Below are 115,343 nucleotides of genomic sequence, written 5' to 3' on the forward strand. Positions count from 1 at the left end.
CCTTGCCGCCGGAGAACAGGATCACCGGCCGCTCGAACTCGCCCGCCACCTCGCGGAAGATGTGCACCGCCTCGGACTCGAGCGCGTCCAGGTGGGACAGCGTGAAGTCGCTCATACCAGCCCCCGCTCCGCCAGCAGCGCGTACACCGCGTCCGCCGACTCCTGCGGGCTCTGCTCCTGCGTGCGCAGCACGAGCGCCGGGTCGGACGGAGGTTCGTACGGGTCGTCGACGCCGGTCAGACCGGTCAGCTCGCCCGATGCCTGCTTGGCGTAGAGCCCCTTCACGTCCCGCTCGGTGCACACCTCGACCGGGGTGGCGACATGCACCTCGATGTACGGCGTCGCGCTCGTGTCGTGCCGCTTGCGGACCGCCTCGCGGCTGTCGGCGTAGGGCGCGATGACGGGGACGACGGACAGGACGCCGTTGCGCGCGAGCACCTCGGAGACGAGTCCGATGCGCTGCACGTTGGTGTTGCGGTCCTCGCGCGAGAAGCCGAGGCCGGCCGAGAGGAAACGGCGGATCTCGTCGCCGTCGAGGACCTCCACGCGGTGTCCCTCGGCCTTCAGCCGGTCGCCGAGCAGCCGGGCGATGGTCGTCTTACCCGCGCTCGGCAGCCCGGTCAGCCAGACTGTGGCCCCTTGAGCCTTTGGCGTGGTGGTCATGCGCAACCGTCCTCTTTCCTACCCGGCGTACAACCCGGGGAACAGTAGGTAAGAAGTCTGAGAGGAGCGGTTAAAGAACCTGAGGTTTACCTGAGTGACTCATGGTGTGCAAGGGAGCACAGGGGCTTGTCATGGGATGTTCACACCGGCGAAGACCGCTCCGGCGTCCCTGAGCCGCGCGTGCAGCCCCTGGAACACCGCCGCCGAGCGCTCTCCCGGCCAGTTCGCGGGGAGCAGCGCGATGGGCAGTCCGGGGTCGGTGTAGGGCAGGTGGCGCCAGGAGTCCAGGGCGAGGAGATAGTCGCGGTAGGCCTCCTCGGGCGGGGTGTCCGCCTGCCGCTCCCAGTCGTGCAGCACGCGCGCGTGCCGGTCGAGGTACTCCTCGTGCTCCTTGGCGATCGCTGCCAGGTCCCACCAGCGGGAGACCGTCTCGACGGTCGGCGCGAAGCCGAGGTGCTCGCCGCGGAAGAAGTCGACGTACGGCTCGAGGCGCAGCCGCTGAAGCGTGTGCCGGGCCTCCTCGTACAGGCGGGCCGGGGCGATCCACACGCCGGGTGCGGCGGTGCCGAAGCCGAGACCGGCCAGGCGGGAGCGCAGGACGTGCCGTTTCTGCCGCTCCGACTCCGGGACGGAGAACACCGCCAGCACCCAGCCCTCGTCCTCCGGCGGCGCCGTGGCATAGATCCGGCGGTCGCCGTCGTCCAGCAGCTGGCGCGCCTCCGGCGACAGCTCGTACCCGGCAGCGCCCTGCTCCGTGCGCGCCGGCAGCAGCAGACCGCGCCGTTTCAGCCGGGACACCGACGAGCGCACGGAGGGCGCGTCCACGCCGACCGCGGCCAGCAGTCTGATCAGCTCGGCGACGGGCACCGGGCCGGGCATGAAGCGGCCGTACGCGCCGTAGAGCGTGACGATGAGGGACCGGGGGGCGTGTTGCTCGGACACGTTGATCATCTTAGGTCGTCACTCTCGCTGAGGGTCACCACCGGTGGGTGCATCACCGCTGGTCACGCTCGGTGCGCAGCCTGAACCGCTGCAGTTTGCCGGTCGCCGTGCGCGGCAGCGCGTCCAGGAAGACGAACTCGCGCGGGCACTTGTACGGCGCCAGCTCCTCCTTGACGAAGGCGCGCAGCGCCTCCGCGTCCACTCGCGCGCCCTCCCGCAGGACGGCGTACGCCACCACGATCTGCCCCCGTGCCTCGTCGGGCCGCCCGACCACCGCCGCCTCGACGACGTCCGGGTGGCGCAGCAGCGCGTCCTCGACCTCCGGGCCCGCGATGTTGTACCCGGCCGAGATGATCATGTCGTCGGCGCGGGCGACGTAGCGGAAGTAGCCGTCGGGGTCGCGGACGTAGGTGTCGCCGGTGACGTTCCAGCCGTCCCGTACGTACTCCCGCTGCCGTGGATCGGCGAGGTACCGGCAGCCGACCGGACCACGCACCGCCAGCAGCCCGGGGTGCCCGTCCGGCACGGGCTCGCCGTTCTCGTCCTGCACACGCGCGTGCCATCCCGGCACGGGTACCCCGGTCGTACCGGGCCTGATGTGCTCGTCCGCCGCGGAGATGAAGATGTGCAGCAGTTCGGTCGCGCCGATGCCGTTGATGACCCGCAGCCCGGTCCGCTCGTGCCAGGCCCGCCAGGTGGCCGCGGGCAGGTTCTCGCCCGCGGAGACACAGCGGCGCAGGGACGACAGGTCGTGCCCGTCCAGCTCGGCGAGCATCGCGCGGTACGCGGTCGGCGCGGTGAACAGCACGGACACACGGTGCTCGGCGATCGCGGGCAGCAGCTGCCGGGGGGTGGCCTGTTCGAGCAGCAGGGCACTGGCGCCGGCCCGCATCGGGAAGACGACCAGCCCGCCGAGCCCGAAGGTGAAGCCGAGCGGGGGACTGCCGACGAAGACGTCGTCCGCGTGCGGCTTGAGGACCTGCTTCGAGAAGGTGTCCGCTATCGCCAGGACATCCCGGTGGAAGTGCATGCACCCCTTCGGGCGGCCGGTCGTCCCGGAGGTGAAGGCGATCAGCGCGACATCGTCGGCCGCGGTGTCCACGGCCGGGTACGGGGTGCCGGGCGCCGGACGGTTCAGGAGGTCGTCGGGGGCGTCACCGCCGTACGTCGTGATCCGCAGGCCGGCCACCTCCGCCTTGGCCAGGTCGTCGACGGCCCGGACGTCGCACAGCGCGTGCCGGACCCGCGCGATCTCACACATCGTGCGCAGCTCGTGCGGGCGCTGCTGGGCCAGCACGGTGACGGCGACCGCACCCGCCTTCAGCACCGCCAGCCAGCAGGCGGCCAGCCACGGAGTGGTGGGGCCGCGCAGCAGGACGCGGTTGCCCGGGACGACCCCGAGGTCCCCGGTCAGGAGGTGGGCGAGGCGGTCCACGCGGGCGCGCAGATCGCCGTAGGTCCAGGTCCGCGCGGCGGGGGTGTGGAACACCGGACGGCCGGGGACGGCGTGGTCCAGAAGCTCGGCGGCGCAGTTCAGTCGTTCGGGGTAGCGCAGCTCCGGCAGGTCGAAGCGGAGCTCGGGCCACTGGTCGGGCGGCGGGAGGTGGTCACGCGCGAAGGTGTCGACGTGGGCGGAGCGGATCGGGCCGTCCATTGGCGGTTCGCCCCCTTGCCGTCGTGGCTGTCCTACGTGGCCGTCGTACGTGGCTGTCGTACGTGGCCGTCGTGGTGGGCTCGCACCACGAGCGTATCGTGTTGATGACGGCAGTCAATGGTGCGCGATACCGTCGGGGTGGGGTCGTGGCGGACGACTCCGCAGGGAGGTCGCCAATGCCCGCATTCTCGCTCGAAACGGAACAAACCGCCTGGTGTGCCGAGCTGCGCACCCTGGCCGCCGAACGGCTGCGCCCGATCGCCGACAAGGGTGAGCCGGGCCGCGTCAACCGGCCCCTGGTCGCGGAGCTGGGCCGGCTGGGCCTGCTGTCCTGCCTCTTCACCTCCGGCGCGCTCGACCTGTGTCTGCTGCGGGAGTCCCTGGCGTACGCCTGCACCGAGGCCGAGACGGCCCTTGCCCTCCAGGGCCTGGGCGCCCATCCGGTCCACGCCCACGGCACCCCGGCCCAGCGGGAACGCTGGCTGCCCCGGGTGGCCGACGGCAGCGCGGTCGCCGCGTTCGCGCTGAGCGAGCCGGGGGCCGGGTCGGACGCGGCGGCGCTGGCGCTGCGGGCGGAACCGGACGGGTCGCGCACGGGCGAGGCGTCCTCCGACCCGGCGCGGCAGGTTTCCCTCGCCGCTGAGGCGCCTTCCGGCCCCGCGCGGGACGCATCCCTCGCTGCCGAGGCGCCTTCCGGGCCCGCGCGGCACGCTTCCCTCGCCGCCGAGGCCGACGGCGCGTCCGGTGCGCGCTGGCGCCTCACCGGCGAGAAGTGCTGGATCTCCAACGCCCCCGAGGCCGACTTCTACACCGTCTTCGCGCGCACCACCCCCGGCGCGGGCGCCCGGGGAGTGACCGCGTTCCTCGTCCCCGCCGACCGCCCCGGGCTCACCGGCAGGGGCCTCGACATGCTCTCCCCGCACCCCATCGGCGCCCTCGACTTCGACGCCGTACCCGTCACCGCCGACGACGTGCTCGGCGGCACCGACCAGGGCTTCCGGGTCGCCATGGGCACCCTCAACCTCTTCCGGCCCAGCGTCGGCGCCTTCGCGGTCGGCATGGCCCGGGCGGCCCTGGACGCGACCCTGGCGCACACGGCCCGACGCGACGCGTTCGGCGGCAAGTTGAAGGACCTTCAGGCCGTCGCCCACCAGGTCGCCGAGATGGCCCTGCGCACGGAGGCGGCCCGCCTGATGGTGTACGCGGCGGCGACGGCGTACGACGAAGGCGCCCCGGACATCCCCCAGCGCGCCGCCATGGCGAAGCTGCTCGCCACCGAGACCGCGCAGTACGTCGTCGACACGGCCGTCCAATTGCACGGCGCGCGGGCGCTGGAGCGTGGCCACCTGCTGGAGCACCTCTACCGTGAGGTGCGCGCACCGCGTGTCTACGAGGGTGCGAGCGAGGTCCAACGGGGCATCATCGCCAGGGAGTTGTACGCCACCCTGGAGGTGTCGTGACCGCCGAGCGCGTCAACCCGCCCGAGCTGTCCCCGCCGACCGGCTTCTCCCACGCGGTCGTCGCCACCGGGTCGCGCCTCGTGTTCCTGGCCGGCCAGACCGCGCTGGACTCCGACGGCAAGGTCGTCGGCGCGACGCTGCCGGAGCAGTTCGAGCGGGCGCTCACGAACCTGCTGACCGCGCTGACCGCGGCCGGTGGCACGACCGCCGACCTGGCCCGGGTCACCGTGTACGCCACGGACGTCGCCGACTACCGCGCCCGTGCTCCCGAACTCGGCCGTATCTGGCGGCGGTTGGCGGGACGCGACTACCCGGCGATGGCGGTGGTCGGCATCGTGCGCCTGTGGGACGAGCAGGCGCTGGTCGAACTCGACGGGTTCGCGGTCCTGGGCCCGTGACCGACGGGTTCGTGGATCCTCGATGGGAGGACCGTACTTCGCGGGGAGCGTACTCAGGCGGCGATCGTCAGCCGTTCGGCGGGCGCCCGGTGCGGTGCGACGACGCGGCCGTCGGGCAGCAACTCACCGGTGTCGTCGAAGGCGATCGTGCCGTCGCACATCAGGCTCCAGCCCTGCTCGGGGTGGGCGGCGACGACGTGCGCGGCGACGACGTGCGCGGCGGGGGCGTCGGCCGAAGGGCACGAAGACCGGTGGACACACATGGCGCACCTCCACGTCGGGGGGACCACCCGTACGGCCGGTCCCGTGTGACCCGTATGAAGAGACCATGCTCCCGTCGGGAGGTCACCGGAACGGCCTACCGCGAAGCGTGACAACACCCGGACAACCCGGCGACCGTTCCCCGACGGTCGATGCGGACTCGCCACCGAAGGAGTGACGATCACGGCCGCGGGGACGGTTGCCGGGTACCAGTGGAGATCCCCCACACAACAGGAGGTCTTCCCATGTCGTTCCGCCCAGCCCTCGCCGGCGCCGCCACCGCCGCGGCCGCGCTGTTCCTGCTGGCCGCCCCCGCCGCGCCCGCCACCGCCGACCCCTCCGAGTCCGTGACGGTCGACCCGACGGGCCGTGTCGATGCCGACGGCACCGTCACCCTCTCCGGCACCTACCGCTGTTCCGGCAACACGGGCCCCGTCTTCGTCAGCTCCTCCGTGGGCCAGGACTCCTCGGACATCCGCCACGGCATCGGCGGCACCCGCGCGGTGTGCGACGGCGTCAAGCACCGCTGGGAGAACACCGGCCGCACCTCCCCGGACACCCTGACGCCCGGCGCGGCCCGGGTCGAGGCCGTGGTGATGGAACTCCGCCCCGACGGCATCCTGATCCTGCCCGTCGTCCACGCGGACAAGGAGCGGGACATCACGCTGAAGAAGGGCTGATGTTCCCTCCGGCACTCGCCGGGACGACTCCGTCGCCGTGGGCCGCGCCGTACGGGAGGCGGGTCGGCCCGGCGACGGCCTGCCGCGCCTCCCGGCCTGGCGCCGCGCTCGGACACCGACGTGGACCTGGTTCAGTGGACCTGGCTCAACGGACAGCGGTGCGTCGCGGTGGGGCATGCGGCTCACTTGGCCAGACAGCGGTCGCGGGCTTCACGCGTGATCTCGGCCACGACCGGCTACTGTTCCTCGGTCACTGGGGCATCCCTCGAGCCGCTCGGATCTCGGCGACGGCCGCAGTGACAGCGGTGTCGAATTCGGGATCCTGGCGGGCGACGATCCGGCCGCGGAACTCTTCTACGAGGCGGACCACATCGGAGAGGTCGGCGGGGTCGGCGTGGTTGATCTCGCGAGCGAGCTCGGCCTCGAAGTCGTCGGCGTCGCCGGGGAAGCCGTAGCCCATGATGAGGGCCGCGCGGAGTTCGCCGACATGGCCAGAGCCTGCCGGACAAGCGTTAATAACGAGTCACATGGTCCACAACTCTTGACAATTACTCGGGTCGCCTTGAACCCGTGCCGGTGGCCTGGGTGTGCCGTCGGCGAGCGTGACACATTCCCGCAAAGTGTCACAGTGCGAGGGGGGGACAGCATCCCCGTACGCCCACCGCTCCGGAGGGCCCTTGCTTCTTCGGTGTCTACGCTAAGGGGCTGACCCGCGACTGAGGTTGGGCCGTGTTGGCCTGGCGGCTCGGCTGGTGGGTGATTCAGCAGGCCATGGTGCGGACGAGGACGAGTTCGGTGCTCGGCTTGTGCAGGGTGGCCCGCTTTGCCGCGCGGTCGCCCCGACGACGTGCCACCGGCCGACCCCGAAACCACGAGCGTCGGCCCCGGCCGCGTCGCGTCCCGGCCGGCGAACCGCCCGTAACGGGCCTCCTGCGTCCCTTGTTACCCCGACATGACCTTCCAGCTGCCAGGGTCGGGGCATGCGAGTACTGATCGTGGAGGATCACAGGGATCTCGCGGAGAGCGTCGCGAGGGGGCTGCGTCGGCACGCCATGGAGGTCGAGCTCGCGTACGACGGCGCGCAGGGGCTCACCAGGGCCTTGAGTGGCGTGTACGACGTCATCGTCTTGGACCGTGACCTGCCGCTCGTGCACGGCGACGAGATCTGCCGTGCCCTCGTCCAGCAGGGCTGCCCGGCCCGCGTCCTGATGCTCACCGCCTCCAGCACCCTCGCCGACCGTGTCGACGGCCTCGGCCTCGGCGCCGACGACTACCTCGCCAAGCCTTTCTCCTTCGCCGAGCTCATCGCCCGCGTCCAGGCCCTGGGCAGACGCGGCCAGCCCGCCGTGCCCCCCGTTCTCACCCGCGGCGACATCGCACTCGACCCCGCCCGTCGTACCGCGCTCCGCGGCGGACGCAAACTGGACCTGTCGCCGAAGGAGATGGCCGTCCTCGAGGTGTTGCTCGCCGCCGGTGGCGCCGTCGTCTCCGCCGAGGAGCTGCTGGAACGCGCCTGGGACCGGGACGCCGACCGGGTTCGTGCGGGACGACACCGGCGGCGCCCCTGTATGGGAACCGTCCCGGGAACACGGCTTCCACGCCCTGCGCCACTTCTACGCCTGCGAGCAACTGGAGGCCGGCGATTCGGTCGTCTCCCTGGCCCGTTGGCCGGGGCATTCCGACCCGGGTTCACGCTGCGGAAGTACTCCCGCTTCCTGCCTCGGGCGGGCGCACGAGGCAGCGCCGCAATCGGCGCGATCTTCGTGTAGCCCCGCGGCGGACGCCGTCCGGTCCGGGCAGAGGCCGGTGGGAGCCCCGGATCGGGCGCAAAGTCCCAGAGAAGTCCCACGGATGCCGCCGCATCCCTTCCTGACCCGCTTCAGGTCAGGCGGGGTACGGCGGCATCCGCCGTTCAGATGTCCCGGAAGATCTCGATCTGCGCCCCGATCGAGTTCAGCCGCTCCGCCAGGTCCTCGTACCCGCGGTTGATGACGTACACGTTCCGCAGGACGGACGTGCCCTCGGCGGCCATCATCGCCAGGAGTACGACCACGGCGGGGCGCAGGGCCGGGGGGCACATCATCTCGGCGGCGCGCCAGCGGGTCGGGCCCTCGACCAGGACGCGGTGGGGGTCCAGCAGTTGGAGGCGGCCGCCGAGGCGGTTGAGGTCCGTCAGGTAGATCGCGCGGTTGTCGTAGACCCAGTCGTGGATGAGGGTCTTGCCCTGCGCGGAGGCCGCGATGGCCGCGAAGAACGGGACGTTGTCGATGTTCAGGCCCGGGAACGGCATCGGGTGGATCTTGTCGATCGGCGCCTCCAGCTTGGAGGGCCGGACGGTGAGGTCCACCAGCCGCGTACGGCCGTTGTCGGCGAAGTACTCGGGCGTGCGGTCGTGGTCGAGGCCCATCTCCTCCAGGACCGCCAGCTCGATCTCCAGGAACTCGATCGGCACCCGGCGCACCGTCAGCTCCGACTCGGTGACGACGGCGGCGGCCACCAGGCTCATCGCCTCGACCGGGTCCTCGGAGGGGGAGTAGTCGACGTCGACATCGATGTCCGGCACGCCGTGCACGGTGAGCGTGGTGGTGCCGATGCCCTCGACCTTGACGCCCAGCGCTTCCAGGAAGAAGCACAGGTCCTGGACCATGTAGTTGGAGGAGGCGTTGCGGATGACCGTGACGCCGTCGTGCCTGGCGGCCGCGAGCAGCGCGTTCTCGGTCACCGTGTCGCCGCGCTCGGTCAGGACGATGGGCCTGGCCGGGCGGACCGAGCGGTCCACCGTGGCGTGGTACTGCCCCTCGGTCGCGGCGATGTCCAGGCCGAACCGGCGCAGCGCGATCATGTGCGGCTCGATGGTCCGCGTGCCGAGGTCGCAGCCGCCGGCGTACGGCAGCTTGAAGCCGTCCATGCGGTGCAGCAGCGGACCGAAGAACATGATGATCGAGCGCGTGCGGACGGCCGCCTCGGCGTCGATCGACGCCATCTCCAGCTCGGCCGGGGGCACGATCTCCAGGTCGACGCCGTCGTTGATCCACCGGGTGCGTACGCCGATCGAGCCGAGCACCTCGAGCAGGCGGTAGACCTCCTCGATGCGGGCGACCCGGCGCAGCACCGTGCGTCCCTTGTTGAGCAGCGTCGCGCACAGCAGCGCCACGCACGCGTTCTTGCTCGTCTTGACGTCGATGGCACCGGAAAGCCGACGGCCGCCGACCACCCGCAGATGCATCGGGCCCGCGTAGCCCAGAGAGACGATTTCGCTGTCCAGCGCTTCACCGATTCGGGCGATCATCTCAAGGCTGATGTTCTGGTTGCCGCGCTCGATGCGATTGACGGCGCTCTGGCTGGTACCGAGCGCCTCGGCGAGCTGTGCCTGTGTCCAGCCCCGGTGTTGCCGGGCGTCACGGATGAGCTTGCCGATACGTACGAGGTAGTCGTCTGCCATGAGGTTGAGGCTATCTCAGATATGAGATGGCGCCTTCTGGGGGGTCCATTCGGGTGAAAGGCCGTCAATGCCGCCTGGTGGTACGGGTACGACGCCACCCGAAAGGTCCGGGCAAATCCACTGATGTCGTACGACGTCCGGTACTGCTGTGGGTGTGGCGCGGGCCGTTCTTCCCGCCGGTCGTGATCGACCACGAGTGCCGGTTGATGTTCAGGCGCACTCCGGGCAGGATCCGGAAACTCTTGCGGAAGGTGAGGGGCATCGGGGCCTCCGTTCGGGGGCGCGGAAAACGTCCGTCTGCTTGCGCCTACCCCGACTTGGCGTACTTGTGCCTATCTCGACTTGGCGTACTGGTGGGCGGGCTGTCCCGGAGTCAGCCGAGGCGCCGCAGCAGCCGGTTCGCCGTCTCGGCCGGGGTCTCGTCCCTGGTGTGCACCGTCCGGGTCGCCATGAGCCGCACCGCCGGGTCGTCGAGCCACTGCGCGAGGAAGTCGTGCCCGTCGACGATCCAGTCCCGCCCCTTGTCCCGCACGCACCGCTGTCTCAGGATCCTGAGTGACGCCTCCCGGTAGGGGGAGGGCAGGACGTGGACCACCTCACGGCAGTCGTGCAGGGCGGTGCGGACCACGGCGAGGTGCTCGGTGCCGGTGTAACTCGTGTGGCCCGCGCCCAGTGCGACGACGGCGTCCGGATGGTCGGCGACGACCCGCGCCACCGCATGCGCCCGGGCCGGCTCCCACGCGGCCTCGGCCGTGAGCCGGCCCACCACGCCCATGTGTTCCCGCAGTCGGGCGAGGCTCCAGCCCACTTCCGCGTAGTACGCGTCGGCGACGGCGTCCAGGTCGACGAACGGCATGCCCGCCGCGGCCGCGACCTCCCGGCCGAGGGCGGTCTTCCCCGACCCGGCCGGTCCGATCAGTACCAGGGGTCCGCCGGCTCCGGTCATGGCTTCGCGTAGACGGACACGTGCGCGCGGCTGTCCGCCGTGAACGGGCTCCGCTGCCGGTCCGCGTACCGCTACACCCGGCCGGCGCCGACCGCGAGCTCCAGGGCGCGCGTGCGGGCCGGGGTGAGGTCGGCCAGGAAATCGACCGTCGTGGCGGGGTCGTAGAAGTCGTTGTCGTCGTATTCGTGGGCGTAACGGTCGAAGAACGCGGGATCGTTCAGTCCGGTCACGGCGGGGTAGTCAACCACCGCCGTGTGGGCCATGCCACTGAATATCGGCACGGCGCAGCCGGGCCGGGCATGACCATCCAGCCCCCATGTACTAGAGTTATCTCGACATCGAGATATCTGCCGAGGCGCACCGCAGCCGCCACCTTGGTAAGGGTTACCTAACTTAGCCACACCTTAGCGGATCGGCCAAGACGTCGTGGCGGCAGGATGCGGTGGGAACGCGCACATCAATGAAGGAGACTGTCGTGTCGGCGAACAGCTTCGACGCCCGCAGCACGCTGCAGGTGGGCGACGAGTCGTACGAGATCTTCCGGCTGGACAAGGTGGAAGGCTCGGCTCGCCTTCCGTACAGCCTGAAGGTGCTGCTGGAGAACCTGCTCCGCACCGAGGACGGCGCGAACATCACCGCCGACCACATCCGCGCGCTCGGCACCTGGGACTCCCAGGCCCAGCCGTCGCAGGAGATCCAGTTCACGCCGGCCCGCGTGATCATGCAGGACTTCACGGGCGTGCCCTGTGTGGTCGACCTCGCCACCATGCGTGAGGCCGTCAAGGAGCTCGGCGGCGACCCGGCGAAGATCAACCCGCTGGCCCCGGCCGAGCTGGTCATCGACCACTCCGTCATCGCCGACAAGTTCGGCACCAACGACGCCTTCGCGCAGAACGTCGAGCTGGAGTACGGCCGCAACAAGGAGCGCTACCAGTTCCTGCGCTGGGGCCAGACCGCGTTCGACGAGTTCAAGGTCGTCCCGCCGGGCACCGGCATCGTGCACCAGGTGAACATCGAGCACCTCGCGCGGACCGTCATGGTGCGAGGCGGGCAGGCCTACCCCGACACCCTCGTCGGCACCGACTCGCACACCACCATGGTCAACGGCCTCGGCGTGCTGGGCTGGGGCGTCGGCGGCATCGAGGCCGAGGCCGCGATGCTCGGCCAGCCGGTCTCCATGCTCATCCCACGCGTCGTCGGCTTCAAGCTCACCGGTGAGCTGACCCCGGGCACGACCGCCACCGACCTCGTGCTGACCATCACCGAGATGCTCCGCAAGCACGGTGTCGTCGGCAAGTTCGTCGAGTTCTACGGCGAGGGTGTCGCGGCCACGAGCCTCGCCAACCGCGCCACCATCGGCAACATGTCGCCGGAGTTCGGCTCCACCGCCGCGATCTTCCCGATCGACGACGAGACCCTGAACTACCTCAAGCTCACCGGCCGCTCCGAGCAGCAGGTCGCGCTCGTCGAGGCGTACGCCAAGGAGCAGGGCCTCTGGCTCGACCCGGCCGCCGAGCCGGACTTCTCCGAGAAGCTGGAGCTCGACCTCTCCACGGTCGTTCCCTCCATCGCAGGCCCGAAGCGCCCGCAGGACCGCATCATCCTGGCCAACGCCAAGGAGCAGTTCGCGCAGGACGTCCGCAACTACGTCTCCGAGGACGAGGAGGCCGGCAAGGAGTCCTTCCCGGCCTCCGACGCTCCGGCCGAGCACAACGGTGTCCCGACCCGCCCGACGCTGGTCACCGCCGCCGACGGCTCGACGTACGAGATCGACCACGGCGCCGTCACCGTCGCCGCGATCACCTCCTGCACCAACACCTCGAACCCGTACGTCATGGTCGCCGCGGCGCTCGTGGCCAAGAAGGCGGTCGAGAAGGGCCTGACCCGCAAGCCGTGGGTCAAGACCACGCTCGCCCCGGGCTCCAAGGTCGTCACCGACTACTTCGACAAGGCGGGCCTGACCCCGTACCTCGACAAGGTCGGCTTCAACCTCGTCGGCTACGGCTGCACCACCTGCATCGGCAACTCCGGCCCGCTGCCGGAAGAGGTCTCCAAGGCGGTCAACGAGCACGACCTGGCCGTGACCTCGGTACTCTCCGGCAACCGTAACTTCGAGGGCCGGATCAACCCCGACGTCAAGATGAACTACCTCGCGTCGCCGCCGCTGGTCGTCGCGTACGCCATCGCCGGTTCGATGAAGGTCGACATCACCAAGGACGCCCTGGGCATCGACCAGGACGGCAAGCCGGTCTACCTCGCGGACATCTGGCCCTCCGAGGCCGAGGTCAACGACGTCGTCGCCAACTCCATCGGCGAGGACATGTTCAACAAGTCCTACAAGGACGTCTTCGCGGGCGACGCCCAGTGGCAGGCGCTGCCGATCCCGACCGGCAACACCTTCGAGTGGGACCCGCAGTCCACCTACGTCCGCAAGCCCCCGTACTTCGAGGGCATGACGATGGAGACCACCCCGGTCTCGGACATCACGGGCGCCCGTGTGCTCGCCAAGCTGGGCGACTCGGTCACCACCGACCACATCTCCCCGGCCGGCGCCATCAAGGCCGACACCCCGGCCGGCAAGTACCTCACCGAGCACGGTGTCGAGCGTCGTGACTTCAACTCCTACGGCTCGCGCCGTGGTAACCACGAGGTCATGATCCGCGGTACGTTCGCCAACATCCGCCTGCGCAACCAGATCGCGCCGGGCACCGAGGGCGGCTACACCCGCGACTTCACGAAGGAAGGCGCCCCCGTCTCCTTCATCTACGACGCCTCGCGCAACTACATCGAGCAGGGCACCCCGCTGGTCATCCTGGCCGGCAAGGAGTACGGCTCCGGCTCGTCCCGTGACTGGGCCGCCAAGGGCACCGCGCTGCTCGGCGTCAAGGCCGTCATCGCCGAGTCGTACGAGCGCATCCACCGCTCGAACCTCATCGGCATGGGCGTGCTCCCGCTGCAGTTCCCGGAGGGCGCCTCCGCCGAGGCCCTCGGCCTCACCGGCGAGGAGACCTTCTCCTTCACCGGCGTCGAGGAGCTGAACAACGGCACCACGCCGCGCACGGTGAAGGTCACCACCGACACCGGTGTCGAGTTCGACGCGGTCGTCCGCATCGACACCCCCGGTGAGGCGGACTACTACCGCAACGGCGGCATCATGCAGTACGTGCTGCGTAACCTGATCCGCAAGTAGGGATCCGGTACGGCGGCCGGGCCGCGCTCCTCTTCGGAGGGGCGCGGCCCTTCGCATGCGACGGCACGTCCGCGCGCCTACACCCAGCCGCGCTGCGCCGTCCGCACCCCCAGCTGGAAACGGCTCGCGGCGCCCAGCCGCTCCTGCAGGTCGCTCACCCGACGCCGCAGCGTCCGCAGGCTCACCCCCAGGTGGCGGGCGATCGCCTCGTCCTTCATCCCGGCGGCCAGCAGCCGGGTCAACGTCCGCTCGTCCTCGGTGAGTTCACCGTCGGAGACCGGCTGGCCGAGCGGGGTCGCGTGCTGCCAGGCCAGCTCGAAGAGCTTCTGCAAGGCCTCGGTGACCGCCGAGTGCCACACGACGACGGCACAGTAGCCGCCGGCCGCGGAGGCGGTCAGCGGCAGCAGCGCCCGGCATCCGTCGACCACCAGCAGCTTGAGTGGCACGGTCGGCAACACCCGGGCCTGCTCGCCGAGTTCGACCATACTCAGGGCGCGGGACAGGACCTTCGGATCCTCCAGGCCGGTCGCCGCGTAGATCCCCCGAGAGACGATTCCGCGGCTGAGCAGATCGGCCTGGAGATCCACCTGCGGAGCGGGCGGGGCGAGATACGGCGGTGTGTCGAAAAGGCACACCTCGCGCTCCGCGCGCGCGTACATCTCCTCCAGTCGTGCCGCGATGGCGCCCTCGCCGGAGGCCACCTCGACCAGCCGGGACGGCTCCTCGCGCAGCAGCCCCGCCTCGTACGCGGTCGCCATCTCCTCGGCGGTGGCGGCCAACAGTTCGGACTCCGTCTCGCGCCGCCGGATCAGCCCGCGGATCGCCACCCGGGGGTCGACCGCCCGTAGCCCGCCCATGGAGTCCGGTGGTTGCAGCAGCCCGAGCGTGAGCAGCCGGTTGCAGGCCGCGCGGACCCGGGCCGGGGAGGCACCGGTCAGCAGCGCCCAGCCGGCCGCGCCGGCGTCGGGCTGGTTGAGGATGGCCTGGTACAACAGCTCGTCGAACGCGGAGACCCCCACCGCGGCCCAGGGGCTCGCGGCGGGGGGCCGCTCGAGTGCCGGTTCGTACGCCATGTTCTTCATGGCTCGGCACGCTAGACGATCTTTGTTAATCCTGGTGTTCCGTTGTGGGTGGCGCCACTACCTCAGGCCGTACGCCCGCAGCACCGTCTGGTCGACCTGGTTTCCGGCGGCATCGGTGGCCAGTATCCGCAGCGACACGAAGTCCGCGCCCTTCACGTTCTTGATCTTCGTGAGGTAGCCGTCCGCGCCCCGCTGGACCTTTGCCTCCTTCCAGGAGGTGCCGTCGTCGTAGGAGACCCAGGCCTTCAGACCGAGGGGCTCGACGCCGCCCTCCTGGTTCCTGACGGAGAGACCGAGCTCTGAATCCGGGCCTTCAGCGCGGTTGAGGAGGTCGAGACCCTGCACGGCGTAGTCCACGGAGAGCAGCGGCAGCGCCGTCTTCGTGTCGGTGTGGGCCGAGGCGAAGGACCACTCGGTGTGGGTGCTCGTGGAGTACGGTGCCCAGTCGGCCGTGCGCTGGGTGTCGAGCACGAAGCGGTACGAGGCCTCGGCCGCCGTGACGTTGAAGGTGCCCCGGCCGCCGTACGGCGACACCGGGTTACCGACAGGCGTGCCGTCCGCGTACAGCGTGCCCTTCGATGTGGCCTGGATGCCGTCGACGGATCCGTAGTGGCCGGGCGTGGAGTCGCTCAGCTCCGGGACGAGGAAGGTGAGCTTGTCGCCAGTACGCTGTGAGAGACCGTACGCGGCGTTCGTCGCCGGGCGGACCACCTGCCGGAACCAGTCCTCCGTGGGCTCGGTGCCCGCCTTGTCGTAGGTGCGCAGGGTGGACCACTGCGACTGCAGGGAGTCGTAGGCCGCGGCCACGTTGTGCCAGACCCGGGTGTCGGGGTCCGTGTTGTAGTACTCGGTGCGCTCCGTGCCCAGGTACAGATCGTGGCCGGCGTCGATGTCGTAGCGCTGCCAGGGGCGGTAGGTGTACAGGCGCTCCTGGGTGATCTGGCCGGCCTGGCCCGCGTGGTAGCGGACCTTCTGCTTGGTGAGGTTGGTGCTGTCGAGCATGTACGTCTGGTCGGCCGAGATCGCCCCGGACTGGGGGAAGACCAGGTTGTAGACGTACGGGCTGATCTCCGTGCCGCCCAGCTTCAGCGTGACCTTCCCCGAACTCTTCAGGAGCGAGGTCAGCTTCTCACCCTCCTCGCCGGGGACGGTGATCACGGGGATCGTCGCGCTGTCCACGGCGGCGGCCCAGCGGCCGGGCGTCTTGCGGTACGCGATGAGATAGCCGGCGCCGGCTGCGGTCGCGTTGGCGAGCGCCTCGTCCGCCCCTTCCGTCGCGCCGAGGCCGACCACCACCGCCTTGCCCTTGACGTCCAGGCCCGCGAAGTCGGCTGCGGTGCCGCTGCCCGCGTCCACGGCCCGGACCGTGCGGTCACCGGTGATTTTCACCGGGTAGCCGCTGTAGGTGCTGGTATACAGGGGTTTGAGCGAGTAGCTTTCCGGGCTGGTGACGCTCGCCGTCAGTTCCTTCGCATACAGGCGGAACTTGGCGTAGAAGTCGAAGGTTCCCTGGGTGACCTGCTCGGTCGGAGCGACGTAGACGTGGTCCCTCAGCACGGTCTCGCTGTACGTCACGCCGAAGTTGCTGCCCGGGCCCTCCCGGTGCCACGAGGTGACGTAGCCCTGGTAGCTCGCGTCGCGTTCCTTGGTCACCGGCTTGATCTCGACCGCCTTGCGGGCGTCGAGCGTCAGCTCCGTGTCGCCGGTCACCTCGATCTGCGGATCGCCGACGACCGAGGTACCGGTCGAACTCCCGCCGGCGTCCATCTCGGGGATCCAGGTGGCGAAGGAGTACGTCCCGGCCGGGACCTTCCACGTCCACGTACCGGGCATGTAGCCGCTCGCGTTGGCGTCGGTGGAGTTCAGGTCCTGCATGGCGAAGAGAGCGTACGGCGGCGCGGCGCCGTCGCGGTCCAAGACGTTCACCTTCAGGTTGTACATCTTCGGCTGCTTCTCGTAGCCGACACCCGTGGTGACGGTGACGCCCTCGGCGGTTGCGGTGATGTAGCCCGAGTACCGGGCTTCCTCGGCCTTGAGAGGGTCGACCGTGACCGGCACGGTGGCGGTGCCCTCGGCCGGGACCGTCACCTCGGTGGCGCCCAGGCTCAGCGAGTCGTCGGTCAGGGAGCTGGTCAGCTTCAACGTGACCGGCACGTCCGTGGCGTTGGTGTACGTGATGTCCTTGCTGTCGGCCTCCGTGTCCTCGCCGGACACGTACAGTCCGAAGTTCAGCGTGGGCGTCGCGAAGACGTCCTGCGTGGCGGCGCGCACGACGTCGACGCGGCCGTCGCCCTGCTGGAAGACGGAGTTGGTGGTGTTTGTCTTCGCGGTGCTGGCGAGGGCGGCCTTGAGCTGCTCGTTCGTCCAGTCCGGGTGGGCCTGCGCGACCAGCGCCGCCGCACCGGCGACATGCGGGGTCGCCATCGACGTACCACTTGCCGATGTGTAGTTGTCGTCGACGGGCGTGCCCAGGGCGGTGCCGGCGGCGCGGGCCGCCACGATGTCGACACCCGGCGCGGTGATCTCCGGCTTGACGCCGTAGTCGCCGGTACGTGGACCGCGGCTGGAGAAGGAGGCGAGCTGGTCGGTCTTGCTGACCGCGCCCACGGTGAGGGCGGAGTCCGCGATGCCGGGGGTTCCGATGCTCTGCTCGTACGGGCCCGAGTTGCCCGCCGCGATCACGAAGAGGGCGCCGGTGGACGCGGAGAGCGCGTCGACGGTCTCACTCACGGGGTCCGAGGCCGCGTACGCGGTGCCGCCGAGCGACATGGAAATGACGTCCGCGCCGGAGTTCGCGGCCCATTCCATGCCCGCGATGATCCAGGAGTCCTGCCCGGAGCCGGAGTTGTCCAGCACCTTGCCGACCATCAGATCGGCACCCGGCGCCACGCCCTTGTATTTTCCGCCCGATGCGGCGCCCGATCCCACGATCGTGGAGGCGACGTGTGTGCCGTGGCCGTGCCCGTCCTGCACCTCCTGGTCGGGTACGAAGCTCTTCGACTCCGTGATCTTGCCCGCGAGGTCGGGATGACCGGTGTCCGCGCCGGTGTCCAGGACGGCGATCTTGACGCCCTTGCCGTCGTAGCCGGCCTTCCACAGTTCGGGGGCGCCGATCTGGGGGACGCTGACGTCGAGGGCGACCTCGGCCTTGGCGTCCAGCCAGAGCTTGTCGATGCCTTCGTCGAACCTGGAGTTCATCACGCTCTTGGCGTCCTTAGCGGAGGCCGGTGCGATGTCCGTCCAGAAGTCCTCCGCGTCCGCCTTCTTCGCCGAGAGCGCGGCCCCGTGGATCCCCGGCAGTGCCAGCGTCTTGCGCGCACCCTCGGGAACCGCGGTCGCCTTGCCCTTCTGATAGGTGGCGATCAACGGGATCGACGTGGTCTTGTCGGCACCCTTGTCTCCGTATCCCTGCTTCACCAGCTGGGTGATGTTGAAGAGGGTCGGGTCGAGGCGGCCTGCCTGGACGAGCGGCATCGCGTCGTCGGGGACGACACTGACCTCGCCCTTCTGTTCGGTGGTCACGAAGCCGACGCCTTCGCGTCCCTGTCCGCGCTGCACGTCGACGGCGCTCTTCCCGTCGGCCCCCTCGGTGAGGGACACGGTGTCCCCGGTGATGAGGGTGACGATCTGCGTACTGCGAGCTGTTGCGGCTGCCCCTGTGCTTGGCTTCGTGGCCGAGGACAGGGGCCTGGCCGCCGCTGCCGGCGCGATGGCACCGGCGAGCAGGCCGGCGGTGCCTGCCACGGCCCAGAGGGCGTGGAGTCTTCGCATGTGTGGGACTTCCTCCCCTGAACGCACCCGGCCTGGTCTGCCGGATTTCCGGTTCAGCGTGCGTGGCGGGCACTAAGGGGAACAAGGGATTCTTGTGGCCGAGTTGTGCCAATGCCCGCTTTGGTCACCTGAGTTGACCGCTTCGAGTGCGCGCCGGCCAGTCAACAGGCGGATGTGTCGATCGGGCTGCGGCGAGGTTTCGAACCTCATCGGCACGGGCGTGCTGCCGCTGTGGTTCCCGGAGGGCGCGAACGCCGAGTCCCTCGGTCTGACCGGCGAGGAGACCTTCTCCTTCACCGGCGTCGAGGAGCTGAACAACGGCACCACGCCGCGCACGGTCAAGGTCGCCACCGACACCGGCGTCGAGTTCGACGCGGTCGTCCGCATCGACACCCCCGGTGAGGCGGACTACTACCGCAACGGCGGCATCATGCAGTACGTGCTGCGCAACCTGATCCGCAAGCAGGCACCACGGCAAGCGGCAAGGGCCGCGTCCCCGGCACCGGGGACGCGGCCCTTCGCCGTGTCCGTCCTGCCAGGTCATCGCCGACCCTCAGGGTGAACACAGGATTCCCCCAGCGGACCGCGACAGGATCGGTACATGACTGGCACCTCTGGGTCCCGCAGCGGCCGCGTCCGTGTGCTGATCGTCGACGACGAGCCCGATCTCACCGCGCTGCTGTCCGTCGCCGTCACCGAGGCGGGCTGGCGGCCCTATCCGGCGCCGGACGGACGAAGCGCGCTCAAGGTGGCCCGTGGCTGCGCCCCGCACGCCGTCGTCCTCGACGGGATGCTGCCCGACCTGGACGGCATCCAGGTGCTGCGCCGGCTGCGGTACGAGAACCCACAGCTCCCCGTGCTCATGCTCACCGCCCGGGACGCCCTGGAACACCGGCTCGACGGGCTCGGGGCCGGCGCCGACGACTACGTGACCAAGCCCTTCTCCCTGGAGGAGGTCGTGCTGCGGCTGCGCGGACTGCTGCGCCGGGCCGGCGCCGAGGAGACCCGCGTCGAGGACTCCGTCCGCGTCCTCGGTGACCTCGTCCTGACCGGCGAGACCCGCGAGGTGCACCGCGCCGGTGACCGGATCCGGCTCACCGCCAAGGAGTTCGACCTGCTCAACCTGCTGATGGACCATCCACGCCAGGTGCTGAGCAAGGCACAGATCCTCGACCACGTCTGGCACAGCACCTTCGACACCGGCGGGAACCTCGTCGAGGTCTACATCTCCAGCCTGCGCCGCAAGATCGACCGGGGCCGGGCGCCGATGATCCGCACCGTGCGCGGCATGGGCTACGTCATCAGGCCGGTGGAGGACGGAAGATGAACCGTACGACTCTCCAGGGTGTCCGGCGCGGTGGAACGCCCGCCGGGCCGCCGCGCGGGCGCTCGCTCCGTACCCGCCTGCTCGTCTTCATCAGCGCCACCCTCGTCGCCGTGTGCGCCGCGATGGCGCTCACCACCGTCTTCGCCCAACGCTCCTATCTGCTGGGCAACCTGGACGACCGCGTCGCAGGCGCCGCCGCACGCGGCCTGGGCGGGGCCTCGCTCCACCCGGACCTCGACCGGGACCTGACGTTCCTCAACGAGAGCGGGCACCCCGCCGGGATGCTCGCCGCCCGCCTCGACGAGGACGGCACGATCCTCGCCGCCGCGTTCGTCGGCGAGGACGCCCCGCCGCAGAACCTCAGCCACGCCCAGACCGCCGCGCTGACGGGCATCGCGACCGACGGCTCGCCGCACACCCGCAGCATCCCCGGCCTCGGCACCTACCGGGTCACCGCACTGGAGGCGGGCGGGGTACGCGTCCTCGCCGGGCTGCCGATGGACGACGTCCAGGACATGATCAGCCGCCTGGTGATGGTGGAGGGGGTCGTCGCCGCGGCCGGCCTCACCGTCGCGGGCTGCGTCTGCGCCGTGGTCATACGACGGCAGCTGCGCCCCCTCGGCCGGGTCGCCGCCACCGCCGTCGAGGTCTCCCGCGCCCCGCTGTGCCGGGGCGAGGTCACCGCCCTCACCCGGGTGCCGGAGCGGGACACCGACCCCGGTAGCGAGGCCGGCCAGGTCGGAGCCGCTCTCAACCGCATGATCGACCACGTGGAGTCCTCGCTCGCCGAACGCCAGCGCAGCGAGGAGCGGGTACGCCGCAGTGAGGAACGCATGCGCCGCTTCCTCGCCGACGCCAGCCACGAACTGCGCACCCCGCTCGCCTCCATCGCCGGATACGCGGAACTCATGAACCGCGGCACCGACCGGATCGAGCCGCTGCTGGCCTGGCGCCGGGTCTCCGCGGAGTCGGCCCGGATGACGGGCCTGGTCGAGGACCTGCTGCTGCTCGCCCGGCTCGACGAGGGCCGGCCGCTGCAGTCCGCCGAGGTGGACGTCGCGTCGCTCGTCGCCGAGGCGGTGTGGGACGCGCGAGCCGCGGGCGACGGCCACGACTGGCAGTTGGAACTGTCTCTCGACACGCCGCCCCTGGTCGTCGGCGACGAGGCCCGCCTCCACCAGGTCGTGGCCAACCTCCTGGCCAACGCGCGGATGCACACACCCGAGGGTACGAGGGTCGTCGCCACCGTGGAGGCCCACGGAGCCACCTGCTCGATCCGCGTCCGTGACGACGGCCCCGGCATCCCGCCCGACCTGCTCCCGTCGGTCTTCGAACGCTTCACCCGGGGCGACGTCTCCCGCGCCCGGGCCGCCGGCATGGCGGGCGGCTCAGGCCTCGGCCTGGCCATCGCCGCGGCGATCACGTCCGCGCACGGGGGCCGCGTCGATGTGAGCAGCGAGCCGGGGTGTACGGAGTTCACGATCGAGTTGCCGACAGTGGAGGAGGTCGCGGTGCCGGGCGGCTCCCGCCAGGTTCTCCACCATTGATCCACCTCTTCCTTCATATCTTGGAAAAGCCGTGAGATCCGGAGGGAAGCAGTTTGTGGCCGCGTGCCCCACGGCATGGTGAGCGAAGGGTGTAATGCGCGTAAACGGGGACGCCCGAAGAGGGGGAGAGATGACGGCGCTTTTCCATTCCCATACTTCCCCTTGATCTTGGCCTGAACATGCCTAACGTGCGCCCGGCCGCGCTATGGCCTCCCTGTGAAGATCGCTTCGTTTCTTTTGGCTTCGTATCACGGAGTGTCAGGGAGGGAGCTGATCGTGCGTCACAGACCCGTGACTCATGGCAGATCGAGAAGAAGACTGTTCCGGACGCGCAGGCTGCGACAGATCGCCATCGGTGTGACGATGCTGTTCGCGGCAGAGGCGGTCCTGGTGTCCCAGGACACCGGCATGGTGTTCGCCGCGGAGACGGCGACCGCGGCCTCCGGGGCCACGCAGTCCGGTTCCGCCCGTTCGGCGGGGCCGGCGCAGGCGCAGGACGAGGCGTCGGCGGTGCTGATGGCCCGGTTGCAGCACCGGAAGATCGAGGTGCTGTCCGCGCGGACAGCGGATTCGACGACGTACGCGCTGCCCAGCGGGGAGCTTCGGACAGAGGCGTATGCCGGGCCGGTGCGGGTGAAGCAGGACGGGGTGTGGAAGGACATCGACACGTCGCTGTCCGACACCGGTTCCGACCTCACGCCCGCGGCGGCGGTCGCGGACATCGCGGTCTCCGACGGCGGGGACACGAAGCTCGCCTCGGTGGCGAAGGGCAAGGAGTCCTTCGGGCTGGGCTGGGACGGCAAGCTGCCCGCGCCGAAGGTGAAGGACAGCACCGCTTCCTACGACCTGGGCAGCGGGCAGACCCTGTCCGTCACCGCGCTGGCGCAGGGCTTCTCCGAGAACATCAAGCTCGCGCAGAAGCCGGACGACGGCTCGGCGACGTACCGCATCCCGCTGAACCTGGACGGCCTGAAGCTGTCCCGGGCCGACTCCGGCCACCTCCTGCTGAAGGACGGCAGCGGCAAGCTCGTCGCCGAGGCTCCCGCCCCGATGATGTGGGACGCCTCCAAGAACCCCGCCTCCGGTGAGTCCGCCCACCAGGCGCAGGTCGCCACGAAGGTCGAGACCGCCTCCGACGGCTCGCAGACCCTGGTCCTCACCCCCGACAAGCACTTCCTCGCCACCGCGTCCTACCCGGTGACCGTGGACCCGACCACCACGCTCGCGGTGACCACCGACACCTGGGTGCAGAACCCCGACTACCCCGACTCGCAGATCTCCTCGGAGGAACTGAAGTCGGGTACGTACGACGGGGGCACGGACACCGCCCGCTCGTACCTGAAGTTCGACGTGTCGAAGTTCGCCGGCAAGCACATCACCGCGGCCACGATGTCGCTGTACAACTACTACTCGGCGACCTGCTCGACCTCCGGCGCGGCCACCCAGGCCCGTCGCATCACCTCGACGTGGTCGTCCTCATCGATCACGTGGGGCGCGCAGCCGTCGACCACGACGACCGGCCTGGCGAACAACACCGGGCACTGGGGCTACGACTCCTCCTGCGGCGCCAACTGGTCGAACTGGAACCTCCAGACCATCGTCCAGGCGTGGGCCGACGGCTCCACCAACTACGGCCTCCAGATCCGCAGCGCCGACGAGACCGACTCCACGACCTGGCGCCGCTTCCGCTCGGCGAACTACACGACCTCCGGCTACGCGCCGAAGCTGGTCGTGACCTACAACTCGTACGCCACCACGGCCTCGGCCACCGTCTCGCCGAAGTTCGCGAACGCCTACAACGGCAAGACCTACGTGACCTCGCTGACCCCGACGCTGTCGGCGAAGGTCACCGACGCCGACGGCTCCACGGTGACGGCACAGTTCGAGGTCACCGCCGATCCGGCCTACGCCGACACCACCTACACCTACACCGGCACCTCCGCGTCGGTGGCGTCCGGCGGCACCGCGAAGCTGACGATCCCGTCCGCCTCCGCGTTCCCGGCCGGAACCCACCTGCGCTTCCGCGTCCGGGGCTATGACGGCACGGACTACGGGGCCTGGTCGTCGTACACGACGTTCGTGCTGAACACCGCCCTGCCGGCCGCACCGACCGTCTCCTGCGACCCGTACACGGCTGACACCTGGACGACGAAGTCCGACAGCGGCGCCACCTGCACCCTGGACACGTCCTCGACCGACGGCATGGGCTTCTACTGGGGCCTGGACGACACCTCGATCCCGAACCGTGTCTACGACACCGACAACGGCAGCGGCGGCGACGCCCTCACGGTGACGGTCAACCCGGGCGAGGACTGGCACAAGCTGTACGCCAAGACCGTCGACTCCGGCGGCAACCTGTCCACCGCGACCACCGCGTACGCCTTCGGCGTCGGTGACGGCGCCGGACTGCTCACCCCGGGCGACGGCGACAGCGCGGCGCGCCGGGTCAGCCTGACGGCCACCGGCAAGACCACCTACACCGGTGTGACGTACCAGTACCGGCGTGGTGAGACCGACTCCTGGCACAGCGTGCCGGTCGCGGACGTCACCAAGTCCTCGGACGGTTCGGCGGTGTCCGCCTGGCCGGTGGCCGTCACGGGCGGCAGCCCCGCCGCGCTCACCTGGAACGTGACTACCTCGCTCACGGAGGACGGTCCGGTCGACATCCGGGCCGCCTTCACCGACGGCACCACCACGGCGTACTCCCAGCCGCACACCGTCACTGTGGACCGCAACGCGGGCACCGCGCCGAGCGAGGACGTCGGCCCGGGCTCGGTGAACGCGCTCACCGGTGACTACACCCTGTCGGCCACCGACGCCTCCGGCTTCGACCTGTCGGTGTCGCGCACCGCGTCCTCGCGGCGCCCGACGGCCGGTTCGGACGCCGAGGGCCAGGTGGCGATCTTCGGTCCGCAGTGGACCTCGGGCACCACCGCGGAGATCACCGACTCGGACTGGTCGTACGTCCGCAAGACGTCGTCCACCTCGGTCGCGCTGGTCGACGTGGACGGCGACGAGACCGGGTTCACGGCCACCTCCTCGGGCGGCTGGAAGCCGGAGCCGGGCGCGGAGGACCTGACCCTGACCGGTTCGCTGACCGGTTCCTTCTCGCTGAAGGACGACGAGGGCACGACCACGACGTTCGCGAAGGTGGACTCGGCGGCCACGACCTGGCAGGTGGCCAGCACCTATCTGCCGACCGACAACTCCACCACCAAGGTGGTCTCGGAGAAGGTCACCTCGGGCACCAGCACGCTGGCCCGCCCGAAGTACGTCATCGCCCCCACCTCGGCGGTCGGCGCCTCGACATGCGAGACGACACCGTCGACCAAGGGCTGCCGTCTGCTGCAGTTCGTCTACGCGACCTCCACCACCGCCACGTCGAGCGCCCTCGGCGACTACAGCGGGCAGGTCTCGCAGATCAAGCTGTGGGCGACCGACCCGGGCGCCTCGGCGGCCACCGCGACGGTGGTGGCGCAGTACTCCTACGACACCTCCGGCCGTCTGCGTGAGGAGTGGGACCCGCGGATCAGCCCCGCGCTGAAGACGGCGTACGCCTACGACAGCACCGGCCGGATCACCACGCTCACCCCGCCAGGGGAGCTGGCGTGGACCTTCACCTACGGCAAGGCGGGCAATGCCGCCACCGCCGGCACGGGCATGCTGCTCTCGGCGTCCCGGCCGAACCTGACCGCGGGCACCAAGAGCACCACCGACGGCACGACCGCGACCACCAGCGTGGTCTACGACGTTCCGCTCACCGGCAGCAAGGCACCCAACAGCCTGTCCGCCGCGGACGTCGCGGCCTGGGGCCAGAGCGACGTGCCGACCGACGCCACCGCGGTGTTCCCGGCCGACGCGGTCCCGCTGTCCAACACGGGCAGCGACCTGGCCGCGTCCGACTACAAGCGGGCGACGGTCACCTACACCGACGCTTCCGGCCGCGAGGTCGACACGGCCACGCCCGGCGGCCACATCAGCACCACCGAGTACGACGGCTTCGGCAACACGGTCCGCGAACTGGGCGCCTCCAACCGTGAGATCGCACTCGCGACCAGTGGTGACGGTCTGGCCGAGCAGGTCGCGCTGAGCATCGACCAGCTGTCGTCGGCGGACCGCGCCGAACTGCTGTCGACGCGTTCGGTGTACTCCTCGGACGGTCTGCGTGAGACCGAGGAGTACGGGCCGCTGCACGCGGTGACGCTCACCTCGGCGCTGAAGGCCGGCACGGGCGGCACCGACCTGCCGGCGGGCACCTCCGTCGCCGCCCGCGAGCACACGGTGAACACCTACGACGAGGGCCGGCCGACCGACGGCACGGCCACGGTCGCCAACCAGACCACCACCGTCAAGGTCGGCGCGTACGTGGACGGCTACCCGTCGGACGCGGACACCCGCACGACCGCCACACAGTACGACTGGGTCAAGGGCGTGCCCACCGCCACCACCACCGATCCCGGCGGGCTGGCGCTGAAGTCCACCACGTCGTACGACTCCCAGGGCCGGGTCATCAAGACCACCCTGCCGAAGTCGTCCGGCTCGGACGCGGGCGCCACCGTGACGGCGTACTACTCCGCGACCGGCACCGGCGCCTGCAACGGCCGTCCCGAGTGGGCGGACCTCGTCTGCTCCACCGGTCCGGCGGGCAGCATCACCGACGCCGGCTCCAACCCCACCCAACTGCCCACGAGAACGGTCGAGTACGACCGCTGGGGCAGCGTCGCGAAGACGACGGAGACCGCGAACTCGATCACCCGTACCACCAGCAGCACCTTCGACGCGGCCGGCCGGATCAGGACGACCGCCGTCAGCGGCGGGGTGGGCACCGCGGTGCCGGACACCTCGACCACGTACGACGCCGACAGCGGTGACGTGGCCACGGTGACCGCGAACGGGCAGACCATCACCCACACCTACGACCAACTGGGACGGGAGATCTCCTACAACGACGGCGCGGGCAACACGGCGACCACGGCGTACGACGCGCTGGGCCGCATGGTGAAGACCACCGACTCCGCCCCGTCCACGACCACCTACACCTACGACACCTCCAAGGACCCGCGCGGTCTGGAGACCTCCCGCACCGACTCGGTCGCCGGCACCTTCGCGGCCGTCTACGACGCGGACGGCGACCTCGCCACAGAGTCCCTGCCCGGCGGCTACACCCTGACCGTCGCCCAGGACGAGACCGGCGCCACGACCTCCCGCGTCTACACCAAGGACAGCGACGGCACGGTGCTCGCCTCCGACAACACGGACGAGAGCATCCAGGGGCAGGTCGTCGGCGACAACGACACCGCGGGCCAGTCCCGCAGCCGCGCCTACGCCTACGACGCGGCCGGCCGCCTCACCCGGGCGGACGAGACCGCGCCGGACGGCACCTGCACCCGCCGTGACTACACGTTCGACACGAACACCAACCGCACCGCCCTGGCCGCCATGACCAGCGACGCGGGCACGGCCTGCACGTCGACGGGCGCGACGACGACGTCGTACGCCTACGACAGCGCGGACCGGCTGGAGTCGACGGGCACGGTCTACGACGCCTTCGGCCGCACCACCACCCAGGCATCCGGCGCGACCATCGGCTACTACGCCAACGACCTCGTCCGGCAGCAGACCTCCGGCACCAGCCGGCAGACCTGGAACCTGGACGCGGCGGGCCGCCTGGCCGCCTGGACCACCGAGTCCCAGGGCACCGACGGCACCTGGACCCAGACCGGCTCCAGGACCAGCCACTACGGTTCCGACACCGACAGCCCCGACTGGACCCAGGAGACCAGCAGCACCATCACCCGCAACGTCCAGGGCATCGGCGGTGACCTCGGTGCCGTCACCAGCGCGACCGGTGACACCGTCCTGCAACTCACCGACATCCACGGCGACGTGACGGTCCAGCTCCCGCTGGACACCACCAAGGCGGCCGTCGCGCTCGCCTACGACGAGTACGGCACCCCGGAGGGCGACACCACGGCCACCCGCTACGGCTGGCTCGGCGGCAAGCAGCGCTCCAGCGAGACCGTCACCGGCGCCACCCTCATGGGCGTCCGCCTCTACGACCCGACCACCGGCCGCTTCCTCTCCGCCGACCCGGTCCCCGGCGGCAACGCCAACGCCTACGAGTACTGCAACGGCGACCCGCTCAACCGCTACGATCTCGACGGCAGATGGGGCTGGTGGAAGCGCGCCAAGCGCCGCTTCAACCGCTGGTCCGCCAACGCCGTCGGGTGGGGCCTGTCCCGGATCGGCAGCCACTACATGGGCTACCGGTGCTCGTACCGCTACGGCCTGCGCGTCTGCCGCGGCGGCTGGGGCCTGCATGCCCGGGGCGGAACCACGCTCGGCAACACGTACTTCACCTCGAACAACCGGAAGTACATCTCGTACAACCGGATCCGGCACGAGAAGGTGCACGTACGGCAGTGGCGGCGCTACGGTCTCGGATTCATCTTCCGGTACGCACGGGCCGGATCCAATGCCTGCCACAACCGCTATGAGCGGCAGGCCAACCTGAGATGGGGTGGATACCATTGCTGACGGTGCCGCGCGTCCTTCCTCCCGTGCTCCTGGCGGCGATCGCGCTGCTCGGGGCCGGGTGCGGCCTGGTGCCGTCGGACCCGGCGGATCCGCCTGTCTTCGGTGCGCGGATGGACGGGGAGACGATCGTCGTCAAGATCCCTCTGTGTGCCACGGACGACATCCGGCGCGTGGAGGTCACCGACTTCGACGACGACGCGGACGACACTCCGCGCATCGTCTGGTGGGCCTCCGAGCCGACATCGGCGCCGGCCAAGGGCGGTGTGATCAGGCTCTGGTCGGGAGAGGGGTTCGCGAGCCACGCACCGGAGCCGGCCGCGTCCGCCGTCCCGCGCACCCTGGACGTGGGGTACTCGGATCCGACCGGTGACGGGCGCGACGACGTCCTCACCGTGCGCACGATCACGGCAGCGAAGCTGAAGTCAGGCAGGTACTGGACCAGGGACGGTCCCAGGACCGCCGCCCAGATCGACGCACAACTCCACTGCGAGGACAGCGAGTGAGACGGAGGGTGCCGCACTTCGGTGCGGCACCCTCCCTCGCTCTCCAGGCGTTTACAACGGCGCCGTCCGGCGCTACCTTCCGCATCAGTGGGGTGGGAGCGCTCCCATACCGGTGGACCGGAACCCGCCCGGAAGTGCCCCCACCCCCGTCATCCACGTGCGCACGTTCCTCACGACCGCCGAGCGAAGGGACGTAAATCTGTCATGTATATGACAAGATCGATCGCGACTCCCCAGCGGGTACGGCGATTACCGCACCTCACCTCCCGCCGCGCCCTGTTCCTCGTCCTCCTGGCCCTGCTCACGACGGTCCCGGCCCTCGGTCTGATCGTCACGGCCGGCGGCCGGGCGGAGGCCCACGGCACCCCGATGAAACCCGGCAGCCGCACCTTCCTGTGCTGGCAGGACGGGCTCACCGACACCGGAGAGATCAAGCCGGTCAACCCGGCCTGCAAGGCCGCCCAGCAGGTCAGCGGCACCACGCCGTTCTACAACTGGTTCTCGGTGCTGCGCTCCGACGGCGCGGGCCGCACCCGCGGCTTCGTGCCCGACGGCGAGCTGTGCAGCGGCGGCAACACCAACTTCACCGGCTTCAACCAACCGCGCGACGACTGGCCGCTCACCCACCTCACCTCGGGTGCGACCGTCGACTTCTCGTACAACGCCTGGGCCGCGCACCCGGGTTGGTTCTACGTCTACATCACCAAGGACGGCTTCGACCCGACCAAGACGCTCACCTGGGACGACATGGAGGACCAGCCCTTCCTCACCGTCGACCACCCGCCGCTCAACGGCACCCCGGGCACGGTCGAGGCCAACTACTCCTGGACGGGACAACTGCCCGCCGACAAGTCGGGGCGCCACATCGTCTACATGGTCTGGCAGCGCTCGGACAGTGCGGAGACCTTCTACTCCTGCTCCGACGTCGTCTTCGACGGCGGCAACGGCGAGGTGACGGGCATCCACGACCCGGGCAACCCGACCGACCCCGTGCCGGGCGCCTGCACCGCCACCCGCACGACCACCAACAGCTGGAACGGCGGCTACCAGTCCGAGGTGACCGTCACCAACTCCGGCGACGTCCCGATGCTCGGCTGGATGGTCGACTGGACGCTGCCGAGCGGCCAGTCGGTGGCCAGTCTGTGGAGCGGCAACGCCACATACAGCGGACAGGACGTGATGGTCCACAACGCCGACTGGAACGGCTCGCTGAGTCCAGGTCAGAGTACGACCTTCGGTTACGTCGTCTCCGGCTCCGGCGGTGACAGCGCGACGGAGCTTCCCTGCCAGGTCGGCTGAACCGCCGCTCTGGGCGGACCCGGTGGGCGGTGAGCCGATGCCCACCGGGTCCGCGAGCCGGTCGGTCCCATGGGGGGGAGTTGGGTGTGACCGGATGGAGCGTGGCTTGGGTGACCCTGCGATGCGACAACGTTGTCGAGTTGTCTGTACATGACTCTACCGCCTCGCCGTCGCGGACCCGCACGTTTTCACGCCGACAGTGGAGTGACCTCCAACACCTCACGCAGCCAGAGTAGTTGGCGACGCACATGCACGGCGTCGCCGCCTTCGTGACCGTTGAACGGATAGGCGTGGATCTCCTTGCGGGGATCCGTGCCGGTCAGGTCCGCGTAGCGGTTGAAGGCGGCGTACGCGCCGCTCGGCGGGCACACCGTGTCGCGTAGGCCGACGCCGAAGTGGGCCGGGGCGTGGGCGCGGCGGGCGAAGGAGATGCCTTCCAGATAGGAGAGGGTGCGGTAGGCGGCCTGCTCGCTGCCGCGGTGGACGGAGAGGTAGGCGGTGATCTCGCCGTAGGGGCCCGCGTCGGTGAGGTCCAGGGCGCGGCGGATGCCGCACAGCAGCGGAGCCGTGACCAGGGCGGCCGCGAGGTCGGGGACGAGTCCCGCGACGGCCAGGGCGAGCCCGCCGCCCTGACTGTTGCCGACGGCCGCGGTCCGCGTGGCGTCCACGCCGGGCAGCGCGCGCACCGCGGCCACCGCGCGTACCGCGTCCGTGATCAGCCGACGGTAGTGGTGGTCCCGGGGGTCGAGCAGGCCGCGTACCGCCGGGCCCGGGCCGCCCGGCGCGGTGCCGTGCGGATCCGGGGTGGCGCCGCCGTTGCCGTACTGGTCGCCCTGGCCGCGGTTGTCCATCAGCAGATGCGCGTACCCGGCGTTCACCCAGGTCAGCCGCTCGTGCGGCAGGCCGCGGCCGCGCCCGTAGCCGGCGTACTCGACGACGGCCGGGAGCGGCTCGCGCACACCGGTGGGCCGGGTGAACCAGGCGCGCACCGGGTCCCCGGCGAAGCCCCGGAACGTCACGTCCCAGCTCTCCGTCAGCCGCAGCCCGGTCTCCACCGGCCGCACCGACACCAACGGGTCCGTCTGCGCCGCCTCCTTGAGGGTGTCGCGCCAGAACGCGTCGAAGCCGGGCGGCTCTTCGGGCAGCGGCCGGTGGGCTTCCAGTTCCCCCGGCGGCAGGTCGAACGCGGGCACGGCGGCACCTCACAGGAGTCGGTCGTTGCGGTCATGTTCCAGAAATTTCCGGAAGACCGTAGCAGCCAACTCCTGTGTTTCTACCCTGCTCGTGAGCGATTGCAACACCACACGAATGTCTCGGCTTCCGCCGTGCACCACCCATTGACAGCGCTTTCCACGTGCCCTTACGTTGCCGCAGAGTTACCGGTAAGAGCCTGAAACTTTCGGTCCGGTGTCCCGGTGTGGGCCCGACCTCGTGTACGTGCACCGCCTCAGCCCCGCCCACGCCACGGGAGGCCCGAGCTTTGAGCACCTCCATCACGCCGGCTCCACCACCCGGCACCCAGGACCCGCCGCCGACGAAGACGGCCTCCCGTCCCGCGCGCCCCTCCGCGCGGCGCGGCTGGCGGCGGGCGCTGCGCCGCGACTGGCAGCTGTACTCGCTGACCGTCCTGCCGCTGCTGTTCTTTCTGGTCTTCCGCTACCTGCCGATGATCGGCAATGTGATCGCCTTCCGCCGGTTCCAGCCGGGCGGCTCGATCTTCGGCGAGCAGTGGGTGGGCCTGCGCTATGTGCGCATGTTCCTCACCGACCCCACCTTCTGGCAGGTGTTCCGCAACACCCTGTGGCTCGGCGGACTGACCCTCGTCTTCTGCTTCCCGATCCCGATCGTGCTCGCACTGCTGCTCAACGAGGTACGCAGACGCTCGCTGAAACGGTTCGTCCAGTCGGTGTCGTACCTCCCGCACTTCCTGTCGATCGTGATCGTCGCCGGCATCACCATGCAGATGCTCGCCACGGACGGCCCGCTCAACCACGCACTCGGCTGGTTCGGCCACGATCCGATCCGCTTCATCCAGGAACCCGGGTGGTTCCGCACCATCTACGTCGGCTCGGAGATCTGGCAGACCGCCGGCTGGGGCACGATCCTCTACCTCGCCGCGCTCACCACGATCGACGAGGACCTCTACGAGGCCGCGCGCATCGACGGCGCCAACCGCTGGCAGCAGATCTGGCACGTCACACTGCCCGGCATCCGCCCCACCATGGTCACGCTGCTTGTCCTCAACATCGGCACGTTCATGGCGGTCGGCTTCGAGAAGGTCCTGCTGCTGTACAACGCGTTGACGTATCCGACCTCCGACGTGATCTCAACGTACGTGTACCGCATGGGTGTCGAGTCCAACAGCTTCAGCTACGCCGCGGCCATCGGGCTGTTCGAGGCAGTCATCGGGCTGGTGCTGATCGTCTCCGCCAACCAGCTCTCGCGTCGCACGGTGGGGACGAGCCTGTGGTGAGCGTGCACCGGCCCACCCGGGGCTACCGCGTCTTCCAGGGCGTCAACGGGGTGATCCTGACCCTTGTCGTGGTCGTGACCCTGTACCCCTTCCTCAACATCATCGCCCGCTCGTTCAGCGGGGGCCGGCAGATCCGGGCCGGTGAAGTGACCCTGTGGCCCAAGGGGTTCAACCTCACCACGTACCGGATCGTCCTCCACGACTCGGCGTTCTGGCGCAGCTACGGCAACACCGTCTTCTACACGGTGGTCTCGACCGCCGTGGCCATGGTCCTGACGACCTGTTACGCGTACGTCCTGTCGAAGAAGAACCTCAGGGGGCGCGGCTTCCTCGTCGGGGTCGCCGTGTTCACCATGTTCTTCACCGGCGGGCTGATCCCCAACTACGTGCTGGTCACCAGCCTCGGCCTGAAGAACACGGTGTGGGCGCTGGCCATCCCGAACGCGATCAGCGTCTTCAACCTGCTGGTGATGAAGGCCTTCTTCGAGAGTCTGCCGACCGAGCTGGAGGAGGCCGCGCAGATCGACGGCCTGAGCACCTACGGCATCCTGCTGCGGATCGTGCTGCCGCTGTCGAAGGCGATCGTCGCGACCATGGTGCTGTTCTACTCGGTGTCCTTCTGGAACTCCTGGTTCGGGGCCTTCCTGTACATGGACAGGACCGATCTGATGCCGGTCACCGTGTATCTCCGCAACCTCATCGCGGGCGCGACCGGCGGCAGCAACGCGGGCGCGGAAACCGCGCAGCTCAGCCAGGTCGCGGCGAACGTCCAGGCGGTCACGATCGTGCTGACCTCGCTGCCCATCCTCTGCGTGTACCCGTTCGTCCAGCGCTACTTCGTCTCGGGCATGACGCTCGGCGCGGTCAAGGGCTGACGACTTCGGGTCTGACGCACCCTCACATGGCTTACGGAACAAAGGAGTATCCGTGAAGAACGAAGGACAGCTGTCGCGGCGTCAGATCCTGGCCGCCGCCGGATTCATCGGCCTTGCCACCCTCACCGGCTGCGGCAGCGGCGACGACGGCGGGGACGGCAAGGACCTGTCGAAGAAGCAGAACGGCGCGATGAAGGAGTACCGCGTCGGCCAGCAGTTCAAGGCGACCAAGCCGCTGTCCTTCTCGACGCTGCACAACGACAACCCGGGCTATCCGATGAAGACGAGCTGGCTGTTCTGGAAGGAGGTCACCAAGCGCACCGGGATCACCCTGAAGCCCGTGGACGTCCCCCTCGTCGACTACGAGAAGAAGCGCAGCGTTCTCATCGGCTCGGGTGACGCTCCGTTGCTGATCCCGAAGACGTACCACCCCTCGGAGGTGGCCTTCGTGTCCTCGGGCGCCATCCTCGCGGTCAGCGACTACGTGCACCTGATGCCCAACTTCCAGGCAAAGGTGAAGAAGTGGAAGCTCGAGCCCGAGCTCGACTCCATCCGCCAGTCCGACGGCAAGTACTACCTCCTGCCCGGCCTGCACGAGAGGCCCAAGTCCGGCTACTCGCTCTCCCTGCGCACGGACGTCCTGGACAAGCTGGGCCTGAGCCTGCCGACCACCTGGGACGAGGTGTACGACGTCTTCAAGGCGATCAAGGAGGAGTACCCCGACCGCTACCCCTTCTCCGACCGCTGGAGCACCAACACAACGTTCGCGGTAGGGGCGTTGCAGAGCTATCTGGGCCAGGCGTACGGGGTCAAGGCCGGCTGGACCTACGACAACATCAGCTTCGACTCGACGGCGAAGAAGTTCGTCTTCACCGGCGCGAGGGACGAGTACCGGGGGATGATCGAGTACCTGAGAAAACTGGTCGCCGAGAAGCTGATGGACCCGGAGAGCTTCACCCAGACCGACGACCAGGCGATACAGAAGCTGCTGGGCGAGAAGTCCTTCGCGATCAGCGCCAACCCGCAGGAACTGGTGCAGAGTTACCGCTATGACCTCACCAAGCAGGTCAAGGGCGCGAAGATCGAGATGATCCCGGTGCCGCTCGGCCCGGCGGGCCCGGTCGTGCTGGACGGCATCCGGCTGGAGAACGGCCTCATGGTCTCCAGCAAGGCCCTCAAGAGCGAGAACTTCGTCGCGATGATGCAGTTCGTGGACTGGCTCTGGTACTCGGACGAGGGGCAGCAGTTCTGCAAGTGGGGCGTCGAGGGCGTCACATACACCTACTCCGGCGGCCAGTACAAGCTCAAGGACGGCATCACCCTCATGGGCTCCGACCCGGACGCCCCGAAGGACCTCCAGAAGGACTACGGCTTCTTCAACGGCGTCTTCACCTACGGCGGCAGCTGGGCCCTGGTCTCCTCCAACTTCAGCCCGGACGAGAAGAAGTTCCAGGACGCGATGGCCCAGCGCGAGCAGCTGCCCGTCGCCCCGGCCCACCCGCTCCAGTCCGTCGAGCAGGAGCAGGCCTCGCTCTGGGACACCCCGCTCAAGGACCACGTCGCCCAGAACACCCTTCAGTTCATCCTCGGCAAGCGCCCGATGTCCGAATGGGACGCCTACATCACCGAGTTGAAGGCGAAGAACATGCAGCAGTACGTCGACCTGCACAACAAGGCGTACGAACGCTTCAAGAAGGAGCACGGGTGATCCGCGTCCCCGCGCGGGCGAGCGGCCGGTTCCCCGACGCGTGGCGCTTCTGCGTCGGCACCGGCCGCGTCGAACTCGCCCTGCGCCGCGACTACCAGGACTCCCTCGCCCTCCTCCAGCGCGAGATCGGCTTCCGGCACATCCGCGGCCACGGGCTGCTCAGCGACGGCATGGGCGTCCACCGGCCCTACACCCAGGACGGGGCCCGGCACGTCCACCACTCGTTCACGTACGTCGACCAGGTCATCGACAGCTATCTCGAGCTCGGCATCCGCCCCTTCCTCGAACTCGGCTTCATGCCGACCGAGTTGGCCTCCGGCGACCAGACCGTCTTTTGGTGGCGCGGCAACATCACCCCGCCCCGCTCCCACCAGGAGTGGGCGGACCTGGTCCGAGCCACCCTCGCCCACCTCGTCGACCGCTACGGCCTCGACGAGGTGCGCACCTGGCCGATCGAGGTGTGGAACGAGCCCAACCTGCCCGACTTCTGGCAGGACGCGGACGAGAAGGCGTACCACCGGCTGTACGAGGTGACCGCGCACACCGTGAAGGAGGTGGACGCTTCCCTGCAGGTCGGAGGCCCGGCGATCTCACCCGGCGCCGACGCGTGGATGATCCGCTTCGCCGAGTTCGCCGAACTCCACGACGTCCCGGTCGACTTCGTCTCCCGCCACGCCTACACCTCGGGTCCGGCCCGGCACGTCCCCTTCGGCGTCCACCAGACCCTCGCGCCGGCCGACCGCCTCCTCGACCAGTTCGCCACCCCACGGCGACAGCTGAAGGGCACGCGGTACGCGGAACTTCCGGTTCACATCACCGAGTTCAACTCCTCCTACCGCCCCGACAACCACATCCACGACACCGCCTTCCACGCCGCCTATCTGGCCCCCGTGCTCGCCGCGGGCGGAGACGCGGCCGACTCCTTCTCGTACTGGACGTTCAGCGACATGTTCGAGGAGGTCGGCGTGCCCACCGCCCTCTTCCACGGCGGCTTCGGCCTGCTCACCCACCGGCAGGTGCGCAAGCCGACCTACCACCTGTACGCGTTCCTGGCGCGGATGGGGGAGGAGCTGCTGGCCCGCGGCGACGACCACCTGGTGACCCGCCACCCCGACGGCCGGGTCACGGTCCTCGCCTGGGCGCCCGTCGATCCCACCGGCGCCACCCCCGGACCGGACCGGCACGAGATCCACCTCTCCGTCCCGGTCGGCACCCGCCCGCGCGGCGAGACCTTCGTGCGCCGCTCCACGGTGGACGAGGAGCACGGCAACGCGTACACCGCCTGGCGGCACATGGGCAGCCCGCGCTCGCCGAAACCGGGGCAGCTCGACGTCCTGCACGAGGCCGCCGAGCCCGCCCGTTCCCATCACCGGCTCCAGCTGGACGACGGCCGCGCGGACCTCCTCCTGACCCTGAGCCGCCACGAGGTCACTCTCGTCGAGCTGACCCCGCTCGACGACGAGACTCCGCCCTGGTGGGACGAACGCCGGCTGCTCGGCGGGGAGGCGGCGCCGTGAGCACCGTACGGACGACCGACTTCGGCACCGGTGTCCTCTCCCGGGCGGCCGCCCTGGTGCACACCCTGGTCGTGGTGGAGGCGATGCTCCTCGCCGCCGCCTCACCCGGGCTGGCCGGCCTGCTGCTCCTGGGCCCGGACCCCACCAACCTGCTGCTCGCCGCCGTCTGCCTGCTCCCGCTCGGCCCGGCCCTCTCCGCCGCCCTCTACGCCCTCCACCACCGAAGCCACGACCTCACCGACCTCCACCCGGCCCGCGCCTACTGGCGGGGCTGGCGCCTCAACGCCCGCCCGGTGCTGAAGCTCTGGACGCCGCTGCTGGCCTGGCTGACCGTGATCGCCTTCTCGCTCACCCACTTCGCGGCGACCGGCCTGCCCGGCTGGTGGGCGGGGCTCCTCGCGCTCATCGGCGTCGCCTGCCTCCTCTGGGCCGCCCACGCGCTGGTCCTCACCTCCCTCTTCGCCTTCCGGGCCCGCGACACCGCCCGCCTGGCCGCGTACTTCCTGCTCCGGCGCGGGCGCGCCACCCTCGCGGCGGCCTCCCTGCTCGTCCTCACCGCGGCCATGACCGCCCTGCTGACCGAGGCCCTGCCGGCACTCCTCGCCGCCCCGCTGCTGCTCTCCCTGCTGCACACCAGCCGCCCGGTGATCGCCGAGACCCAGGAGGACTTCACCGCATGACCCACAAGATCCGGTACGGCGGCGACTACAACCCGGAACAGTGGCCGGAAGAGGTCTGGGACGAGGACCACCGCCTGTTCACGCAGGCCGGCATCGACACGCTCACCGTCGGCGTCTTCTCCTGGTCCCTCACCCAAACCGCCGAGGACACCTATGACTTCACGGTCCTCGACCGCATCCTCGACCGTGCCGCAGCCGAGGGCCGCCAGGTCTGCCTCGCCACCGGCACCGCCGCCCTCCCGCCCTGGCTGGCCCGCACCTACCCCGAGGTCAACCGCACCGACTTCGAGGGCCGCCGCCACCGCTACGGCCAGCGGCACAACTTCTGCCCCAGCTCACCGGCTTACCGCCGCCTCGCGACGGAGATGGCCACCCGCCTGGCCGAACGGTACGCGCACCATCCGGCGCTGATCGCCTGGCACATCAACAACGAGTACGGTGGCGCCTGCTACTGCGACCTGTGCGCGGAGGCCTTCCGGGACTGGCTGCGCGACCGACACGGCACCCTCGACGCCCTCAACGACGCCTGGTGGACCACCTTCTGGTCGCACCGCTACACCGACTGGGCCGAGATCGAGCCGCCGAGCGCCCTCACCGAGCACTGGCGCGGCCCCGATCACACCGCGTTCCAGGGCATCACCCTCGACTACCAGCGCTTCACCACCGACGCCCTGCTCGGCTGCTTCACCGCCGAGAAGGACGCCATCCGCGCCCACGACCCGGACACCCCCGTCACCACCAACTTCATGGGCCTGTACCGCCCGCTCGACTACCACCGCTGGGCGCCCCACCTGGACTTCGCCTCCTGGGACAGCTACCCGCCCCTCGACGCCCCGCCCACCCAGCCGGCCCTCGCACACGACCTGATGCGCGGCCTGAAGGACGGCGCCCCGTTCTGGCTCATGGAGCAGACCCCGTCCACCACCGCCTGCCGCGACGTCAACCCGCTCCGGCGCCCCGGCGAACTCCGTCTCGCCACCTGGCAGGCCATCGCCCACGGCGCGGACGCCGCCCTCTACTTCCAGATGCGCGCCTCGCGCGGCGCCTGCGAGAAGTACCACGGGGCGGTGATCGGCCACGCGGGCCGCGACGACACCCGGGTGTTCCGCGAAGTGGCCGACGTGGGACGTGAGTTGGCCGACCTCGGCGACGCGTCCCTCGGCGCCCGCACCCCGTCCCGGACGGCCCTCCTCTTCGACTGGGACAGCTGGTGGGCGCTGGAGATCTCCGACGGCCCCTCCCGGCTGGTGCGCTACGTCGACGTGGTGCACGCCTACTACCGGGCCGCCCGCGAGGCCGGCGCCGACGTCGACGTGGTCCCGGTGACCGCCGACCTCACGCCGTACGACGTGGTCCTGGCCCCCGCGCTCCACCTGGTCAAGGGCGACCTCGCCGAACGCCTGGAGGCGGTGGCCCGGCGCGGCGGCAGCGTCCTCGCGACCTTCCTCACCGCCCGCTCCGACGAGCACGACCGCGCCTTCCTCACCGACCTACCCGGCCCCCTCGCCCCCCTCATGGGCATCCGCATCGACGAGTGGGACTCCCGCCCGGCGGACGTCGTACAGACGGTGCTGCTGGAGGACACACAGGTCGAGGCACGCCTGGTCTTCGAGATCGTGCAGCTGCGCGGCGCCCAACCGGTCGGCGCGTACGGCCTGGACTTCTACGCGGGCACCCCGGCGGTCACCCGGAACGCCTTCGGCGCGGGGGAGGGCTGGTACGTGGCGACCGCCCTCGACCAGCCCGGCGTCGACCGGATCGTCCGCCGCGTCCTCAGCCGCCACGACCTGATCGGCCCGTACGCGGACCAGCCGGCCCTGGAGACCGCGACCCGCGTCACCCCGGACGGCACCCTCCTGCTGTTCCTCCTCAACCACGCCCCGGTCCCGGCCCACCTCACCGCCCACACCACCGCCACCGACCTGCTCACCGGCAAACGGATCGAGCGGGGCGAGCCCCTCACCCTGGACCCGCTGGGTGTGGCGGTGCTGCGCCTTCAGTAGACCCGGCGGCCCTGCCGGTCCGGGATCCCCGACTTGCGCAGGAAGTAGCTGTTGATCTGGTCGCGCCACTCGCGGGCCCCGCGGAGCTGCTCCTCATAGCGCTCCGCCACCCGCGCGTGGCGCGCCGGGTCCACCAGATCCGCGAGCCCCGCCCACACGCGCCGCGCCTCCTCCACCTCCGCCACGCCCTCGAAGTGTGTGTCGTAGATGTGCTGGATCACGGTCTTCCCGCTGTGCAGGACATGCTCGTACGGCACGTGGTGGAAGAACAGCAGCAGCTCGTCGGGGCAGGTGTCCGGCGACTCGTAGACCTCCGCCCACGGCTTGCCGTACTGCGCCGCGTAGCCGGTGCCGGTGGCGGCGCTGCGGTCGACGCCGATGCCGTCCCGGTCGGCGAAGTGGTAGGTGCCCCAGGGGCTGTACTCGTAGCCGTCGACGCTGGGCCCGTAGTGGTGGCCCGGCTGCACCATGAAGCCCACGCCAAGCGGGGCGGTGTACTTCTCGTACGTCCGCCAGGAGCCGGACAGGGCCGCGCGCAGGCCGGCGGCCAGGTGTTCCGGGGTGGGGCCGAAAGTCAGCCCGATCCACTCGTCCAGCAGCCGGTGGGGATCCGCGTCCGGCTGCCAGGCGAGCCGCCCGAAGGTGTACAGGTTCGCCTGGGCCAGCGGATGCCCGGTCCAGAACGGGTCGTCACCGACGTTGGACACCGCGACCAGACCGTCCGCCAGCTCCCCGACCTGCGGGTCCCTCTCGCCCTCCGGCCGGAACCGCAGCGCCTCGCTCCACATCGGCCCCAGCCAGCACACGTGCCGCTGCTGCCCGGTGTACTCCTGCGTGGCCTGCACCTCCACGGCCAGCCGCGTGTGCGGCATGGCCCCGAGTACGGGTGAGACGGGCTCGCGCACCTGGAAGTCCATGGGGCCGTGCTTGACCTGGAGCACGGCGTTGGCGGCGAACTCCCCGTCCAGCGGGGCGAAATGCTCGTACGCGGCCCGCGCCCGGTCCGTCGAGCGGTCCCGCCAGTCCTGCGTGTGGTTGTAGACGAAGGCCCGCCAGTGCACCGTGCCGCCGTGCGGGGCGAGCGCGGCGGCCAGCATGTTCGCACCGTCCGCGTGCGAGCGGCCGTAGCTGAACGGGCCCGGCTGGCCCTCCGAGTCCGCCTTCACCACGAACCCGCCGAAGTCCCCGATCGCCCCGTACACATCTCGCACGGCCCCCGCCCACCACTCCCGCACCGCCTCGTCCAGCGGGTCGGCCGTGGGCAGCCCGCCCAGTACGACCGGCGCGGCGAAGGTGACCGACAGATGCGTGCGGATCCCGTACGGCCGCAACGCGTCTGCGATCGCGGCGACTTCGCCGATCCGGTCGGTGAGCAGGTGCGCCTCGGTCTCGTGCACGTTGACGTTGTTGACGGCCACGGCGTTGATCCCGCAGGCCGCCAGCAGCCTGCCGTACGCCCGCACCCGCTCCAGGTCGCCCCGCGCCCGCCCGTCCTCCCAGAACAGCGATCCGCCCGCGTACCCGCGCTCCACCTGGCCCATGACCGGGTGCACGGCCACGTTGTCCCAGTGGTCCACCATCCGCAGCGCCACCGCCGGACGGTGCACCTCGCGCCGCCGGTCGCCCCGGAACGCGTCATCGCCGAGCCGTACGACGTGGAACAGGCCGTACAGCAGGCCGCGTCGGCCGGACGCCAGGACGGTCGTACGGCCGTCCTCGTGCCCGAACACGAACTCCTCGTCCCCGTCGTCCCCGAGAGGGTCCCCGGTCAGCTCCAGCATCAGGTCGTGCGGCTCGGTGTCCCGCACGATCCGGCCCCCGAACCGCCCGCAGGCGTCGGCCACTTCGCTGCGGACCGTCTCCACCAGCGGACCCGACCCGCGGATCAGGGTCCGCCGGCTGCCGAGCGCCCGGAAGGCGGCGAGCGGCAGCCAGGCAGGGTCGACGCCCTCCGACAGGACGGGCACGGGCAGCGGCATGAATCCCTCCGGGGTGTGTGGATCCAGGACAGGTCCTGGCCTTCTAGGCGATGGCCGCGCCGGTGCCGCGCGCGGCACCGATGAGGTCGGAACGGTCCGCTTCGTCGTAGACGCTGATGTCCACGTACGCGCCGTCCGGGATGTCGAAGTTCAGGACCGTGAGGTCCACGGTCTCCGACGTGCCCGGCGCGTTGAAGGTGCCCAGGTCGTGGTAGGTGCCGCCGGATGTGTAGCCGACGGCGACGTAGAAGGTGTCACCGTCGTTCTTCGTGTCGTAGACCCAGAGCTTCTCGTCGTAGGGGTGGAACTCCACCTTGCCGACGAACCAGCCGTCGTCGACGAGTTCCATCTTGACGGCCAGCCCGCCGGCGTCGTTCGCGAAGTAGGTGTTGTCGAACGGGTCGGTGAGGTTCCCGCCGCTGCACGGGCAGTTGTCGGTGTCGTAGTAGTACGCGTGGAACGTGGGGTTCGGGCTGTAGGCCTGGGCGGGCGCGGCCGTGCCGAACAAGGCCGCCGCCACCGTCAGGACCGCTCCCGCGAGCAGCCCCGTGAGCCGTCTGCTGATACTCATCCGTGCTTCGCCCCCCTGCCATTGACGTGCCGCCGGGTGTGCACCGGGCGGCACGTCAATTGTGGGACACGAGACACGCGTGGGGTACCCGGCGACTCCCGCGAGTTACCGGATCAGGCCAGCAACTCGACCTCCGTCAGCGTCGATTCGCCGTCCAGGACCAGCCGGTAGCGCCGGTACGGGCCCGGTTCCGCGACCGAGAAGGCCCGGGTCTGCCGGTCCCACCGGAAGGACTCGCCGGAGCGCCGGTCCAGGTCGTGCCACTTCGCGTCGTCGGGCGAGCCCTGGAGGACCCAGCCGGTGGGCGCCGCGGCCCGGTCCGCGGACGTCAGCGTGTACTGCACGGCCCGCGTGTCCCCGGTGACCGGCAGGTCCACGGTGGACACCGTGGCGCCGGTCGCCGACGTGTTGTCGAACAGTGTCCCGGCGCCCTTCAGGACGTCCGCGCGGGGCGTGGGCACCTTGTCGTCCTCGGTGATCGACACGGGGGCCGCGTGGTTGCCCGTGCCCCAAGCCGAGGGCCGTGGGCCCATGTCGAACTCCAGGACCCCGCCCCTGGCGAGCAGCGCGTGGGGGAGTGAAGTCGACGGCCAGGGACGGCCGTCGACCTTCAGGGCCCGCACGTACACGTTTCGCGCGCTGTTCTTCGGCGCCTTGACGACCAGGTCCCGCCCGTTCTCCAGATGGACCGTCGCCTCGGTGAACAGCGGTGAGCCGACGGCGTACTCGCCGCTGCCCATCACCAGCGGATAGAAGCCGAGCGCGGAGAACAGGTATCAGGCCGACTGCTCGCGTTCGTCACCGGCGTCCAGAAGTTGAAGCCGTGCGGCACGGCGGTCGCGGGGAAGTCGTTGCCGCGCGAGAAGCGGCCACTGGAGTTGGTGCCGCGGGTGGTGAGCGCGTAGTCCGACAGGTGGACCTTCGGCGTCTCCGGGGCCACGGACCTGATCGCCAGGTCGTCCAGCCAGCCGCGGAACTTCGCCGGGCCGGCGGGGGAGTCGTACGCCACCAGGATCAGGTCGACGGTCTTGCCGGCCGCTACCGACCCGATCCGTGCGACGACGTCGTCGTTTCCTCGCAGGGTGCCCCGGCCTTCAGGCTGGGGGTGAATGCGAGCCCCTGCGGAGCAGGGCAGGAATAGGCGAATCGCTGTCAGGGCGATTGGTTGTCGCTCTCTGCGGCGTTGAGGGCGACCTCGAGCAGGTGCAGGATCTCGGCGTTGAGGGACCGCCGGTCGGCGGCTGCCTGAGTGGTAAGTCGGGCGTGGAGTTCTTCGGGGATGCGAAGTGTGAATTTGAACATGCCGCCATTATGCCGCTACCGTGACGGCATGGCAAAGTTCCGCATGTACCCAACGAGCGCGCAGGAACAGCAGATGCTGCTGCACTGCGCGCACGCCCGGTACGTGTGGAACCTGGCGGTCGAGCAGCATGCGCACTGGCGCAGGTGGCGCAAGTCCGCGCCCGGTTTCGCCGAGCAGTGCCGACAGCTCACCGAGGCCCGGCGCGAGAACGAGTGGCTCGGTGCCGGAAACGCGGACGTGCAGCAACAGGCCCTGAAGGACTTCGCCAAGGCCAAGAACGCCCGCTTCACGTCCGGGTTCGGTGAGCCGAGCTGGCGCAAGAAGTTCGTGCACGAGGGCTTCCGCGTCATCGGCACCGACCGCGTCCCGGAGTTCAACGAGGACGGCTCGCCGAAGCTGAACGCGAAGACCGGCAAGCAGGTCATGGGCCGCCTTGTCACGGTGCAGAAGCTCAACCGCAGGTGGGCGCAGGTGAAGGTACCCGGCTGCGGCTGGGTCCGCTTCCGCCTCACCCGGACCGCCCTGCCCGCCGCGAAGACGTTCCGCGTCACCTACCGCAACGGCCAGTGGCACATCGCCTTCGCGATCGTCCCCGAACCCCTCGCCGCACCCGGCACCGGAGAGGTCATCGGCATCGACCGCGGCGTGACCGTCACCGCCGCCCTCTCCGACGGCCGCACACTGAACTGCCCCCAGCTCACCACCCGCGAGCGGGCACAGATCCGCAAGCACCAGCGCCGCGCCGCCCGCGCACCCAAGGACAGCGACGCCAAGACCGCCGCCTACGCCAAGGCCGCCCGCCTGAAGGCCCGCGAAGCCGACCGGCGCAAGGACTGGTGCGAGAAGACCTCGACGATGCTCGCCCGCACCTACGACCTCGTGCGGTTCGAGAAACTCGACATCAAGAACATGACCCGCTCCGCCAAAGGCACCGTCGAGGAGCCCGGTAAGCGGGTCAGGCAGAAAGCCGGACTGAACCGGGCCATCCTGGCCCAGGGCTGGGGCCTGCTCCGGCAGCGCACCGAACACAAGGCGCCGGGCCGGGTCGAAGACGTGCCGGCCCCCTACACCAGTCTGCGATGCAGCGCCTGCGGTTGGATCGACAAGAACTCGCGCAAGAGCCAAGCCGAGTTCGTCTGCTCCTCCTGTGGCTTCACCTGCAACGCGGACACCAACGCAGCAACCAACGTCGCGGCAGGACAGGGCGGGTTCCCCCGCCCCCGGCGCTCAGCCGGTGCCGGAGGGACGACACCGCCCACACAGCGGTCGAGCGTCCGTGAACCTCAACCCAGGCGGGTTGGAATCCCCCTCTTTTAAGAGTGGGGAGGATGTCAATGGTTGACGTAGAGCACCTTGGCGGCGCTCTGCCCCTGCGGCGGCAGCGTGAAGCCGTGCTGGTCGGTCGCGCCTAGACCGCTCAGGTACGTACCGTCGGTGAAGGCCAGGTCCACGGAGACGTTCGTGGCGTCGTAGTCGCGGTCGCCGTCCGCCATGGACGGGAAGATCCGGTACGAGAGCTGGGTGTCTCGGCCGACGGCCACGTTCACGTCGAAGATCTTGTTGTACGACGCCCGCCCGTCGGGATGCCGCGCTGTAGCCGCCGTCGACGCCCGAGGCCCGACCGGTGCCGTCCGGTGCCGTGTCGGCGGTGTTGAGCCAGTCCGGCGCCCGGTCGCCCGCCTCGAACGAGGAAGTGAACTCCTGGTCTGCCCGCGCGACCGCGGGCAGCGCGACCGCCGCCCCACGCGAACCCGCCGCCATGACGAAGGCGGCCGCGAAGGCGACCGCCGTACCCCATCCGTGCCGGGTTCTGTGCCGAGTTCGGTGCCGCATCCGAGGGAGCCCTTCATGTACTGGACAACGTTGTCAATGCCGGGCGCAGGGACCAGTAGGGGGTCAAGTGGCTTGTGGTGTCAAGGGCGTTGCCTGTGGCATTCGGGGCCTATGTCGCGGATTTTTCCAGCAAGGCGGCCACAGGCAGCTCATATTTCCGCGAGGTCTCAACTCGGATAAGACCATTGGCCAACCCTGCATTCGATCTTGCTCCGTCGGCGGGAAGTGGACTATACCTGTCGGCGATTCACCCGATCCGTTCTTCACGATCCGCACTTCCTGCACGACCCTGCTTGACCTGACCGCGGTGCCGGGGAGGATCCGGTTCACCGCCTGAGTCCTGGAGAAGGCGAGGACTTGAGCATGGGATCCACTTCCGCCGAGAACAACGGCACCGCGGGTGTCGGCCGCCGCGATCTGATCAAGCGGTCCGCCGCGCTCGGCTTGATCTCCGTACCGACGATGAGCTTCCTGTCCGCCTGCGCCAGCAGCGGCGGCGACGACGGGGGCAAGGCCAAGGCGGGCAAGAAGACCGCCAAGAACCCCCTGGCCGTGAACGACACCGCGGGGATGGAGTTCGTCCTCTTCGACGGCGGCTTCGGCAAGGAGTACGCCCAGGACGCCGTCAAGATCTACGAGAAGAACTTCCCGAAGGTGAAGGTGAAGTTCTCCGCCACCCAGAAGATCCAGTCCACGCTCCAGCCCCGCTTCAACCAGGGCACCCCGCCGGACCTCATCGACAACTCCGGTGCCGAGCAGATGGACATGGGCGTCCTGGTCGGCAAGAAGCAGCTCGCCGACCTCACCCCGCTCCTTGACGCCGCGTCCTACGACGACCCGAACAAGAAGGTCCGCGACACGCTGCGCCCCGGCATCGTGGAGATGGGCCAGTTCGACGGCGACCCGGTCTGGATCTTCTACTACGCCTACACGGTGTACGGCGTCTGGTACTCGCAGAAGGCCCTGGACTCGCTCGACGCGGAGTACCCGCAGACCTGGGACCAGATGCTCGCGGTGTGCGAGAAGGCCAAGAAGAAGGGCATGGCGGGCTGGACGTACGCGGGCAAGTACCCGTACTACCTCCCCTTCTCGCTGTACCCGATGATCGGCAAGGTGGGCGGCCGCGGGGTCCTGGACGCCATCGACAACCTCGAGCCGAACGCCTGGAAGCACCCGGCCGTCAAGGCGTGCTTCGACGCCTACTACGAGCTCTACAAGAAGGGCTACATCCTCAAGGGCACCCCCGGTATCGACCACATCCAGTCGCAGACCGCGTGGGCCAAGGGCAAGGCGCTGTTCATCCCGAACGGCTCCTGGGTGGAGAACGAGTCGGCGAACGTCATCCCGAAGGACTTCAACCTCGCCGTCTCCGCGCCCACCGGCCTCGACAGCTCCGACAAGATGCCCTTCGGCACCATCTGGGCGTCCGGCGGCGAGCCCTTCATCGTGCCGGCCAAGGCGAAGAACCCCGAGGGCGGCATGGAGCAGCTGCGCATCATGCTCAGCGAGGCGTCCTCGAAGAACTTCACCAGCAAGGTGAAGTCGCTGACCGCGTTCAACGGCGGCACCACCGGGATCACCCTGACCCCGGGCCTCACCTCAGGTGTCGCGGCACTGAAGCTGGCCGGGGACAACGTCCTGAACCCGCGTCTTCAGGACTGGTACGTGCAGCTGCAGAAGGAGCAGATCGGTGTGGCGGGCCTCGGCGAGATGATGGCCGGCCGGCTCACCCCGGCGGAGGCCATCAAGAAGATCCAGGGCTTCGCCGACGCGGCCGCCAAGGACACGTCGATCAAGCACTACAAGCACCAGTGAGCGTCTGTCACCAGCGGCAGCACCCGCCCATAGATCGGGGTAGGTAGTAATGCAGCACGGCAAGTACCGGTTCATCGTGGGGTTTCTGGCACTACCCCTGGGGCTGTACGCGCTTTTCGTCGTCTGGCCGTTCATCCAGTCCATCTACTACTCGTTCACGGACTGGACCGGCCTGAGCCCCGAATTCAAGATGGTCGGCTTCGACAACTACAAAAGGCTGTTCCACGACGACATCTTCTGGAAGTCGTTGAAGCACAGCCTGCTGTTCGCGTTGGTGCTGCCGCTGGTGACGATCAGTCTGGCGCTGTTCTTCTCCTTCATGATCAATGTGGGCGGACGGAGAAGGCGAGGCGGCCCGGTGATTTCCGGCGTCCGCGGCTCCTCCTTCTACAAGATCGTCTACTTCTTCCCGCAGGTGCTCTCGATCGCGATCGTCGCCCTGTTGTTCGCCTTCGCGTACAACCCGGACAGCGGCGCGATCAACTCCCTGCTGCGCGGCATCGGGCTCGACAGCGTCCAGCCGCTGTGGCTGGGCGACCCGAGCCTCGCCCTGTGGTGCGTGATGGCGGTGCTCGTCTGGTCCTCGGTCGGCTTCTTCGTGGTGCTCTTCTCCGCCGGAATGGCCTCCATCCCGGCGGACCTGTACGAGGCCGCGCTGCTCGACGGGGCGAGCCGCGCCACCACATTCTTCCGGATCACCTTGCCGTTGCTGTGGGACACGGTGCAGTCCGGCTGGGTCTACATGGGCATCCTCGCGCTGGGCGCCGAGTCTTTCGCGGTCGTACAGATCATGACGACCGGGCCCGGCGGTCCCGACTACTCGACCACCGTCATGGTCCTGTACGTGTACCAGAAGGCGTTCCGTGACGGTCAGGCCGCCTACGCGACCACCATCGGCGTCGCCCTCCTCGTCGTCACGCTGGCCTTCGCGGCGATCGTGATGCGGCTGGGGCGGCGCGAGCGGCTGGAGTACTGATCAGATGAAGACGACCGATACCCCCGCCTCCGTACCGGCCGAGTCCGGGGCCCCCGTCACCAAGGTCGACGTCCCGGTCGGCCCGCCCGCGAAGGAGAAGAAGGAGGGCAAGGTCCTCAACGTCTTCTCCCACGGCATGCTCATCCTCTGGGCGTTCATGGTCGTGCTGCCGCTGCTGTGGGCGGTGATGACGTCCTTCAAGGACGACAGCTCCATCTTCAGCTCGCCCTGGGCGCTGCCGGACAAGCTGCACTTCGACAACTGGGCGCGGGCCTGGACCGACGCCAACATGAGCGATTACTTCCTCAACACCATTCTGGTGGTGGGCGGTTCGCTCATCGGCACCCTGGTGCTCGGCTCGATGGCCGCGTACGTGCTGGCCCGGTTCGACTTCCCGGGCAACCGCTTCATCTATTACCTGTTCATCGGCGGTATGAGCTTCCCGATCATGCTCGCGCTGGTCCCGCTTTTCTACGTCGTGAACAATATGGGCCTCCTGAACACCATCCATGGCCTGATCCTGGTCTACATCGCCTACTCGCTGCCGTTCACGGTCTTCTTCCTGACCGCGTTCTTCCGCACCCTGCCGGCATCGGTGGCGGAGGCGGCCTTCGTCGACGGGGCCTCGCACTCCCGGACGTTCTTCCAGATCATGCTGCCGATGGCCAAGCCCGGCCTGATCAGCGTGGGGATCTTCAACTTTCTCGGGCAGTGGAACCAGTACATGCTCCCGACGGTGCTCAACACCGACCCGGACAAGCGGGTGCTCACCCAGGGCCTGGTGCAGCTCGCGGCCAGCCAGGGCTACAAGGGCGACTGGTCCGGCCTCTTCGCCGGCCTGGTGATGGCGATGCTGCCCGTGCTTGCGGCGTACATCGTCTTCCAGCGGCAGGTGGTACAGGGGCTCACCGCGGGGGCGCTCAAGTAGGCGGGCGGCTCGTACATGTGTGTGTAGGACCCCGGATACTGTTCAACCTCTTGACGGGAGGCGACCCGAACGGCTCAGCTTAGAGTTCACTAGTTGGACATAGACGGGGCCTCATCGATGCGGTCCCCCGCGCAGGAGGTCGTCGTGGAGACTCCGGGGTCGCAGTCGTCGCTGCACCGAGCCAACCTGGAACGGGTCGTCCGTGCCGTACGGCTGGCGGGATCGCTCACCCAGGCGGAGATCGCGAGGACCACGGGCCTGTCCGCGGCGACGGTGTCCAATATCGTCCGCGAGCTCAAGGACGGCGGAACGGTCGAGGTCACGCCCACCTCCGCGGGCGGCCGCCGGGCCCGCAGCGTCTCTCTGAGCGGCGACGCCGGCATCGTCATCGGCGTCGACTTCGGGCACACCCATCTGCGGGTGGCGGTGGGCAACCTCGCCCACCAGGTGCTGGCCGAGGAGTCCGAACCGCTGGATGTGGACGCCTCCTCGACACAGGGCTTCGACCGGGCGGAGGAGCTGGTCAACCGCCTGATCTCGGCCACCGGCGTGGACCGCACCAAGGTCGCGGGGGTGGGCCTCGGCGTGCCCGGCCCGATCGACGTGGAGTCCGGCACGCTCGGCTCGTCCGCCATCCTGCCGGGCTGGAGCGGCACCAGACCCGCGCAGGAGATGCGAGGGCGGCTCGGCGTGCCCGTGCACGTGGACAACGACGCCAACCTCGGCGCCCTCGGTGAGCTGGTCTGGGGCAGCGGCCGCGGAGTGCGTGACCTTGCTTACATCAAGGTGTCCAGCGGTGTCGGCGCGGGCCTGGTGATCGACGGGAAGATCTATCGCGGTCCCGGCGGAACAGCGGGCGAAATCGGGCACATCACACTCGATGAAGCCGGCCCGGTCTGCCGCTGCGGAAACCGGGGCTGCCTGGAGACCTTCGCGGCCGCGCGCTATGTGCTCCCGCTCCTGCAGCCCAGCCACGGCACGGATCTGACCATGGAGGGCGTCGTCCGGCTGGCCAGGGACGGAGACCCGGGCTGCCGGCGGGTGATCGCCGACGTCGGCCGTCACATCGGTAGTGGGGTGGCCAATCTCTGCAATCTGCTGAACCCGAGCCGGGTGGTGCTGGGCGGTGATCTCGCCGAGGCCGGTGAGCTCGTTCTCGGCCCGATCAGGGAGTCCGTGGGCCGCTACGCCATCCCCAGTGCGGCGCGTCAACTGTCCGTGCTCCCGGGGGCACTTGGGGGCCGTGCGGAGGTGCTCGGGGCGCTCGCGCTCGCACTCAGCGAGATGGGCGATTCAACCCTTTTGGACAGCACGCTGCGCGCGGCTGCACCTGCCTTCACTTAGAGAACGAAACACGCCGTTGCCAACCCGTTAAGTATTTACTTCTTGACGTCGTACGTGCGGCCGAGTTGACTTCCAGCCACCTCGGCCGCAGCGTTGCGGCCCTGTCAGGGAGGCACCCCCAATGAACGCAACGATGCGTAGAGTCGTGATCGGTACCGCTGCGGTTTCGATGGCCCTTTCGATGGCCGCCTGTGGCAAGGCCGGTGACAAGGACTCCGACAACAGCAGCAGCTCCTCGGGCGACAAGACCATCGGTCTTCTGCTCCCCGACAGCGTCACCGCGCGTTACGAGAAGTTCGACAAGCCGCTCTTCGAGGCCAAGGTCCAGGAGCTGTGCTCGGACTGCAAGGTCGAGTACGCGAACGCCGCGGGTGACGCTGCCAAGCAGGCCCAGCAGGTCAGCACCATGATCACCAAGGGCGTCAAGGTCCTCGTGATCAGCGCCCAGGACTCTGCCGCCATCAAGTCCTCGATCCAGACCGCGGTGGACAAGGGCATCAAGGTCGTCGCGTACGACCGCCTCGCCCAGGGCCCGGTCTCGGCCTACGTCTCCTTCGACAACGTCAAGGTCGGCGAGCTCCAGGGCCAGGCGCTGCTCGACGCGCTCGGCTCCAAGGCGACCACCAAGTCGAAGGTCGTCATGATCAACGGTGACGACGCCGACCCGAACGCCGGTCAGTTCAAGGAAGGTGCCCACAAGGCCCTCGACGGCAAGGTCGACATCGCCTACGAGCAGTCGGGCCTCTGGAAGGACACCACCGCCGCCCAGAAGATGTCCGCGGCCATCACGCAGATCGGCGCCAAGAACATCGCGGGCGTCTACTCCGCCAACGACGGCATGGCCGGTGGCATCGCGAACACCCTCAAGGGCGCGAAGATCAGCGGCATCCCGCTGACCGGTCAGGACGCGGAGCTCGCGGGTATCCAGCGCATCGTCGCCGGCACCCAGTCCTCCACCGTCTACAAGGCCTTCAAGCCGGAGGCGGACGCCGCCGCCCAGCTCGCGGTCAACCTGCTGCAGGGCAAGAGCATCTCGTCGCTCGCCACCACCACGCAGACCAGCGGCTCCGGCGACAAGGTGCCCTCGCAGCTGCTGACCCCGGTCTCGGTCACCAAGGCCAACATCAAGGACACGGTGATCAAGGACGGTCTCTACACCGTCGCCGACATCTGCACCGCGGACTACGCCGCGGCCTGCAAGACCGCCGGCCTGCAGTAATCACGCGTTACTCGGGCGACTACTCGGACGACGAGTGGCCGCCCGAGCCATGACCGCCCCGCGGTCCCGCGAACCTGTCCGACGCCTGCCCCACCTTCACACCCCGCTGCGGGGCGGGCGTCGGACGGAACCGTTGCCAAGCGCAGCGGATTCGCGCATGTTCATCCTGTAAACCTTGTGCATTTCGCACATCCCTCCGCGCCTGTTCTCGAGCGCGGCATCCCCGCCGGTCAGGCGGCGAAGGAGATGGTTCACGTGTCCGCTACGCCCGTGCTGGCGTTGCGCGGAGTCTCCAAGCGATTCGGTGCAGTCCAGGCACTCACCGATGTCGAGCTGGAGGTCCACGCCGGAGAAGTGGTCGCCCTGGTGGGCGACAACGGCGCAGGAAAGTCGACCCTGGTCAAGACGATCGCCGGTGTCCACCCCATCGATGAGGGCGTCATCGAGTGGGACGGCAAGCCGGTCAGCATCAACAAGCCGAACGACGCCCAGGGACTCGGCGTCGCGACGGTCTACCAGGACCTCGCCCTGTGCGACAACCTCGACGTGGTCGGCAACCTCTACCTCGGTCGCGAGCTGCTGCACCGGGGCGTCATCGACGAGGTGACGATGGAGCAGAAGGCGCGTGAGCTGCTGAGCACGCTCTCCATCCGCATCCCGAGCGTGCGCATCCCGATCGCCAGCCTCTCCGGCGGTCAGCGTCAGGTCGTGGCCATCGCCCGTGCCCTGATCGGCGACCCGAAGGTCGTCATCCTCGACGAGCCGACCGCCGCCCTCGGCGTCGAGCAGACCGCGCAGGTCCTCGACCTGGTCGAGCGGCTGCGCGAACGCAACCTCGGCGTCATCCTCATCAGCCACAACATGGCCGACGTGAAGGCCGTCGCGGACACCGTCGCCGTGCTGCGCCTGGGCAAGAACAACGGTTCCTTCTCCGTGAAGGACACCAGCCACGAAGAGATCATCGCCGCGATCACCGGAGCCACGGAAAACGCCGTGACCCGTCGTGCGGGGCGTCGCAGCACGGAGGCCGCAAAGTGAGCGACACGTCCAAGGTTTCCAAGGCGGAGGCCGAGGTGGAGCACCAGAACACGGTGGCTCCCGCCGACGACCCCACGGCCGCTCCGGTGTCCGTCGTCGACCCGCGTCTGCTGGTCCGCGAAGAGGGCCTCAAGGGCTACGTCACCGAGTTCAAGCGCAAGGTGAAGGGCGGCGAGCTGGGCTCGCTGCCGGTCTTCGTCGGTCTGATCATCATCTGGACGATCTTCCAGGTGAAGAACGACCTGTTCCTGAGCGCGGACAACCTGTCGAGCATCAGCTACTTCCTCTCGGCCACCGGCATGCTCGCCATCGGCCTGGTGTTCGTCCTGCTGCTCGGTGAGATCGACCTCTCCGTCGGCTCGGTCAGCGGTCTGGCGTCCACGGTCTTCGCGGTGTTCGTGGTCGACCACGGCATGAACCCCTGGTTGTCCCTGATCCTGACGATCGTGACCGGTGCTCTCATCGGCGCGCTGCACGGCTGGTTCTTCGCCAAGATCGGTGTGCCCGCCTTCGTCGTGACCCTGGCCGGCTTCCTGGGCTGGAACGGCCTGATGCTGTGGCTGCTCGGTTCCAGCGGCACCATCAACATCCCGGCCGATGACGGCCCGGTGCACCTGCTCGGCCAGAGCTCGTTCTTCATGGACCAGGCCATCATCGGCGCCTACCTGCTGGCCGGCCTCGGTGTCCTGTCGATGCTCGCCGGTTCGTTCATGGACCAGCGCCGCCGCCGGGCCGCCGGGGTACCCTTCCGGCCCACCAGCGAGATCCTGCTGCGCGTCGCGGCGCTCGCCGTGGCGTCCTTCGCCGCCGCGGCCGTGCTGAACAACGCCTCCGGTGTCTCCAACGCCCTGGTGATCTTCCTCGCGTCCCTGGTGATCGTCGACTTCGTGCTGCGGCGCACCACGTACGGCCGCAAGATCTTCGCGGTCGGCGGTGGCATAGAGGCGGCCCGCCGGGCCGGTATCAGCGTGCCCATGGTCCGCATCAGCGTCTTCGCCATCTCCGGCGGTTTCGCGGCGGTCGGCGGTATGTTCTTCGCCGGCCAGACCGCGAGCGCGACGCTGAACGCCGGTGGCGGCAACACCCTGATGCTCGCCATCGCGGCGGCCGTCATCGGCGGTACGAGCCTCTTCGGCGGTCGCGGAAACGTCTGGTCGGCCCTCCTGGGCATGCTGGTCATCCAGTCGATCCAGACCGGTCTGGACCTGCTCAACATGAACACCTCCATCCAGTACATGATCACTGGTGCGGTGCTGCTGGGCGCGGTCGTCATCGACTCCGTCTCGCGCAAGAGCCAGAAGGCCGCCGGGCGCGCGTAACGCGTCAGCGTCCCAAGGGGTCTGTTCCAAGTTCCTGTGCCCGGCACCAATGGCGGTGCCGGGCACAGGTATGTCATAGGCAGGGCACTTCTTGGGTACGGCCGTTCGCGTGACGTACGACGCACAGCCCGGACGCCGACCGCAAAGTCGGAACATTAGACTCGTCAAGCCCGGCAACAGCTCGATCAGCTCTACTGCAAGGAGGCACGGGTGCCGCTGCTGACCCACATCAGGGGACCGCGCGATCTGGACCGGCTCAGCCTGGAGGAGCTGGACCAGCTGGCAGAGGAGATCCGGACCTTCCTCGTCGATGCCGTGTCCAAGACGGGCGGCCACCTCGGCCCCAACCTCGGTGTGGTCGAGCTCACCATCGCCCTGCACCGGGTCTTCGAGTCGCCGAAGGACAAGGTCCTGTGGGACACGGGCCACCAGTCCTACGTGCACAAGCTGCTCACCGGTCGCCAGGACTTCTCGAAGCTGAAGATGAAGGGCGGCCTGTCCGGCTACCCCTCGCAGGCCGAGTCCGAGCACGACGTCATCGAGAACAGCCACGCCTCCACGGTCCTCGGCTGGGCCGACGGCCTCGCGAAGGCCAACCAGCTGCGCAAACGCGACAGCCACGTCGCCGCCGTGATCGGTGACGGCGCGCTGACCGGCGGCATGGCCTGGGAGGCGCTCAACAACATCGCCGACGCCAAGGACCGCCCGCTGGTCATCGTCGTCAACGACAACGAGCGCTCGTACGCCCCCACGATCGGCGGCCTCGCCAACCACCTCGCCACCCTGCGCACCACCGACGGCTACGAGCGCTTCCTCGCCCGTACCAGGGAGGTGCTGGAGCGCACTCCCGTCCTCGGCAGGCCGCTGTACGAGACCCTGCACGGCGCCAAGAAGGGCCTGAAGGACTTCATCACCCCGCAGGGCATGTTCGAGGACCTGGGCCTGAAGTACGTCGGCCCCATCGACGGCCATGACATCGAGGCCCTGGAGTCCGCGCTGGCCCGCGCCAAGCGTTTCGGCGGCCCCGTGATCGTCCACTGCCTCACCGAGAAGGGCCGCGGCTACCAGCCCGCTCTCCAGGACGAGGCCGACCGTTTCCACGCCGTCCCCAAGATCCATCCCGACACGGGCCTGCCGATCGCCTCCTCCGGCGCCGACTGGACCTCCGTCTTCGGCGACGAGATGGTCGAGCTCGGCAAGGAGCGCGAGGACATCGTCGCCATCACGGCCGCCATGCTCCAGCCGGTCGGCCTGGACAAGTTCGCCAAGGCATTCCCCGAGCGGGTCTACGACGTCGGCATCGCCGAGCAGCACGCCGCCGTCTCGGCCGCCGGGCTCGCCGCCGGGGGCGTCCACCCGGTCTTCGCCGTGTACGCCACCTTCCTCAACCGCGCCTTCGACCAGGTGCTGATGGATGTGGCCCTGCACAAGTGCGGCGTCACCTTCGTCCTGGACCGGGCCGGCGTCACGGGCACCGACGGCGCCTCCCACAACGGCATGTGGGACATGTCGATCCTCCAGGTCGTCCCCGGTCTCAGGCTGGCCGCGCCGCGCGACGCCGACCAGGTCCGCGCCCAGCTGCGCGAGGCCGTCGCCGTCGAGGACGCGCCGACCGTGGTCCGCTTCTCGAAGGGCGCCGTCGGCCCCGCGGTACCCGCCGTGGGCCGGGTCGGTGGCATGGACGTGCTGCGCGAGCCGGGCACCGGCACTCCCGACGTGCTCCTCGTCTCCGTCGGCGCGCTGGCCCCCATGTGCCTGGAGATCGCCGGTCTGCTCGACAAGCAGGGCATCACCACCACCGTCGTCGACCCGCGCTGGGTCAAGCCCGTGGACGAGGCCATGGCCCCGCTCGCCGAGCGGCACCGCGTGGTCGTCACCGTCGAGGACAACTCCCGTGTGGGCGGCGTCGGCTCGGCCGTCGCGCAGGCCCTGCGCGACGCGGGCGTCGACGTCCCGCTGCGCGACTTCGGCATCCCGCCGCGCTTCCTCGACCACGCCTCCCGCGCCGAGGTCATGGCCGAGATCGGTCTCACCGCCCCCGACATCGCCCGCCAGGTCACCGGCCTGGTCGCGAAGCTGGACGGCCGCTTCGACCGGCCGGCCGCCGAGGTCGACTCGGTGGAGCCCGCGCGTGACTGACGGCTGACGCCGAGACGCCCGGATGGGCCGGTTTCTCCACTGTGAAGGTGGTGAAACCGGCCCATTTGCGTGAATAGACCCGCGTCGGGGCATACGCACTACGCCCCCTCTCGATCATGTCGAGGACGACAAGCGTGGGAGGTATACCCCGTGACCAGCACCCTCTTCCGGACGAAGAACGTCGAGCAGTCCATCCTCGATACCGAGGAGCCAGAACACGCGCTCAAGAAATCCCTGTCCGCGCTGGATCTGACCGTCTTCGGTGTCGGCGTCATCATCGGCACCGGCATCTTCGTCCTGACCGGCAAGGTCGCCAGGGAGAACGCGGGCCCCGCGGTCGCCCTGGCCTTCGTCGTGGCCGGCGTCGTCTGTGCCCTGGCCGCGCTGTGCTACGCGGAGTTCGCCTCCACCCTTCCGGTGGCGGGCTCCGCGTACACCTTCTCGTACGCCTCCCTCGGCGAGCTGCCCGCCTGGACCATCGGCTGGGACCTGGTGCTGGAGTTCGCGCTGGGCACCGCGGTGGTCGCCGTCGGCTGGTCCGGGTACATCCGCTCGCTGATGGACAACGCCGGCTGGCACCTGCCGGCCGCGCTCGGCAGCCGGGAAGGCGCCCACGGCTTCGGTTTCGACATCCTCGCCGCCGTGCTCGTCCTGGTGCTGACCGCGATCCTCGTGCTCGGCATGAAGCTCTCCGCGCGCGTCACCCAGGTCGTCGTCGCCATCAAGGTGACCGTCGTCCTGATCGTGATCATCGCCGGCGCCTTCTTCATCACGGGCTCCAACTACAAGCCGTTCATCCCGAAGGCGCAGGCCGTGGAGGCGGGCGCCGGCCTGCGGTCCCCGCTGATCCAGCTGATGGTCGGCTGGGCCCCCGCCAACTTCGGCGTGATGGGCATCTTCACCGCCGCCTCCGTCGTCTTCTTCGCCTTCATCGGCTTCGACGTGGTGGCCACCGCCGCAGAGGAGACCAAGAACCCGCAGCGAGACATGCCGCGCGGCATCCTCGGCTCCCTGCTGATCTGCACCACCCTCTACGTCGCCGTCTCGGTCGTCGTGACCGGCATGCAGCACTACAGCAAGCTGTCCATCGACGCCCCGCTCGCCGACGCGTTCAAGGCCACCGGGCATCCCTGGTTCGCGGGCGTGATCAGCTTCGGCGCCGCCGTCGGCCTGACCACGGTCTGCATGATCCTGCTCCTGGGTCAGACCCGGGTGTTCTTCGCGATGAGCCGCGACGGCCTGCTGCCCCGCTTCTTCTCCCGGGTCCACCCCCGCTTCAAGACCCCGCACCGGCCGACCATCCTGCTCGGTGTGATCATCGCGATCCTCGCGGGCTTCACGAGTCTGAGCGAACTCGCCGAGCTGGTGAACATCGGCACGCTGTTCGCCTTCGTGGTCGTCGCGCTCGGTGTGATCATCCTCCGCCGTACCCGCCCCGACCTGCACCGCGCCTTCCGCACCCCCTGGGTGCCCGTCCTCCCGATCGTCTCGGTCCTCGCCACGCTCTGGCTGATGCTGAACCTCCCCGCCGAGACCTGGCTTCGCTTCGCCGTCTGGATGGTGATCGGTTTCGTCGTCTACTTCCTGTACGGCCGCTCGCACAGCCGCCTCGGCCGGCACGAGGAGACCACGGTCGAGGAAGTCAGAAATTACGAAGGGTGATCGTCCTGTCCGGCCTGCCGGCCCCGTATGTCCCGCTCTGTTGGGGCAGCGGAGCCGGATAGCGTGCTCCCCATGCTCGCCGCGCCGCTCGCACCGCCACGTTCCGTAGCCGTAGCCGTAGCGAAGGGGGCGTACTGGAGGCGGCTGCTGCCCCTGCTGGCGTTACTGGCCTGCGCCACCCGCGTGCCGTCCTTCGCCCGGCCCTTGTGGAGCCCGGACGAGGGCTACCTCGCCGTCCAGGCACGGATATTGGCGCACGGCGGGCGGCTGTACGAGACGGTCGTGGACCGCAAGCCGCCGCTGGTGCCGTGGCTCTACGAGGGGGCGTTCGCCCTGTTCGGGTCGGACTCCCTCACCCCCGTACGGGTGCTCGCGGTGCTGGCTCAGCTGCTCACCGCCGTGCTGCTCGCCGCGCTCGCCCGGCGTCGCTGGGGCGACGGTGCGGGACGCACCGCCGGGGTGCTGTATCTGCTGGTCTCGGTCGGGCTCAACCCCGAGGACGCGCAGGCCGCCGGTTTCGAGGTGTTCATGCTGCCCTGCACGGCCGCCGCGATGTGGTGCGCGGACCGGCACCGCTGGGCCGCGGCGGGCGCGGCCGTCGCATGCGCCTTCCTCGCCAAACAGACCGGCGGGGCGGTGTTGCTGCCGGTGCTGTGGCTCTGCGGCAGCTCACGGCCGGGCCTGCTGCGGCTGGCGACCGGAGCGGCGGTGCCGGTGTTCTGCGCGGCCCTGGCCACCGACCCGGCGGGTTTCCTCTTCTGGACCGTCACCGGTTCCGCGGCGTACGCCTCCTTCGCCGGCTCCGAACTGCACGTCCTGGTCCGGGGACTGACCAACACGGCGATCCTCGCGGTGGCCTGCGCGGGCCTGCTCCCGCCCGTCGTACGGGTCCTGCGCATCGCCCGGACCGGCGCGGCGGACCTGTGGCTGTGGCTGGCCGCGTCGGCCGGAGCGGTGCTGCTGGGCTTCCACTTCTTCGGCCACTACTACCTGCAACTCATCCCGCCGGTCGCCCTGCTGGCCACGGCCGCGCTTCAGATCCTCCCCCGGGACCGGGTCACGACCGCGCTGCTCACCTCGTCCTGCTGCTGCGCCCTGTTCCTGTCCTGGGGCCTCCTCGCCCCCCGCCCCGAACTCGCCCACGCCCAGCGCCTCGCCGCCGCTGTCGCCCACCGCACCGATCCCAGCGATCGCGTCCTGTTCTGGGGCATGCACCCGGAAACGTACTGGCTGGCCGATCGCACCCCCGCCAGCCGCTACCTCACCGCCGGCCTCCTCACCAACTACAGCGGTGGCCGCGACGGCCCCCAGGTCGGCGAGAAGTACGCCGTCGCCGGCACCTGGCCGGCCTTCCGCGCGGAGCTGGCCGACCGCCCCCCGTCCCTGATCATCGACGACTCCCGCGGCAGGCCCTACGCCCCGTCCCGTCTCCCGACCCTGCGGCGGCTGCTGGCGGCGCGGTACGAGGAGGTGGGGACGGTGGACGGGGCGGTGTTGTACGGGCGGGTGGCGGGGCGGTGAGGTGCGTGCCCGCCGGGTGGCAGTGGCCGGTAGCGGTCGGCCGACCCGCTGTCAGCCCCGTACCGCTCGTGGTCCCGTGACCTCCGCGCCCAGCTCCGTCACCCGGCGGCGGAGCTCGCGGTCGGCCGTGACGACCAGGCGGGGGTGGTCGGTGGTGCGGGCGACGAGGTCGACGATGTGGTCGTCGCCGCTGCCGGGCGCGGACTCCACCCGTACGCCGGGTACGGACTGCACACCGCGGGCCGCGCCCTCGACCACGAGGACGATCTCCACGGCGCCGTCGTGACCCGGCACGCCGTCCGCCGCCAGCCGGTCGCGCAGGCGTTCCGCGGCGCCGCGCCGGTCGCGCCACCATCCGTCGGGCACCGACCCGACGACGTTCGCGGCGTCGACGATCACGAGGGGAGTCCGGGCGTCGTCCATGGGGCCAGGGTCGCACGGCGACCGCCCCCGCATGGGGTGCGGCCTCCGGCGGCGACATACAGTGATCCGGTGAACGGTGACTGGTTCATACGCGGCCGCGACGGCCGGCTCAGTGTCTATCTGTCCTCGGGCGAAGCCGCCCTGTGCCGCGCCGAGCGCGGACCCGGCGGCCCCTGGGCCGCCCCCCGCAAGGTGGGCGGCGACCAGAAACTGCACCCCGTCCTCGCGATCGGTCAGGGCGCCGACGGCTACGCCCACCTGGTCTCCTGGCGCCCCACCGCGCCCGGCGAGTCGGGCCTGGTGCACTCCACCCACTTCCGGCCCCGGCTCGCGGCCCTGGACTGGAACCCGGTCGGACACCCCAACAAGAAGGGCGACCGCACCGGCACCCCCGCGGTCGCCGTCGACGCGCAGGGGCGCGCGCACATCTTCGTCCGCAACCTGGGCACCGGGGTCAGCATGCTCGCCCAGAAGGAGAAGGGCGGCTGGGAGCCGTGGCGCGACCTCAAGGGACGTGACGTCCAGGGCGACCTCGAGGCGGTGACGGGGGACTCCGGCCGCGTCGAGCTGTACGCGGCCGTCCCGGGCGCCCTGCTGCACTGGCGGCAGGAGAAGCCGGGATCCCAGCCCGTGCTGGAGGAGGCGATGGAGGCCACGCCCCGCCCGGGCACGCTGCGCGCCCTGGCCACCTCGTCGGAGAGCACCACCCTCTTCTTCACCGACGACTCCGGCGACCTGTGCGCCTGGCGCCCCGGCGGCAAGCCCGTCCCCCTGCTGGCCGCCGCCGGCCCGGGCCCCGTCGCCGCCGTCCGTTGCGAACTCGACGGCATCGATTGCACGTTGCTCGCCCAGCGCTCGGCCTCGGGCCGGGTCGCCTTCGCCGCCTACCCCACCGAGGAGGAGTCGGCCGGCGCCTGGTGGACCGAGTCGGGCCTCCAACTCCCCGCGGACGCCGAGGTGTCCCTCGCGGTGGACGAGGAGGGGCGGGTGGTGGCCGCGGCCCTCTCCCCGTCGACCGGCCGACTGCTGCTCACCCGGCAGAAGGACGAGCCGGGGCTGGCGCTGGAGGCGTGGCGGGAGCTCTGACGCTCCGGCGCCGGCCCGATGGCGGGCCCGTGGGACTCAGGCCATCCGCAGCATCCACTGCCATCCGCCGACCCCCACCGTGACCGGATCCCCGAGACCCGTGTCCGTCCCGGCGTGGAAGAGCAGCGCGCTCGACGTATCGGCGTTCGTGGTCGTCCACAGGTCCGGGCGGCCGTCGGCGTCGAGGTCGCCCGCGGTCACCAGCGGCCGGTCCGCGGCGGTCCAGGTGCCGCCCGTGGCCGCCTGGCGCGTGCCCAGCGTCCCGGTGCCGGTGTTCGGGTAGAGCCACAGCGTGCCGGTGGCCCGGTCGCGGGCCCAGAGGTCCGCCGAGCCGTCGCCGTTCGCGTCTCCGGGCGCGAGTACGTCGAGTCCGCTCCAGTCGGCGCCGCTCAACTGCACGGGAGCGCCGGTCGACAGGGCGGGCGCGGTGGCGGCCGGGTCGCCGGGGTACAGCCACAGCCCGGAGCCGTCGCGCACGACGAGGTCCGGGGTCCCGTCGCCGTTCAGGTCGCCCGCGCTGACCACGGCGGTGGCCGAGGTCCAGCCCGTGGGCCGGCCGCCCATGGCGAGGCGGCTGCCGAGCGCGCCGCTGCCGGTGTTCGGGTAGACCCACAGCTGGTCGCCGATGCGTACGACGAGGTCCTCGCGCCCGTCACCGCTCCAGTCGCCCCGGTGCGTGACCAGCGCGTTCGTCCAGCCGCCGGTGCCGATCTGCCGGTAGCCGGGGGCCAGCAGACCGTCTCCCAGGCCGGAGTACAGCCGCAGGTTGCCCTCGTTCTGTACGGCCACCAGGTCGGGCCGGCCGTCGTTCGTGAGGTCGCCCGGCACGCCGGAACCCGGCCGGGGCTCGGGGTATGCGGCGCCCCGCAGCAGTTTGTGGTCGGACAGCCCCGGGTCGACGGCGTCGCCGCGGACGCCGTAGAAGTCGCCCGCGGTGACGAAGAGGTGGTCGAACTTCTTCGGTGTGCCGGAGATGTCCACGGTCGGCTCGCCGGAGCGGCACTCCGTGCTGCCGGCCGCCAGACACGCGGCGGTGAAGTAGTCCTTGTCGTTCTCGTCGACCTCGGCGAAGCGCCCGGTGCCGGGCAGTCCGGTGCGGATGGGGTCCAGCGCACCGTACTCGGGGCCGGCGTTGAAGTCGCCGCCGAGGAGGACGGGCACGCCGACGGCCCAGGTGTCGATGTGGGCCAGGGCCTCGGCGGAGCCGTTGTCCGGCTCGATGTACTGGGCGAGGTGCGTGGTGCACGCCAGGGTCGTACGGCTGTCGATCGTGCCCTTCGCGCAGAGCACGGACCGGGGTTCCTGTCCGTCGGGGACGGTCAGCGGGGAGACGTACCGTTCCACCGAGTCCGTCTTGACCAGCACGCCGAGTCCGAAGCGGGTGCTGCCGTCCGAGGACCACTTCGCGCAGCCGCTCGCCGTCGCCGGGCTGGTCCACACCGCGCTGTAGCCGGGCAGCGCGTCCCGCAGCCCGACCCACTGGCCGAGGCACAGTTCCTGGAGCATCACGGCGTCGGCGTCCCAGGCCTCGATCTGCTCGACCATGCGCGCCACCCAGGTCGCGGTGTCGAGATTGCTCTGGCACTTCTCGTAGGCGCCGCACACGTTGTACGTGAGCGAGCGGACGGTGGGTGCCGAGGCCGGGTCGACCTCGTCCGCGTACGCGCTGCCGGGCAGCAACAGGGCGGCGAAGAACGCGAATAGGGCGGTGAGCCATGCCAACCGGCGGGCGAATGCCCGCAGTTGTCCCCCCATGATGAGTCTCTTTCTCAGTGAGTGAAGTGTCAGGAACTTCCGCCGGTGGCCGGCGACTTCTTCGCCGACTCGGGAATCTCGGAGTCGGTGCGTAGCGCCTTCCACAGAGTCGAGGCCTGCGGTTCGGCCGCCACGACCCGGTTCGGGTCGATCTTGTCGTACGCCACCGGGAGCATGATCGTTTCCATGGTGGCCGGGTCGACGCCGTTCAGGCTGCGGCTGAACTCCGCCAGTTTGGTGAGGGAGGCGAGGTCGGAGTCGGTGGTGAGCGCCGCGGTGAGCTTGTCGGCGATCTTGTACGCCTTGGTCGGGCTGCCCAGCAGGTCCTGCTTCTTGACCTCGGAGAGCAGAGCGATCATGAACTGCTGCTGGAGGCCGATCCGGCCGAGGTCGCTGCCGTCGCCGATGCCGTGCCGGGTGCGCACGAACTGCAGGGACTGGGTGCCGTTCAACTTGTGTGTGCCGGCGGTCAGGTCGAGGCCGCTGGAGGTGTCGTGGATGTCCTGGTCGACGGTGACGGTCACCCCGCCGATCGCGTCCACCAGCCCCTTGAAGCCGGCGAAGTCGATCTCCATGTAGTGGTCCATCCGGATCCCGGACATCTGCTCCACGGTCTTGACCACACAGGCCGAACCGACCTGGGAGTAGATGGAGTTGAACATCACGCGCTTCGCCGACGCGACCTTGGAACCGTCCGACTTGGTGCACTCGGGACGGGTCACCAGGGTGTCGCGCGGGATGCTGATCGCGACGGCCTCCTTGCGGCCCTCGGGTATGTGTACCACCAGCGCGGTGTCGGAGCGCGCTCCGGAGACGTTGCCCGTCTTGAGGGCGGCGTTGGCGCCGGCGCGCGAGTCCGAGCCCAGGACCAGGATGTTCTGGCCGGACGTGGGCAGCTTCTCCGGCCGGTCGTCGCCGATCGCCTTGTCGAGGTCGACGCCCTTGATGTTGCCGTTGAGGTCGCTGTAGAGCCAGTAGCCGGTGCCGGCGAGTGTGAGGACGAGAGCGAGCAGGGAGAAGAGCACGATCCGGCCGGTACGGCGCTTCTTCTTCTGAGCTCTGCGGTTGCCACGCTTGCCGGGTGGGGCGTGACGGGCAGGCGGCACAGGGGTGCTCAGGTCGTGGCTCACGGCGGGGTCCTCGCAACTCGTGCCCGGAGGGCAAGGGCAGCAGGCCGCTCCCGTGAGGGGCCGGGTCGGTGCTGCTCGGCTGACGCTTGGTTGGCACTGAACTATAGACGTGTACTCGAAAACTCATATGAGTGATGTGCCCGGTTGGTCGCCTTGGCGAGGACGGCGAACGGCCCCGTCCCGTGTGGCTCAGTCCGCTCCTGACCCGTTCCGACGGCCGTGACCTGAGGCTCGTGCGGTGCCGACGGAGCAGCGGGACGCTTGTTCGGACGTGCTTATGATGTGGCGGATTCTGGAGTCATCTGTGGGCACCGGGCCTGGCGTAGGAGGGGACGGCACACATGCGCGGCAGAGGTGCGCAGGCGGTGGACCGGCGGTCCCGATCCGGTGTCGAGGCCGAGGTGCGGTCCCAGCGGGTGTCCGTGACGGCAGTGGCCACGGGGTCGTGGCTGCTGCGCGGGAACGACGACCGCCTCGCCGTGTACGCGCTCGTCGAAGGCGGTGTGCACCGCTGGACGGAGACCGCGGTCGGCAGCGGGCGCTGGAGCAGGCCGGACTTCTTCCCCACTGACGGGCTGACCGGTCTTGCCGTCGCCCAAGGGGCCAATCGCTACGCGCACTTCCTCGGGCGCAGGGAGAAGCGGCCGGACGGGGGCGCGCCGAAGGTCGACCTGCTCTACGCCGTGCAGTACCAGTCGGGTCGGACGCTGGGGGACTGGCGTTCCCTGGGTAACCCGTACCGCGACCCGAGGGATGCCGCGACACTCGGCGTGCCGACCGCCGCCGTCGACGGACAGGGCACGGTCCACGTCTTCGTCTCCGGCGGCCCCGGCGGGGTCATGCTGCGCCGCGAGTCCAAGAGCGGGGCGTGGGAGGCATGGAAGGACCTGCGCGGCGGTGCGGTCGCGGGCGGGCTGACCGCCGCGGCGAACTCCGCCGGCCTGGTCGAACTCCTCGCGCCGGGGCACCGGTCGGTGATGCGCTGGGTGCAGACGGAGCCCCGAGCGGACCTGCGCCGGGCGCAGGACCTCATGCCCGCTCCGGTACCCGGCTCGGCCGCGCTCCTCGAGACCGCTCCGGGGGTGTTCACCGCGTACTGGTCCGAGCAGAGCGGGACCGGCGTCTACGCGCAGCGGCCCGGCGAATGGGCCTTCCCCGCGGGCGGGGCCCCGGGAGAGGGCCCCCACGCCACGCTCCGTGCCGCCGTCGACGGCTACGACTGCACGGTCCTGGCCCACCAGGGGCGTACGGGAACAGCCGTGCTCGGCGTCTGCGGCACCGGTGGGGAATCCGGCGGACTGTGGTGGACCGACACGGGGGTGACCTGTGTCGGCACTCCGGCACTGGCGCTGGACGGGCGGGGCCGGATCGTCATGGCGACGGTCGCCGCGGACGGCACCGTCCTGGTGAGCCGGCAGCGGTCGGAACCCGGGCTCACCCTGTCCGACTGGGACCGCCTGCCGGGTAACTGAGCCGGCCCGCATCCCCACAGGTCGACGAAGCCTGAGAGCTAACGGCGCGTCAATACACCAGATCCTGCTGAAAATCCAGAGCTGGAAAAGGTTGTACCGCTGATAGGTGATGATTGTCACGCATCGCAAGATGTTCACAGGCTGTCTTGACCTGGACTTTTAGGAAGCCATCATGTGAAATTTTGATGGATCCCCGATGTGCGGGTGATGCAGTGAATTCGGGGGGACGAGCCCCTACTTGTGGTAACGCAAGCTTCTTCGATTCCAAGGCCCACACAGCGAGGTGTGCGACCTCCTTGGAGGGCAGAGCTGCTGGGTGTGGATGGTGGATGCCTCGTGGGTGGCTCGGACAACCCTGAAGCCGGTGCGCTGGTTTCGGCGTACCGGTCTGCGGTCCCGACCGGCGCGAGGCGGCGCATCGTCCGCGGGGTGCCGACGCCGGTCCGCAAGGCCGTGAAGTCCTCGCTCACCGCCGCCGACTCCATGCGCTCCGCCACGGTGGTCTGGGCCATGGGGGGCAAGCGAAAGGCGCCCCGGCACACCGCTGCCTACAGCCGGCGGGTCGTCCGCGTCGGCCGCCGCCACATGCGTGCGCTGCTGGTCGAAGGGGCGACGGACTGGGCGGCGCGTGCCCGCAACCTGAACATCGTGGTCTCCGTTCTGGAGACGGCGGGCATCGACTACTTCTGCGTGCGGGGCACGAGCAGCGGACTGCCCGCTGTCGCCATCCCCGCCGCATCTCGCCCGCTGGTCGAGGAGCTGCTCCAGCTGGCCTTCGAGCAGGCCCCGGGCTATGTGGGACCGGCCGGCGGTAACGAGGCCCGGATGGAGCCCGGTGACGAGGAGCGGTCGTGGCGGCAGCTGCGCAAGCACAAGGTGCTGCGGGTCGCCTGGTACGTGTGCGACCCGACCCAGCAGCTCGTCTTCGGCGCGGCCACCGGATGCGACCTCGAGGTGTGGACGGAGCGGGACGGGGAGTTGCGGGCTCCGCGCCCCAACCGGGTCATCGACGCGGTTCCGGCGAGCGCTCCGCGCAAGTCGGCGCCGCAGAGTCTCTTCAGCCCCATACCTCCCGCGTACCACACGGGGGACGCCAGGACGCTGGCCGAGTTCGCCGTGCCGCTCCCCGAGGACCACCAGTTCCCCATCGACGTCATCTACACCTGGGTCGACGACTCGGACCCGGTCTGGCGGGCGTCGCGCGACCGCGTGCGCCAGGGGTTCTCCGCGGACGGGCTGCACGAGCAGGCGGCGAACGACTCGCGGTACACCAGCCGTGACGAACTGCGTTACTCGCTGCGGTCGCTCCACCAGAACGCACCCTGGGTGCGCAACATCTATCTCGTGACGGCGGGTCAGGTCCCGTCCTGGCTCGATGCGCAGCACCCGAACCTCCGGGTGGTGGACCACCGGGAGATCTTCTCCGACGCCGCCGCACTGCCGACTTTCAACTCGCATGCCATCGAGAGCCAGCTGCACCATGTTCCGGGACTCTCGGAGTGCTTCCTCTACCTGAACGACGACGTGTTCTTCGGTCGGCCAGTGACGCCTGCGCATTTCTTCCACCCGAACGGCATCACCAAGTTCTTCACCTCGCCCGCGCTGATACCAGGAGGCGCCGTCTCCCCGACCGACCTCCCGGTCAATGCCGCGGGCAAGAACAGCCGTTGGCTCATTGCGCAGAAATTCGGTACTGCCATATCCCAGAAGATGAAGCACACGCCGCATGCGCTCCGCAGGAGTGTGCTCCAGGAAATCGAGGAGACCTTCGCGGAGGAGCACGCCACCACCCAGCATTCACGTTTCCGTTCCCCCGGGGACGTGCCGATCGCCTCGTCGCTGCACCACTATTTCGCGTACCACTCCGCCCGGGCTACGGTGGGGGACATCCAGTACCGGTACATCGACCTCTCGGCCGATCTGGCCGAGCGGCGCCTGAACACACTTCTCGCCAACCGGAACATGGACACCTTCTGCCTCAACGACACGGTGGAATCGGCTGACCCGGAGGCGCAGCGGGACATGCTGGCGCGTTTCCTCGACGCTTATTTTCCGGTGCCCAGTCCTTATGAAGTCGCGGAACACGAGAATGTTCTCGAGCGGCGTGCCGAGCCAGAGAAGATCCTCAATGCCGCTGACCGATGACATTCCCTTCCCTGTCGCGCCGCCTGCGAGTGAGTTCCGTCGCGCATGAATTCCTATGACGTCACGCTGGTCGTGCCGGTCTACAACGTGGAGCAGTACCTCCAGGAGTGCCTGGACTCCATCGAGGCGCAGACGGTGTTCGAGCGCTGCGAGGTCATGCTCGTCGACAACGGCAGCACGGACGGCTCCTACCGGCTCTGCGCGGAGTTCGCCCGCCGGCATGCCAACACCACGGTGCTGGTGCGCCACGGCGGCGGCGCGGGAGCGGCCCGCAACCTCGGGATGGACCGGGCGACCAGTCCGCGTATCACGTTCTGCGACTCCGACGACGTGCTGCCGCCCACCGCGCTCGAACGCATGCTGGACACCTCCCTGGCGACCGGTGCGCAGGTCGTGGTGGGCGCGATGGAGACGTTCCCCAAGCCGACCAACTGGGCCTGGAAGGACCACTTCGGAAAGGGCGACCGGACGTTCGGCAGCCTTGCCGAGATGCCCGAACTGGTGCACAGCGCGAGCGCCTGCAACAAGCTCTTCGACCTTTCCTACCTGCGCTCCCATGGCATCCGCTTCGCGGAAGGCGTCCACTTCGAGGACGCCTATGTCGGCGTCTCCGCGCTCGTTCTCGCCACCCGGCTCGCCCTGGTCGACGCGTGTGTCTACCAGTACCGCAAGCGCGCCGCGGGGAACTCGACCATGGACGCGATCTGGACGCGGCGGCAGAACTACTGGGACCACCTCCAGCTCGTGGAGTACCTGCACCGGCTGGGCGCGAGCCTCCCGGAATCCTCGCGAGCCGTGCTCCACCTCTTCCTGGTGCGGAGCTACCAGGGCTTCGCGCTCCGGGCACCTGACCTCTTCCAGGGGGCGGAGCTGGAGGACATCTACGCGCGGTGCCGCGCGGTCTACTGGGACGTCTCGCCCGACGTGGTCGTCAGGGCCACCGCCGATGCGCGCCATCGCGTGGCCTATCTCGCCTTCATCACCGGGGACTTCGGCCTCTTCGCGGACCGGGCGGCCAGGCTGCACAAGCTCTCCGTGCGCGACGGCCGCCCGTACATCACCGACGAGCTGCCGGACCGGTTGTCTCCGTTGGCGCAGGCCGCGCCCTTCACCGCCCATCTGGAGCACGTCCGCCGGGTGCCGGGAACCGGGACGCTGCGGCTCTCCGGACGGTTCGAGGTCTGCGGCATGCCCATGGTCCGGCCCCTGGCGGGGCGCCTCGGCCTGCGCGTCCGGGGGAGCCGCCTCAGCGTCTTGGCCACGCAGGTCCGCCGGCGGGACATGAAGAACACGCGGCCCGACACGGAGTGGGGCGGCTTCACCGCCGACCTGCCCCTCGACGCCCTTCGGCAGGGTGTCCACGACCTCGAATTCGTTCTCGAAACCGAGGGCGGCCAGGCGGTCACCCCGTGCCTGGTCGCCGCGGGCTACCTGCGCGGGGCGCGCGTCGTCGAGCACGGCGGGATACGGGTGGTGCCGCACTGGAAGGGGAAGAACCGGGCGATCCTGATGGTCTCCGGCACGGCGCGCCGGCTCAGCAGGCGCGGCATTCTGGGCAGCCTCCTCGCCAAGGACGCCAAGCACGTGCTGCGCCGTCGGCCGTTCTGGAAGCAGCGCCTGATACGGCTGTTCACGAAGCCGCTGAAGCCACTGTTCCTCGGCCGGGACATCTGGCTGTTCGGTGAGCGGGGGGACACCGCGCAGGACAACAGCTGGCACCTGTTCCGGCACGCGCGCACCGCCGGGAAGCGGCGCGGGGCGTACTACGTCATCCGGGCCGGCAGCCCCGACCGAGCCCACCTGGCGGGACTCGGGCACGTCGTCGCGCACAGCTCCTGGAAGCACAAGCTGCTGATGCTGCACGCGTCCGCGCTGATCAACGCCTATGACATCGACACCTACATGCTGCCCGACGGCTGGGACCGGACCCGCTACCTCAAGCACCTCAACTGGCGGGTGGGCGCCCGCCGGGTCTTCCTTCAGCACGGTGTGACGGACAAGGACGTCAGCAAGGGCCTGCACCGCAACCGCACGGGCGTCGACCTTATTCTCGCGGTGAGCCGGCACGAGGGGTGGTTCCTGTCGGAGGAACTCGGCTACGAGGGACAGGTCGAGGTCATCGGCTTCCCCCGCTTCGACGCGCTGGTCCCCGGTCGCGGCGGGCGCCGCATCCTGTTCATGCCGACATGGCGCGCCTATCTGACCGTCGCCTCGTACAGCCGTGACGGCGGCGGTCGCGAGGCGCGACAGGCCGTGCGCGACCGGTTCCTCGGCTCCAGCTACCGGGAATTCATGGTCCGCTTCCTGAACGACCCGGATCTGCTGGCCGCCTTGGACCGGTACGACTACACACTGGAATTCCTGCCGCACTACGAAATGCGCGCGATGGTCGGCGAGATGGTGCCGGACCACGACCGGGTCCGGATCATCGACCAGAACGAGGTCAGTGTGCAGGAGGCCATGCGGCGCTGCGATCTCTTCATCACGGACTGGTCGTCCACCGCCTTCGATGTCGCTTACCTCGGAACTCCCTTGGTCTACGCGCAGTTCGATGCCGAGGAGTACTGGGACGGGCATTACCAGAAGGGCTATTTCGATGCCCGCCGGGATGGATTCGGGCCGGTCGGTGAAACCGTCGAAGAGGTCGTAGGCGAAGTGGTCCGCTATGTGCGGGGAGGGTGTGCGAGGGAGCCCGAGTATCTGCGGCGGGTCGAGAAGTTCTTCGAGTACCGGGACCAGCAGAACAACGTGAGGGCGTCGGAAGCGATCGATCGTCTCGTTCGGGGATTGAATCATTGATGTGGTGTGCCAGGAGGAAGTATGTCCCAAGCCAACCGTGACGTGACTGTCGTCGTGCCGTTCTGCGACGTCCAGAATTTCTTCGCCGAATTTCTGGAGTCGGTGGCCGCACAGACGGCTTTCGCGCGTGCCCATGTGATTCTCGTCGACAACGGCAGCAGTGATCAGTCGGTGGCGATCGCGAGTGAATTCGCCGGCCGGCACTCCAACGTCGACCTGGTCGCGCAGCCTCAGGGCCGGGCCGGCGACGCGCGCAACATGGGCATGGACATGGCCGCGACGCCGTACATCGTCTTCTGGGACGCCGACGACATCGTGCCCGAGCGGTCCCTGGAAGTGCTCCGGAACACCATCATCAAGACCAGGGCCACGGTCGTCGTGGGCCGCGAGAAGCATTTCCCGAAGCCGGTCAAGGCGCCGTGGCACAAGTACTTCGGCAAGAACGTCAAGACGGTGGGCAGCGTCGTCGACATTCCTGACCTGATCCACTCGGCGTCCTGCTGGAACAAGATCTTCGACCTCGACCTGCTGCGCTCTCAGGGCATCCGGTTCGGTACCGGCACCGCCTTCGAGGACGCCTATGTCTCGCTGCCCGCGCTGCTGCTGTCGGAGCGCATCGCGCTGGTCGACGCTCCCGTCTATGAGTACCGCAGGCGCGGCGACGGCACCTCTGTCATGGACACTATCTGGGACCTCCCGCAGAACTATGTCGACCAGCTGACGATGCTGGAGTACCTCGCGGGCATGCGCCAGGGACTCACGCCGTACCAGCAGGAGACGCTGGAGCGGTTCCTCGTCCGCAGCATGCAGGGCTTCCTGCTGAGGGCGCCGCGGGTCTTCGGTGAATCCGACTGCCGGCAGCTCTTCGAGCGCTGCCGCACGCTCTACTGGGGGATCACCTCGGAGCAGTTCGCCCGCAGCACGCACGACACCAGGCACCGACTCCCCTATCTCGCGCTGCACTTCGGGGACTTCGACCTCTTCTACCGTCCGGCTTCCGTCCTCGGCTCGGTCTTCGGCCGTGAAGGGGACCTCTACATCGACTACCCGGGGACGTCCTGGGGGTTGCCGCTCACGAAGGTCACGTCCGTTCCGGCCCGGATCGAGGGAGTCTCCGCCGGTGAGGGCGGGACGGCGGTGGTCCACGGCCGCTTCTCGGTCAACGGGGTCCCCGACGAACTGCTGGCCAAGCTCGAACTGCAGGTCTGGTTCGAACGGAGCGGCAAGACCCTTCCGGCGGTGAACCACGGGCAGGCCCACGACCGGCCGGGCCAGGCGGGAGCCGTCTTCAGCGTCACCCTCGACCCCCGGGAGTTCCCGGCCGGCTCCTTCCCCGTGCGTCTGGTGCTGTGCACCCGGGGCAGGGACGTCTCGCGCCCCTGCGCTGTCTCTCCGGCCCTGGTCCAGCAGCCGCCCGTCACCGGGTTCCACGGCCTCACGCGCATCACCGCCGACGGCGGGAACGCCCAACTCGTCATCGAGTCCACCCAGCACTGATCAGGGTCCGCTCCAGAAATGGGGTATTCGGCAGAAAACAGGAGTCATACGTGTTCGATCCCGTCTACGTCGTCGCCGTCGTCGTCCCCATCTTCAACGTGGAGAGATATCTCCAGGAGTGCCTGGACTCGCTGGCCCGCCAGACGATATTCGACCGCTGCCAGGTGATCCTGGTCGACAACGGCAGCAGCGACAGCTCGCCCGCCATTGCCGCGCAATTTGCCGCACAGCATCCGAACGTATGGGCGTTCGTGCACCCCGAGGGAAAGGCCGGCGGGGCCAGGAACGCAGGAATGGACCTGGTCAGCGCCCGCTACATCACGTTCTGCGACTCCGACGACGTACTGCCCGACGATGCCCTGGAAACCATGTGGCGGACCGCGGCCAAGGAGCGCGTGCCGCTCACCATCGGACGGATGGAGACGTTCCCGGAGGAGACCAACTGGCCCTGGCTCCGCTACTTCGGGACGAATGTCCAGGTGCATCCCGGAATCGAGAACATTCCGGAGATGATTCACGGCGGAAGCGCCTGCCACAAGCTCTTCGACGTCGAGTTCATACGCGCGAACAACATCCGGTTCCGCGAAGGCGTGCACTTCGAGGACGCGTTCTTCTCGGTTCCCGCCATGCTGCTCGCGGACCGCATCGCGATGGTGCCGAGCACGGTCTACCGGTACCGCAAGCGCGCCGCCGAGGACTCCACGATGGACAAGCTGTGGGAGCGCACGGCGAACTACTGGGACCACCTCCTTCTGGAGGAGTACCTGATGACGCTCCGCCCCCGCCTCTCCGGCCACCGGCAGGAGGTCCTCAACCGGTTCCTGGTGCGCAGCTACCAGGGTTTCGCCCTGCGCGCGCCGCAGGCCCTGCCCGAGGCGGAACTGTTCCAGCTCTTCCAGCGAGCCCGCGCTGTCTACACGCAGGTGACGCCCGACGCAGTCGTGGCCTCCACCCACGACACCCGCCACCGGGTGCCGTTCCTGGCGATGTACATGAACTGGTACGAACTCTTCGCGCACCCGGAGCAGGCGATCACTGGTGTGTACGGACGAGGCGGAGACCTCTACCTCGATGTCGCGGTGCCGAGCGCGCTGCTCCCGCTGACGAAGGTCTCCTCCACCAGCGTGCACGTGGAACGGATCCAGGCGGACCCCGAGTCCGGCGGGATCGTCGTGGCCGGCCGGTTCGTGCTCAACGGACTCCCGATGAGCCGGCCCATGCGCAATCCCCTGCAGCTGTGGGTGGAGAAGAGCGGCCAGATGGTGGCCGCGCAGCAGGTGTGGCGCAGTGACCTGCTGGCGACGCGTGACGATCTTGCCTGGGGCGGATTCGAGGCGGTCGTCCCGGCACACGCCGTCAAGGACGGCGAGTTCCCGCTGAAGCTGGTGTTCTGCACCTCCGGCCGTGACGTCTCGCGCCCGTGCATGACCACCACCGCGATGCTGCGCAGCGCCCGTCCCATGAAGGTCGCGGACCGCTGGGTCCTTCCGTTGTCGAAGGGCAAGGACAATGCTGTGCTGGTCGTCCGGGAGGCGCAGGGCCGGGACGGCGACAAGGCCTGGGAGGAGTTCCTCGAGGGCCTGGACCAGGAGCAGAAGAAGCGCAAGGCGCCCTTCTGGCGCGCCCGCGCCATCCGGCGGGCCACGCTCGCGTACTTCCGCCGCAAGGAAATTTGGCTGATCGGCGAACGCAAGGACACCGCACAGGACAACAGCCTGCACCTGTTCACGTATCTGCGCACGCACGAGCGCCGCCGCAAGGCCTACTACGTCATCGAGAAGGGCAGCGCGGACCGGGCCAAGCTGAAGCGCCTGGGGAACGTGGTGGCGCACAGCTCCTGGAAGCACAAGCTGCTCATGCTGCACGCGTCGCTGCTCATCAACGCCTACGACATCGACTCGTACATGCTCCCCGACGGCTGGGACCGCACGAAGTACCTCAAGCACCTCAACTGGCGCGTGGGGGCCAGGCGGGTCTTCCTCCAGCACGGGGTCACCGACGAGGACGGCAGCAAGGCCCTGCACCGCAATCGGACCGGTGTGGACCTGGTGTTCGCGACCAGCGACCGGGAGGCCCAGTACTTCTCCGAGCACATGCACTACGGAGACCAGGCCCAGGCGCTGGGCTTTCCGCGCTTCGACGCGCTGCAGCCGGACCGCGGCCGACGACGTGTCCTGCTGATGCCCACCTGGCGCAAGTACCTGACGATCCCCTCTTACCTCCAGCAGGACGGTGCCGACCAGGACGCCGTCGACGAGATCTTCCGGGAGTCGACCTACCGGGAGTTCATGGTGCGGCTGCTGCGTCACCCGAAGCTGATGGAGGCACTGGAGCACTACGACTACGTGCTCGACTTCCTTCCGCACTACGAGATGCGGAACATGATCGACGGGGTCGTACCGGACCACCCCCGAGTGCAGCGCCTGGACCAGACGAAGGTCAGCGTTCAGACGGCCCTGCGCCAGTGCGACCTGTTCATCACGGACTGGTCCTCGGTCCACTTCGACATGGCCTATCTCGGCACGCCGCTCGTCTATGCCCGGTTCGACCCGGACGAGTACTGGGCGAAGCACGCCAGGAAGGGGTACTTCGAGGCGGCGCACGACGGGTTCGGACCGGTGTGCGGCAACGTCGAGGAAGTGGTGACCGAAGTGATCCGCTACCTCAGCAACGGGTGTGTGCGCGAGCCGGTGTACGACTACCGGGCGCGTGCGTTCTTCGCCTTCGAGGACCGCAACAACTGCGCCCGCGCAACGACCGCGATCGCGGAGCTCGCGGCATCGGACGTGTGAGACCCCGCCTCACCGGCCGCGGCGCAGCGTCACCGTACCGATCAGGGCGTGATGGTCGGAGCAGAGACGCATGCCGCGGCACGAGGTCGGTACCGCGAGCGAGTCCGCCGTGTACGCGCCGCTGATCTGTGCGGCGCGTACGAAGAGGTAGTCGAGCTTGACGCCGGTGCCGCACGGCCCGGGGCGGGCGGCGGGCACGGTGAAGGTCCGCTCGCCCTGACCGGTGCAGTGCCCGGGGTCCGCGTCGTCCAGTTCGCGGTGCGTGCCCCAGTTGCCGCCGTTCGCTGGGGAGCTGACGGACGACGCGTACATCTGGTTCAGCCGGGAGTGGTGCGGCTGGGCGTTGAAGTCACCGGCCACCAGATAGGACTGGCCGGCCGCGGCGAAGGCGTTGAGCCGTGCCCGGACGGCGGCGATCTGGCGGTCGTTGGGCGACCGGCCGTTCACCGGGGCGGCGCGGGGCGTCAGATGGGTGGTGCAGAACGTCACCTTCGGCCGGTCGGCGAGCGGTGCGCACAGCAGCGCGCGACGCTCGGCCGCGCCGTCGGACGGCAGGACGTAGGTCTTCGCCGTGCCCAACGGGCGCTTACTGAACAGCGCGATCCCGTACGGCTCCGAACCCCGGCACAGCCCCTTGCGCGGGCCCAGCGTGGCGGTGAACCGGGAGAAATTGCCGCGATCGGACGGCCAGTCGACACTGCGGAGCCGGTCCTGAATCGCCTTGTACTGCCCGCGGCAGACCTCGTTGAGCGACACCAGGTCGGCCTTGCGGTTGCGGACCGAGGAGACCAGGGAGCCGACGAGCCCGTCGGACACGGAGCCACGGTGCAGAGTGTTCCCGGCGATGTTCCAGTGCCACAGCCGGTACGTGGCGCTCGCGGCGGAGGCTTGCGGGGAGGTGCCCACGAGCATGGCCGCGGTGAGCAGGAACGACAGCACGACGATCTGTCCGGTGCGCATGTGGCCCCCCTGGTGGACGCAACGGTGAAGGGAATCTAACGGTCGCACTCGCCCCTCGGAACCACGCGACGGGGCAGGCGGGAACATGCCCGACCGAAGTGTCAGGAGGTGCCCGATGTACGCCCTCCACCGAGCCGCGGACGACAGCTCGGATTCACGGGCGCACCGTCCGTGGCCCCACGCACGTCGCCCCCAACGTGTTGGCCTTGCACCGGAGTTCACGGTCGGCAGTGACCGCGATCACGGGCTGCTCCGCCCGCTTCACCAGGGCCACGATGTGGTTGTCCCCGCTGCCGGCCGCCGACTCGACCCGTACGTCGGGGACGGACTCCACGCTCCGAGCCGCCCCCTCGACCACCAGGACCACATCGGCACCGGTCCGCTCGGCGTGGTCCACCAGGAGGTCGCGCAGCCGCTCGGCCGCACCCCGCCGGTCCCGCCACCAGCCGTCCGGCACGGATCCGACGACGTTGGCCCCGTCGACCACCAGCAGTTCCTTCATGCGGACCAGGGGCGCACGCGACGCCCGCAGGCCGCCCCTCAGGCTCGGCGACGCCCGACGGCATCCTGCGCCCGCGCCAGGAGAAGCCAGGCGAGACACCGGTCATGGACGAGAAACTGCAGCCGGCGCAGGTCCGCCCCGACACCCTGTGCGCCCTGCCCACGTCCCCGGAACACAACACGCTCTTCTTCACGGACGAGGACGGCGCCCTGTGCGCCTGGCGCGGCGACGACGCGCCGGTACGCATCCTCGACGCGGCGGGCCCCGGCCTGGTGGCGGCGATCCGCTACCAACTGGACGACGTGGACTGCACGTTGCTCGCCCAGCGCGCCGACAGCGGTCGTATCGCCCTCGCCGCGTACCCCACGGAGCTGGAGTCGCCGGACGCCTGGTGGACGGAGTCGGGCCCGTCCCTGCCCCCGGACGCTCGCATCGCCCTGACGGAGGACGCGAACGGCCGCGTGGTCGCGGCGGCGTACGTCCCCGGCAACCCGGACCGCATGCACCTCACGCGCCGCAAGGAAGAAGCCGGCCTGGCCCTTGAAGCATGGCGTCAGGTGATCTAGCCAAAAGGGGCGCGGGGCTGAGCCGATATGCGGCTCCGCCGCGTGGGCGCGACCAGCCACAGCCGATCCGCAGTTGCCCCACGCCCCTCAGGCATCCCGAACAGAGCGCTTACGCGGGCACGCTCGCCACGCCCGGCGCCAGGAACTTCTTGCCGTTCACCCGCTCCGAGACACCCTCACGGTCCAGGTACGGCGTGATGCCGCCCAGGTGGAAGGGCCAGCCGGCGCCCGTGATCAGGCAGAGGTCGATGTCCTGGGCCTCGGCGACGACGCCCTCGTCGAGCATGAGCCCGATCTCCTGCGCGACCGCGTCCAGCACGCGCTCCCGCACCTGCTCCTCGGTCAGGACGACATCGCCCTGCTTCAGCAGCGCGGCGACCTCGGGGTCCAGCTCCGGCTTGCCGGAGTCGTAGACGTAGAAGCCGCGCTTGCCCGCCTTGACGACGGCCGCGAGGTTCGGGGAGACCGTGAAGCGGTCCGGGAACGCCCGGTTGAGGGTCTCCGACACGTGCAGGCCGATCGCCGGACCGACGAGCTCAAGGAGGACCAGCGGCGACATCGGCAGACCGAGCGGCTCGACCGCCTTCTCCGCGACCTCGACCGGGGTGCCCTCGTCGATGACGTTCTGGATCTCGCCCATGAAGCGGGTGAGGATGCGGTTCACGACGAACGCCGGGGCGTCCTTCACCAGAACCGCGGTCTTCTTCAGCTTCTTGGCGACGCCGAAGGCCGTGGCCAGCGCGGCGTCGTCGGTCTGCTCGCCGCGCACGATCTCGAGGAGCGGCAGGATCGCGACCGGGTTGAAGAAGTGGAAGCCGACGACCCGCTCGGGGTTCTTCAGCTTCGACGCCATCTCCGTCACGGACAGGGAGGAGGTGTTGGTGGCGAGGATCGCGTGCGCCGGGGCGACCGCCTCGACCTCCGCGAACACCTGCTGCTTGACACCGATCTCCTCGAACACGGCCTCGATGATGAAGTCCGCGTCCGCGAAGCCCTCGGCCTTGTCCAGCACACCGGACACCAGCGCCTTGAGGCGGTTGGCCTTGTCCTGGTTGATCCGGCCCTTGCCGAGCAGCTTGTCGATCTCGGCGTGGACGTAGCCCACACCCTTGTCGACGCGCTCCTGGTCGATGTCGGTCAGCACGACCGGCACCTCCAGGCGACGCAGGAACAGCAGCGCCAGCTGCGAGGCCATCAGGCCCGCGCCCACGACGCCCACCTTGGTGACCGGACGCGCGAGCGACTTGTCCGGCGCACCCGCCGGACGCTTGCCGCGCTTCTGGACCAGGTTGAACGCGTAGATACCGGAACGCAGTTCGCCGCCCATGATGAGGTCGGCGAGGGCCTTGTCCTCGGCGTCGTAACCCTGCTGCAGGTCACCGTTCTTCGCCGCGGCGATGATGTCCAGCGCGCGGTAGGCGGCCGGAGCCGCGCCGTGCACCTTGCTGTCGGCGACGAACCGGCCGCGCGCGACGGCCTGGTCCCAGGCCTCACCGCGGTCGATCACCGGACGCTCGACCTCGATGTCGCCCTTCAATACCTGGGCGGTCCAGATCAGCGACTGCTCCAGGAAGTCCGCGCCCTCGAAGAGGGCGTCGGCGATGCCCAGGTCGAAGACCTGCTGGCCCTTGAGCTGCTTGTTCTGGTTGAGGGAGTTCTCGATGATCACCGAGACGGCCTTGTCGGCACCGATCAGGTTCGGCAGGATCGTGCAGCCGCCCCAGCCGGGGACCAGACCGAGGAAGACCTCGGGCAGCGAGAACGCCGGCAGCGCCTTGGAGACCGTGCGGTACTTGCAGTGCAGGCCGACCTCGACGCCGCCGCCCATCGCCGCACCGTTGTAGTACGCGAAGGTCGGGACCGCGAGCGCGGACAGGCGCTTGAAGACCTCGTGGCCGCCCTTGCCGATGGCGAGCGCGTCGTCGTGGTTCTTCAGGAGCTCGACGCCCTTGAGGTCCGCGCCGACCGCGAAGATGAACGGCTTGCCGGTGACGCCGATACCGACGATCTCGCCGGCCGCGGCCTCCTTCTCGACCTGGTCGATGGCGGTGTTGAGGTTCGCCAGCGAGCCCGGGCCGAAGGTGGTCGGCTTGGTGTGGTCGAAGCCGTTGTCCAGCGTGATGAGCGCGAAGCGCCCGGCGCCGTACGGCAGGTCGAGGTGGCGGACGTGCGCCGAGGTCACGACCTCGCCGGGGAACAGCTCGGCCGCACCCTTCAGAAGCTCTGCGGTGGTGCTCACTTGTCCCCCTCGAAGTGCGGGTTCTCCCAGATGACCGTCGCGCCCATGCCGAAGCCGACGCACATGGTGGTCAGGCCGTAGCGGACGTTCGGCTGCTCCTCGAACTGGCGGGCCAGCTGCGTCATCAGACGCACACCCGACGAGGCGAGCGGGTGGCCGTACGCGATGGCGCCGCCGTACTGGTTGACGCGCGCGTCGTCGTCGGCGATGCCGTAGTGCTCCAGGAAGGCGAGCACCTGGACGGCGAAAGCCTCGTTGATCTCGAAGAGGTTGATGTCCTCGATCGACAGACCCGCCTTGGCGAGGGCCTTCTCCGTCGCCGGGATCGGGCCGTAGCCCATGACCTCCGGCTCGACGCCCGCGAAGGCGTAGGAGACCAGGCGCATCTTCACCGGCAGGTTGTTCTCGCGGGCGAAGTCCTCGGACGCGATGATCGACGCGGTCGCACCGTCGTTCAGACCGGCCGCGTTACCGGCGGTGACCCGGCCGTGCACACGGAACGGCGTCTTGAGGTTCGCCAGGTTCTCCAGCGTCGTACCCGGGCGCATCGGCTCGTCGGCGGTGACCAGGCCCCAGCCCGTCTCACCGGCCTCTGCGTTGGTACGGCGGACCGAGATCGGCACCAGGTCCTGCTGGATCTTGCCGTTGGCGTACGCCTTGGCGGCCTTCTCCTGCGAGCGCACGGCGTACTCGTCGGCGCGCTGCTTGGTGATGGTGGGGTAGCGGTCGTGCAGGTTCTCGGCGGTCATACCCATGAACAGGGCGGACTCGTCGACCAGCTTCTCGCTGACGAACCGCGGGTTCGGGTCCACGCCCTCGCCCATGGGGTGGCGGCCCATGTGCTCGACACCACCGGCGATGACGGCGTCGTACGCACCGAAGGCGATGGAGCCCGCGGTGGTGGTGACGGCGGTCAGCGCGCCCGCGCACATGCGGTCGATGGAGTAGCCGGGGACCGACTGGGGCAGGCCCGCGAGGATGCCGGCCGTACGGCCAAGGGTCAGGCCCTGGTCGCCGATCTGCGTGGTCGCGGCGATGGCGACCTCGTCGATCTTCTTCGGGTCGAGACCCGGGTTGCGGCGCAGCAGCTCCCGGATCGCCTTCACGACAAGGTCGTCGGCGCGGGTCTCGTGGTAGATGCCCTTCGGGCCCGCCTTGCCGAACGGGGTGCGGACGCCGTCGACGAAGACGACGTCCCTGACGGTACGAGGCACGATGGCTCTCCTCCAGATGCGGGATGGCACTGCTGCGCGGCACACGCGGCTGAGCGCGCGCTCACCTCCCCATGCTACTTACGAGTAACCATGCTGCCCAGTCCCCCAGGCGGGAGCGGTGAAGGTCACATCCACGGGCGTGCCGAGGTCACATCCGCGGGGGTGCCGTCGAGCCCCGGGGAGTGAGGACGGGCGTCGGCACCTGATGCGACCCCGGGCCCTCTCCCATGATCACCCCGAACAGCGTACGGGCCGCGTCCGCGCCGAATCCGTGCACGTCATGGCTCATGGCGGACAGGGTCGGGTGGGTGAGGCGGCACAGCTGGGAGTCGTCCCACGCCAGCAGGGAGACGTCGTCGGGGACCCGCAGTCCCATCTCGGCCGCCACCGACAGTCCCGCGACCGCCATGATGTCGTTGTCGTAGACGATCGCGGTCGGCCGGTCCGGCGGCGCGGCGGTGAGCAGTGAGCGGGTGGCCCGGGCACCGGCCTCGCCGGAGTAGTCCGTGGCGACCTGCGACGCCCCGGCCAGCCCCAGACCGCGTGCCGCCTCGTCGAAGGCGGCCGTGCGGATCGCGGTGTGTCCGAGGGCGGCCGCGCCGCCGACCCGCGCGATGCGCCGGTGGCCCAGGGCCGCCAGATACCGCACCGCCTCCGTCACGGCGGTGGCGTCATCGGTCCACACGCTGGTGAGCGAGCCGGTCAGCGACGGATGCCCGACCGCGACCACCGGCATCCTGAGCCGCTCGGCCGCGGCCACCCGGGGGTCGTCCGCGCGGAAGTCCACCAGGATCGCCCCGCCGATCTGCCGCCCTCGCCACCAGGACTCCTGGAGTCCGACCTCCTCGTCCAGGGTTTTCACCAGCCGCAGCAGCAGCGAGCAGGAGTGCTCGGTCAGCACGCTCTCCACGCCCGAGACGAACTCCATGTAGAAGGGTTCGAGGCCCAGCATCCGGGCCGGTCGGCAGATCGCCAGCCCCACCACGTCCACCCGCGAGCTGGACAGCGACCGGGCGGTGAGGTTGGGCGCCCAGCCCAGCTCCCGCGCCGCCGCGAAGATCCGGTCCCGGGTCGCCTCCGACAGCCCCGGCTTGTGGTTGAAGGCGAGCGACACGGCACCCTTGGACACCCCGGCGCGCGCGGCGACGTCCTTGATGGTGACGCGGGGTACCGGCGATGCGGTCATCGGGTGGGCTCCACGCAGTACAGGGCCGCACGGGCGGCGGCCGCGTCAGGAGTCTCCCAGCCGCTGACCCCGATGGTCACCTGTTCGCCGGGAAGCAGCGTGACCAGCCCGCGATCGGCCCGCGCGGCCGGATCCAGCCGGTCGGCCTGAAGGAGCAGATCCCGTACGAGGGTGTGGGCCGTCACCGTGATCCGGCCCGGCGCCGACTCGACGTCGAACTCCGGCCTCGGGTACGGGATGTCACGGTCCGGGGCCGGAAAGTGCAGGGCCCGCAGCCCTCCCCCATTCTCGGCTCCGCTCGAGCGGGGGGACCCCCATGCGTCAGCGACCAGGAACTCCTTCGGCCCGGCCGGCTCCAGTTCCGCCGGCACCCGCACCTCGGCCACACTCCGCCGCTCGGCCGCGAGCCGCACGCTCGCCTCGCCGACCAACTCCCCCTCGAGGGACATCCGTCGCAGGGTCAGCGTCCCCGTCCACCGCTCCGCCGCCTGGTTGACGGCCGCCAGCACCAGCCCCCGCGCCCGCGCTTGAAAGGTCAGCAACCGGTCCGCGTACAGCCGCCGCAGTTCGTGGTACAGCGGCTTCTCCCGGCCGTCCCCGTCGACCGCCGCCCAGGACGTCACCGGCCAGCAGTCGTTGAGCTGCCAGACGACGGTGCCCGCGCACACCGGCCAGTGCGACCGCCAGTGCTCGATCCCGGCGGCGACCGCACGCGCCTGGTTGACCTGCATGAGGTAGTGCCAGCGGTCGAAGTCGTCTGCCGGAACGGCGAAATGGCGGGCGAGTCCGCGCTCCAGCTTGCCGTTGCCGTCGTCCGCCTTCTGGTGGTGCAGCATGCCGGGGGAGTCCGCCGCGAGCTCCTCGCCGGGCAGCGCGCGGCGCAGTGTGGCGTACGCGGGCGGTGCCTGCCAGCCGAACTCGGCCACGAACCTGGGCACATGGAGCCGGTAGTCCGCGTAGTCCTCCCGGTTCCACACCTCCCACGAGTGGTGCGTGCCGTGCGCCGGATCGTTCGGATGGTGCCGCCACGACCCGGACCACGGACTTCCGGCGGTGTACGGCCGTGTCGGGTCCAACTCGGCGACGACACGCGGCAGTACGCCGAGGTAGTACCCCTCGCCCCACGAACCGCCGGCGAGCACCGGCTCCCACCCCCAGTCCCGGAACCCCCACAGGTTCTCGTTGTTGCCGTTCCACAGCACCAGCGACGGATGCGGCATCAGCCGTACGACGTTCTCGCGGGCCTCCGCCTCCACCTCGCCCCGCAGCGGCTGTTCCTCGGGATAGGCCGCGCACGCGAACGGGAAGTCCTGCCAGACCAGCAGTCCCAGTTCGTCGCAGGCGTCGTAGAAGTCCTCGCTCTCGTAGATCCCGCCACCCCAGATGCGTACGAGATCCACGCCCGCCCCGGCGGCCTGGCCGAGTCGTTCCCGGTACCGCTCGCGCGTGATCCGGGAGGGGAACACGTCGTCCGGGATCCAGTTGACGCCCCGCGCGAAGAGCCGCTCCCCGTTGACGACCAAGGTGAAACCGGTGCCGTGCGCGTCGGCGGAGGTGTCCAGCTCGACCGTCCGGAAGCCGACGCGGCGACGCCAGGTGTCGAGCGGGGCGTCGCCGTGCAGCAGCGTCAACTCAACCTCGTACAGCGGCTGTTCACCGTATCCGCGCGGCCACCACAGCTCCGGGTCCGGCACCTGCAGTCGTACGACCCCTGCCGTCCCGTCGATCTCCGTGCGCGCCCGCACCCCGCCGACCCGGGCCTCCACGGCGAGCTCGGCCTCGACCCGGCTCCGCTCCACGTCGACGTGCAGCTCGACCACGCCCTGGCCGTCCTCGACGGTCACCAGCGGCCGGACCCGGGCGATCCGGGCCGTCGACCACTGCTCCAGGCGCACCGGCCGCCAGATTCCGGCCGTCACCAGCGTCGGCCCCCAGTCCCAGCCGAAGGAGCAGGCCATCTTGCGGAGGTACTGGTACGGCTCGGCGTAGGCGGCCGGCCGCTCGCCCAGCTTCCCGCGCACGGCCTCGGCCTCGGCGTAGGCGGAGTCGAAGCGGACGCTGAGCCGACCGCTCAACCCCGTCACAGGGAAGCGGTACGAGCGGTGCATGTTCCGTACCCGGCCCAGGAGCCGGCCGTCCAGCCGGATCTCGGCGGCGGTGTCGAGGCCGTCGAAGACCAGGTCGGTCTGCTCGTGCCCGGGCGGCGCGGCCCGCAGCTCCCGCTCGTACGTCCACTCCCGCCGCCCCACCCAGGCCACCTCGGCCTCGTTACGGCCGAGAAAGGGGTCCGGGATCACCCCCGCCGCCAGCAGATCGGTGTGCACGCAGCCCGGCACGACGGCCGGCAGCGCCTCGCTGTCGTGCCTCAGGATCCATCCCTCGGTGAGCGGTGTGGCCTCCAGCATGCGCACTCCCTAAACCGGTCCAGCACAGGATTGGGCGCCATATTCGCATCGTTGGCGGGAATGGGACTTTACCGGTTGAGGAAAGCGCTGTCAGAGTGCCGAATCAGCCAACCCGCAGTGCTCGTCCGTCCCTTGAACGGAGCTGATGCACATGAACCGCCGTACAGTCCTGGCCATCGCCGTGGGAGCCGCCCTGATGCTCGCGGGGTGCACCGGCACCGGAGGCACGTCGAAGGGCGCGGATGCCAAGGCGCCCGTCGACCCGTCGAAGGTCAGCGGAACCATCACGGTCCTCACCCAGCGGACCGACCTCGTGCAGGACGGCACGATGAAGAAGTACGCCGCGGAGTTCAACAAGACCTATCCCAAGGTGAAGGTCGAGTTCCAGGCGCTCACCAACTACGAGACCGAAGTCAAGATCCGGATGAACACGGAGAACTACGGCGACGTCCTCATGATCCCCGCGGTGATCAAGAAGAACGACTACCCCAAGTTCTTCGCCTCGCTGGGCACAGAGGCCGAACGCAGCAAGAAGTACCGCTTCACCGACTTCACCACCGTCGACGGCAAGGTCTACGGGCAGAGCCCGATCGGCGTGACGCCCGGCTTCGTCTACAACAAGAAGGTCTGGCGGGACGCCGGCATCACCGAGTGGCCCACCACCCCGGCCGAGTTCATCGCCGACCTGAAGGCGATCAAGACGAAGACCGACGCGGTCCCGTACTACACCAACTTCGCCGCCCAGTGGCCGCTGACGTCCTGGACGTACGTCAACGGCTCGGTGCACTGCGACACCCAGGCGACCACCAAGCTGGCCGAGGGCGATCCCTGGGCGAACGGCTCCGACCTGCGCGTCGGGGACAAGCTGCTGTACGACGTCGTGCACGACGGGCTCGCCGAGAAGGACCCGACGACCACCAACTGGGAGGAGTCCAAGCCACGGCTGGCCAAGGGGGAGATCGCCACGGAGTGGCTCGGTACCTGGGCGATCATCCAGTACCAGGACGCGGCCAAGCAGGCCGGGACCGACCCCGACGACATCGGCTTCATGCCCTTCCCGGCCCAGGTGGACGGCAAGTTCTGCGCGGTCGTCAGCCCCGACTACAACCAGGCCGTCAACGTCCACTCCAAGCACAAGGAGGCGGCCCGCGCCTGGGTCGACTGGTTCACCGACAAGTCCGGCTACGACAAGGACAATCTGGCCCTCTCCCCGCTCAAGAACTCCTCCCTGCCGACGGTCCTCAAGCCCTACGAGGACGCCGGGGTGAAGCTCATCGAGCTGGACGACTCCGCGGGAGCACGGGTCAAGCTCCTCGACGACGAGTCCGAGGTCGGCATCTACAAGCCCGACTACCGCCAGGACCTGGTCGACCTCGCGCGCGGCGCCAAGAAGGGCGACCTGGACGGCTTCCTGGACGACCTCGGCAAGAAGTGGACCGACGCGCAGCAGACCGTGGGGTCCTGATGACGGACACCACCGAGAAGGCGGCGTCCGGGACCACGGGGCCGGCCCCTCGGCCGACCGTCCCCGCCCCCGCCCCACGCGGCACACGCGTGTGGCGGGGCCTCACCCCCTGGCTGTTCCTGCTGGCTCCCCTCGCCCTCCTCGTCACCTTCACCTACGCGCCGATCGCCAACATGGTCGCGTACAGCTTCACCGACTGGGACGGCGTCAGCCCCGAACTGCACTACACCGGCGCCGAGAACTACGCCGAGATCTTCACGCGGGAGGACCTCTTCGAGGTGTTCTTCGTGAGCGGCTACTACCTCGTCGCCTCCGCCGTGCAGATCGCCGCCGCGCTCTACTTCGCGACGGTCCTGAGCTTCAACATCCGTTTCCGGAACTTCTTCAAGGGCGTGCTGTTCTTCCCGTCCCTGATCAACGGGGTCGCGATCGGCTTCGTCTTCCTGTACTTCTTCCAGGACGGCGGCACCCTCGACTCCGTACTGAGCCTGTTCGGCGTGCACACCGACCACGCCTGGCTGGGCACGCCCATGTCGGCGAACACGTCCCTCGCGGGCGTCTCCGTCTGGCGCTATCTCGGCATGAACTTCGTGCTCTTCCTCGGCGCGATCCAGTCCATCCCCGGTGAGGTGTACGAAGCCGCCGAACTGGACGGGGCGAACCGCTGGCACCAGTTCCGCCACATCATCGTGCCCGGCATCAAGCCGGTGCTGACCCTGACGGTGATCCTCTCCGTCTCCGGCTCGCTGTCGGCCTTCGAGATCCCGTACATCATGACCGGCGGTGCCACCGGCACCGAGACCTTCGTGATCCAGACCGTGAAGCTGGCCTTCCAGTTCAACAAGACGGGCCTCGCGTCCGCTGCCGCCGTCGTCCTGCTGCTGATCATCCTGGCGGTGACCTGGATACAACGGCGCATCGTCCCCGACGAAAGGGTGGACCTCGTATGACGCGCCGTGCGGTGGCCCGCAGCCTCGTGTACGTGTCGCTGGTCCTCGCGACGCTGGTCGTCCTGCTCCCGCTCGGCGTCGTCCTGTTGACCTCCCTGAAGTCGTCGAAGGAGCTGGCGAACGGCAGCGGAGCCCTGACCTTCCCCGACGACCCGCTCAACTTCCACAACTACGTGACGGCGTTCCAGGACGGCCGGATGCTCGAGGCCTTCGGCAACACGGCCTTCATCCTGGTCTTCGCCATCGGCGGGACGGTACTGATCGGCTCGATGACCGCCTACGCCATCGACCGCTTCACCTTCCGCTTCAAGAAGCTGGTCGTGGCCCTGTTCCTGCTGGCCGCGCTGGTCCCCGGGGTGACCACACAGGTGGCGACCTTCCAGATCGTCAACAGCTTCGGCATGTTCGACACGCTGTGGGCGCCGATCGCGCTCTACATGGGCACGGACATCGTGTCGATCTACATCTTCCTGCAGTTCGTACGGTCCATCCCGATCTCCCTGGACGAGTCGGCCCGCCTCGACGGCGCCAACGCCTTCACCATCTACCGGAAGATCATCTTCCCGCTGCTGAAACCGGCGATCGCGACCGTCGTGATCGTGAAGGGGATAGCCGTCTACAACGACTTCTACATCCCCTTCCTCTACATGCCCTCCCAGGATCTTGGCGTGATCTCGACGTCCCTGTTCCGCTTCCGCGGCCCCTTCGGGGCCCACTGGGAGACGATCTCGGCGGGAGCGATCCTCGTGATCCTGCCGACGCTGATCGTCTTCCTGTCCCTGCAGCGCTACATCTACAACGGTTTCATGCGAGGAGCGACGAGGTGAGGCGCCCCTGAAGCCGCGCACAGCCCGCAGCCGCTACGGCGGCTGAGCAGCCTTGACGAAGTCCGGTGCGGTATCGCGCCCCGTAAGGGGCGCGGGGCTGTGTCGACATGCGGCTCCGCCGCGTGGGCGCGACCGGCCCCCACCGGCCCGCGGGTTCGTCAGCGCGCTTCCAGCGGAGCGCTCAGGCGCCCTTGACGGACAACGCCTCCACCAACACCGGCGCAACCTGCTCCACCTGCCAGGACCGCGCCCCGTACCCAACCAGCGCCGCCCCGACCGACTCGGCGTCGACGACCTTCGGCGGCTCCCAGCAAACACGCCGCACGGTGTCCGGAGTGATCAGGTTCTCCTGAGGCATGTTGAGCTCCTCGGCAAGCGCCGAAACCGCGGAGCGCGCCGCGGAGAGCCGGGCCGCCGCGGCAGGATCCTTGTCCGCCCAGGCCCGCGGCGGCGGAGGCCCGGTCACCGCCTGTCCCGGCTGCGGCAACTGCACGTCGGGAATCGCCTTGGCGCGATCGACGGCCGCCTGCCACTGCTCCAGCTGCCGCCGCCCCATGCGATGCCCGAACCCGTTCAACGCGGCGAGGGCGTGGGCGTTGGCCGGCAGGGAGAGCGCGGCCTCGACAATGGCCGCGTCCCCGAGCACCTTGCCGGGCGAGACGTCCCGGCGCTGTGCGATCCGGTCGCGGGTCTGCCACAGCTCGCGCACCACCGCGAGCTGGCGCCGCCGCCGTACCTTGTGCATCCCGGACGTACGCCGCCACGGGTCCTTGCGGGGTTCCGGCGGCGGGGCCGACGCGATCGCGTCGAACTCCTGCCGGGCCCACTCCAGCTTGCCCTGCCGGTCCAGCTCCTTCTCCAGCGCGTCGCGCAGGTCGACAAGGAGTTCCACGTCCAGAGCCGCGTAACGCAGCCAGGGCTCGGGCAGCGGCCGGGTCGACCAGTCGACGGCGGAGTGGCCCTTCTCCAGGACGAAACCGAGGACGCTCTCGACCATGGCGCCCAGACCGACCCGGGGGAACCCGGCGAGGCGCCCGGCCAGCTCGGTGTCGAACAGCACGGTGGGGACCATGCCTATCTCGCGCAGACAGGGCAGGTCCTGGGTGGCCGCGTGCAGCACCCACTCCACGCCGGACAGCGCCTCGCCCAGGGCGGAGAGGTCGGGACAGCCCACGGGGTCGATCAGCGCGGTGCCGGCGCCTTCGCGGCGCAGCTGCACCAGATAGGCGCGCTGGCCGTAGCGGTAGCCGGACGCGCGCTCGGCGTCGACGGCGACGGGGCCGGAACCGGCGGCGAAGGCGGCGATCACTTCGGCGAGGGAGGCCTCGTCGGCGATCACCGGCGGAATGCCCTCGCGCGGCTCGAGCAGAGGGATCGGCGCCCCGTCAACAGAAGACCCGGCATCGTCCGGAGGGGCGCCTCCGGTGGTTCGCAGTGACGTGGCTGCTGCGGTCTCTTGGGCGTCGGTCACGTGTCAAGGGTATCTGTGTATGGACAGCGCCCGTCGACGGAACGTTCCGTCGACGGGCGCCTCAGGGTCGCAAACCAGTCACGTATCACACGTGTCAGTGAATTCGCGCGGCGGACGCGAGCGGAGAATTCGGTCAGCGGATCGGTCGGTGAACTGGACGAGTCAACTGGATCAGGGCACTCGGTGGGAGCAGTCGGTAGGCGCAGTCGGTCGATGATCGCGGTCGGCGATCGCGATCAGTGGATGATGCCGGTCCGCAGCGCCACCGCGACCATCCCGGCGCGGTCGCCCGTGCCGAGCTTGCGGGCGATACGGGCGAGGTGGCTCTTGACGGTCAGCGCGGACAGGCCCATGGAGACGCCGATCGCCTTGTTCGACTGGCCCTCCGCGACCAGCCGCAGCACCTCGACCTCGCGGCCGGAGAGTTCGCGGTAGCCGCCCGGGTGGCTCGGGGCACCCGGGGGGCGGCGGTGCAGGCGGGCGGCGGCGGAGCCGATGGGGGCGGCGCCCGGTCGGGTGGGGAGCCCGACGTTCGTACGGGTGCCGGTGACGACGTAGCCCTTGACTCCGCCCGCGAGGGCGTTGCGTACGGCGCCGATGTCGTCGGCGGCGGACAGGGCGAGCCCGTTGGGCCAGCCGGCCGCACGGGTCTCCGACAGGAGGGTGAGGCCGGAGCCGTCGGGCAGGTGGACGTCGGCGACGCAGATGTCGCGGGGGTTGCCGATGCGGGGACGAGCCTCCGCGATGGACGAGGCCTCGATGACATCGCGCACACCGAGCGCCCACAGATGACGGGTGACGGTGGAGCGGACGCGTGGGTCGGCCACGACCACCATGGCGGTGGGCTTGTTCGGGCGGTAGGCGACCAGGCTTGCGGGCTGCTCGAGGAGAACGGACACCAGGCCTCCTGGGTGGGGGACGGTACCGGCTGGCGGGGATGAAGCCGGGACGAAAGGTGCTTTCAAGGTCACAGTCGTCTTCGGCACCAAACCCGGCGTCCTTTAGAGAATGATCACGATCTAGTGAGTAACAATCCGTGCAATTCGGACACGCGATCGATCATCCGAAGATCGAATCGTTCCGGTCGGGTTCCATTGAATGCCGGAAAGTGGCCGTATCGACAAAGAGATCACCAAAACGGCCCACGAAACGGGCCAAGGGGGGCAGCGGAGTCAAGCGGGGTCGAGAGGGGCGGGCGTCACCGGGACTGCGGCCCGCGCCGCTGCGGCAACGTCACCACCGACGCGTCGCCCGGGCCGGCCGGCGGCAGGCCCGCGACCTGGGCCAGTAGATCGCACCAGGACGCCAGGTGGCCCGCGGTGTCCGGCACCCCGCCCAGGCCCTCCCGGGGTGTCCAGGAGGCGCGGATCTCGATCTGTGAGGCCGCGGGGCGCGTGGACAGCCCGCCGAAGTAGTGGGAGCTCGCGCGGGTGACGGTGCCACTCGGCTCGCCGTACGCCAGGCCGCGCGCCTGGAGCGCGCCGGTCAGCCAGGACCAGCACACCTCGGGCAGCAGCGGGTCGGCGGCCATCTCCGCCTCCAGCTCCGCGCGCACCAGCGTCACCAGCCGGAACGTGCCCTGCCAGGCGTCGTGCCCGGCCGGGTCGTGCAGCAGCACCAGCCGGCCGTCGGCCAGGTCCTGGTCGCCGTCGACGACGGCAGCCTCCAGCGCGTACGTGAAGGGAGCCAGCCGCTGCGGGGCGGGCGTCGGCTCCACCTCGACCTGCGGACGCAGCCGCGCGGTTCTCAGCGCCTCCACCGCGGCCCGGAAGGGCGGTGGAGCCGTGCTCGTATGCCGGGAGTCCTCCCCGGTGTCCTTCGCCTCGTCCATGTCGCCAGCGCCGTCCGACAGTCGTCCCTGAGCCGCAGCCATGCGGGGAAGATTAAGGGGAACGGGGGCTTCGTGCAGGGCAAGACACCCCCACGGCACCCCGCACCCCGGCGCACGGCACCGCGCACCCCGGCCGGGGGCGGCCCCGACGCCGTGCGAGACTTGCCGTCGTGAGTGCCAACGGAAGCCCCTCGGGCAAGCAGCCGACAGCGACGTACGACAGCCCCTTCCTGAAGGCGTGCAGGCGTGAGCCCGTGCCGCACACGCCGGTGTGGTTCATGCGGCAGGCCGGTCGCTCGCTGCCCGAGTACCTCAAGGTGCGCGAGGGCATTCCCATGCTGGAATCCTGCACGCGGCCCGAGCTGGTGGCCGAGATCACGCTTCAGCCGGTGCGCCGGCACAACGTGGACGCGGCGATCTACTACAGCGACATCGTCGTCCCGCTCAAGGCCATCGGCATCGACCTCGACATCAAGCCGGGCGTCGGCCCCGTCGTCCAGAATCCGATCCGCACCCGCGCCGACCTGGCCCAGCTGCGCGATCTGACCCCCGAGGACGTCAGCTACGTCACCGAGGCGATCGGCCTGCTCACGGCCGAGCTCGGCTCCACCCCCCTCATCGGCTTCGCGGGCGCGCCTTTCACCCTCGCGAGCTACCTCGTGGAGGGCGGTCCGTCGCGCACGTACGAGAACGCCAAGGCGATGATGTACGGCGACCCCGAGCTGTGGGCCGACCTGCTCGACCGTCTCGCGGACATGACGTCCGCCTTCCTCCGGGTCCAGATCGAGGCGGGCGCGAGCGCGGTCCAGCTGTTCGACTCCTGGGCCGGCGCGCTGTCCCCGGCGGACTACCGCCGCTCGGTGATGTCCGCCTCCGCCAAGGTGTTCCAGGCGGTCGAGGAGTACGGCGTCCCCCGTATCCACTTCGGCGTCGGCACCGGCGAACTGCTCGGGCTGATGGGTGAGGCGGGCGCGGACGTCGTCGGCGTCGACTGGCGCGTGCCGCTGGACGAGGCCGCCCGCCGGGTCGGGCCCGGCAAGGCGCTCCAGGGCAACCTCGACCCGACCGTCCTGTTCGCCACCCGCGAGGCCATCGAAACCAAGACGCGCGAGGTCCTCGACGCGGCCGCGAACCTGGAGGGTCACGTCTTCAACCTCGGTCACGGCGTCATGCCCTCCACCGACCCGGACGCGCTGACCCGCCTCGTGGAGTACGTCCACACCCAGACCGCCCGCTGACAGCCCTCACCCCGTGTGCCGGGGCCGTGCCCGCCTGCCGAACAGCAGGCCGCGCGGCTCCGGAGGCGGTGGCGTACCCGGCCGCAGCGGCCAGGCGAGCAGCATCCCGGCGAGGAAGCCGACGATGTGCGCCGCGTACGCCACGGTGCCCGCGTCGGAGACGCCCTCGCCGGACGAGTACACCGCCTGCAGCACGAACCAGAAGCCCAGCACCAGCCAGGCCGGCAGCCGCAGCGGCAGGAAGACCAGGAACGGGACGAGGACCCACACCCTGGCCTTCGGATACAGCACAAGGTAGGCGCCCAGCACCCCCGCGATCGCCCCGGACGCGCCGATCAGCGGGTCGGCCGAGTTGTCGTTGAACAGCGCGAAGCCGTACGAGGCCGCGTACCCGCAGGCCACGTAGAAGAGCGTGAACCGGACGTGCCCCATGCGGTCCTCGATGTTGTTGCCGAAGATCAGCAGGAACAGCATGTTGCCCAGCAGGTGCAGCCAGCTGCCGTGCAGGAACATCGCGGTGAACACGGACACCGGCGGTGACTTGTCGTAGCTCGGCGGACCGACCACGCAGCCCGGGCCCTGCGCGCCGACCCCGACGTCGCCCGTCGGGACGACCCGCGGCAGCTGATGGTGGATCAACTCGCGGGGCACCGCCGCGTAGTGGTCCAGAAAGGCCTGCAGGTGGCAGAGCTGGGCCAGATCGCTGCCGCCCGCCACGGAGCCGGCGATGCCGGGCGTGGACAGGAAGACGACCAGGTTCGCGGCGATCAGCGCGTACGTCACCCAGGGGGTGCGGCGCACCGGGTTCACGTCATGAACGGGGATGACCACAAGGGACTACTGCCCGCGATGCGCCGGGCGAACCGGTGAACGCGGGCGTCCGCACGTGCGTATGTGTCGTCAACCGCCCGCGGTGCGGGGAAGGCGTGACGCGGGGACGACGTGAGGATCAGGCGATGAACGACCGAGTTACTCCTCAGGCCCTGCCCGCGATGCAGGCCATGCCGGACGGCGAGGCGGAGATCTCGCTGGTGGTGCGGCTGCCGTGGGAGGACGTCGCCCGGCTGGGCCAGGAGGCGGGGCGGCTCGCTGCGCAGATGCAGCGGCCGGTGACGCTGGACGAGGCGGTCAGCAACCGGCTGCGGTCCACCAGGCCGGCGGCCGCGCACGCGAGGCCGGCCGGGGAGCAGCCGACCGCCACCACGGCTCCGACCGCCACCACGGCTCTGACGGCCTCCGTGGCCTCCCTGCCGAGGATCAGCGGGACGGCCTGAGCGCTCCGCTGGAAGCGCGGTGAACCCGCGGGCCGGTGGGGGCTGGTCGCAGTTCCCCGCCCCCCCATTTGCCGGTCGGTCTCAGTCGGTACGAACCTTGACCGCGGCCTTGCGGGCGGCAACCAGTACCGGGTCCCACACCGGTGAGAACGGCGGCGCGTAACCCAGGTCCAGGGCCGTCATCTGTTCCACCGTCAGGCCGGCCGTGAGGGCCACCGCGGCGATGTCGACCCGCTTCGCCGCGCCCTCCCTGCCGACGATCTGCACGCCGAGCAGCCGTCCCGTGCGGCGCTCGGCGAGCATTTTCACGGTCATGGGGGAGGAGCCCGGGTAGTAGCCCGCGCGGCTGGTCGACTCGATGGTGACCGTTTCGAACTGGAGGCCGACGCGGCGCGCGTCCTTCTCGCGCAGTCCGGTGCGCGCGATCTCCAGGTCGCAGACCTTGCTGACGGCCGTGCCGACGACGCCCGGGAAGGTGGCGTAGCCGCCGCCGACGTTGCTGCCGATGACCTGCCCGTGCTTGTTGGCGTGGGTGCCCAGTGCGATGTGGCGCTCCTGGCCGGAGACGAGGTCCAGCACCTCCACGCAGTCACCGCCGGCCCAGATGTTCTCGTGGCCGCGCACCCGCATCGCCAGGTCGGTGAGCAGCCCGCCGTGCCCGCCGAGGGGCAGTCCGGCCGCCTTCGCGAGGGCCGTCTCCGGGCGTACGCCGATGCCGAGCACGACCACGTCGGCCGGGTACTCCGCGTCCTCCGTGACCACCGCCCGCACCCGGCCGTCGTCGCCGGTGAGCACCTTGGTGACCTCGGTGTCGTTGACCATGGTGATGCCCAGGCCCTCCATGGCCCGGTGCACCAGCCGGCCCATGTCCGGGTCCAGCGTCGACATGGGCTCCTTGCCGCGGTTGAGGACCGTCACCTCGTAGCCGCGGTTGATGAGCGCCTCGGCCATCTCCACGCCGATGTAACCCGCGCCGACGACCACCGCGCGACGGCCACGCGTGCGTGCCAGGGTGTCGAGCAGGGCCTGGCCGTCGTCGAGGGTCTGTACGCCGTGGACTCCCGGGGCGTCCACGCCCGGCATCTCGGGCCGGATCGGCCGGGCGCCGGTCGCGATCACCAGCTTGTCGTACGACGTCCAGGACTCGGCGCCGGTGTCGACCCCACGCGCGCGTACCCGCTGTCCGGCCACGTCGATCTCCGTGACCTCGGTGCGCATGCGCAGGTCGATGGCGCGCTCGCGGTGCTCCTGGGGCGTACGGGCGATCAGCCGGTCCCGTTCGGTGACGTCGCCGCCCACCCAGTACGGGATGCCGCACGCCGAGTAGGAGGTGAAGTGGCCGCGCTCGAAGGCCACGATCTCCAGTTCGTCGGGGCCCCTGAGACGGCGCGCCTGGGACGCCGCGGACATTCCCGCGGCGTCACCACCGATCACGACCAGTCGCTCTGCCCGAGAGTTCACACGGTTCATGCTCATGCGAACACGCTACGGGGGAGGGCATTTCAGTCCTGCTCAGTCCCTACTCGGTTTCTTGTCAGTCCTACTCAGTTCTGCTCGTTCCTGTTCGGCTCGGCCCGACGCGCCAGCCAGGGCCGGACCAGGCGCAGCCACGCCAGCACGAGCAGCGCCGCGCCCCCCACGAACGGCAGCACCGCGCCGAACGCCACCGCGATCCAGCGCAGCATCGTCACGAACGCGTCCCAGCCGCCCGCCAGCGCGTCCACGAACCCGGGGTCCTCGTCCTTCTTCTCCGCCTTCTTCACCGGCGTCTCGGAGAGGGAGAGCGTGATGGTGGCCATGCTCGTACGGTCCTTCAGGGACGCCTGCTGGGCCAGCAGCGACTCCAGATCGGCCTCGCGGGAGCTCAGTTCGCCCTCCAGGGTGACCACGTCACTGAGCTTGGTCGCCTGGTCCATCAGCTCGCGGATCCGGGCCACGCTGGCCCGCTGCGACTTGACGCGGCTGTCCACGTCGACGACCTGGTCGGTGACGTCCTGGGCCTTCGCGGTGCGCTTCAGGAGCTTGCCCGTGCCCTCCAGGTCGGCGAGGACGTCGTCGTACTGCTCGACGGGCACGCGCAGGACGACCCGGGTCTCCTCGCTGCCCTCCTCGTCCCGGGCGGTGGTCTCGTCGCCGACGTAGCCGCCCGCGTTCTCGGTGGTGGTGCGGGCCGCGTCGAGGGCCTTCGGTACGTCCTTGACCTGCACGGTCAGGGAGGCGGTGCGGATGATGTGGCTCGCGGAGATCTTGGGCGGCGTGGTGGCCTTCGAGCCGGAGGCCCGGCCGCTGTCCGCGGCACCCTCCTGAGCCTGCGGCCCCGCGGCGGCCTTGTCGGCGGAGCTGCCGCCCATGTCGTCCGCGCCGGCACTGCATCCCGCGAGGGCGAGGGCGGAGGCGAGCAGGAGCCCGGCCAGGGCCTGGGCGGGGCGTCGGGCGGAACGTGGTGTGGAGCGTCGTGCGTGCATGCGGTCTCCCCCGGGTCGTGACGACTGACGTTCCTTCGACGCCGGGGCGGGCCGGAAGGTTGGGGTCAGACGGTCGCGATGCGGTCACGGTCAGGACTCGTGGAGGACACCGGGGGCCCGGCGGGAGTGTCAGTGCGGTCTGAGAGAGTGAGGACATGAGCACAACGGGTACGAGCACGGGGCATGTCGTCGTCATCGGAGCCGGGATCGCGGGGCTGGCCGCCGCCCACCGGCTGCTGGAGCGGGGCGCGCGCGTGACCGTGCTGGAGGCGTCCGACCGGGTCGGCGGCAAGCTGCTGCCGGGCGAGGTCGCGGGCGTGCGCGTCGACCTGGGCGCCGAGTCGATGCTGGCCCGCAGGCCGGAAGCGGTGGCTCTCGCGCGCGAGGTGGGTCTCGCGGACCGCCTCCAGCCGCCGGCCACCGCGACGGCCTCGATCTGGACCCGTGGTGCCCTGCGCCCCATGCCCAAGGGGCATGTGATGGGCGTCCCCGGCACCGCATCGGCGCTGACCGGCGTCCTGTCCGACGAGGGCCTCGCGCGCATCGACCGCGACGCGGACCTGCCGCGCACCGAGGTCGGCGACGACGTGGCGGTGGGGGAGTACGTGGCGGCCCGGCTCGGCCGCGAGGTCGTCGACCGTCTCGTGGAACCCCTGCTGGGCGGGGTCTACGCGGGCGACGCCTACCGCATCTCGATGCGCTCGGCCGTCCCACAGCTGTTCCAGGCCGCGCAGACGCACGACTCGCTGACGGAGGCGGTCCGTGAGATCCAGGCGAAGGCGGCGGCGAACCAGCAGACCGGGCCGGTATTCATGGGCATCGCGGGCGGCGTGGGCCAACTCCCGCTCGCCGTCGCGGAGTCCGTGCGGGCGCGGGGCTGCGAGATCCGCCTGAACAGCCCGGTGCGCGGCCTGCGTCACACCGGCGACGGCTGGGAGGTCCTGGTCGACGACCGGGTCGAGGAGGCCGACGCCGTGGTCGTCGCCGCCCCCGCCCGCGACGCCGCCCACTTGCTGAGCGAAGAGTCCCCCGGGGCCGCCGCCGAACTGCGCACCGTCGAGTACGCCTCCATGGCCCTCGTCACCCTTGCCTACCGCCGCGGTGACGCCGCCCTCCCCGAAGGCAGCGGCTTCCTCGTCCCGCCCGTCGACGGGCGCACCATCAAGGCGTCGACGTTCGCCTCGCAGAAGTGGGGCTGGATCGCCGACGAGGACCCGGACGTGATCGTGCTGCGCACCTCCGTGGGGCGGTACGGCGAGACCGAGATCCTCCAGCGTGACGACGCCGGCCTCGTGGACGTCTCCCGGTACGACCTGAAGGCGGCCACCGGGCTCGACGCCACCCCCCTGGAAACCCGCGTCACCCGTTGGACCGACGGCCTGCCCCAGTACCCCGTCGGCCACCACGCGCGCGTGGCCCGGATCCGCGAGCACGTGGCCAAGATCCCGGGACTGGCCGTGTGCGGCGCGGTGTACGACGGTGTCGGCATCCCGGCGTGCATCGCGAGCGCGTACGCGGCGGTGGATCAGCTGGACGGTGACCTGCGGGCTGTGCAGGAGCTCACCGCCAACCCGGTGCAGAGTCTGCACGGCGGAGCGGGAGAATAGCCCCATGAGTGACGATGCCCCCATCACCGAGTCCGGCAGGATCCCGAACAAGGGCAAGCTGGCCAAGGACCTCAACGAGGTCATCCGCTACACCCTGTGGTCCGTCTTCAAGCTGAAGGACGTGCTGCCCGAGGACCGCGCGGGTTACGCCGACGAGGTCCAGCAGCTGTTCGACCAGCTCGCCGCCAAGGACGTGACCATCCGCGGCACCTACGACGTGTCCGGCCTGCGCGCCGACGCCGACCTCATGATCTGGTGGCACGCCGAGACAGCCGACCAGCTCCAGGAGGCGTACAACCTCTTCCGCCGGACGAAGCTGGGCCGCGCCCTGGAGCCGGTGTGGTCGAACATGGCGCTGCACCGCCCCGCCGAGTTCAACCGCTCGCACATCCCGGCGTTCCTCGCGGACGAGACGCCCCGCAACTACGTGAGCGTCTACCCCTTCGTGCGCTCCTACGACTGGTACCTGCTGCCCGACGAGGACCGCCGCCGCATGCTCGCCGACCACGGCAAGATGGCCCGCGGCTACCCGGACGTGCGCGCCAACACGGTCGCCTCGTTCTCCCTCGGTGACTACGAGTGGCTCCTGGCCTTCGAGGCCGACGAGCTGTACCGCATCGTCGACCTCATGCGCCACCTGCGCGCCTCCGAGGCCCGCATGCACGTCCGCGAGGAGGTCCCGTTCTACACGGGCCGTCGCAAGGACATCGCCGAGCTGGTCGCGGGCCTCGCCTGATCACCTCCTGATCAGCGTTTCACCGGCCGGCTACGGCTACGGCTTCGGTTCCGGGTGCGGTGCGCAGGACGCGTGCCGCGCCGGGAGCCGGCCCTCCAGCAGATACGCGTCCAGGTGGCCGTTGACGCAGGCGTTGGGGCCGCCCCCGACGCCGTGCGTGCCGGCGTCCCGCTCGGTCACCAGCACCGAGCCCGCCAGCCGCCGGTTCAGTTCCAGTGCGCCGTCGTATGGCGCGGCCGCGTCCCGTTCGGCGGCCAGGATCAGCGTCGGCGGCAGTTCGCCCGGCCCGGTCCGCACATCCAGCGGCCGCTGCCGGGCCACCGGCCAGAAGGCGCACGGCAGGTTCGCCCACACGTTGTCCCAGGTCTCGAAGGGCGCCACGCGCGCGAGGCGCGTGTTGTCGCGGTCCCACACGTTCCAGTCCGTCGGCCAGGGGGCGTCGTTGCACTCCACGGCCGTGTAGACGGCGTTCGAGTTCTCCGCCTCGGCCGCCGACTCCGTGACCGGCTCCGCCTGCTCGATCAGCGGCTTCGGGTCGCCCTTGAGATACGCCGACAGCGCCTCGGCGCGCGACGGCCAGTAGTCGTCGTAGTACCCGGCCATGAGGAACGCGCTCTGCAGCTGCCCGGGGCCGATCTTCCCGCCGGCCGGCTCGGCGGCCAGCCGCGTCCGCGCCTTCTCGTAGCTGCCCGCCACCGCCTCGGCCGTCGAGCCGAGGCCGTACACGTCGTCGTGCCGGGCGATCCACTCCCGGAAGTCCGCCCAGCGGTCCTCGAAGGCCGCCGACTGGGCGAGGTTGTTGCGGTACCAGACCTGCTCGGGGGCGGGGTTCACCGCCGCGTCGAACACCATGCGGCGTACGTGCGAGGGGAACAGGGTCGCGTACAGCGACCCGAAATAGGTGCCGTACGAGGCGCCCATGAACGTCAGCTTCTGCTCGCCCAGCGCGGCGCGCAGGACGTCCAGGTCGCGGGCGTTGTTGAGGGAGGTGTAGTAGCGCAGCGCGCTGCCGGACCGCTTGGCGCAGCCGCTCGCGTACGCCTTCGCCTGCGCGATGCGCTGCCGCTTGTAGGACTCCGAGGGGTGAGTCGGCGCCGACGAGGGCCCCTTGAAGAGGTTCTCGGGGTCCTGGCAGGACAGGGGCGCGGAGCGGCCGACCCCGCGCGGCGCGTATCCGACCAGGTCGTAGGCGGCCGCGATGCGCTTCCACTCCGGGACCGTGCCGACCAGCGGGAAGTACATGCCGGAGCTGCCCGGGCCGCCCGGGTTGTAGACCAGGGCGCCCTTCCGGGGCACCCGGCGCTTGCTGTTGTGCGGATCGCTGTGTGTGGCCGGCACCCGGCTGACGGTGAGGTTGATCTGCTTGCCGTTGGGGTGCGCGTAGTCGAGCGGGACGCTCACCGTGCCGCACTGGAGGTTGCCGGGTGCGTCCATCTCCTTGGTGCACGCGCCGAACTTGATGCCGGCCTCGGCAGCCCGCGCGGCGGCCACCACGGTGCCGTTCCGCTCCGCCACCGCGCCCGGGGCGCCGGAGCTGCCCCCGGCCGGAGTGGCGGTGAGGGCGGTCAACAGGAACGACCCGGCGGCCGAATAGACGACGGCTGCTCTCATCGCTGATCCCTTCGGTGCATGATTGCGACAAAAGGGATGTTTCGTTGGGGTGTAGGGGAAGGCAAGCACCGTCTGCCGGTGTCGGCGCCAATGCTTCCGTGCGCCCCCCCGCGGGGCGCACACGCCCGCCTGTCAGTCGTGCCAGTACTACGCGCGCTGTTCGAAGGCCGCCCGCAGTTCCGGCTCGCCGATGGCGCGGACGCCGCGCACGGCGACGGAGGTGAGGTACGTACGGTCGTCGCCGACGCCGCCGGTGCGCTGTGCCAGGGCGCCCAGCAGCCGCTGCCCCGCCGGGGAGGCCCAGCGCGAGTACGGGTGGACCTCGACCCGCGCGATGGCCAGGCAGCTCAGCGTGAGGGCGAGGGGCAGCGCGAACCAGAGGGCGACCAGGGTGCGCGGCATGTCCGGCTGAGCCGGCATCGACAGCGCGATGGCGCCCAGCGCCAGGACGAACAGCGCGGCGGCCCGCACCTGGCGGACCCCCGCCGCCACCGTCGTACGCGCCCCGTCGGGCACCGCCAGACCCGCGCTCACCAGTCGGTCGGCGAGGGTGCGCACCGCGTCGGCGGCGGCTGCGCCGGCCCGCACAGGGGCGATACGGGACTGCCCCTCGGGCCCGATGGCCCCTATGACGGACCGCTCGATGTCGTCCCGCCCGCGCGGATCGACGACGGTCGCCCACCCGGTGTGCGCGAGCAGCAGCCGGCGCTGGCGCGCCATCGACACCAGCGTCAGCTCGGCGACCCGGACGGGGCCGCCGGACAGGAACGCGGCCTCGTACAGCGTCAGATCGTGTGTCAGGCCCGCATCCGCGTCGACGGCGGCCGCACGGACGGCGGCCAGGCACAGCCGCGTGCACGCCGTAGCGGCCACGGCCCAGGCCAACAGCATGAAGAGGACCCAGAACATGCCGTGTTTCTATGCCAAAGGCACCGGGAGACGCCATGCCCTGTTCATAATCCGGACGGAGCGTTGCCGGTATGTGACGTTCCGCCTGGTGGCCGACGCTCGGTGCCGGGGCTCAGGAACTCCCCTCCGGTGGCGGGCTGGAGGCGGCCGGCGGGAGTGAGTAACTCGGGGAGGGGGTCGGCGTCGGCGCCAGCGGGACGGCCGGGACCGGGTCGGTCGTCGGACCGGGCGGCGCCGGGGAGTTGGTGATCGGCGGGGTGCTGGTGGCGGCCATGTCCCGGGCCAGGGCGTCGAAGTCGACGTACCCGGTGGCCTCCAGCACCTTGATGTGGTCCAGCACGGTCGTGTTGGCGTCGTCGGCCAGGTCGCGCACCAGCGAGTTGCGCGTACTGGCCCGCACTTGGGCCACGAGCGAGAACACCCTGCCGTGCGCGAGCCGCAGGATGTTGGCGAACCTGCGGTCGTAGTCCGTGCCCTGCGCCGCGTCCAGCTCCTTCAGCCAGCCCTGCTGTTGGTCGTTGGGTTCGTTGGGCAGCGCGAGACCCAGCCGTGAGGCGACGTCACGCACCCGCTCGTCCAGATACGTGTGCCCCTCGACGAGGTGCTGACCGGCCGTCCGTACGGCTTGTGTGGTGCCCTTCTGCTGCGCCTGCTCGCCCGCGGGCAGCTCCCACAGGCCGGCCAGCCGGACCTTCGTGATGAACTCCCGGTCGAGACCGGACAGGGGCCCGTACCGCGTCGACACGGTCTGGGCGTTGAGCACGTCCACGCCGGTCCCGGACCGGTCGGCGTACGACCAGATCGGGAAGATCAGCGCGAAGAGGGTCGCCGTCAGACCGGTGATGATGAGTCCGGTGCCACTGAATATGCCTCTGCCGTTGACGGGGGGTCGCGGTCGCATGGTGCCTCCTGGTGCGGCACCGCACGCTAATGGGCTTCGGGTGCGGGGTTGGCATATTACTGCGGGGTCTGCGCCAACTTCCGTACGGGGGCGAAGCGTTGCATCGGGGATATTGGGGGCGAATGGGGGAGCTCGGGTGGGGTGCATAGGGGGCTGACCGGAGCGAAACGGTCGCCTGGGCGCGATGACCGGCGTCAGGTGTTAAACCCAGCACACTCCGGGACGTAGACCTGGTTCACCGTCGGCTCAGCGGGCGGCGCAGCACCTGACGTGTCGCGCGGGCGAGCCGTACCCCCGGCCGGGCGGAGCGCGGCGCCGGACCCGACCGCTCCAGCCACCACTCCCGCAGCTCCCGCCGGGTCCGCCCCTCCGCCAGTCGGCCGCCCAGCAGCAGCTGCTCCACGAAGTCCAGCGCGTCGCGCCGGTAGCCGCCGGTCATCGGATGCCGCTGGGCGTAGGCGAGGAACGCGGGCCGGTACCCGCCGCCCAGGATCTCGGGCAGCTCCGGCGCGACCTTCGCCACGACATCCGCCCGCTTCCCGGCCAGGGCCCGCGCCTGCACCCCCAGCCGCACCCGGTCGAACCCCTCCGGCGCGGGCGTCCCGGCGACCAGCGAGGACAGCAGCGCGGCCTGGGCGAGGGCGAGGCGCTGACGGGCGGGGTCGGTGGGGGCGGCGGGCTCGGCGGGGGCGGTGGGGGCGGTGGGGGCGGTGGCCGACCGGGCTCGGGCGGGCTCGCGGGTGGGAGCGGCCTGCCCCTGCTCCTTCTCCAGCGCGTCGCGAATCGCCCCCAACTCCCGCTCCAGCTCCGCCGCGTCCGGGAAGTTCTCGTCCCGCTCCAGCAACACGCCCGGAGGTGACACCCGGGACGCGAGGTCGGTCAGGATGTCCAGGACCGGCCCGGGCACGGGGTGGGCGTGGCTGTCGTGCCAGACGCCGTCCCGTTCGAAGCCGCCCGCGACATGGACGTAGGCGATGGCCTCCAGGGGGAGCTCGGCGAGCGCGTCGGCCGGGTCCTCGCCCCGGTTGACGTGGTTGGTGTGCAGGTTGGCCACGTCGATGAGGAGCTTCACGCCGGTGCGGTCGGCCAGCTCGTACAGGAACTGTCCCTCGGTCATCTCCTCGCCCGGCCAGGAGATCAGCGCGGCGATGTTCTCGACGGCGAGCGGCACGGGCAGCGCGTCCTGCGCGATGCGGACGTTCTCGCACAGCACGTCGAGGGCGTCCCGGGTGCGCGGGACGGGCAGCAGGTGGCCGGCCTCCAGGCGCGGGGAGGCCGTCAGCGGCCCTCCCGCCCGTACGAACGCGATGTGCTCGGTGACCAGTGGCGAGCCCAGCGCCTCGGCCCGCTCGGCGAGGGCGGTCAGCCGTCCCTCGTCGGGGCGGTCGGCGCCGCCGAGGCCCAGTGAGACGCCGTGCGGGACCACGGTCACCCCGCGCTCGCGCAGCCGACACAGCGAGGCGGGGAGGTGGCCGGAGCACAGGTTCTCCGCCACGGCCTCAACCCACTCGATGCCCGGCATGCGCTCCACGGCGTCGGCGATCTCCGGCCGCCAGCCGATCCCCGTCCCGAGTCGCTCCATGGTGCCCTCCCTCGTCGTGACGGGGGTATGGCCCCGGCACCCGGCCGCGAACCCCGCTCCGCACGCTTTCAGAGCAACATTTGAGGTTCTGCCTGGCCTGCCCGGGATCGGCGCAGGGGGGCCGGTCGGGCCGGTCGGGCCGGCGGTGGAGGCGTTCGCGGTGTTGTCGGCGTTGGAGGCCGTCAGCCCTTGAGTGCCACCCCGCCGAAGCTGTCCACGTCCCGGCGCTCGTCCGGGCCGGCCGGGCCCGACCGCCACTCCGCGACCGGGACCAGACCCGGCTCAAGGAGCTCGAAACCGTCGAAGAAGCGGGCCAGTTGGTCCGGGGTGCGGTTGATCCGCGGGTTGTCGCTCGCCTCGTTCCAGCGCTCGACCATGGCGCGCATCTCCGCCGTGTGGAACATCTCCGTGCTGTCGCAGAACACGAGGTGACTGCCGGCCGGCAGGGCCTGCTTGAGGCGCTCCACCATCGCGTACGCGCCGTCGTCGGGCACGTGCGCGGCGATGCCCAGCAGCATCAGCGCGACGGGCTTGCCGAAGTCCAGCGTGCTCTCGGCGGCGCGCAGGATGGTCTCCGGTTCGCGCAGATCGGCGTCGATGTAGTCGGTGGTGCCCTCGGGGGTGCTGGTGAGCAGGGCGTGGGCGTGGGACAGCACCACCGGGTCGTGGTCGACGTACACGATCCGCGCCTCGGGGGCGATGCCCTGGGCGACCTCGTGCGTGTTGTCGAGGGTGGGCAGGCCCGTGCCTACATCGAGGAACTGCCGGATCCCGGCCTCCGCGGCCAGGTAGGTGACGGCGCGCTTCAGGAACGCCCGCTGGGCGCGCGCGATGTCGACGATCTCGGGGTTCACCTGCCGGATCTGGTCACCGACCTGGCGGTCGATCTCGTAGCAGTCCTTTCCGCCCAGCCAGTAGTTCCAGATGCGTGCCGAGTGCGGCACGTTGCTGTTGATCAGCGGACGGTCGAGCGGCATGACATCTCCCCGGGGTCCGAACGGCCTTGCGTATCCCGCGTGTTGTGCCTCTCACCGTAGCCCCATGATCCGAAACCGGCGACGGCAGGGCGCGACGGCAGGCCGGCGCAGGGCGTCATGGCCGGGCGGCCGCAGGGCACCACGGCCCGGCTACCGCAAGGCAGGATGCTCGGCGATCACCGTGCAACTGCCCGGCGCGATCTCTGTGAAGCCCGCATCCCGCACCAACGGCAGCCCGCTGCCCACCAGTTCGCGCCAGCGCACGGGGTCCGCGGTGCGCACGGAGAGGGGGAACCCTGCGTCGCGCCAGGCGTCCCGCTCCTCGTCCGACAGCTCCCACCAGGCGAGTTGGGCGCCGTGCCCGGCCTGGGCCATCGCCTTGCCCGCCGACATCTCCACGTCCGGGTTCAGCCACAGCACTGGCGTGCCGGGGTCGGCCCCGGCCGGCAGTTCCGGGTCGTCGAGGTCGGTGCCGGAGACCTGGAGCTTCGCCAGCTCCTTGGGCCAGCCGTCCAGCGGGACCGGCGGAAACACCCGTACCTCCGCGGACTTCCCCGTGACCGTGATCCCGGGCAGCGACTCGGCCCGGCGCCATTCGGAGCCGCGTGCCCGCCGTACGACCTTGCGGATGCGGGCGTCCTGCCAGTCCCGGACCGCCTGGGCCCACGGGCCGTCGCCGGTCGACCGTTCGTCGTTCAGCATCACCAGCACCGCCCGGGCCGCGGTCTCCAGTGCGTCCGTACGGGCGGGCGGCGCGGCCCGCTCGATCCGCACCACCAGCGGCAGGACGAACTGGGGCGCCTGGTCGCGCGCGCTGGGCTCGGACCGGAAAGGGCTGTCATTCAGGGGCGTCGGATCATGGCTCACGACACTCAACCTTAAGGGGCACGAGAAGATGCCCCCACGGAACGCGATCTACGGCGGGAGAACGTGGGCCGCCGCTACGGCTCACGCGGCCCCTGGCGTGGTCACGGCAGCGACCGTCGCCGTGACGCTGATCAGCGATCCGGTGAGCACCGACCACCGCACCCGGGGCCCCCGCTGTCCGCGGCCGGTGCCGGGTTCCTCGCCGTCCTGGTCGGCGCCCTGCTCGGCACGGCCGTCGGGGCGCTCACCGCCTGGCCGGTGCTGCGCTCGCCCTGACGGGCGGTCCCCGCGCTGCTGCCGGCGCTGGTGGTGACGGGCTCCCCGGCGCAGGCGGCGGTCGGCGGCCTGGTCGACGGCTCGCAGTCCGGGAAGGTGCCGGTGTCCCCGCTGCCGCTCGCCGCCGCCGTCCTGCTCACGGCGGCGGCGACGGCCGCGACCCGCGCGCTCACCTCCCAACAGGTCGCCCTGAAGCGCCCTACCCCGCTCAGCCCGAGCACGCGGTGCGCTGCGCCTCCTGCCCCCCGGCTCGGCTTCGCTCGAGCGGGGGGACCCCCATCGCGTACGGCGGGCCGTCGGCCTTCGGCGGCCCGGTCGCGTCGATGAGGCAGTACGAGTCGTCGCTGTCGCCGCTCACACGTCCAGCCTCCGAGGGTCACCGCCGCCCGTCGGCGGCCCCGATCAGCTGGGACACCTTCACGAACCGGAAGCCCTTCTTGCGCAGCTCGGGCACGATCGTGCGTACGGCCTGCTCGGTCACCGGGGCGGCGCTGCGCGTGCAGTGCATGACGACGACGGACCCGGGCTTCACGCCCTCCAGGACCTGCCGGGCCACGGCGTCGGCGTCCGTCGCGAACGCGTCCCCGCTCACCACGTCCCACTGCACCGCGGTGACTCCGGTGGCGCTCAGCGCGCGCAGCGCCTGCTGGTCGTAACAGCCCCCGGGGAAGCGGAAGTACGGCATCGCGTGCGGCACCCCCGCCTTGCGGAAGGCGTCGTACGCCCGCTCCACCTCCGCCCGCATCCGGTCGTCGGACACGGTCGGCAGGCCGTAGCAGTCGGCGGTGAAGGCGTAGTGGCTGTAGGAGTGGTTGGCGATCTCGAACAGCGGGTCCCGCCCGATCGACCGGGCCTGGACCGGGTACTCCTCGGCCCACCGCCCCGTCATGAACACGGTGGACGGTACCTTCAGCGTCCGCAGCGTCGCGATCAGCTGCGGATTGTCGAACCGCTCGCCCGCCGCGGCCCGCGGTCCCTCGTCGGCGGTCATGTCGGCGTCGAAGGTCAGCGCGACGGTCTTGTCCGGCGTGCGCGGGCCGTTCTTGAAGACGGGGGTGAGGCCGGCGGGGCCGGGGGCGAGGGTCGGCGGCCGGGACGCGGCGGCGGAGGGGGCCGGGTGGGCCGAGGGCGGGGCGTGGTGGGCGGTCTGGGTGGTGCCGCAGGCGGCGAGGGCGGCGGCGAGGGCGCAGACGGCGGTGGTGCGGCGTACGGGAGCGATCACGACCTGATGATATGAGGAGGAAATACGCAAATCGGACTAAATGTCCACGTCTTTATGTCGAAGTCACCCGGCTGGGCCTCGCGCCTGCCGTGCGGGCCGAGTGGTCTCCAGCAGCCGTCTCCTGCACTCCGCCACATCGAAGTCCGCCTTCGGGTACTGCGGATCCAGCGCCTCCAGATGCTCCAGGAGCAGCTTGCTGACCGCCCAGTTGCGGTACCACTTGCGGTCGGCCGGGATCACGAACCAGGGCGCGTACGGCGTCGAGCAGCGCTCCAGGGCGATCTCGTACGCCTCCTGGTACGCGGGCCACAGCGCGCGGTCGTCGATGTCGCCAGGGGTGAACTTCCAGTGCTTGTCGGGATTGTCGAGGCGATTGAGCAGACGGCGGCGCTGCTGGTCGTAGGAGATGTGCAGGAAACACTTGATCACGGTCACGCCGTCGTCGGCCAGGGACCGCTCGAAGCGGTTGATCTCGTCGTAGCGGCGCTCGATTTCGGGGAGCGGGGCCAGCGCGCGCACGCGGGCGATGAGGACGTCCTCGTACTGCGAGCGGTCGAAGATGCCGAGTTCGCCCGCGACCGGGAGCGCCTTCTCGATGCGCCAGAGGAAGGAGTGCGCGCGTTCCTCCGGGGTGGGCGCCTTGAACGCGCGGATCCGGCAGCCGGAGGGGTTGAACAGACCGATCACGTGTTTGACCGTGCCGCCCTTGCCGCTGGTGTCCATGCCCTGGAGGACCAGCAGCACCCGGCGGTGGTCGCCGGCCGTGCTCGCCGCCCACAGGCGTTCCTGGAGGCCGGCCAGGCGTTCGCCCATCCGGGCGGTGGCCGCGAGCCCCGCGGCCTTGTCACCGGGGCCGCCCGGGGTCGCATCGGCGTCGTACGCGGCCAGGTCGACGCGCCCGTCCCCCCGCACGCGCAACAGCTCACGGAGGCCGGACGTGTCGCCCGGCCCGGCCGGTTTCCCGGCCTTCGGCTTCGAACCGTTCCCGGCCACGGCGCACCCCTTCCGGTCCTGTACCTCGATCGTGCGCCGAGGCACCGGGGTGCGCCAGCCGCCGGTGGCGTGCGCTACCTACTCCACGGTCCCGTCACCGCGAAGGTCGTCCCGGGCGTGTAGCAGTTGACGTACATCGTCTCGCCGTCGAGCGAGAAGGTGACGCCGGCGAACTCGCCCCATTCCGGAGCCTCCGGTGTGCCGATGTTCTGGGTGCCGCGGGCCATTGCGTACACCTCGCCCCGCCGGGTGACGCCGAACACGTGCTGGGCGCCGTTGCCGTCCTCGCAGACCATCAGGCCGCCGCTGGGGGCGAGGCAGATGTTGTCCGGGGACTCGCCGGGGAGCTGGACGTCGGTGGCCGGGCCGAAGACGACGACGAGGGTCAGGCGGCGGCGCGCCGGGTCGTAGCGCCAGATCTGGCCGTAGTGGTCGGCCGCAGAGCCGTCCGCGCTGCGGGCGAAGGACGACACGAAGTACACGCAGGTCCCGCCCCAGTAGCACCCCTCCAGCTTCTGGGCATGGGTGATGCCCTTCGGGCCGAAGTCCTGGAGGCGCACGGGGGTTTCGGCGGCGAGCGGGTCCGGTACGTCCACCCACTCGACGCCGTCGAAGGAGGCGCCCGTCTCCTGGATGGGGGACAGGTCGGGTACGCCGGGGACGCGCATCGCCTGCAGGCGGCCGCCCGCGCGCAGGGAGCCCACGCCGGCCAGGGGCCTGGCGGGCAGGAAGCGGTAGAAGAGGCCGAAGGGCTTGAGGAACGCGTCCTCGGTCTCGTAGACGATGCCGCGCTTCGGGTCGACCGCGATCGCCTCGTGCTGGAAGCGGCCCATCGCGGTCAGCGGTACGGCTCCCGTGCGGTGCGGGTCGGCCGGATCGACCTCGAAGATGAAGCCGTGGTCCTTGGTGTAGCCGTTGGTGCCCGCCTTGTCCTCGGTCTCCTCGCAGGTCAGCCAGGTGCCCCACGGGGTGGGCCCGCCCGCGCAGTTGACGGCGGTACCGGCGATCGCGACCCGCTCGGACAGGACATCGCCCCGCGCGTCCAGCGTCAGGGCCGTACAGCCGCCCTTGCCGGCCGGGTCGTAGGTGAGGCCCTCGACCGTCGGGACGGCGAACTTCGCGGTGGGGCGGTTCTCGTGGTTGCGGACCAGGTGGACGCGACCGTGCCGGCCGGCCAGGGCGGTCATGCCGTCGTGGTTGGAGGGGACCCGGCCCTCGCCGGAGCGGAGCTCGTCGCCCTCGCGGGAGAGGACCCGGTAGCGGAATCCTTTCGGCAGGTCGAGCAGTCCGTCCGGGTCCGGCACGAGCGGGCCGTAGCCGCTGTTGCCCAGGGGCTGTGCGGCGGCCGTACCCGCGAAGAGTTCGGACAGGGCTCCGGCGAACGCGATGCCCGCTCCCAGGGCACCGCTACGGGCGAGGACTCGACGTCGGGTTGTGGCGCGACCGGTTTCGGTCATGGGGCAGCAACCTTCCTGCTGGCGGACAGGAGACTGTGACCCCGCTGTGTTTATCACTCCACGCGCGTCCCCGGAACCACGCGTGTTGCATGTGTCACTGCTCGACGGGTGGTGGCGGTGGTGGTGGCGGTGCTGCTGCCGACGGCTGCTGCTGGGCCTTCTCCAGGAAGCGCAGCAGCTCCACCGGGAAGGGGAGCACGAGCGTGGAGTTCTTCTCGGCGGCGACCGCCACCACCGTCTGCAACAGCCGCAGTTGCAGCGCGGCGGGCTGCTCGGACATCACCCCGGCGGCCTCCGCCAGCTTCTTGGACGCCTGGAGTTCGGCGTCCGCGTTGATGATCCTGGCCCGCCGCTCGCGGTCGGCCTCGGCCTGCCGGGCCATGGAGCGCTTCATCGTGTCCGGCAGGGACACGTCCTTGATCTCGACGCGGTCGATCTGCACGCCCCAGCCGACGGCCGGACTGTCGATCATCAGCTCCAGGCCCTGGTTGAGCTTCTCCCGGTTGGACAGCAGGTCGTCCAGGTCGCTCTTGCCGATGATGGACCGCAGCGAGGTCTGCGCCATCTGCGAGACGGCGAAGCGGTAGTCCTCGACGTTGATGATCGCGGCCGGCGCGTCGACGACTTTGAAGTACACGACCGCGTCGACCCGTACGGTCACGTTGTCGTGGGTGATGCCCTCCTGGGCCGGAATCGGCATCGTCACGATCTGCATGTTGACCTTGCGCAGCCGGTCGACCGCCGGAATCACCATCGTGAACCCCGGCTCACGCACCTCACGGATCGCCCGTCCGAGCCGGAAGACCACTCCGCGCTCGTACTGTTTGACGACCCGCGCCGCCGCAGCGGCGTACACCACGCCGGCGGAACCGACCGCCGCGGCCGCCGTCAGCAGCTCCTCGAGCATGTCGACCTCCTTCAGCAGAGGCCAGAGATATCTGCTCTTGCAACGATATGCCCGGCGTCCGGTCCGGGGCCACGCCCCGCGCCCCGGACCGACGCCGGGCGCAGCTCAGGCCGCGGTCACCTTCACCGGCTCGGTACCGGCTGCACTGTGCCGCTCGGCCCAGCTCTCCAGTGCCGTACGGCAGGCGTGGTCCAGGTGGTGCAGCCCGGACAGATCCAGCTCGACCGGGCGGTCCTGGGGGAGCGCCTCCAGGCTGTCGAGTATCTTCGGCAGCCGCAGGAAGGTCACGTTGCCCGACAGGTACGCCTGGACGGGTCCGGCGCCCTTGTCGACGACCTCCAGCCTGATGTGCGAGGCCTCCCAGGCGGCCTTGACGACGGCCAGCGCGAGACCGATGAGTACGCCCTCGAACATGCTGATCGCGACGATCGACACGGCGGTGACGATCAGGACCAGCGCCTCGCCGCGGTGCTCACGCCACAGCGCGGCGATCTCCCGTACGGGGATGAGTTTGGCGCCGGCGTGCACCAGGATGCCCGCGAGGGCCGGGATCGGGATGTAGGCGAGCACGTCCGGCAGCAGCGCGGCGAACAGCAGCAGCCACAGGCCGTGCAGCACCCGGGACGCCTTCGTCCGGGCGCCCGCCTGGACATTGGCTGCGCTGCGCACGATCACGGCGGTCACCGGCAGCGCGCCGAGCACACCGCACACCGCGTTGCCCGCGCCCTGCGCCATCAGCTCTTTGTCGTACGCGGTGCGCGGCCCGTCGTGCAGCCGGTCCACGGCCGCCGCGCTGAACAGCGACTCGGCGGACGCGATCAGCGTGAAGGCGACGATCGTGCCGAGCAGGCCGACGTGCGTGAGGTCGCCGAAGGCGTCCAGGGACGGCGGCTGGATCGAGCCGAGCAGGCCCTTCACCTCGACGGTGGCCACCGGCAGGTCGAGCAGCACGGCGGCCAGGGTCGCCAGGCCGACCGCGGCCAGCGGACCGGGGACGATGCGCACCCGCCGCGGCACGCGTTTCCACAGCACGAGTACGGCGACGGTGCCGGCGCCGAGCGCGAGCGAGGCCAGTGCCGTGGTGTTCCCGACGGCGTCCACGAACGCCTCGGGCAGCCCGGCTATCTTGCCCGGGCCGGACTCCGGGGCCTTGGCACCGATCACCGAGTACAGCTGTCCGGCGATGAGCACCAGTCCGATGCCGGCCAGCATGCCCTCGACGACCGAGACCGAGATGGCCCGGAACCAGCGCCCCAGCTTCAGGGCGCCCATGAGGATCTGAAGCGCGCCCGTGGCCAGCACGATCACGCCGAGCACGGGCAGTCCGAACTCCCGCACGGCTTCGTAGACCAGCACGGTCAGCCCCGCCGCCGGGCCGGACACCTGGAGGCTGCTGCCCCGCATCAGCCCGGTGACGATGCCGCCCACGATGCCGGTGACCAGCCCGAGCCCGGCCGGCACGCCGGAGGCTACGGCCACGCCGACGCACAGCGGCAGCGCGACCAGGAAGACGACGAGGGAGGCGGCGAAGTCCTGCTTGAGATGCGGGAACCTGGCCGGGGTCAGGTACTTGCTCATGGCGGCGCTCACAGCGACTCGAAGGCGTCGGTGTCCGCGCGGTGTTCGCGTACGGCCCCGGTGTGCACCTCGTAGTACCAGCCGCGCAGCCGCAGCCGGCCGTCCGCCAGCCGCTTCTCCACGCACGGGTAGGAGCGCAGCCGCAGGAGCTGGGCGAGCACGTGGTTCTGCACGGCCCGGGCGACGGTCGGGTCCGCCGGGTCCCCGGCCGGGTCCTCGGCCGCCGGGTCGGTCGCGGCGTGCGCGAGCCAGTCGCGTACGGCGGGTACGGCGTCGAGGTCGTCGCCGCGCACCAGCGCGCCGACGGCACCGCAGTGCGAGTGGCCGCAGACGACGACGTCCTGGACGCCGAGCACCTCCACGGCGTACTCGATGGTGGCCGCCTCCCCGGTGGGGCGGCCGGTGGTGTACGGGGGCACGATGTTGCCCGCGGTGCGCAGCTCGAAGAGCTCGCCGGGGCGGGCGCCCGTGATCAGGGCCGGTACGACCCGGGAATCGGAGCAGGTGATGAACAGGACCTGGGGGGACTGGCCGTCGGCGAGCTTGGCGAACTCCTCCGGGCGCCGGCCGAACGTACGGGCGTTGTCGATGAGGGGCTGCATGCGCGGTGATTCCTCCTGGCGCGCGGCGGGGCGCGTCGGGCTTGCAGGACAGGGTGGGGGGACTGTTCTGCCGTGCTCAGCAGCGGAAGACCTGAAGGGCTGCCGGAGAGTGCGCTGTCGAGGATCTCGACGAGCGGTGGTACGCGATGCCGGGTTCGGGCGGCCGGTGGGCGGCCGTGGGGTCCCGCACCAGCAGCGGGCGCTCGGGCTCCTGGGGCGCCGAGTCGGCGCTGGTGGTGACGTGGTGCCGGTCGCGGGTGCGGAAGGGGTTGGCCGGGCCTCCGGGCTGAGTGCAGTCGCGGAAGGTGACCAGCTCGTCGCGCAGCGCCTTGCCCGTGGGTTTGAATCCGGGCTGGGCTTTGGCCTTGGCATGACGGGCCGTGTGCGCGGATGCGAAGGAAGCGGTGGGTGCGAAGAAGGGGAGGGCGAGCAGGACGGTGGCGAGGAGCGAAACCACGGCTCGGGCCGTCGTACCTCGGAACATGCGCCCCCCTTCCGACAGTTCACGCCTCTAGTCCAGACCAACGCTTGGTCAATGGCTGGTCAAGAAACACGTTAACCCTGCAAAGTACTTTGCAGGGTTAACTCGGCGTGTCGACTCGAAGAGAGCGTGAAAAGCGCGGGTCGTCTGGCGTGAACTGGCCCTTGTCCTGGGAAGGCTGATCGGCTATCAGGCCTCGACGAGTCGCTTGGCGTCGCGGGCCAGGGCGGTCAGGCGGGATATCGCCCGGAAGTACTTCTTGCGGTAGCCGCCCTTCAGCATCTCCTCGCTGAACAGCCGGTCGAAGGGCTGGCCCGAGGCCAGGACAGGTACCTCACGGTCGTAGAGCCGGTCCGCGAGCACGACGAGCCGCAGGGCCGTCGACTGGTCCGGCACCGGGCTCACATCGGTGAGGCACACCGCCTTCAGGCCGTCGGTGAGGGCGCCGTACCGGCTGGGGTGAACGCGGGCGAGGTGGTCCAGCAGGTGCGGGAAGTCGTCGAGGGAGGCGCCGGGCGTGGCGTACGCCGCCTTCGTCACCTGTTCGTCCGAGTACGGCGCCGGCGCCTCGGGCAGGCCGCGGTGGCGGTAGTCCTCACCGTCGATGCGCAGCGGGCGGAAGTGGGCGGACAGGCCCTGGATCTCCCGCAGGAAGTCGGCGGCCGCGAACCGGCCCTCGCCGAGCTTGCCCGGCAGGGTGTTGGAGGTGGCGGCGAGCGCGACGCCCGCGTCGACCAGCTTGCCGAGCAGCGTGGACACGAGGACCGTGTCGCCGGGGTCGTCCAGCTCGAACTCGTCGATGCAGAGGAGACGGTGGCCGGAGAGGGTCTGCACCGTCTTCTGGAAGCCGAGGGCGCCGACCAGGTTCGTCAGCTCGACGAAGGTGCCGAACGCCTTGAGTGCGGGCTCGGCCGGAGTGGCGTGCCACAGGGAGGCCAGGAGGTGGGTCTTGCCGACGCCGTAGCCGCCGTCGAGGTAGACACCGCGGGGGCCGGCCGGGGCCTTCGGCGTCCTGGCCTTCCCGAACCCGAGGAACCCCCGCTTGGCGGCACCGGGGGCGTGCGCCCCGCCGAGCCCGCCGGCGAAGCCCTCGAGGACCCGTACGGCCTCGGTCTGGCTCGGCTGGTTCGGGTCCGGGATGTACGTGCCGAAGCGCACCGAGTCGAACCGCGGCGGCGGCACCATCTCGGCGACCAGCCGGTCCGCGGGGACATGCGGCTCACGGGCGCACAGGGACAGCGGGGCCGCGTCGGCTATCGGGCTGAGACCGGGGGCTGGGGTGGAGGACGACACGTTTCACCACTCTAGGGCCTGTCCGGCTCGGGCCTGTCCGGCGGGCCACGTCGTGCTGGGGCAACGCCGGCTGCCTGGTGACGGAGGCGAGCGGGGTCCGGTGCGTGCAGCTGAGAGGCGGAGGAGGGAGTCGAGGGGCCCCGCGCGAGCGAGGCCGAGTGTGGGGAGTCGGCGACTGACGGCAACGCCGATGGGGTCCCCGGCGCGCGCTGAAGCCGATGGGGTCCCCGGGGCGAGCTGAAGCCGATGAGGTCCCTGGCGCGCGCTGAAGCCGAGACCGGGGAGTGAGTGCCGGACCCCGGTACCTACGGTTCGGTCCGCCGGGCAGGACCTGGCGTCGTGCCAGACTGCACGGCATGCGACGCCTGTTCCCTGTGACCGATGAGACAGCAGCCCGGGCCTCCGGTGAGGCGCAGAAGGCGCCTGATGCGGGTTCGGTCGGTGCCGATCGTGAGTGGAGCCTCGACGAGCTGGCCGCCGCCTATGCCTATCCCGAGCCTGCCCCCGCGCCCGGGGCCACGTCCGCGGGCCCGCAGCCCTGGCTGCGGGCCAACATGGTCTCCACGCTCGACGGGGCCGCCCAGCACGACGGCCGCTCGCAGCCCATCTCCAACGCGACCGACATGCGGATCTTCGGCACGCTGCGGGCGCTGGCGGACGTGGTGATGGTAGGCGCGGAAACGGTGCGCCAGGAGGGTTACCGGCCGGCACGCGCGCGTGCGGAGTTCGCGGCGCTGCGGGAGGCGGCCGGGCAGGGTCCGGCGCCGGCGATCGCGGTGGTCACGGCCGGCCTGGACCTCGACTTCTCGCTCCCGCTGTTCACCGCGCCCGAGGTGCCCACCCTGATCCTCACCGGCGCCGCGGCGGCCCCGGACCGGATCGCGGCCGCCGAGAAGGCCGGGGCCCACGTGCTGATCGCCGGTGACGGCGTTGGCGTGGACCCTGCCCGTGCCGTACGGGCGCTCGCCGACCTCGGCCACACCCGGCTGCTGACCGAGGGCGGCCCCCGGCTGCTGGGCCAGCTGGTGGCCGCCGGAGTCCTCGACGAGTTGTGTCTGACCGTCGCCCCGATGCTCACCGCCGGTGCCGCACAGCGCATCGCGGGCGGGCCCTCGGTCGCGGTTCCGCACCGGTTCGTGCTGGTGTCCCTGTTGGAGGAAGAAGGCTTCCTGTTCAGCCGGTACCGGCGGGTTTGACGCCTTTTTGACACCTATTGGTTCGGATGATCACGAAAGCGGCGGAATTTTCCGTTCCGTTTAGCTTCCGGCGGGCACACTAAATCCGCCAGTTCCCGTGCAATCACGGGGCAGGATGGTTTCTGCAGGGCCGGGCACGGCCCACGGAGGACACAGAGCCCGCCGGGCTCTCGAAGGAGAAGAGGCGCCGGGTGTTCACAAGCGTTCTGATGATCGAGAAGGCCCTGACGTCCGCCGACGTGGAGTTCGTCACCACTCTGCACGGGGACGAGGCGGTCTTCTTCCATGTCCTGCTCCAGCCGCGCGGCGACCAGGCGGACCGCCTGCTGCGGGCCATCGACGACATCGCGCTCGGTGACCTCGACGACGCCGCCCGGGAGGGCGAGACGCCGGAGGGGGAGGCGGCGAAGGAGCCCGCGCGGCAGGCGCTCGATGTATCCCTGACGGCCCTGCGCGGGGCCGGCAGCGAGGCCGACGGCCGTCTGGTCGAGGACCATCCGCTGGACGCCCTCAAGGCCCTGGTCGACGAGGTCGGGGCCGACGAGGTGATCGTCCTGACCGATCCCCACTACGTGGAGGAGTTCTTCCACCGGGACTGGGCGTCCAGAGCCCGGCACAAGGTGGGGGTGCCGGTACTGAAGCTGTTCTCGCACAGCAAGGCGTGAGGGCTACCCGTGACGGGATCGCGCCTGCCATACGCTTAGGGCTCACGTTCGCCGCACCACTCCAGGGAGACGCACATGGCCCCGGGCCTTCCTACCGCCATGGACCGACCGCACTTCATCGGCATCGGCGGCGCCGGGATGTCGGGCATCGCCAAGATCCTGGCCCAGCGCGGGGCGAAGGTGGCGGGCAGTGACGCCAAGGAGTCGGCGACCGCTCAGGCACTGCGGGCACTGGGCGCGACGGTGCACATCGGGCACGCGGCGGAGCACCTCGCCGACGACGCCAGCTGCGTGGTCGTGTCGTCGGCGATCCGCGCGGACAACCCGGAGCTGGCCCGTGCGGCGGAGCTGGGCATCCCTGTGGTCCACCGTTCGGACGCGCTCGCCCGGCTGATGGACGGCCTGCGGCCCATCGCGGTCGCGGGCACCCACGGCAAGACGACCACGACGTCGATGCTGGCGGTCTCCCTCACCGAGCTCGGCCTGAACCCGTCGTACGCCATCGGCGGCGACCTGGACGCCCCCGGCTCCAACGCCCTGCACGGCGACGGCGACATCTTCGTCGCCGAGGCGGACGAATCGGACCGCAGCTTCCACAAGTACGCGCCCGAGGTCGCGATCGTCCTCAACGTGGAGCTCGACCACCACGCCAACTACGCGTCGATGGAGGAGATCTACGAGTCCTTCGAGACGTTCGTCGACCGCGTCACCGAGGGCGGCACGCTGGTGGTCTCGGCGGACCACGAGGGCGCGCGGGAGCTGACCCGGCGGGTCACGGCGTGCGATGTGCGGGTGGTGACGTACGGCGAGGCCGAGGACGCCGACGTGCGGATCCTCTCCGTGGTGGCCCAGGGCCTGAAGAGCGAGGTCACGGTTCTCCTGGAGGGCCAGGAACTCACCTTCGCCGTCTCCGTCCCCGGCCGCCACTACGCGAGCAACGCGGTGGCGGCGCTGGCCGCGGGCGTCGCGCTGGGCGTGCCGGCCGCGGAGCTGGCCCCGGCTCTGGCCGCCTACACCGGTGTCAAGCGCCGGCTCCAGCTCAAGGGCGAGGCGGCCGGAGTCCAGGTCATCGACTCCTACGCCCACCACCCCACGGAGATGACGGCCGACCTGGAGGCGATGCGTGCCGCCGCCGGCGACGCGCGCATCCTGGTGGTCTTCCAGCCCCACCTCTTCTCCCGTACGC

Annotated in this window: 89 protein-coding genes and 6 pseudogenes (1 of these 95 running past the window's edge); 46 read left to right on the forward strand and 49 right to left on the reverse strand. The window is 70.1% G+C overall.

Annotation, left to right across the window (positions count from 1 at the left end; all coding sequences use genetic code 11):
• The 4 genes and pseudogenes from ABT114_RS30630 to ABT114_RS30645 all read right to left on the reverse strand — a co-directional run.
• Positions 1 to 115, reverse strand: a pseudogene (locus tag ABT114_RS30630) (sulfate adenylyltransferase subunit CysD); the annotation flags it as partial.
• The gene (gene cysC / locus ABT114_RS30635; RefSeq protein ID WP_351146131.1) at positions 112 to 663 is read right to left on the reverse strand and encodes an adenylyl-sulfate kinase; all 552 of its coding nucleotides are present in this window, start codon (positions 661 to 663) and stop codon (positions 112 to 114) included. The pseudogene ABT114_RS30630 and the gene cysC, both read right to left, overlap by 4 nt.
• A gap of 129 nt (positions 664 to 792) precedes the next feature.
• The gene (locus ABT114_RS30640) at positions 793 to 1,614 is read right to left on the reverse strand and encodes a PaaX family transcriptional regulator (RefSeq protein WP_351146132.1); all 822 of its coding nucleotides are present in this window, start codon (positions 1,612 to 1,614) and stop codon (positions 793 to 795) included.
• 43 nt (positions 1,615 to 1,657) lie between these two features.
• Positions 1,658 to 3,373 carry an AMP-binding protein gene (locus ABT114_RS30645; protein WP_351146299.1) on the reverse strand — a complete coding sequence of 572 codons (1,716 nt, stop codon included), beginning with the start codon at positions 3,371 to 3,373 and terminating at the stop codon, positions 1,658 to 1,660.
• Positions 3,374 to 3,435: 62 nt separating this feature from the next.
• Here ABT114_RS30645 and ABT114_RS30650 point away from each other — a divergent pair, with 62 nt between their 5' ends.
• Entirely contained in the window at positions 3,436 to 4,719 is a 1,284-nt protein-coding gene (locus ABT114_RS30650; protein WP_351146133.1) for an acyl-CoA dehydrogenase family protein, read from the forward strand.
• Complete coding sequence (locus ABT114_RS30655) at positions 4,716 to 5,117, forward strand: RidA family protein (RefSeq protein ID WP_351146134.1); 402 nt, start codon at positions 4,716 to 4,718, stop codon at positions 5,115 to 5,117. Before ABT114_RS30650 ends, ABT114_RS30655 begins: the two co-directional genes overlap by 4 nt.
• Before the next feature lie 53 nt (positions 5,118 to 5,170).
• Here the strand turns inward: ABT114_RS30655 and ABT114_RS30660 are convergent, their stop codons facing one another.
• Positions 5,171 to 5,380, reverse strand: coding sequence for a DUF5999 family protein (locus ABT114_RS30660; protein ID WP_351146135.1), 210 nt, complete (start codon positions 5,378 to 5,380; stop codon positions 5,171 to 5,173).
• A 243-nt stretch (positions 5,381 to 5,623) separates the two neighbouring features.
• On the opposite strand from ABT114_RS30660, the gene ABT114_RS30665 reads away from it, so the two are divergent.
• Positions 5,624 to 6,058: a DUF6299 family protein gene (locus ABT114_RS30665; protein WP_351146136.1), complete on the forward strand. Its 435-nt coding sequence runs from the start codon at positions 5,624 to 5,626 to the stop codon at positions 6,056 to 6,058.
• A 250-nt stretch (positions 6,059 to 6,308) separates the two neighbouring features.
• On the opposite strand, the gene ABT114_RS30670 is transcribed toward ABT114_RS30665, so the two are convergent.
• On the reverse strand, positions 6,309 to 6,518 hold the full coding sequence (locus tag ABT114_RS30670; protein ID WP_351146137.1) for a hypothetical protein: 210 nt from the start codon (positions 6,516 to 6,518) through the stop codon (positions 6,309 to 6,311).
• A 520-nt stretch (positions 6,519 to 7,038) separates the two neighbouring features.
• On the opposite strand from ABT114_RS30670, the pseudogene ABT114_RS30675 reads away from it, so the two are divergent.
• Positions 7,039 to 7,647, forward strand: a pseudogene (locus ABT114_RS30675) (response regulator transcription factor); the annotation flags it as partial.
• Between the two features lie 323 nt (positions 7,648 to 7,970).
• Here the strand turns inward: ABT114_RS30675 and ABT114_RS30680 are convergent.
• The 4 genes from ABT114_RS30680 to ABT114_RS30695 all read right to left on the reverse strand — a co-directional run bounded on the left by ABT114_RS30680 (position 7,971) and on the right by ABT114_RS30695 (position 10,709).
• Positions 7,971 to 9,500 (reverse strand): helix-turn-helix domain-containing protein, encoded by a 1,530-nt coding sequence (locus ABT114_RS30680; RefSeq protein ID WP_351146138.1) that lies wholly within the window; start codon positions 9,498 to 9,500, stop codon positions 7,971 to 7,973.
• Positions 9,501 to 9,564: 64 nt separating this feature from the next.
• Entirely contained in the window at positions 9,565 to 9,762 is a 198-nt protein-coding gene (locus ABT114_RS30685) for a DUF4236 domain-containing protein (protein WP_351146139.1), read from the reverse strand.
• A gap of 111 nt (positions 9,763 to 9,873) precedes the next feature.
• A complete protein-coding gene (locus ABT114_RS30690) occupies positions 9,874 to 10,446 on the reverse strand; it encodes a shikimate kinase (protein WP_351146140.1) in 573 nt (190 codons plus the stop codon).
• Positions 10,447 to 10,517: 71 nt separating this feature from the next.
• Positions 10,518 to 10,709, reverse strand: coding sequence for a hypothetical protein (locus ABT114_RS30695; protein WP_351146141.1), 192 nt, complete (start codon positions 10,707 to 10,709; stop codon positions 10,518 to 10,520).
• A gap of 212 nt (positions 10,710 to 10,921) precedes the next feature.
• Here ABT114_RS30695 and acnA point away from each other — a divergent pair, with 212 nt between their 5' ends.
• Positions 10,922 to 13,636: an aconitate hydratase AcnA gene (gene acnA / locus ABT114_RS30700; protein ID WP_351146142.1), complete on the forward strand. Its 2,715-nt coding sequence runs from the start codon at positions 10,922 to 10,924 to the stop codon at positions 13,634 to 13,636.
• A gap of 77 nt (positions 13,637 to 13,713) precedes the next feature.
• On the opposite strand, the gene ABT114_RS30705 is transcribed toward acnA, so the two are convergent.
• Positions 13,714 to 14,718 carry a response regulator transcription factor gene (locus ABT114_RS30705; protein WP_351146143.1) on the reverse strand — a complete coding sequence of 335 codons (1,005 nt, stop codon included), beginning with the start codon at positions 14,716 to 14,718 and terminating at the stop codon, positions 13,714 to 13,716.
• A gap of 57 nt (positions 14,719 to 14,775) precedes the next feature.
• Positions 14,776 to 18,489, reverse strand: coding sequence for a S8 family serine peptidase (locus ABT114_RS30710; RefSeq protein WP_351146144.1), 3,714 nt, complete (start codon positions 18,487 to 18,489; stop codon positions 14,776 to 14,778).
• A gap of 199 nt (positions 18,490 to 18,688) precedes the next feature.
• Between ABT114_RS30710 and ABT114_RS30715 the strand changes: the two are divergent.
• From ABT114_RS30715 to ABT114_RS30740, 6 genes and pseudogenes are all read left to right on the forward strand, one after another.
• Positions 18,689 to 18,952, forward strand: a pseudogene (locus ABT114_RS30715) (hypothetical protein); the annotation flags it as partial.
• Positions 18,953 to 19,090: 138 nt separating this feature from the next.
• Positions 19,091 to 19,816, forward strand: a complete 726-nt coding sequence (locus ABT114_RS30720; protein WP_351146146.1) for a response regulator transcription factor — start codon at positions 19,091 to 19,093, stop codon at positions 19,814 to 19,816.
• A complete protein-coding gene (locus ABT114_RS30725) occupies positions 19,813 to 21,363 on the forward strand; it encodes a sensor histidine kinase (protein ID WP_351146147.1) in 1,551 nt (516 codons plus the stop codon). Before ABT114_RS30720 ends, ABT114_RS30725 begins: the two co-directional genes overlap by 4 nt.
• A gap of 363 nt (positions 21,364 to 21,726) precedes the next feature.
• On the forward strand, positions 21,727 to 27,900 hold the full coding sequence (locus ABT114_RS30730) for a DNRLRE domain-containing protein (protein ID WP_351146300.1): 6,174 nt from the start codon (positions 21,727 to 21,729) through the stop codon (positions 27,898 to 27,900).
• A gap of 2 nt (positions 27,901 to 27,902) precedes the next feature.
• Positions 27,903 to 28,403 carry a hypothetical protein gene (locus tag ABT114_RS30735; RefSeq protein ID WP_351146148.1) on the forward strand — a complete coding sequence of 167 codons (501 nt, stop codon included), beginning with the start codon at positions 27,903 to 27,905 and terminating at the stop codon, positions 28,401 to 28,403.
• Positions 28,404 to 28,613: 210 nt separating this feature from the next.
• Positions 28,614 to 29,702, forward strand: coding sequence for a lytic polysaccharide monooxygenase auxiliary activity family 9 protein (locus ABT114_RS30740; RefSeq protein ID WP_351146301.1), 1,089 nt, complete (start codon positions 28,614 to 28,616; stop codon positions 29,700 to 29,702).
• Between the two features lie 188 nt (positions 29,703 to 29,890).
• Here the strand turns inward: ABT114_RS30740 and ABT114_RS30745 are convergent, their stop codons facing one another.
• Positions 29,891 to 30,895: an acetylxylan esterase gene (locus ABT114_RS30745; protein ID WP_351146149.1), complete on the reverse strand. Its 1,005-nt coding sequence runs from the start codon at positions 30,893 to 30,895 to the stop codon at positions 29,891 to 29,893.
• 287 nt (positions 30,896 to 31,182) lie between these two features.
• On the opposite strand from ABT114_RS30745, the gene ABT114_RS30750 reads away from it, so the two are divergent.
• Genes ABT114_RS30750 through ABT114_RS30775 form a run of 6 tightly spaced genes read left to right on the forward strand, consistent with a single transcriptional unit; the run spans position 31,183 to position 38,958 of the window.
• Positions 31,183 to 32,175 (forward strand): ABC transporter permease, encoded by a 993-nt coding sequence (locus tag ABT114_RS30750; protein ID WP_351146150.1) that lies wholly within the window; start codon positions 31,183 to 31,185, stop codon positions 32,173 to 32,175.
• A 2-nt stretch (positions 32,176 to 32,177) separates the two neighbouring features.
• Positions 32,178 to 33,050 (forward strand): carbohydrate ABC transporter permease, encoded by an 873-nt coding sequence (locus ABT114_RS30755; protein ID WP_351146302.1) that lies wholly within the window; start codon positions 32,178 to 32,180, stop codon positions 33,048 to 33,050.
• A 52-nt stretch (positions 33,051 to 33,102) separates the two neighbouring features.
• Positions 33,103 to 34,758, forward strand: coding sequence for an ABC transporter substrate-binding protein (locus ABT114_RS30760; RefSeq protein WP_351146151.1), 1,656 nt, complete (start codon positions 33,103 to 33,105; stop codon positions 34,756 to 34,758).
• Complete coding sequence (locus tag ABT114_RS30765; protein ID WP_351146152.1) at positions 34,755 to 36,275, forward strand: GH39 family glycosyl hydrolase; 1,521 nt, start codon at positions 34,755 to 34,757, stop codon at positions 36,273 to 36,275. Before ABT114_RS30760 ends, ABT114_RS30765 begins: the two co-directional genes overlap by 4 nt.
• Positions 36,272 to 36,955, forward strand: a complete 684-nt coding sequence (locus ABT114_RS30770) for a YesL family protein (RefSeq protein ID WP_351146153.1) — start codon at positions 36,272 to 36,274, stop codon at positions 36,953 to 36,955. The genes ABT114_RS30765 and ABT114_RS30770 overlap by 4 nt, the downstream gene beginning before the upstream one ends.
• A complete protein-coding gene (locus tag ABT114_RS30775) occupies positions 36,952 to 38,958 on the forward strand; it encodes a beta-galactosidase (RefSeq protein ID WP_351146154.1) in 2,007 nt (668 codons plus the stop codon). Before ABT114_RS30770 ends, ABT114_RS30775 begins: the two co-directional genes overlap by 4 nt.
• Here ABT114_RS30775 and ABT114_RS30780 read toward each other — a convergent pair.
• The 5 genes and pseudogenes from ABT114_RS30780 to ABT114_RS30800 all read right to left on the reverse strand — a co-directional run bounded on the left by ABT114_RS30780 (position 38,952) and on the right by ABT114_RS30800 (position 42,810).
• Positions 38,952 to 40,937 carry an alpha-glucuronidase gene (locus ABT114_RS30780; RefSeq protein ID WP_351146155.1) on the reverse strand — a complete coding sequence of 662 codons (1,986 nt, stop codon included), beginning with the start codon at positions 40,935 to 40,937 and terminating at the stop codon, positions 38,952 to 38,954. The two genes, ABT114_RS30775 and ABT114_RS30780, sit on opposite strands and share 7 nt — an antisense overlap.
• 43 nt (positions 40,938 to 40,980) lie before the next feature.
• Entirely contained in the window at positions 40,981 to 41,508 is a 528-nt protein-coding gene (locus tag ABT114_RS30785) for a hypothetical protein (protein ID WP_351146156.1), read from the reverse strand.
• Positions 41,509 to 41,621: 113 nt separating this feature from the next.
• Positions 41,622 to 42,284, reverse strand: a pseudogene (locus tag ABT114_RS30790) (glycoside hydrolase domain-containing protein); the annotation flags it as partial.
• Positions 42,248 to 42,517 (reverse strand): hypothetical protein, encoded by a 270-nt coding sequence (locus tag ABT114_RS30795; RefSeq protein ID WP_351146308.1) that lies wholly within the window; start codon positions 42,515 to 42,517, stop codon positions 42,248 to 42,250. The pseudogene ABT114_RS30790 and the gene ABT114_RS30795, both read right to left, overlap by 37 nt.
• 143 nt (positions 42,518 to 42,660) lie before the next feature.
• Complete coding sequence (locus ABT114_RS30800; RefSeq protein WP_351146157.1) at positions 42,661 to 42,810, reverse strand: toxin-antitoxin system HicB family antitoxin; 150 nt, start codon at positions 42,808 to 42,810, stop codon at positions 42,661 to 42,663.
• Between the two features lie 28 nt (positions 42,811 to 42,838).
• Here ABT114_RS30800 and ABT114_RS30805 point away from each other — a divergent pair, with 28 nt between their 5' ends.
• Positions 42,839 to 44,128 carry an RNA-guided endonuclease InsQ/TnpB family protein gene (locus tag ABT114_RS30805; RefSeq protein WP_351146159.1) on the forward strand — a complete coding sequence of 430 codons (1,290 nt, stop codon included), beginning with the start codon at positions 42,839 to 42,841 and terminating at the stop codon, positions 44,126 to 44,128.
• A gap of 20 nt (positions 44,129 to 44,148) precedes the next feature.
• Here ABT114_RS30805 and ABT114_RS30810 read toward each other — a convergent pair.
• A pseudogene (locus ABT114_RS30810) lies at positions 44,149 to 44,644 on the reverse strand (GH92 family glycosyl hydrolase); the annotation flags it as partial.
• 363 nt (positions 44,645 to 45,007) lie between these two features.
• Here ABT114_RS30810 and ngcE point away from each other — a divergent pair.
• The 10 genes from ngcE to ABT114_RS30860 all read left to right on the forward strand — a co-directional run bounded on the left by ngcE (position 45,008) and on the right by ABT114_RS30860 (position 58,605).
• Positions 45,008 to 46,459 carry an N-acetylglucosamine/diacetylchitobiose ABC transporter substrate-binding protein gene (ngcE, locus tag ABT114_RS30815; RefSeq protein WP_351146160.1) on the forward strand — a complete coding sequence of 484 codons (1,452 nt, stop codon included), beginning with the start codon at positions 45,008 to 45,010 and terminating at the stop codon, positions 46,457 to 46,459.
• Positions 46,460 to 46,508: 49 nt separating this feature from the next.
• Positions 46,509 to 47,435 (forward strand): carbohydrate ABC transporter permease, encoded by a 927-nt coding sequence (locus ABT114_RS30820; protein WP_351146161.1) that lies wholly within the window; start codon positions 46,509 to 46,511, stop codon positions 47,433 to 47,435.
• A gap of 4 nt (positions 47,436 to 47,439) precedes the next feature.
• Entirely contained in the window at positions 47,440 to 48,363 is a 924-nt protein-coding gene (locus tag ABT114_RS30825) for a carbohydrate ABC transporter permease (protein WP_351146162.1), read from the forward strand.
• Positions 48,364 to 48,507: 144 nt separating this feature from the next.
• Positions 48,508 to 49,707, forward strand: a complete 1,200-nt coding sequence (locus ABT114_RS30830; protein ID WP_351146163.1) for an ROK family transcriptional regulator — start codon at positions 48,508 to 48,510, stop codon at positions 49,705 to 49,707.
• A 121-nt stretch (positions 49,708 to 49,828) separates the two neighbouring features.
• On the forward strand, positions 49,829 to 50,926 hold the full coding sequence (locus tag ABT114_RS30835; protein ID WP_351146164.1) for a sugar ABC transporter substrate-binding protein: 1,098 nt from the start codon (positions 49,829 to 49,831) through the stop codon (positions 50,924 to 50,926).
• 246 nt (positions 50,927 to 51,172) lie between these two features.
• A complete protein-coding gene (locus tag ABT114_RS30840; RefSeq protein ID WP_351146165.1) occupies positions 51,173 to 51,964 on the forward strand; it encodes an ATP-binding cassette domain-containing protein in 792 nt (263 codons plus the stop codon).
• The gene (locus tag ABT114_RS30845; protein WP_351146166.1) at positions 51,961 to 53,283 is read left to right on the forward strand and encodes a sugar ABC transporter permease; all 1,323 of its coding nucleotides are present in this window, start codon (positions 51,961 to 51,963) and stop codon (positions 53,281 to 53,283) included. The genes ABT114_RS30840 and ABT114_RS30845 overlap by 4 nt, the downstream gene beginning before the upstream one ends.
• Before the next feature lie 210 nt (positions 53,284 to 53,493).
• The gene (gene dxs, locus ABT114_RS30850) at positions 53,494 to 55,422 is read left to right on the forward strand and encodes a 1-deoxy-D-xylulose-5-phosphate synthase (RefSeq protein WP_351146167.1); all 1,929 of its coding nucleotides are present in this window, start codon (positions 53,494 to 53,496) and stop codon (positions 55,420 to 55,422) included.
• A 150-nt stretch (positions 55,423 to 55,572) separates the two neighbouring features.
• Positions 55,573 to 57,084: an amino acid permease gene (locus ABT114_RS30855; RefSeq protein ID WP_351146168.1), complete on the forward strand. Its 1,512-nt coding sequence runs from the start codon at positions 55,573 to 55,575 to the stop codon at positions 57,082 to 57,084.
• A 72-nt stretch (positions 57,085 to 57,156) separates the two neighbouring features.
• The gene (locus tag ABT114_RS30860; RefSeq protein ID WP_351146169.1) at positions 57,157 to 58,605 is read left to right on the forward strand and encodes a glycosyltransferase family 39 protein; all 1,449 of its coding nucleotides are present in this window, start codon (positions 57,157 to 57,159) and stop codon (positions 58,603 to 58,605) included.
• Positions 58,606 to 58,656: 51 nt separating this feature from the next.
• On the opposite strand, the gene ABT114_RS30865 is transcribed toward ABT114_RS30860, so the two are convergent.
• Entirely contained in the window at positions 58,657 to 59,028 is a 372-nt protein-coding gene (locus ABT114_RS30865; RefSeq protein WP_351146170.1) for a PIN domain-containing protein, read from the reverse strand.
• 69 nt (positions 59,029 to 59,097) lie between these two features.
• On the opposite strand from ABT114_RS30865, the gene ABT114_RS30870 reads away from it, so the two are divergent.
• Positions 59,098 to 60,114 (forward strand): PLL family lectin, encoded by a 1,017-nt coding sequence (locus tag ABT114_RS30870; RefSeq protein ID WP_351146171.1) that lies wholly within the window; start codon positions 59,098 to 59,100, stop codon positions 60,112 to 60,114.
• Positions 60,115 to 60,150: 36 nt separating this feature from the next.
• Here ABT114_RS30870 and ABT114_RS30875 read toward each other — a convergent pair whose 3' ends face one another.
• On the reverse strand, positions 60,151 to 61,869 hold the full coding sequence (locus tag ABT114_RS30875) for an FG-GAP-like repeat-containing protein (protein WP_351146172.1): 1,719 nt from the start codon (positions 61,867 to 61,869) through the stop codon (positions 60,151 to 60,153).
• Between the two features lie 29 nt (positions 61,870 to 61,898).
• Positions 61,899 to 62,999 carry an LCP family protein gene (locus tag ABT114_RS30880; protein WP_502988421.1) on the reverse strand — a complete coding sequence of 367 codons (1,101 nt, stop codon included), beginning with the start codon at positions 62,997 to 62,999 and terminating at the stop codon, positions 61,899 to 61,901.
• 341 nt (positions 63,000 to 63,340) lie between these two features.
• Between ABT114_RS30880 and ABT114_RS30885 the strand changes: the two genes are divergently transcribed.
• The 5 genes from ABT114_RS30885 (at position 63,341) to ABT114_RS30905 (ending at position 73,704) form a co-directional block, all read left to right on the forward strand.
• Positions 63,341 to 64,471, forward strand: coding sequence for a PLL family lectin (locus ABT114_RS30885; RefSeq protein ID WP_351146173.1), 1,131 nt, complete (start codon positions 63,341 to 63,343; stop codon positions 64,469 to 64,471).
• 429 nt (positions 64,472 to 64,900) lie between these two features.
• On the forward strand, positions 64,901 to 66,616 hold the full coding sequence (locus ABT114_RS30890; protein WP_351146174.1) for a stealth family protein: 1,716 nt from the start codon (positions 64,901 to 64,903) through the stop codon (positions 66,614 to 66,616).
• Positions 66,617 to 66,661: 45 nt separating this feature from the next.
• Entirely contained in the window at positions 66,662 to 69,415 is a 2,754-nt protein-coding gene (locus tag ABT114_RS30895; protein ID WP_351146175.1) for a bifunctional glycosyltransferase/CDP-glycerol:glycerophosphate glycerophosphotransferase, read from the forward strand.
• 21 nt (positions 69,416 to 69,436) lie between these two features.
• Positions 69,437 to 70,912 carry a glycosyltransferase family 2 protein gene (locus ABT114_RS30900; RefSeq protein ID WP_351146176.1) on the forward strand — a complete coding sequence of 492 codons (1,476 nt, stop codon included), beginning with the start codon at positions 69,437 to 69,439 and terminating at the stop codon, positions 70,910 to 70,912.
• A gap of 50 nt (positions 70,913 to 70,962) precedes the next feature.
• Positions 70,963 to 73,704: a bifunctional glycosyltransferase/CDP-glycerol:glycerophosphate glycerophosphotransferase gene (locus ABT114_RS30905; RefSeq protein WP_351146177.1), complete on the forward strand. Its 2,742-nt coding sequence runs from the start codon at positions 70,963 to 70,965 to the stop codon at positions 73,702 to 73,704.
• A 9-nt stretch (positions 73,705 to 73,713) separates the two neighbouring features.
• Here the strand turns inward: ABT114_RS30905 and ABT114_RS30910 are convergent, their stop codons facing one another.
• Both ABT114_RS30910 and ABT114_RS30915 read right to left on the reverse strand, forming a co-directional pair.
• A complete protein-coding gene (locus tag ABT114_RS30910; protein ID WP_351146178.1) occupies positions 73,714 to 74,664 on the reverse strand; it encodes an endonuclease/exonuclease/phosphatase family protein in 951 nt (316 codons plus the stop codon).
• A 154-nt stretch (positions 74,665 to 74,818) separates the two neighbouring features.
• Entirely contained in the window at positions 74,819 to 75,166 is a 348-nt protein-coding gene (locus ABT114_RS30915) for a P-loop NTPase family protein (RefSeq protein ID WP_351146179.1), read from the reverse strand.
• Positions 75,167 to 75,270: 104 nt separating this feature from the next.
• Here ABT114_RS30915 and ABT114_RS30920 point away from each other — a divergent pair, with 104 nt between their 5' ends.
• A complete protein-coding gene (locus ABT114_RS30920) occupies positions 75,271 to 75,732 on the forward strand; it encodes a hypothetical protein (protein WP_351146180.1) in 462 nt (153 codons plus the stop codon).
• A gap of 109 nt (positions 75,733 to 75,841) precedes the next feature.
• On the opposite strand, the gene ABT114_RS30925 is transcribed toward ABT114_RS30920, so the two are convergent.
• From ABT114_RS30925 to ABT114_RS30940, 4 genes are all read right to left on the reverse strand, one after another.
• Positions 75,842 to 77,971: a 3-hydroxyacyl-CoA dehydrogenase NAD-binding domain-containing protein gene (locus tag ABT114_RS30925; protein ID WP_351146181.1), complete on the reverse strand. Its 2,130-nt coding sequence runs from the start codon at positions 77,969 to 77,971 to the stop codon at positions 75,842 to 75,844.
• Positions 77,968 to 79,185: a thiolase family protein gene (locus tag ABT114_RS30930; RefSeq protein WP_351146182.1), complete on the reverse strand. Its 1,218-nt coding sequence runs from the start codon at positions 79,183 to 79,185 to the stop codon at positions 77,968 to 77,970. Before ABT114_RS30930 ends, ABT114_RS30925 begins: the two co-directional genes overlap by 4 nt.
• Before the next feature lie 148 nt (positions 79,186 to 79,333).
• Entirely contained in the window at positions 79,334 to 80,371 is a 1,038-nt protein-coding gene (locus tag ABT114_RS30935) for a LacI family DNA-binding transcriptional regulator (protein WP_351146183.1), read from the reverse strand.
• Entirely contained in the window at positions 80,368 to 82,776 is a 2,409-nt protein-coding gene (locus ABT114_RS30940; RefSeq protein ID WP_351146184.1) for a glycoside hydrolase family 2 protein, read from the reverse strand. Before ABT114_RS30940 ends, ABT114_RS30935 begins: the two co-directional genes overlap by 4 nt.
• Before the next feature lie 151 nt (positions 82,777 to 82,927).
• Between ABT114_RS30940 and ABT114_RS30945 the strand changes: the two genes are divergently transcribed.
• Genes ABT114_RS30945 through ABT114_RS30955 form a run of 3 tightly spaced genes read left to right on the forward strand, consistent with a single transcriptional unit; the run spans position 82,928 to position 86,018 of the window.
• On the forward strand, positions 82,928 to 84,241 hold the full coding sequence (locus ABT114_RS30945; RefSeq protein ID WP_351146185.1) for an ABC transporter substrate-binding protein: 1,314 nt from the start codon (positions 82,928 to 82,930) through the stop codon (positions 84,239 to 84,241).
• A complete protein-coding gene (locus ABT114_RS30950) occupies positions 84,241 to 85,191 on the forward strand; it encodes a carbohydrate ABC transporter permease (protein WP_351146186.1) in 951 nt (316 codons plus the stop codon). The genes ABT114_RS30945 and ABT114_RS30950 overlap by 1 nt, the downstream gene beginning before the upstream one ends.
• Complete coding sequence (locus tag ABT114_RS30955) at positions 85,188 to 86,018, forward strand: carbohydrate ABC transporter permease (RefSeq protein ID WP_351146187.1); 831 nt, start codon at positions 85,188 to 85,190, stop codon at positions 86,016 to 86,018. Before ABT114_RS30950 ends, ABT114_RS30955 begins: the two co-directional genes overlap by 4 nt.
• A 181-nt stretch (positions 86,019 to 86,199) precedes the next feature.
• On the opposite strand, the gene ABT114_RS30960 is transcribed toward ABT114_RS30955, so the two are convergent.
• The 3 genes from ABT114_RS30960 to ABT114_RS30970 form a co-directional block, all read right to left on the reverse strand.
• Positions 86,200 to 87,489 (reverse strand): HRDC domain-containing protein, encoded by a 1,290-nt coding sequence (locus tag ABT114_RS30960; RefSeq protein ID WP_351146188.1) that lies wholly within the window; start codon positions 87,487 to 87,489, stop codon positions 86,200 to 86,202.
• A gap of 236 nt (positions 87,490 to 87,725) precedes the next feature.
• Complete coding sequence (locus ABT114_RS30965) at positions 87,726 to 88,388, reverse strand: response regulator transcription factor (RefSeq protein ID WP_189715754.1); 663 nt, start codon at positions 88,386 to 88,388, stop codon at positions 87,726 to 87,728.
• Positions 88,389 to 88,687: 299 nt separating this feature from the next.
• On the reverse strand, positions 88,688 to 89,362 hold the full coding sequence (locus tag ABT114_RS30970) for a DUF3000 domain-containing protein (protein WP_351146189.1): 675 nt from the start codon (positions 89,360 to 89,362) through the stop codon (positions 88,688 to 88,690).
• A gap of 128 nt (positions 89,363 to 89,490) precedes the next feature.
• On the opposite strand from ABT114_RS30970, the gene hemE reads away from it, so the two are divergent.
• Positions 89,491 to 90,558: a uroporphyrinogen decarboxylase gene (gene hemE, locus ABT114_RS30975; RefSeq protein ID WP_351146190.1), complete on the forward strand. Its 1,068-nt coding sequence runs from the start codon at positions 89,491 to 89,493 to the stop codon at positions 90,556 to 90,558.
• Positions 90,559 to 90,564: 6 nt separating this feature from the next.
• Here the strand turns inward: hemE and ABT114_RS30980 are convergent, their stop codons facing one another.
• Positions 90,565 to 91,389 (reverse strand): rhomboid family intramembrane serine protease, encoded by an 825-nt coding sequence (locus tag ABT114_RS30980; RefSeq protein WP_351146191.1) that lies wholly within the window; start codon positions 91,387 to 91,389, stop codon positions 90,565 to 90,567.
• Between the two features lie 125 nt (positions 91,390 to 91,514).
• Between ABT114_RS30980 and ABT114_RS30985 the strand changes: the two genes are divergently transcribed.
• Positions 91,515 to 91,832, forward strand: coding sequence for a hypothetical protein (locus ABT114_RS30985; protein ID WP_351146192.1), 318 nt, complete (start codon positions 91,515 to 91,517; stop codon positions 91,830 to 91,832).
• 81 nt (positions 91,833 to 91,913) lie between these two features.
• Here ABT114_RS30985 and ABT114_RS30990 read toward each other — a convergent pair whose 3' ends face one another.
• On the reverse strand, positions 91,914 to 93,308 hold the full coding sequence (locus ABT114_RS30990) for an FAD-dependent oxidoreductase (protein ID WP_351146193.1): 1,395 nt from the start codon (positions 93,306 to 93,308) through the stop codon (positions 91,914 to 91,916).
• A gap of 68 nt (positions 93,309 to 93,376) precedes the next feature.
• A complete protein-coding gene (locus ABT114_RS30995; protein ID WP_351146194.1) occupies positions 93,377 to 94,297 on the reverse strand; it encodes a DUF4349 domain-containing protein in 921 nt (306 codons plus the stop codon).
• Positions 94,298 to 94,452: 155 nt separating this feature from the next.
• Here ABT114_RS30995 and hemG point away from each other — a divergent pair, with 155 nt between their 5' ends.
• The gene (gene hemG / locus ABT114_RS31000; RefSeq protein ID WP_351146195.1) at positions 94,453 to 95,904 is read left to right on the forward strand and encodes a protoporphyrinogen oxidase; all 1,452 of its coding nucleotides are present in this window, start codon (positions 94,453 to 94,455) and stop codon (positions 95,902 to 95,904) included.
• A gap of 4 nt (positions 95,905 to 95,908) precedes the next feature.
• Complete coding sequence (gene hemQ / locus ABT114_RS31005) at positions 95,909 to 96,640, forward strand: hydrogen peroxide-dependent heme synthase (protein WP_351146196.1); 732 nt, start codon at positions 95,909 to 95,911, stop codon at positions 96,638 to 96,640.
• 36 nt (positions 96,641 to 96,676) lie between these two features.
• Here the strand turns inward: hemQ and ABT114_RS31010 are convergent, their stop codons facing one another.
• From ABT114_RS31010 to ABT114_RS31035, 6 genes are all read right to left on the reverse strand, one after another.
• Positions 96,677 to 98,251 carry an alpha/beta hydrolase gene (locus ABT114_RS31010; RefSeq protein WP_351146197.1) on the reverse strand — a complete coding sequence of 525 codons (1,575 nt, stop codon included), beginning with the start codon at positions 98,249 to 98,251 and terminating at the stop codon, positions 96,677 to 96,679.
• A gap of 147 nt (positions 98,252 to 98,398) precedes the next feature.
• The gene (locus ABT114_RS31015) at positions 98,399 to 99,160 is read right to left on the reverse strand and encodes a TIGR04222 domain-containing membrane protein (RefSeq protein ID WP_351146198.1); all 762 of its coding nucleotides are present in this window, start codon (positions 99,158 to 99,160) and stop codon (positions 98,399 to 98,401) included.
• Between the two features lie 112 nt (positions 99,161 to 99,272).
• On the reverse strand, positions 99,273 to 100,061 hold the full coding sequence (locus ABT114_RS31020; RefSeq protein WP_351146199.1) for a DUF4142 domain-containing protein: 789 nt from the start codon (positions 100,059 to 100,061) through the stop codon (positions 99,273 to 99,275).
• A 235-nt stretch (positions 100,062 to 100,296) separates the two neighbouring features.
• Positions 100,297 to 101,643 (reverse strand): MbnB/TglH/ChrH family RiPP precursor modification enzyme, encoded by a 1,347-nt coding sequence (locus ABT114_RS31025; RefSeq protein WP_351146200.1) that lies wholly within the window; start codon positions 101,641 to 101,643, stop codon positions 100,297 to 100,299.
• A 182-nt stretch (positions 101,644 to 101,825) separates the two neighbouring features.
• Positions 101,826 to 102,620 carry an SAM-dependent methyltransferase gene (locus tag ABT114_RS31030; RefSeq protein WP_351146201.1) on the reverse strand — a complete coding sequence of 265 codons (795 nt, stop codon included), beginning with the start codon at positions 102,618 to 102,620 and terminating at the stop codon, positions 101,826 to 101,828.
• A 150-nt stretch (positions 102,621 to 102,770) separates the two neighbouring features.
• Positions 102,771 to 103,487: an aminoacyl-tRNA hydrolase gene (locus ABT114_RS31035; protein ID WP_351146202.1), complete on the reverse strand. Its 717-nt coding sequence runs from the start codon at positions 103,485 to 103,487 to the stop codon at positions 102,771 to 102,773.
• 85 nt (positions 103,488 to 103,572) lie between these two features.
• On the opposite strand from ABT114_RS31035, the pseudogene ABT114_RS31040 reads away from it, so the two are divergent.
• Positions 103,573 to 103,952: pseudogene (locus ABT114_RS31040) on the forward strand (ABC transporter); the annotation flags it as partial.
• A 19-nt stretch (positions 103,953 to 103,971) separates the two neighbouring features.
• Here the strand turns inward: ABT114_RS31040 and ABT114_RS31045 are convergent.
• The 9 genes from ABT114_RS31045 to zapE form a co-directional block, all read right to left on the reverse strand.
• Positions 103,972 to 104,121: a hypothetical protein gene (locus ABT114_RS31045; protein WP_351146203.1), complete on the reverse strand. Its 150-nt coding sequence runs from the start codon at positions 104,119 to 104,121 to the stop codon at positions 103,972 to 103,974.
• An 18-nt stretch (positions 104,122 to 104,139) separates the two neighbouring features.
• Positions 104,140 to 104,985 (reverse strand): polysaccharide deacetylase family protein, encoded by an 846-nt coding sequence (locus tag ABT114_RS31050; protein WP_351146204.1) that lies wholly within the window; start codon positions 104,983 to 104,985, stop codon positions 104,140 to 104,142.
• Positions 104,986 to 105,048: 63 nt separating this feature from the next.
• The gene (locus ABT114_RS31055; RefSeq protein WP_351146205.1) at positions 105,049 to 105,978 is read right to left on the reverse strand and encodes a PPK2 family polyphosphate kinase; all 930 of its coding nucleotides are present in this window, start codon (positions 105,976 to 105,978) and stop codon (positions 105,049 to 105,051) included.
• A gap of 74 nt (positions 105,979 to 106,052) precedes the next feature.
• The gene (locus tag ABT114_RS31060) at positions 106,053 to 107,435 is read right to left on the reverse strand and encodes an alkaline phosphatase PhoX (RefSeq protein WP_351146206.1); all 1,383 of its coding nucleotides are present in this window, start codon (positions 107,433 to 107,435) and stop codon (positions 106,053 to 106,055) included.
• A 94-nt stretch (positions 107,436 to 107,529) separates the two neighbouring features.
• Positions 107,530 to 108,342 carry a slipin family protein gene (locus ABT114_RS31065; RefSeq protein WP_351146207.1) on the reverse strand — a complete coding sequence of 271 codons (813 nt, stop codon included), beginning with the start codon at positions 108,340 to 108,342 and terminating at the stop codon, positions 107,530 to 107,532.
• A 105-nt stretch (positions 108,343 to 108,447) separates the two neighbouring features.
• On the reverse strand, positions 108,448 to 109,920 hold the full coding sequence (locus ABT114_RS31070) for a SulP family inorganic anion transporter (protein ID WP_351146208.1): 1,473 nt from the start codon (positions 109,918 to 109,920) through the stop codon (positions 108,448 to 108,450).
• 8 nt (positions 109,921 to 109,928) lie between these two features.
• Positions 109,929 to 110,522 (reverse strand): carbonic anhydrase, encoded by a 594-nt coding sequence (locus ABT114_RS31075; RefSeq protein ID WP_351146209.1) that lies wholly within the window; start codon positions 110,520 to 110,522, stop codon positions 109,929 to 109,931.
• A gap of 76 nt (positions 110,523 to 110,598) precedes the next feature.
• Positions 110,599 to 111,006 (reverse strand): hypothetical protein, encoded by a 408-nt coding sequence (locus tag ABT114_RS31080; protein ID WP_351146210.1) that lies wholly within the window; start codon positions 111,004 to 111,006, stop codon positions 110,599 to 110,601.
• A gap of 186 nt (positions 111,007 to 111,192) precedes the next feature.
• Positions 111,193 to 112,296 (reverse strand): cell division protein ZapE, encoded by a 1,104-nt coding sequence (gene zapE, locus ABT114_RS31085; protein ID WP_351146211.1) that lies wholly within the window; start codon positions 112,294 to 112,296, stop codon positions 111,193 to 111,195.
• Positions 112,297 to 112,652: 356 nt separating this feature from the next.
• Here zapE and ABT114_RS31090 point away from each other — a divergent pair, with 356 nt between their 5' ends.
• The 3 genes from ABT114_RS31090 to murC all read left to right on the forward strand — a co-directional run.
• Positions 112,653 to 113,492 carry a pyrimidine reductase family protein gene (locus ABT114_RS31090; protein WP_351146212.1) on the forward strand — a complete coding sequence of 280 codons (840 nt, stop codon included), beginning with the start codon at positions 112,653 to 112,655 and terminating at the stop codon, positions 113,490 to 113,492.
• Positions 113,493 to 113,683: 191 nt separating this feature from the next.
• On the forward strand, positions 113,684 to 114,157 hold the full coding sequence (locus ABT114_RS31095; protein WP_351146213.1) for an indole-3-glycerol phosphate synthase: 474 nt from the start codon (positions 113,684 to 113,686) through the stop codon (positions 114,155 to 114,157).
• Between the two features lie 75 nt (positions 114,158 to 114,232).
• On the forward strand, positions 114,233 to 115,343 hold the 5' portion of the coding sequence (gene murC, locus ABT114_RS31100) for a UDP-N-acetylmuramate--L-alanine ligase (RefSeq protein WP_351146214.1). Its footprint extends 284 nt past the window's final position; 1,111 of the gene's 1,395 nt are visible here — the first part of the coding sequence; its start codon is at positions 114,233 to 114,235; the stop codon falls past the right edge of the window.

Origin of the sequence: Streptomyces sp. NPDC002088 (assembly GCF_040296605.1) — a bacterium.
In the GTDB taxonomy this organism is placed as follows: Bacteria; Actinomycetota; Actinomycetes; order Streptomycetales; family Streptomycetaceae; genus Streptomyces.

Bases quoted from the DNA above. Each gene is read 5' to 3' on its own strand.
- ABT114_RS30680 (WP_351146138.1), bottom strand. From the start codon at position 9,500: ATGGCAGACGACTACCTCGTACGTATCGGCAAGCTCATCCGTGACGCC.
- hemQ (WP_351146196.1), top strand. From the start codon at position 95,909: ATGAGTGACGATGCCCCCATCACCGAGTCCGGCAGGATCCCGAACAAG.
- ABT114_RS30950 (WP_351146186.1), top strand. From the start codon at position 84,241: ATGACGGACACCACCGAGAAGGCGGCGTCCGGGACCACGGGGCCGGCC.
- ABT114_RS30725 (WP_351146147.1), top strand. From the start codon at position 19,813: ATGAACCGTACGACTCTCCAGGGTGTCCGGCGCGGTGGAACGCCCGCC.
- ABT114_RS30970 (WP_351146189.1), bottom strand. From the start codon at position 89,362: ATGGCTGCGGCTCAGGGACGACTGTCGGACGGCGCTGGCGACATGGAC.
- ABT114_RS30920 (WP_351146180.1), top strand. From the start codon at position 75,271: ATGGACGAGAAACTGCAGCCGGCGCAGGTCCGCCCCGACACCCTGTGC.
- ABT114_RS30650 (WP_351146133.1), top strand. From the start codon at position 3,436: ATGCCCGCATTCTCGCTCGAAACGGAACAAACCGCCTGGTGTGCCGAG.
- ABT114_RS31065 (WP_351146207.1), bottom strand. From the start codon at position 108,342: ATGCTCGAGGAGCTGCTGACGGCGGCCGCGGCGGTCGGTTCCGCCGGC.
- ABT114_RS30820 (WP_351146161.1), top strand. From the start codon at position 46,509: ATGCAGCACGGCAAGTACCGGTTCATCGTGGGGTTTCTGGCACTACCC.
- ABT114_RS30885 (WP_351146173.1), top strand. From the start codon at position 63,341: ATGCGCGGCAGAGGTGCGCAGGCGGTGGACCGGCGGTCCCGATCCGGT.
- ABT114_RS31020 (WP_351146199.1), bottom strand. From the start codon at position 100,061: ATGCGACCGCGACCCCCCGTCAACGGCAGAGGCATATTCAGTGGCACC.
- ABT114_RS30785 (WP_351146156.1), bottom strand. From the start codon at position 41,508: ATGAGTATCAGCAGACGGCTCACGGGGCTGCTCGCGGGAGCGGTCCTG.
- ABT114_RS30665 (WP_351146136.1), top strand. From the start codon at position 5,624: ATGTCGTTCCGCCCAGCCCTCGCCGGCGCCGCCACCGCCGCGGCCGCG.
- ABT114_RS30805 (WP_351146159.1), top strand. From the start codon at position 42,839: ATGGCAAAGTTCCGCATGTACCCAACGAGCGCGCAGGAACAGCAGATG.
- ABT114_RS30775 (WP_351146154.1), top strand. From the start codon at position 36,952: ATGACCCACAAGATCCGGTACGGCGGCGACTACAACCCGGAACAGTGG.
- ABT114_RS30945 (WP_351146185.1), top strand. From the start codon at position 82,928: ATGAACCGCCGTACAGTCCTGGCCATCGCCGTGGGAGCCGCCCTGATG.
- ABT114_RS30985 (WP_351146192.1), top strand. From the start codon at position 91,515: ATGAACGACCGAGTTACTCCTCAGGCCCTGCCCGCGATGCAGGCCATG.
- ABT114_RS30910 (WP_351146178.1), bottom strand. From the start codon at position 74,664: ATGCGCACCGGACAGATCGTCGTGCTGTCGTTCCTGCTCACCGCGGCC.
- ABT114_RS30695 (WP_351146141.1), bottom strand. From the start codon at position 10,709: ATGGCCCACACGGCGGTGGTTGACTACCCCGCCGTGACCGGACTGAAC.
- ABT114_RS30895 (WP_351146175.1), top strand. From the start codon at position 66,662: ATGAATTCCTATGACGTCACGCTGGTCGTGCCGGTCTACAACGTGGAG.
- ABT114_RS30940 (WP_351146184.1), bottom strand. From the start codon at position 82,776: ATGCTGGAGGCCACACCGCTCACCGAGGGATGGATCCTGAGGCACGAC.
- ABT114_RS31075 (WP_351146209.1), bottom strand. From the start codon at position 110,522: ATGCAGCCCCTCATCGACAACGCCCGTACGTTCGGCCGGCGCCCGGAG.
- ABT114_RS31070 (WP_351146208.1), bottom strand. From the start codon at position 109,920: ATGAGCAAGTACCTGACCCCGGCCAGGTTCCCGCATCTCAAGCAGGAC.
- ABT114_RS31090 (WP_351146212.1), top strand. From the start codon at position 112,653: ATGCGACGCCTGTTCCCTGTGACCGATGAGACAGCAGCCCGGGCCTCC.
- ABT114_RS30935 (WP_351146183.1), bottom strand. From the start codon at position 80,371: ATGACCGCATCGCCGGTACCCCGCGTCACCATCAAGGACGTCGCCGCG.
- ABT114_RS30780 (WP_351146155.1), bottom strand. From the start codon at position 40,937: ATGCCGCTGCCCGTGCCCGTCCTGTCGGAGGGCGTCGACCCTGCCTGG.
- ABT114_RS30660 (WP_351146135.1), bottom strand. From the start codon at position 5,380: ATGTGTGTCCACCGGTCTTCGTGCCCTTCGGCCGACGCCCCCGCCGCG.
- ABT114_RS30915 (WP_351146179.1), bottom strand. From the start codon at position 75,166: ATGAAGGAACTGCTGGTGGTCGACGGGGCCAACGTCGTCGGATCCGTG.
- ABT114_RS30875 (WP_351146172.1), bottom strand. From the start codon at position 61,869: ATGGGGGGACAACTGCGGGCATTCGCCCGCCGGTTGGCATGGCTCACC.
- ABT114_RS30990 (WP_351146193.1), bottom strand. From the start codon at position 93,308: ATGAGCATGAACCGTGTGAACTCTCGGGCAGAGCGACTGGTCGTGATC.
- ABT114_RS31015 (WP_351146198.1), bottom strand. From the start codon at position 99,160: ATGTTCTGGGTCCTCTTCATGCTGTTGGCCTGGGCCGTGGCCGCTACG.
- ABT114_RS30740 (WP_351146301.1), top strand. From the start codon at position 28,614: ATGACAAGATCGATCGCGACTCCCCAGCGGGTACGGCGATTACCGCAC.
- ngcE (WP_351146160.1), top strand. From the start codon at position 45,008: ATGGGATCCACTTCCGCCGAGAACAACGGCACCGCGGGTGTCGGCCGC.
- ABT114_RS30690 (WP_351146140.1), bottom strand. From the start codon at position 10,446: ATGACCGGAGCCGGCGGACCCCTGGTACTGATCGGACCGGCCGGGTCG.
- ABT114_RS31025 (WP_351146200.1), bottom strand. From the start codon at position 101,643: ATGGAGCGACTCGGGACGGGGATCGGCTGGCGGCCGGAGATCGCCGAC.
- ABT114_RS30835 (WP_351146164.1), top strand. From the start codon at position 49,829: ATGAACGCAACGATGCGTAGAGTCGTGATCGGTACCGCTGCGGTTTCG.
- ABT114_RS30865 (WP_351146170.1), bottom strand. From the start codon at position 59,028: ATGGACGACGCCCGGACTCCCCTCGTGATCGTCGACGCCGCGAACGTC.
- ABT114_RS30730 (WP_351146300.1), top strand. From the start codon at position 21,727: ATGCTGTTCGCGGCAGAGGCGGTCCTGGTGTCCCAGGACACCGGCATG.
- hemG (WP_351146195.1), top strand. From the start codon at position 94,453: ATGAGCACAACGGGTACGAGCACGGGGCATGTCGTCGTCATCGGAGCC.
- ABT114_RS30720 (WP_351146146.1), top strand. From the start codon at position 19,091: ATGACTGGCACCTCTGGGTCCCGCAGCGGCCGCGTCCGTGTGCTGATC.
- ABT114_RS30705 (WP_351146143.1), bottom strand. From the start codon at position 14,718: ATGAAGAACATGGCGTACGAACCGGCACTCGAGCGGCCCCCCGCCGCG.
- ABT114_RS31030 (WP_351146201.1), bottom strand. From the start codon at position 102,620: ATGCCGCTCGACCGTCCGCTGATCAACAGCAACGTGCCGCACTCGGCA.
- ABT114_RS30955 (WP_351146187.1), top strand. From the start codon at position 85,188: ATGACGCGCCGTGCGGTGGCCCGCAGCCTCGTGTACGTGTCGCTGGTC.
- ABT114_RS30995 (WP_351146194.1), bottom strand. From the start codon at position 94,297: ATGCACGCACGACGCTCCACACCACGTTCCGCCCGACGCCCCGCCCAG.
- ABT114_RS30840 (WP_351146165.1), top strand. From the start codon at position 51,173: ATGGTTCACGTGTCCGCTACGCCCGTGCTGGCGTTGCGCGGAGTCTCC.
- ABT114_RS30825 (WP_351146162.1), top strand. From the start codon at position 47,440: ATGAAGACGACCGATACCCCCGCCTCCGTACCGGCCGAGTCCGGGGCC.
- ABT114_RS30670 (WP_351146137.1), bottom strand. From the start codon at position 6,518: ATGGGCTACGGCTTCCCCGGCGACGCCGACGACTTCGAGGCCGAGCTC.
- ABT114_RS31060 (WP_351146206.1), bottom strand. From the start codon at position 107,435: ATGACCGAAACCGGTCGCGCCACAACCCGACGTCGAGTCCTCGCCCGT.
- ABT114_RS31080 (WP_351146210.1), bottom strand. From the start codon at position 111,006: ATGTTCCGAGGTACGACGGCCCGAGCCGTGGTTTCGCTCCTCGCCACC.
- ABT114_RS30900 (WP_351146176.1), top strand. From the start codon at position 69,437: ATGTCCCAAGCCAACCGTGACGTGACTGTCGTCGTGCCGTTCTGCGAC.
- ABT114_RS30710 (WP_351146144.1), bottom strand. From the start codon at position 18,489: ATGCGAAGACTCCACGCCCTCTGGGCCGTGGCAGGCACCGCCGGCCTG.
- cysC (WP_351146131.1), bottom strand. From the start codon at position 663: ATGACCACCACGCCAAAGGCTCAAGGGGCCACAGTCTGGCTGACCGGG.
- ABT114_RS31010 (WP_351146197.1), bottom strand. From the start codon at position 98,251: ATGAGAGCAGCCGTCGTCTATTCGGCCGCCGGGTCGTTCCTGTTGACC.
- ABT114_RS30685 (WP_351146139.1), bottom strand. From the start codon at position 9,762: ATGCCCCTCACCTTCCGCAAGAGTTTCCGGATCCTGCCCGGAGTGCGC.
- ABT114_RS30640 (WP_351146132.1), bottom strand. From the start codon at position 1,614: ATGATCAACGTGTCCGAGCAACACGCCCCCCGGTCCCTCATCGTCACG.
- ABT114_RS30800 (WP_351146157.1), bottom strand. From the start codon at position 42,810: ATGTTCAAATTCACACTTCGCATCCCCGAAGAACTCCACGCCCGACTT.
- ABT114_RS30860 (WP_351146169.1), top strand. From the start codon at position 57,157: ATGCTCGCCGCGCCGCTCGCACCGCCACGTTCCGTAGCCGTAGCCGTA.